The organism is Candidatus Mycobacterium methanotrophicum, assembly GCF_023515995.1.
GTDB lineage: Bacteria > Actinomycetota > Actinomycetes > Mycobacteriales > Mycobacteriaceae > Mycobacterium > Mycobacterium methanotrophicum.
In genome coordinates this window covers 2,158,423-2,272,097 of sequence record NZ_CP097320.1, presented here as the reverse complement: position 1 = coordinate 2,272,097, position 113,675 = coordinate 2,158,423, and the positions used below count along the sequence as shown (strand labels likewise).

99 protein-coding genes, 2 tRNA genes and 31 pseudogenes (1 of these 132 running past the window's edge) are annotated in these 113,675 nt (G+C 65.3%); 47 read left to right on the top strand and 85 right to left on the bottom strand.

Annotated elements, in window-relative coordinates; all coding sequences use genetic code 11:
- Positions 1 to 120: 120 nt before the first annotated feature.
- Positions 121 to 255: a hypothetical protein gene (locus M5I08_RS26190; protein WP_255564652.1), complete on the top strand. Its 135-nt coding sequence runs from the start codon at positions 121 to 123 to the stop codon at positions 253 to 255.
- Between the two features lie 14 nt (positions 256 to 269).
- On the opposite strand, the gene M5I08_RS11965 is transcribed toward M5I08_RS26190, so the two are convergent.
- A complete protein-coding gene (locus tag M5I08_RS11965; RefSeq protein WP_219065845.1) occupies positions 270 to 959 on the bottom strand; it encodes a sensor domain-containing protein in 690 nt (229 codons plus the stop codon).
- A 527-nt stretch (positions 960 to 1,486) separates the two neighbouring features.
- Here M5I08_RS11965 and M5I08_RS11960 point away from each other — a divergent pair.
- On the top strand, positions 1,487 to 2,632 hold the full coding sequence (locus tag M5I08_RS11960) for a glycosyltransferase (RefSeq protein ID WP_219065844.1): 1,146 nt from the start codon (positions 1,487 to 1,489) through the stop codon (positions 2,630 to 2,632).
- A 17-nt stretch (positions 2,633 to 2,649) separates the two neighbouring features.
- Here the strand turns inward: M5I08_RS11960 and M5I08_RS11955 are convergent, their stop codons facing one another.
- Together M5I08_RS11955 and M5I08_RS11950 are read right to left on the bottom strand one after the other, a co-directional pair.
- Positions 2,650 to 3,063 (bottom strand): hypothetical protein, encoded by a 414-nt coding sequence (locus M5I08_RS11955; protein WP_219065843.1) that lies wholly within the window; start codon positions 3,061 to 3,063, stop codon positions 2,650 to 2,652.
- Positions 3,048 to 3,793, bottom strand: a pseudogene (locus M5I08_RS11950) (SDR family oxidoreductase). The gene M5I08_RS11955 and the pseudogene M5I08_RS11950 overlap by 16 nt, the downstream one beginning before the upstream one ends.
- 239 nt (positions 3,794 to 4,032) lie before the next feature.
- On the opposite strand from M5I08_RS11950, the gene M5I08_RS11945 reads away from it, so the two are divergent.
- Together M5I08_RS11945 and M5I08_RS11940 are read left to right on the top strand one after the other, a co-directional pair.
- Complete coding sequence (locus tag M5I08_RS11945) at positions 4,033 to 4,269, top strand: hypothetical protein (protein ID WP_219065842.1); 237 nt, start codon at positions 4,033 to 4,035, stop codon at positions 4,267 to 4,269.
- Positions 4,270 to 5,161 (top strand): annotated as a pseudogene (locus M5I08_RS11940) (aldo/keto reductase).
- Between the two features lie 14 nt (positions 5,162 to 5,175).
- Here the strand turns inward: M5I08_RS11940 and M5I08_RS11935 are convergent.
- The 11 genes and pseudogenes from M5I08_RS11935 to M5I08_RS11895 form a co-directional block, all read right to left on the bottom strand.
- A complete protein-coding gene (locus tag M5I08_RS11935) occupies positions 5,176 to 7,353 on the bottom strand; it encodes a glutamine synthetase III family protein (RefSeq protein ID WP_219065841.1) in 2,178 nt (725 codons plus the stop codon).
- A gap of 118 nt (positions 7,354 to 7,471) precedes the next feature.
- A complete protein-coding gene (ngg, locus tag M5I08_RS11930; RefSeq protein WP_219065840.1) occupies positions 7,472 to 9,259 on the bottom strand; it encodes an N-acetylglutaminylglutamine synthetase in 1,788 nt (595 codons plus the stop codon).
- Between the two features lie 205 nt (positions 9,260 to 9,464).
- A pseudogene (locus M5I08_RS11925) lies at positions 9,465 to 9,963 on the bottom strand (dihydrodipicolinate reductase); the annotation flags it as partial.
- A gap of 23 nt (positions 9,964 to 9,986) precedes the next feature.
- Positions 9,987 to 10,094 (bottom strand): hypothetical protein, encoded by a 108-nt coding sequence (locus M5I08_RS27445; protein WP_502213842.1) that lies wholly within the window; start codon positions 10,092 to 10,094, stop codon positions 9,987 to 9,989.
- Between the two features lie 315 nt (positions 10,095 to 10,409).
- Positions 10,410 to 10,483 (bottom strand) — tRNA-Ile (locus tag M5I08_RS11920).
- A gap of 4 nt (positions 10,484 to 10,487) precedes the next feature.
- Positions 10,488 to 10,704, bottom strand: a pseudogene (locus tag M5I08_RS11915) (site-specific integrase); the annotation flags it as partial.
- Positions 10,705 to 10,792: 88 nt separating this feature from the next.
- On the bottom strand, positions 10,793 to 11,365 hold the full coding sequence (locus M5I08_RS11910) for a hypothetical protein (protein WP_219065838.1): 573 nt from the start codon (positions 11,363 to 11,365) through the stop codon (positions 10,793 to 10,795).
- A 606-nt stretch (positions 11,366 to 11,971) separates the two neighbouring features.
- A pseudogene (locus M5I08_RS11905) lies at positions 11,972 to 12,378 on the bottom strand (tyrosine-type recombinase/integrase).
- Between the two features lie 132 nt (positions 12,379 to 12,510).
- Entirely contained in the window at positions 12,511 to 13,434 is a 924-nt protein-coding gene (locus M5I08_RS11900) for a class I SAM-dependent methyltransferase (protein WP_219065837.1), read from the bottom strand.
- Between the two features lie 652 nt (positions 13,435 to 14,086).
- Positions 14,087 to 14,299: an IS3 family transposase gene (locus M5I08_RS26790; protein WP_219065836.1), complete on the bottom strand. Its 213-nt coding sequence runs from the start codon at positions 14,297 to 14,299 to the stop codon at positions 14,087 to 14,089.
- A complete protein-coding gene (locus M5I08_RS11895) occupies positions 14,280 to 14,417 on the bottom strand; it encodes a hypothetical protein (protein WP_249763268.1) in 138 nt (45 codons plus the stop codon). The genes M5I08_RS26790 and M5I08_RS11895 overlap by 20 nt, the downstream gene beginning before the upstream one ends.
- 348 nt (positions 14,418 to 14,765) lie before the next feature.
- On the opposite strand from M5I08_RS11895, the pseudogene M5I08_RS11890 reads away from it, so the two are divergent.
- From M5I08_RS11890 to cysC, 3 genes and pseudogenes are all read left to right on the top strand, one after another.
- Positions 14,766 to 16,130: pseudogene (locus tag M5I08_RS11890) on the top strand (sulfatase family protein).
- A 58-nt stretch (positions 16,131 to 16,188) separates the two neighbouring features.
- Positions 16,189 to 17,115, top strand: coding sequence for a sulfate adenylyltransferase subunit CysD (cysD, locus tag M5I08_RS11885; RefSeq protein WP_219065926.1), 927 nt, complete (start codon positions 16,189 to 16,191; stop codon positions 17,113 to 17,115).
- Positions 17,115 to 18,897, top strand: a pseudogene (gene cysC / locus M5I08_RS11880) (adenylyl-sulfate kinase). The gene cysD and the pseudogene cysC overlap by 1 nt, the downstream one beginning before the upstream one ends.
- A 102-nt stretch (positions 18,898 to 18,999) precedes the next feature.
- Here the strand turns inward: cysC and M5I08_RS11875 are convergent.
- Both M5I08_RS11875 and M5I08_RS11870 read right to left on the bottom strand, forming a co-directional pair.
- Complete coding sequence (locus M5I08_RS11875) at positions 19,000 to 20,373, bottom strand: metallopeptidase TldD-related protein (protein ID WP_219065834.1); 1,374 nt, start codon at positions 20,371 to 20,373, stop codon at positions 19,000 to 19,002.
- Entirely contained in the window at positions 20,370 to 21,887 is a 1,518-nt protein-coding gene (locus M5I08_RS11870) for a TldD/PmbA family protein (protein WP_219065832.1), read from the bottom strand. The genes M5I08_RS11875 and M5I08_RS11870 overlap by 4 nt, the downstream gene beginning before the upstream one ends.
- A gap of 120 nt (positions 21,888 to 22,007) precedes the next feature.
- On the opposite strand from M5I08_RS11870, the gene M5I08_RS11865 reads away from it, so the two are divergent.
- From M5I08_RS11865 to M5I08_RS11855, 3 genes are all read left to right on the top strand, one after another.
- Positions 22,008 to 22,880 carry a carbohydrate ABC transporter permease gene (locus M5I08_RS11865; protein WP_219065830.1) on the top strand — a complete coding sequence of 291 codons (873 nt, stop codon included), beginning with the start codon at positions 22,008 to 22,010 and terminating at the stop codon, positions 22,878 to 22,880.
- Positions 22,867 to 23,691 (top strand): carbohydrate ABC transporter permease, encoded by an 825-nt coding sequence (locus tag M5I08_RS11860; protein ID WP_219065829.1) that lies wholly within the window; start codon positions 22,867 to 22,869, stop codon positions 23,689 to 23,691. Before M5I08_RS11865 ends, M5I08_RS11860 begins: the two co-directional genes overlap by 14 nt.
- 85 nt (positions 23,692 to 23,776) lie before the next feature.
- Positions 23,777 to 25,114: an extracellular solute-binding protein gene (locus M5I08_RS11855; RefSeq protein ID WP_219065828.1), complete on the top strand. Its 1,338-nt coding sequence runs from the start codon at positions 23,777 to 23,779 to the stop codon at positions 25,112 to 25,114.
- A 4-nt stretch (positions 25,115 to 25,118) separates the two neighbouring features.
- Here the strand turns inward: M5I08_RS11855 and M5I08_RS11850 are convergent, their stop codons facing one another.
- Entirely contained in the window at positions 25,119 to 25,952 is an 834-nt protein-coding gene (locus tag M5I08_RS11850) for a CbiQ family ECF transporter T component (protein WP_219065925.1), read from the bottom strand.
- A 50-nt stretch (positions 25,953 to 26,002) separates the two neighbouring features.
- A complete protein-coding gene (locus M5I08_RS11845; protein WP_219065827.1) occupies positions 26,003 to 28,039 on the bottom strand; it encodes a DUF2232 domain-containing protein in 2,037 nt (678 codons plus the stop codon).
- 120 nt (positions 28,040 to 28,159) lie between these two features.
- Here M5I08_RS11845 and M5I08_RS11840 point away from each other — a divergent pair, with 120 nt between their 5' ends.
- Positions 28,160 to 28,648 (top strand): MarR family winged helix-turn-helix transcriptional regulator, encoded by a 489-nt coding sequence (locus M5I08_RS11840; RefSeq protein WP_219065826.1) that lies wholly within the window; start codon positions 28,160 to 28,162, stop codon positions 28,646 to 28,648.
- 45 nt (positions 28,649 to 28,693) lie between these two features.
- Positions 28,694 to 28,960, top strand: a pseudogene (locus tag M5I08_RS26785) (FHA domain-containing protein); the annotation flags it as partial.
- A 49-nt stretch (positions 28,961 to 29,009) separates the two neighbouring features.
- Here the strand turns inward: M5I08_RS26785 and M5I08_RS26330 are convergent.
- On the bottom strand, positions 29,010 to 29,240 hold the full coding sequence (locus tag M5I08_RS26330) for a hypothetical protein (RefSeq protein ID WP_304502935.1): 231 nt from the start codon (positions 29,238 to 29,240) through the stop codon (positions 29,010 to 29,012).
- 137 nt (positions 29,241 to 29,377) lie between these two features.
- Between M5I08_RS26330 and M5I08_RS11830 the strand changes: the two genes are divergently transcribed.
- A complete protein-coding gene (locus M5I08_RS11830) occupies positions 29,378 to 31,246 on the top strand; it encodes an ATP-binding cassette domain-containing protein (protein ID WP_249763350.1) in 1,869 nt (622 codons plus the stop codon).
- Here M5I08_RS11830 and M5I08_RS11825 read toward each other — a convergent pair.
- Together M5I08_RS11825 and M5I08_RS11820 are read right to left on the bottom strand one after the other, a co-directional pair.
- Positions 31,243 to 31,992, bottom strand: a complete 750-nt coding sequence (locus M5I08_RS11825; protein WP_219065824.1) for a ParA family protein — start codon at positions 31,990 to 31,992, stop codon at positions 31,243 to 31,245. The two genes, M5I08_RS11830 and M5I08_RS11825, sit on opposite strands and share 4 nt — an antisense overlap.
- Positions 31,992 to 33,515 carry a CHAD domain-containing protein gene (locus M5I08_RS11820; protein WP_249763267.1) on the bottom strand — a complete coding sequence of 508 codons (1,524 nt, stop codon included), beginning with the start codon at positions 33,513 to 33,515 and terminating at the stop codon, positions 31,992 to 31,994. Before M5I08_RS11820 ends, M5I08_RS11825 begins: the two co-directional genes overlap by 1 nt.
- A gap of 111 nt (positions 33,516 to 33,626) precedes the next feature.
- Between M5I08_RS11820 and M5I08_RS11815 the strand changes: the two are divergent.
- The 4 genes and pseudogenes from M5I08_RS11815 to M5I08_RS11800 all read left to right on the top strand — a co-directional run.
- Positions 33,627 to 35,108: pseudogene (locus M5I08_RS11815) on the top strand (acyl-CoA dehydrogenase family protein); the annotation flags it as partial.
- Between the two features lie 577 nt (positions 35,109 to 35,685).
- On the top strand, positions 35,686 to 36,618 hold the full coding sequence (cysK, locus tag M5I08_RS11810) for a cysteine synthase A (RefSeq protein WP_219065822.1): 933 nt from the start codon (positions 35,686 to 35,688) through the stop codon (positions 36,616 to 36,618).
- Positions 36,619 to 36,620: 2 nt separating this feature from the next.
- The gene (gene cysE / locus M5I08_RS11805) at positions 36,621 to 37,307 is read left to right on the top strand and encodes a serine O-acetyltransferase (protein ID WP_219065821.1); all 687 of its coding nucleotides are present in this window, start codon (positions 36,621 to 36,623) and stop codon (positions 37,305 to 37,307) included.
- Positions 37,308 to 37,384: 77 nt separating this feature from the next.
- Entirely contained in the window at positions 37,385 to 37,771 is a 387-nt protein-coding gene (locus M5I08_RS11800) for a DUF732 domain-containing protein (protein ID WP_219065820.1), read from the top strand.
- Positions 37,772 to 37,790: 19 nt separating this feature from the next.
- Here M5I08_RS11800 and M5I08_RS11795 read toward each other — a convergent pair.
- Positions 37,791 to 37,863: transfer RNA gene (locus M5I08_RS11795), tRNA-Asn, on the bottom strand.
- 157 nt (positions 37,864 to 38,020) lie between these two features.
- Here M5I08_RS11795 and M5I08_RS11790 point away from each other — a divergent pair.
- Positions 38,021 to 38,260: a hypothetical protein gene (locus tag M5I08_RS11790; RefSeq protein ID WP_219065819.1), complete on the top strand. Its 240-nt coding sequence runs from the start codon at positions 38,021 to 38,023 to the stop codon at positions 38,258 to 38,260.
- On the opposite strand, the gene dnaG is transcribed toward M5I08_RS11790, so the two are convergent.
- The 3 genes from dnaG to M5I08_RS11775 are packed head-to-tail and all read right to left on the bottom strand — an operon-like array spanning position 38,250 to position 42,030.
- Positions 38,250 to 40,163 carry a DNA primase gene (gene dnaG, locus M5I08_RS11785; protein WP_219065818.1) on the bottom strand — a complete coding sequence of 638 codons (1,914 nt, stop codon included), beginning with the start codon at positions 40,161 to 40,163 and terminating at the stop codon, positions 38,250 to 38,252. The two genes, M5I08_RS11790 and dnaG, sit on opposite strands and share 11 nt — an antisense overlap.
- Positions 40,164 to 40,187: 24 nt before the next feature.
- Entirely contained in the window at positions 40,188 to 40,757 is a 570-nt protein-coding gene (locus M5I08_RS11780) for a superoxide dismutase family protein (protein ID WP_219065817.1), read from the bottom strand.
- Between the two features lie 19 nt (positions 40,758 to 40,776).
- Entirely contained in the window at positions 40,777 to 42,030 is a 1,254-nt protein-coding gene (locus tag M5I08_RS11775; RefSeq protein WP_219065816.1) for a deoxyguanosinetriphosphate triphosphohydrolase, read from the bottom strand.
- Between the two features lie 59 nt (positions 42,031 to 42,089).
- On the opposite strand from M5I08_RS11775, the gene M5I08_RS11770 reads away from it, so the two are divergent.
- The gene (locus tag M5I08_RS11770; protein WP_219065814.1) at positions 42,090 to 44,063 is read left to right on the top strand and encodes a TPM domain-containing protein; all 1,974 of its coding nucleotides are present in this window, start codon (positions 42,090 to 42,092) and stop codon (positions 44,061 to 44,063) included.
- Between the two features lie 146 nt (positions 44,064 to 44,209).
- Here M5I08_RS11770 and M5I08_RS11765 read toward each other — a convergent pair whose 3' ends face one another.
- On the bottom strand, positions 44,210 to 45,652 hold the full coding sequence (locus M5I08_RS11765; RefSeq protein WP_219065812.1) for a glycine--tRNA ligase: 1,443 nt from the start codon (positions 45,650 to 45,652) through the stop codon (positions 44,210 to 44,212).
- Positions 45,653 to 45,681: 29 nt separating this feature from the next.
- Between M5I08_RS11765 and M5I08_RS11760 the strand changes: the two genes are divergently transcribed.
- Positions 45,682 to 46,092, top strand: a complete 411-nt coding sequence (locus tag M5I08_RS11760; protein ID WP_219065811.1) for an ArsR/SmtB family transcription factor — start codon at positions 45,682 to 45,684, stop codon at positions 46,090 to 46,092.
- Positions 46,093 to 46,143: 51 nt separating this feature from the next.
- Positions 46,144 to 46,533 (top strand): Fur family transcriptional regulator, encoded by a 390-nt coding sequence (locus M5I08_RS11755; RefSeq protein ID WP_219065810.1) that lies wholly within the window; start codon positions 46,144 to 46,146, stop codon positions 46,531 to 46,533.
- A gap of 1 nt (position 46,534) precedes the next feature.
- Here M5I08_RS11755 and M5I08_RS11750 read toward each other — a convergent pair whose 3' ends face one another.
- The 3 genes from M5I08_RS11750 to recO all read right to left on the bottom strand — a co-directional run bounded on the left by M5I08_RS11750 (position 46,535) and on the right by recO (position 48,968).
- The gene (locus M5I08_RS11750; protein ID WP_219065809.1) at positions 46,535 to 46,951 is read right to left on the bottom strand and encodes a hypothetical protein; all 417 of its coding nucleotides are present in this window, start codon (positions 46,949 to 46,951) and stop codon (positions 46,535 to 46,537) included.
- 345 nt (positions 46,952 to 47,296) lie between these two features.
- Positions 47,297 to 48,178 carry a decaprenyl diphosphate synthase gene (locus M5I08_RS11745; RefSeq protein ID WP_370328610.1) on the bottom strand — a complete coding sequence of 294 codons (882 nt, stop codon included), beginning with the start codon at positions 48,176 to 48,178 and terminating at the stop codon, positions 47,297 to 47,299.
- Positions 48,153 to 48,968 carry a DNA repair protein RecO gene (recO, locus tag M5I08_RS11740; RefSeq protein WP_219065807.1) on the bottom strand — a complete coding sequence of 272 codons (816 nt, stop codon included), beginning with the start codon at positions 48,966 to 48,968 and terminating at the stop codon, positions 48,153 to 48,155. Before recO ends, M5I08_RS11745 begins: the two co-directional genes overlap by 26 nt.
- Before the next feature lie 65 nt (positions 48,969 to 49,033).
- Here recO and M5I08_RS11735 point away from each other — a divergent pair, with 65 nt between their 5' ends.
- Positions 49,034 to 50,488: an amidase gene (locus M5I08_RS11735; RefSeq protein ID WP_219065806.1), complete on the top strand. Its 1,455-nt coding sequence runs from the start codon at positions 49,034 to 49,036 to the stop codon at positions 50,486 to 50,488.
- Positions 50,489 to 50,501: 13 nt separating this feature from the next.
- Here the strand turns inward: M5I08_RS11735 and era are convergent, their stop codons facing one another.
- The 11 genes and pseudogenes from era to M5I08_RS11680 all read right to left on the bottom strand — a co-directional run bounded on the left by era (position 50,502) and on the right by M5I08_RS11680 (position 58,584).
- The gene (gene era, locus M5I08_RS11730; RefSeq protein WP_219065805.1) at positions 50,502 to 51,413 is read right to left on the bottom strand and encodes a GTPase Era; all 912 of its coding nucleotides are present in this window, start codon (positions 51,411 to 51,413) and stop codon (positions 50,502 to 50,504) included.
- 124 nt (positions 51,414 to 51,537) lie between these two features.
- A pseudogene (locus M5I08_RS11725) lies at positions 51,538 to 51,636 on the bottom strand (cytidine deaminase-like protein); the annotation flags it as partial.
- A gap of 33 nt (positions 51,637 to 51,669) precedes the next feature.
- Entirely contained in the window at positions 51,670 to 53,010 is a 1,341-nt protein-coding gene (locus M5I08_RS11720) for a hemolysin family protein (RefSeq protein ID WP_219065804.1), read from the bottom strand.
- Positions 53,007 to 53,540 carry an rRNA maturation RNase YbeY gene (ybeY, locus tag M5I08_RS11715; RefSeq protein WP_219065803.1) on the bottom strand — a complete coding sequence of 178 codons (534 nt, stop codon included), beginning with the start codon at positions 53,538 to 53,540 and terminating at the stop codon, positions 53,007 to 53,009. Before ybeY ends, M5I08_RS11720 begins: the two co-directional genes overlap by 4 nt.
- Positions 53,541 to 53,547: 7 nt before the next feature.
- Positions 53,548 to 53,886: pseudogene (locus M5I08_RS11710) on the bottom strand (PhoH family protein); the annotation flags it as partial.
- Positions 53,887 to 54,204: 318 nt separating this feature from the next.
- Positions 54,205 to 54,393, bottom strand: a pseudogene (locus M5I08_RS11705) (hypothetical protein); the annotation flags it as partial.
- Between the two features lie 405 nt (positions 54,394 to 54,798).
- A pseudogene (locus M5I08_RS11700) lies at positions 54,799 to 55,503 on the bottom strand (PhoH family protein); the annotation flags it as partial.
- A 155-nt stretch (positions 55,504 to 55,658) separates the two neighbouring features.
- Positions 55,659 to 55,892: pseudogene (locus M5I08_RS11695) on the bottom strand (RNA methyltransferase PUA domain-containing protein); the annotation flags it as partial.
- Entirely contained in the window at positions 55,893 to 57,026 is a 1,134-nt protein-coding gene (gene dnaJ, locus M5I08_RS11690) for a molecular chaperone DnaJ (RefSeq protein ID WP_219065802.1), read from the bottom strand.
- A gap of 77 nt (positions 57,027 to 57,103) precedes the next feature.
- A complete protein-coding gene (gene hrcA / locus M5I08_RS11685; protein ID WP_219065801.1) occupies positions 57,104 to 58,147 on the bottom strand; it encodes a heat-inducible transcriptional repressor HrcA in 1,044 nt (347 codons plus the stop codon).
- 176 nt (positions 58,148 to 58,323) lie between these two features.
- The gene (locus tag M5I08_RS11680; protein ID WP_219065800.1) at positions 58,324 to 58,584 is read right to left on the bottom strand and encodes a helix-turn-helix domain-containing protein; all 261 of its coding nucleotides are present in this window, start codon (positions 58,582 to 58,584) and stop codon (positions 58,324 to 58,326) included.
- Positions 58,585 to 58,730: 146 nt separating this feature from the next.
- Here M5I08_RS11680 and M5I08_RS26780 point away from each other — a divergent pair.
- Both M5I08_RS26780 and M5I08_RS11675 read left to right on the top strand, forming a co-directional pair.
- Positions 58,731 to 59,009: pseudogene (locus tag M5I08_RS26780) on the top strand (carboxymuconolactone decarboxylase family protein); the annotation flags it as partial.
- Positions 59,006 to 59,583: pseudogene (locus M5I08_RS11675) on the top strand (sigma factor). The pseudogenes M5I08_RS26780 and M5I08_RS11675, both read left to right, overlap by 4 nt.
- Here M5I08_RS11675 and M5I08_RS11670 read toward each other — a convergent pair.
- Together M5I08_RS11670 and M5I08_RS11665 are read right to left on the bottom strand one after the other, a co-directional pair.
- A complete protein-coding gene (locus M5I08_RS11670) occupies positions 59,580 to 60,074 on the bottom strand; it encodes an MTB12 family secreted protein (protein WP_370328609.1) in 495 nt (164 codons plus the stop codon). The pseudogene M5I08_RS11675 and the gene M5I08_RS11670 overlap by 4 nt on opposite strands.
- 178 nt (positions 60,075 to 60,252) lie before the next feature.
- Positions 60,253 to 60,429: pseudogene (locus M5I08_RS11665) on the bottom strand (iron ABC transporter permease); the annotation flags it as partial.
- Between the two features lie 227 nt (positions 60,430 to 60,656).
- Between M5I08_RS11665 and M5I08_RS26185 the strand changes: the two are divergent.
- The 3 genes from M5I08_RS26185 to M5I08_RS11655 all read left to right on the top strand — a co-directional run bounded on the left by M5I08_RS26185 (position 60,657) and on the right by M5I08_RS11655 (position 62,519).
- On the top strand, positions 60,657 to 60,791 hold the full coding sequence (locus M5I08_RS26185) for a hypothetical protein (protein WP_255564649.1): 135 nt from the start codon (positions 60,657 to 60,659) through the stop codon (positions 60,789 to 60,791).
- Between the two features lie 249 nt (positions 60,792 to 61,040).
- On the top strand, positions 61,041 to 61,487 hold the full coding sequence (locus M5I08_RS11660) for a DUF5994 family protein (protein ID WP_219065798.1): 447 nt from the start codon (positions 61,041 to 61,043) through the stop codon (positions 61,485 to 61,487).
- 372 nt (positions 61,488 to 61,859) lie between these two features.
- On the top strand, positions 61,860 to 62,519 hold the full coding sequence (locus M5I08_RS11655; RefSeq protein WP_219065797.1) for an MmyB family transcriptional regulator: 660 nt from the start codon (positions 61,860 to 61,862) through the stop codon (positions 62,517 to 62,519).
- A 5-nt stretch (positions 62,520 to 62,524) separates the two neighbouring features.
- Here M5I08_RS11655 and glnA read toward each other — a convergent pair whose 3' ends face one another.
- Complete coding sequence (glnA, locus tag M5I08_RS11650) at positions 62,525 to 63,961, bottom strand: type I glutamate--ammonia ligase (protein ID WP_219065796.1); 1,437 nt, start codon at positions 63,959 to 63,961, stop codon at positions 62,525 to 62,527.
- 301 nt (positions 63,962 to 64,262) lie between these two features.
- Between glnA and M5I08_RS11645 the strand changes: the two genes are divergently transcribed.
- A complete protein-coding gene (locus M5I08_RS11645; protein ID WP_219065921.1) occupies positions 64,263 to 66,026 on the top strand; it encodes an NAD-binding protein in 1,764 nt (587 codons plus the stop codon).
- Positions 66,027 to 66,035: 9 nt separating this feature from the next.
- On the opposite strand, the gene M5I08_RS27295 is transcribed toward M5I08_RS11645, so the two are convergent.
- The 4 genes from M5I08_RS27295 to M5I08_RS11630 all read right to left on the bottom strand — a co-directional run bounded on the left by M5I08_RS27295 (position 66,036) and on the right by M5I08_RS11630 (position 68,057).
- On the bottom strand, positions 66,036 to 66,458 hold the full coding sequence (locus tag M5I08_RS27295) for an NmrA family NAD(P)-binding protein (protein WP_219065795.1): 423 nt from the start codon (positions 66,456 to 66,458) through the stop codon (positions 66,036 to 66,038).
- Positions 66,455 to 66,889, bottom strand: coding sequence for an NmrA family NAD(P)-binding protein (locus tag M5I08_RS27290; protein WP_219065794.1), 435 nt, complete (start codon positions 66,887 to 66,889; stop codon positions 66,455 to 66,457). The genes M5I08_RS27295 and M5I08_RS27290 overlap by 4 nt, the downstream gene beginning before the upstream one ends.
- Positions 66,890 to 66,952: 63 nt before the next feature.
- Positions 66,953 to 67,429, bottom strand: a complete 477-nt coding sequence (locus M5I08_RS11635; protein ID WP_219065793.1) for a TetR/AcrR family transcriptional regulator — start codon at positions 67,427 to 67,429, stop codon at positions 66,953 to 66,955.
- Between the two features lie 262 nt (positions 67,430 to 67,691).
- Positions 67,692 to 68,057 (bottom strand): transposase, encoded by a 366-nt coding sequence (locus tag M5I08_RS11630; protein ID WP_219065792.1) that lies wholly within the window; start codon positions 68,055 to 68,057, stop codon positions 67,692 to 67,694.
- Between the two features lie 249 nt (positions 68,058 to 68,306).
- Here M5I08_RS11630 and M5I08_RS11625 point away from each other — a divergent pair, with 249 nt between their 5' ends.
- Positions 68,307 to 70,526 (top strand): PGRS repeat-containing protein, encoded by a 2,220-nt coding sequence (locus M5I08_RS11625; protein WP_249763266.1) that lies wholly within the window; start codon positions 68,307 to 68,309, stop codon positions 70,524 to 70,526.
- 166 nt (positions 70,527 to 70,692) lie between these two features.
- Here the strand turns inward: M5I08_RS11625 and M5I08_RS11620 are convergent, their stop codons facing one another.
- A complete protein-coding gene (locus tag M5I08_RS11620) occupies positions 70,693 to 71,940 on the bottom strand; it encodes an ISL3 family transposase (RefSeq protein WP_219065790.1) in 1,248 nt (415 codons plus the stop codon).
- Between the two features lie 322 nt (positions 71,941 to 72,262).
- On the opposite strand from M5I08_RS11620, the gene M5I08_RS11615 reads away from it, so the two are divergent.
- The 4 genes and pseudogenes from M5I08_RS11615 (at position 72,263) to M5I08_RS11600 (ending at position 74,237) form a co-directional block, all read left to right on the top strand.
- Positions 72,263 to 72,685 (top strand): nitroreductase family deazaflavin-dependent oxidoreductase, encoded by a 423-nt coding sequence (locus tag M5I08_RS11615; RefSeq protein ID WP_249763265.1) that lies wholly within the window; start codon positions 72,263 to 72,265, stop codon positions 72,683 to 72,685.
- A gap of 112 nt (positions 72,686 to 72,797) precedes the next feature.
- Positions 72,798 to 73,058, top strand: a pseudogene (locus M5I08_RS11610) (FAD-binding protein); the annotation flags it as partial.
- A gap of 57 nt (positions 73,059 to 73,115) precedes the next feature.
- A pseudogene (locus tag M5I08_RS11605) lies at positions 73,116 to 73,615 on the top strand (MerR family transcriptional regulator); the annotation flags it as partial.
- A 406-nt stretch (positions 73,616 to 74,021) separates the two neighbouring features.
- Positions 74,022 to 74,237 (top strand): hypothetical protein, encoded by a 216-nt coding sequence (locus M5I08_RS11600; protein WP_219065920.1) that lies wholly within the window; start codon positions 74,022 to 74,024, stop codon positions 74,235 to 74,237.
- A gap of 200 nt (positions 74,238 to 74,437) precedes the next feature.
- On the opposite strand, the pseudogene M5I08_RS11595 reads toward M5I08_RS11600, so the two are convergent.
- The 7 genes and pseudogenes from M5I08_RS11595 to M5I08_RS11565 all read right to left on the bottom strand — a co-directional run.
- Positions 74,438 to 74,563: pseudogene (locus M5I08_RS11595) on the bottom strand (cytochrome P450); the annotation flags it as partial.
- 192 nt (positions 74,564 to 74,755) lie between these two features.
- On the bottom strand, positions 74,756 to 74,950 hold the full coding sequence (locus tag M5I08_RS11590) for a ferredoxin (RefSeq protein ID WP_219065786.1): 195 nt from the start codon (positions 74,948 to 74,950) through the stop codon (positions 74,756 to 74,758).
- Positions 74,947 to 76,143: a cytochrome P450 gene (locus M5I08_RS11585; RefSeq protein ID WP_219065785.1), complete on the bottom strand. Its 1,197-nt coding sequence runs from the start codon at positions 76,141 to 76,143 to the stop codon at positions 74,947 to 74,949. Before M5I08_RS11585 ends, M5I08_RS11590 begins: the two co-directional genes overlap by 4 nt.
- A gap of 75 nt (positions 76,144 to 76,218) precedes the next feature.
- Positions 76,219 to 76,614, bottom strand: coding sequence for a type II toxin-antitoxin system VapC family toxin (locus M5I08_RS11580; RefSeq protein ID WP_219065784.1), 396 nt, complete (start codon positions 76,612 to 76,614; stop codon positions 76,219 to 76,221).
- On the bottom strand, positions 76,611 to 76,874 hold the full coding sequence (locus M5I08_RS11575) for an antitoxin (RefSeq protein WP_219065783.1): 264 nt from the start codon (positions 76,872 to 76,874) through the stop codon (positions 76,611 to 76,613). The genes M5I08_RS11580 and M5I08_RS11575 overlap by 4 nt, the downstream gene beginning before the upstream one ends.
- 18 nt (positions 76,875 to 76,892) lie before the next feature.
- The gene (locus tag M5I08_RS27285; RefSeq protein ID WP_219065782.1) at positions 76,893 to 77,369 is read right to left on the bottom strand and encodes an aldehyde dehydrogenase family protein; all 477 of its coding nucleotides are present in this window, start codon (positions 77,367 to 77,369) and stop codon (positions 76,893 to 76,895) included.
- A gap of 137 nt (positions 77,370 to 77,506) precedes the next feature.
- Positions 77,507 to 77,896 carry a heavy metal-responsive transcriptional regulator gene (locus M5I08_RS11565; RefSeq protein ID WP_219065781.1) on the bottom strand — a complete coding sequence of 130 codons (390 nt, stop codon included), beginning with the start codon at positions 77,894 to 77,896 and terminating at the stop codon, positions 77,507 to 77,509.
- Between the two features lie 123 nt (positions 77,897 to 78,019).
- Between M5I08_RS11565 and merC the strand changes: the two genes are divergently transcribed.
- Genes merC through merB form a run of 3 tightly spaced genes read left to right on the top strand, consistent with a single transcriptional unit; the run spans position 78,020 to position 80,609 of the window.
- Entirely contained in the window at positions 78,020 to 78,433 is a 414-nt protein-coding gene (gene merC / locus M5I08_RS11560; RefSeq protein ID WP_219065780.1) for an organomercurial transporter MerC, read from the top strand.
- A complete protein-coding gene (merA, locus tag M5I08_RS11555; RefSeq protein ID WP_219065779.1) occupies positions 78,426 to 79,877 on the top strand; it encodes a mercury(II) reductase in 1,452 nt (483 codons plus the stop codon). The genes merC and merA overlap by 8 nt, the downstream gene beginning before the upstream one ends.
- Before the next feature lie 36 nt (positions 79,878 to 79,913).
- Positions 79,914 to 80,609 (top strand): organomercurial lyase MerB, encoded by a 696-nt coding sequence (gene merB / locus M5I08_RS11550; protein ID WP_219065778.1) that lies wholly within the window; start codon positions 79,914 to 79,916, stop codon positions 80,607 to 80,609.
- A 219-nt stretch (positions 80,610 to 80,828) separates the two neighbouring features.
- Here the strand turns inward: merB and M5I08_RS11545 are convergent.
- From M5I08_RS11545 to M5I08_RS26760, 6 genes and pseudogenes are all read right to left on the bottom strand, one after another.
- Positions 80,829 to 82,174, bottom strand: a pseudogene (locus M5I08_RS11545) (IS256 family transposase).
- Positions 82,175 to 82,368: 194 nt separating this feature from the next.
- A pseudogene (locus tag M5I08_RS11540) lies at positions 82,369 to 82,437 on the bottom strand (hypothetical protein); the annotation flags it as partial.
- Positions 82,438 to 82,684: 247 nt separating this feature from the next.
- Positions 82,685 to 83,071, bottom strand: a pseudogene (locus tag M5I08_RS11535) (alpha/beta fold hydrolase); the annotation flags it as partial.
- Positions 83,072 to 83,077: 6 nt separating this feature from the next.
- Entirely contained in the window at positions 83,078 to 84,250 is a 1,173-nt protein-coding gene (gene hemW / locus M5I08_RS11530) for a radical SAM family heme chaperone HemW (protein WP_219065776.1), read from the bottom strand.
- 12 nt (positions 84,251 to 84,262) lie between these two features.
- Entirely contained in the window at positions 84,263 to 84,631 is a 369-nt protein-coding gene (locus M5I08_RS11525) for a transglycosylase family protein (protein ID WP_219065918.1), read from the bottom strand.
- Between the two features lie 110 nt (positions 84,632 to 84,741).
- Positions 84,742 to 84,925 (bottom strand): annotated as a pseudogene (locus M5I08_RS26760) (hypothetical protein); the annotation flags it as partial.
- A 90-nt stretch (positions 84,926 to 85,015) separates the two neighbouring features.
- On the opposite strand from M5I08_RS26760, the pseudogene M5I08_RS11520 reads away from it, so the two are divergent.
- Positions 85,016 to 85,115: pseudogene (locus tag M5I08_RS11520) on the top strand (phosphoadenylyl-sulfate reductase); the annotation flags it as partial.
- A gap of 193 nt (positions 85,116 to 85,308) precedes the next feature.
- Here the strand turns inward: M5I08_RS11520 and fdxA are convergent.
- A complete protein-coding gene (fdxA, locus tag M5I08_RS11515) occupies positions 85,309 to 85,638 on the bottom strand; it encodes a ferredoxin (RefSeq protein ID WP_219065775.1) in 330 nt (109 codons plus the stop codon).
- Between the two features lie 61 nt (positions 85,639 to 85,699).
- The gene (locus M5I08_RS11510) at positions 85,700 to 87,058 is read right to left on the bottom strand and encodes an FAD-dependent oxidoreductase (RefSeq protein ID WP_219065774.1); all 1,359 of its coding nucleotides are present in this window, start codon (positions 87,056 to 87,058) and stop codon (positions 85,700 to 85,702) included.
- Positions 87,059 to 87,429: 371 nt separating this feature from the next.
- Between M5I08_RS11510 and M5I08_RS11505 the strand changes: the two genes are divergently transcribed.
- The gene (locus M5I08_RS11505) at positions 87,430 to 88,356 is read left to right on the top strand and encodes a LysR family transcriptional regulator (RefSeq protein WP_219065917.1); all 927 of its coding nucleotides are present in this window, start codon (positions 87,430 to 87,432) and stop codon (positions 88,354 to 88,356) included.
- Between the two features lie 34 nt (positions 88,357 to 88,390).
- Here M5I08_RS11505 and M5I08_RS11500 read toward each other — a convergent pair whose 3' ends face one another.
- Complete coding sequence (locus M5I08_RS11500) at positions 88,391 to 88,588, bottom strand: hypothetical protein (RefSeq protein WP_249763473.1); 198 nt, start codon at positions 88,586 to 88,588, stop codon at positions 88,391 to 88,393.
- Between the two features lie 345 nt (positions 88,589 to 88,933).
- Between M5I08_RS11500 and M5I08_RS11495 the strand changes: the two genes are divergently transcribed.
- Complete coding sequence (locus tag M5I08_RS11495) at positions 88,934 to 90,355, top strand: MFS transporter (protein WP_219065773.1); 1,422 nt, start codon at positions 88,934 to 88,936, stop codon at positions 90,353 to 90,355.
- Between the two features lie 73 nt (positions 90,356 to 90,428).
- Positions 90,429 to 90,786, top strand: a pseudogene (locus tag M5I08_RS11490) (thioredoxin domain-containing protein).
- 74 nt (positions 90,787 to 90,860) lie between these two features.
- Here M5I08_RS11490 and M5I08_RS11485 read toward each other — a convergent pair.
- The 11 genes and pseudogenes from M5I08_RS11485 to M5I08_RS11440 all read right to left on the bottom strand — a co-directional run bounded on the left by M5I08_RS11485 (position 90,861) and on the right by M5I08_RS11440 (position 99,571).
- Complete coding sequence (locus M5I08_RS11485; protein ID WP_219065772.1) at positions 90,861 to 91,892, bottom strand: sulfate/molybdate ABC transporter ATP-binding protein; 1,032 nt, start codon at positions 91,890 to 91,892, stop codon at positions 90,861 to 90,863.
- A gap of 68 nt (positions 91,893 to 91,960) precedes the next feature.
- On the bottom strand, positions 91,961 to 92,779 hold the full coding sequence (gene cysW / locus M5I08_RS11480) for a sulfate ABC transporter permease subunit CysW (RefSeq protein WP_219065771.1): 819 nt from the start codon (positions 92,777 to 92,779) through the stop codon (positions 91,961 to 91,963).
- Positions 92,776 to 93,636 (bottom strand): sulfate ABC transporter permease subunit CysT, encoded by an 861-nt coding sequence (gene cysT, locus M5I08_RS11475; RefSeq protein WP_219065770.1) that lies wholly within the window; start codon positions 93,634 to 93,636, stop codon positions 92,776 to 92,778. The genes cysW and cysT overlap by 4 nt, the downstream gene beginning before the upstream one ends.
- Positions 93,633 to 94,670, bottom strand: a complete 1,038-nt coding sequence (locus tag M5I08_RS11470; protein ID WP_219065769.1) for an extracellular solute-binding protein — start codon at positions 94,668 to 94,670, stop codon at positions 93,633 to 93,635. Before M5I08_RS11470 ends, cysT begins: the two co-directional genes overlap by 4 nt.
- Positions 94,671 to 94,780: 110 nt before the next feature.
- A complete protein-coding gene (locus M5I08_RS26755; protein ID WP_370328608.1) occupies positions 94,781 to 94,873 on the bottom strand; it encodes an Ms4533A family Cys-rich leader peptide in 93 nt (30 codons plus the stop codon).
- A 141-nt stretch (positions 94,874 to 95,014) separates the two neighbouring features.
- Positions 95,015 to 95,227 carry a hypothetical protein gene (locus M5I08_RS11465; RefSeq protein WP_249763349.1) on the bottom strand — a complete coding sequence of 71 codons (213 nt, stop codon included), beginning with the start codon at positions 95,225 to 95,227 and terminating at the stop codon, positions 95,015 to 95,017.
- Positions 95,228 to 95,409: 182 nt separating this feature from the next.
- Positions 95,410 to 95,880, bottom strand: coding sequence for a sensor domain-containing protein (locus M5I08_RS11460; protein ID WP_249763263.1), 471 nt, complete (start codon positions 95,878 to 95,880; stop codon positions 95,410 to 95,412).
- Between the two features lie 328 nt (positions 95,881 to 96,208).
- Entirely contained in the window at positions 96,209 to 96,937 is a 729-nt protein-coding gene (locus tag M5I08_RS11455; RefSeq protein ID WP_219065767.1) for a sensor domain-containing protein, read from the bottom strand.
- Positions 96,938 to 97,058: 121 nt separating this feature from the next.
- Positions 97,059 to 99,006 (bottom strand): annotated as a pseudogene (lepA, locus tag M5I08_RS11450) (translation elongation factor 4).
- Between the two features lie 30 nt (positions 99,007 to 99,036).
- Entirely contained in the window at positions 99,037 to 99,210 is a 174-nt protein-coding gene (locus tag M5I08_RS11445; protein WP_219065766.1) for a hypothetical protein, read from the bottom strand.
- Positions 99,182 to 99,571, bottom strand: a complete 390-nt coding sequence (locus M5I08_RS11440; RefSeq protein WP_219065765.1) for a hypothetical protein — start codon at positions 99,569 to 99,571, stop codon at positions 99,182 to 99,184. The genes M5I08_RS11445 and M5I08_RS11440 overlap by 29 nt, the downstream gene beginning before the upstream one ends.
- Positions 99,572 to 99,838: 267 nt before the next feature.
- On the opposite strand from M5I08_RS11440, the gene M5I08_RS11435 reads away from it, so the two are divergent.
- Complete coding sequence (locus M5I08_RS11435; RefSeq protein ID WP_219065764.1) at positions 99,839 to 100,426, top strand: type II toxin-antitoxin system PemK/MazF family toxin; 588 nt, start codon at positions 99,839 to 99,841, stop codon at positions 100,424 to 100,426.
- 85 nt (positions 100,427 to 100,511) lie between these two features.
- Here the strand turns inward: M5I08_RS11435 and M5I08_RS11430 are convergent, their stop codons facing one another.
- Complete coding sequence (locus tag M5I08_RS11430) at positions 100,512 to 100,940, bottom strand: CBS domain-containing protein (RefSeq protein ID WP_219065763.1); 429 nt, start codon at positions 100,938 to 100,940, stop codon at positions 100,512 to 100,514.
- A 218-nt stretch (positions 100,941 to 101,158) separates the two neighbouring features.
- Between M5I08_RS11430 and M5I08_RS11425 the strand changes: the two genes are divergently transcribed.
- Positions 101,159 to 101,782, top strand: coding sequence for an MBL fold metallo-hydrolase (locus M5I08_RS11425; RefSeq protein WP_219065914.1), 624 nt, complete (start codon positions 101,159 to 101,161; stop codon positions 101,780 to 101,782).
- Between the two features lies 1 nt (position 101,783).
- On the opposite strand, the gene M5I08_RS11420 is transcribed toward M5I08_RS11425, so the two are convergent.
- The 4 genes from M5I08_RS11420 to M5I08_RS11405 all read right to left on the bottom strand — a co-directional run bounded on the left by M5I08_RS11420 (position 101,784) and on the right by M5I08_RS11405 (position 105,965).
- On the bottom strand, positions 101,784 to 102,350 hold the full coding sequence (locus tag M5I08_RS11420) for a hypothetical protein (RefSeq protein ID WP_249763348.1): 567 nt from the start codon (positions 102,348 to 102,350) through the stop codon (positions 101,784 to 101,786).
- A gap of 104 nt (positions 102,351 to 102,454) precedes the next feature.
- The gene (locus tag M5I08_RS11415) at positions 102,455 to 103,294 is read right to left on the bottom strand and encodes a transglutaminase family protein (protein WP_219065762.1); all 840 of its coding nucleotides are present in this window, start codon (positions 103,292 to 103,294) and stop codon (positions 102,455 to 102,457) included.
- Complete coding sequence (locus M5I08_RS11410) at positions 103,294 to 104,271, bottom strand: alpha-E domain-containing protein (protein ID WP_219065761.1); 978 nt, start codon at positions 104,269 to 104,271, stop codon at positions 103,294 to 103,296. The genes M5I08_RS11415 and M5I08_RS11410 overlap by 1 nt, the downstream gene beginning before the upstream one ends.
- Positions 104,271 to 105,965: a circularly permuted type 2 ATP-grasp protein gene (locus M5I08_RS11405; protein ID WP_219065760.1), complete on the bottom strand. Its 1,695-nt coding sequence runs from the start codon at positions 105,963 to 105,965 to the stop codon at positions 104,271 to 104,273. Before M5I08_RS11405 ends, M5I08_RS11410 begins: the two co-directional genes overlap by 1 nt.
- Positions 105,966 to 106,132: 167 nt before the next feature.
- On the opposite strand from M5I08_RS11405, the gene rpsT reads away from it, so the two are divergent.
- Positions 106,133 to 106,393, top strand: a complete 261-nt coding sequence (rpsT, locus tag M5I08_RS11400; protein ID WP_219065759.1) for a 30S ribosomal protein S20 — start codon at positions 106,133 to 106,135, stop codon at positions 106,391 to 106,393.
- Between the two features lie 43 nt (positions 106,394 to 106,436).
- Here rpsT and holA read toward each other — a convergent pair whose 3' ends face one another.
- The 3 genes from holA to M5I08_RS11385 all read right to left on the bottom strand — a co-directional run bounded on the left by holA (position 106,437) and on the right by M5I08_RS11385 (position 109,910).
- Positions 106,437 to 107,432, bottom strand: coding sequence for a DNA polymerase III subunit delta (gene holA, locus M5I08_RS11395; RefSeq protein WP_249763347.1), 996 nt, complete (start codon positions 107,430 to 107,432; stop codon positions 106,437 to 106,439).
- A gap of 34 nt (positions 107,433 to 107,466) precedes the next feature.
- Entirely contained in the window at positions 107,467 to 109,014 is a 1,548-nt protein-coding gene (locus tag M5I08_RS11390) for a ComEC/Rec2 family competence protein (protein WP_249763346.1), read from the bottom strand.
- 68 nt (positions 109,015 to 109,082) lie between these two features.
- Positions 109,083 to 109,910, bottom strand: coding sequence for a ComEA family DNA-binding protein (locus M5I08_RS11385; protein WP_219068049.1), 828 nt, complete (start codon positions 109,908 to 109,910; stop codon positions 109,083 to 109,085).
- Between the two features lie 123 nt (positions 109,911 to 110,033).
- On the opposite strand from M5I08_RS11385, the pseudogene M5I08_RS11380 reads away from it, so the two are divergent.
- Positions 110,034 to 110,580, top strand: a pseudogene (locus M5I08_RS11380) (SDR family NAD(P)-dependent oxidoreductase); the annotation flags it as partial.
- On the opposite strand, the pseudogene M5I08_RS11375 reads toward M5I08_RS11380, so the two are convergent.
- Positions 110,572 to 110,721, bottom strand: a pseudogene (locus M5I08_RS11375) (transposase); the annotation flags it as partial. The pseudogenes M5I08_RS11380 and M5I08_RS11375 sit on opposite strands and share 9 nt — an antisense overlap.
- On the opposite strand from M5I08_RS11375, the pseudogene M5I08_RS11370 reads away from it, so the two are divergent.
- The 3 genes and pseudogenes from M5I08_RS11370 to M5I08_RS11360 all read left to right on the top strand — a co-directional run.
- A pseudogene (locus tag M5I08_RS11370) lies at positions 110,720 to 111,293 on the top strand (acyl-CoA dehydrogenase family protein); the annotation flags it as partial. The pseudogenes M5I08_RS11375 and M5I08_RS11370 sit on opposite strands and share 2 nt — an antisense overlap.
- A gap of 22 nt (positions 111,294 to 111,315) precedes the next feature.
- Positions 111,316 to 112,122 (top strand): annotated as a pseudogene (locus M5I08_RS11365) (acyl-CoA dehydrogenase family protein); the annotation flags it as partial.
- Between the two features lie 13 nt (positions 112,123 to 112,135).
- Positions 112,136 to 112,507, top strand: a complete 372-nt coding sequence (locus tag M5I08_RS11360) for a PPOX class F420-dependent oxidoreductase (RefSeq protein ID WP_219068047.1) — start codon at positions 112,136 to 112,138, stop codon at positions 112,505 to 112,507.
- On the opposite strand, the gene M5I08_RS11355 is transcribed toward M5I08_RS11360, so the two are convergent.
- Positions 112,451 to 113,675, bottom strand: the 3' end of a protein-coding gene (locus tag M5I08_RS11355; protein ID WP_219068046.1) for a type I polyketide synthase. 9,830 nt of this gene lie beyond the right edge of the window; the window shows 1,225 of its 11,055 coding nt (coding positions 9,831-11,055); its start codon lies beyond the right edge, outside the window — the gene reads right to left on this strand; its stop codon occupies positions 112,451 to 112,453. The genes M5I08_RS11360 and M5I08_RS11355 overlap by 57 nt on opposite strands.

The window sequence follows — 113,675 nt, the reverse complement described above, 5'->3', positions numbered from 1 at the left end:
ACTGAGGCGTCTGCACAACGAATATGAAGAGCACGCGGCACTCATCGAGCCGGTGGCCGCGCCGAGGGCACGAATGAGGTAGCCGAGCGAAGCGATCTGCTGCGCCGGGTGCGCCTTGGCGTGCTCGATCACAAGCGCCGCGCCACCGTCGAGCTGCGCGACAAAAATCGGATCGACGACATCGTGCTGCGCGAGCTGCAGTCGGTGATGGACCTCGAGGAGGTGCGACTGCTCGATCCCGCCGGCACCGAGTGACGAGGCGAAAAGCCTTACCGTGTCGAGACTTTGGCGGCGATCTGGTTGGCAATGTCGACGGCCGAGTTCTTCGGGTCGGGACTGCAGGTGTTGACATCGACGATGACGTTGTTTCTGACCGCTAGCGCCCGACCGCAGGCCCAACCGCCGGCCCTGGCATTCTCTTGCGTCGCAATCGTGCTCAGTGCGCCGTTGGCATCCGATATCGGCCCGACGGTCCATTGTGTTCCGGTCTGGGTGTGGGTGTAGCTGTGGCAGGCGGGCCAACGTAAAGTCGACGCGATCAAGAACAGGCCGGCCTGTTTGGCGGTGGGGAACAGCACCACCGCTTCCTCGACGTAATGGGTGAAGTTATCGCCATCGTTGAGTGCCCGGTCACGCACGGCGGTGAACCCGCTATTGGCATAGACCTGGGCCTGCGCGGCGCCGTCGATGGCCAGGCATTCTATGGGCTGCATCGTGGCGCTGTCGTCAGACATCGCGTCGTGCCTTTTGGTGACCGCCAGGCCGTTGGCGCCCATCATGGGGTTGATCTGTTCCGGGGTAAGCAGCAACGCATCCAGCTCCCGCTCAACCACCGGGCGGGGAATCAGCGATGTCTTGGTCGTCGTCGATTTGACATTCGCTTGGTTGCTATCGACACCGCAACCGGCGCCGAGAATGCAGACGCCGGCAACGGCCAAGGCGGCCGTCAAATGGCGCATCTTCATCCCCATTCTCGCCGTCACCGAAACTGATCACCGCGATCGTGATAGGCCTACGACTTTGCCGATCGGAACTCGCGTATGTCACCCTACCGCGCGCTTCGGCGGGCAATACGGAGGAATGAAGCCAATTTTAGAGTCCGCTCAGCGATTTCCACTCAACGCGATCTTATCGGCGACGAATCGTCAAAGGGTTCATTGGCCTAGGCGACATTAGGTAGCGTCAACCCGTGTCCTTTCGGCGGCAGAATCATCCGCGGCCGGCGGCTGCGACTCGATGAGGCGCTGATGGAACGCGCGCTGACGAGCCCGGCCGGCGCACCCCGAATGCACGGTCGAGTTCACGGGTCCGCCCACGCAATACCGCGCCAGCTGCACACCACGCGAGATCAGGCTCTTCCACCCCCGGCCGATCGCCGCGTGAGGACGCTTATCGGCCTCTAGGGTCCTCGGAGTTCATGGCTTGTTCAACCAACCGTCGATGTGAGCTCGTTGACCGCACACGAGCAGCGGTTCTGCTGAGGAGTATGCGTGTCGCTCAGGTCGCCAACTTCTACGGACCTCGCTCCGGCGGCCTTCGCACCGCCGTCGACCGGCTGGGCGCGGAATACTACGCCGCGGGCCACGAGGTGTTTTTGATCGTCCCGGGTCCGCACGCCGCACAGACTCGACTGTCCACGGGCGTAGTTCGAATCACCGTGCCCGCCAAGCTAATTCCCCTGACAGGCGGCTACCGCGCGGTGCTGCCGGGACCGGTGCGATCACTACTGGAAGCACTGCGACCAGACACCCTGGAGGTCTCTGACCGGCTGACACTGAGGTCACTGGGCCACTGGGGTCGGCAAAACTGCGCCACCACCGTGATGATCTCTCATGAGCGCCTTGATCGCCTTGCGGGCCAGGTACTTCCGCGTCGAACCGCGAGAGCGTTCGCTGACTTCGCGAACCGGCGCACCGCGGACAACTACGACACCGTGGTATGCACCACCGGGTTTGCCCGCGAAGAATTCGATCGCATCGGCGCAACGAATACCGTCACCATCCCACTGGGCGTGGACCTGGAAACCTTCCACCCATGCCGGCGCTCCGCGCTGATACGTCAGCGCTGGGCCACGCATGCGCAGATCCTGCTGGTGCACTGCGGCCGGCTGTCGGTCGAAAAACGGGCCGACCGCAGCATCGATGCGGTTGCCGAACTGTGTGCCGCCGGTGTCGATGCCCGCCTCGTCGTCATGGGCGACGGCCCGTTGCGCGCCAGGTTGCAACGGCAGGCCGCGCGATTGCCGATCGATTTCACCGGTTTCGTTTCCGATCGGCATGCCGTGGCCGCGCTGCTGGCTTCGGCTGACGTCGCGCTCGCGCCAGGGCCGCACGAAACATTCGGTCTGGCCGCGCTGGAATCGCTGGCGTGCGGGACCCCAGCCGTGGTTTCCCGCACCTCGGCGCTGGGCGAAATCATCACCGCGGACAGTGGTGTCTTGGCCGACAACGATCCCGCGGCCATCGCACAAGCGGTCAGCGCGGTCGTCAGCAGACCAGAGGAGCACCGGCGGGTCTCCGCCCGGCGCCGTGCCGAGATGTTCACCTGGCGGCGCGCCGCAGTCGGCATGCTCAGCACGCTCGGGGCGGCGAGCGTCGGCGACGAGTGCGGCGGCTCCGAGAACATCGCATAGCGCTGTGGTGTCTACCTCTAGCTCGGGTTAGCGCTCGGACCCGCGTTGGCGGGTCCGACCTGGCCGGTGAGCGGATTGACCTGTACCGTCATCGGGCCGCGTTGCGCCGCCGCGGTCGCCTTTCCGCGCTGCTGTGCTTGTGCGAGCGCGTTGATCACCGGGTTGTCCTTCAACATCTGTTTGCGGTCTTCATCGGACAGTTCGTAAAACGTCCACAGCCCCCAGGCGGCGGGCCGGACATACAGCGTCACCTTCTGGTGTCGGCGCTCGTTTTGCCTCAGCACCGCAGGAATGGGCACCACCCTATCCAGGGTCGCGGAACTAACCAGTTCCTGGGCGACCTTGTCCACATCCACCGCGTCTTGAATCTCGTAGACCAATGACTGGTGGGGTGTGTGGGAGGGGCCCTGGAGGGCTAGGAACCACGCCATCCGGCGTCTCCTTCGTTCGTCGTTATCAGCGCAACTGTAGAGGAGGGATCCGGATTGGGATCCGGAAACGCTACCGGGCCGGCGGGTGCCCCGCGTGCAACCACGACGGGCATCAACTTTCCCGGCAGGCAGCCACGCGAACAACAAAGCGGAACGGCCTTCATGGCGAGGTCCATATCCCACCCGACGTTCATTCCCGTCGCCGCGTCGCCCTCACCGCCACCGCACTCGCCCACGATCAGGCAGGTGAAGCCGATGTCCGGGTATTCGGCTCGCCAGGCATCAACGAGTTGCTCGAGCGCAGCCTTGCTGACGCCGTAGGCGCCGAGCCCGGGCCAGGGCGGGCCGAATGGCCCCGCGTCGGAAGAGAGGTAGACCGCCTTGCGCGCCGCAGCCGTCGCCAGCGCCGCACCGATGACATTGGTATCGAATACACGCCGCCACGTTTCCGCATCGGTGTCGACCATCCGGACGAGTGGCCCGATGGCAGGGGTGTAGATCAGAGCGTCGATCCCACCGAGCGCGTCGGCGGCATCGTTGATGGCCGCTCGACACGATTCCTCGTCGGTGACATCGCATTCGATCGCGACCGTTGTCGAGCCGGCTTCCTTGGCGGCGGCCTCGATGCGCGGGCGACGCCGGGCAAGCAAAGCCACCGCAGCGCCCCGCCCCGCTGCGCGAGGCCGACACCAATGCAACGCCCAAGACCGCTTGACGCGCCGACCACCACTGTCCTTGACATATTTGCCCTTTCTTGTAACGAGCCCGCTGCAGGCACAGCGTATCGTCCATCGTTATCCACAGGCGAGGGCCGCGCGTGATTGGACACCCACAGCAAGCGCTCAGCAAATGCCTACAAATAGAGTCGTTAGCGTGGAGATTCGTGGCTTTAGACACCTCGACGACGGTTAATACCGGCAGGCAGAGCGCGGAAAACCGCCGCAAACTGAATCCGGGAGTGTGAGCAGAATGGGCAAGTCCTCTTTCGCCGCCGCCGCACTGAGCTCCGACGAACGCGCCTACGACGATTGGCTGACCGTCCTGACGCAAGCGTCTGCGCGCTTGGACCTGTTGCAGACCGTCGTCACCGAGCTGCGCCAGCTGTGCGAAAAAGAAGACGTGATCCAAAGCCGGCAAGTCCTGGAAGTCCTGGAACGGCACGGTGCCATCACTAAGGCAGCTGCTGCCCACTCGGACGCCGCCTAGCTGAAGCGGCCGGCGGCTCACTACGGTGAGCAACATGAATATTTGGACGTCGACGGAATCGGAACCCTCAGCCGGATCGGGCTGGGCGCCTGGCAGTTCGGGTCGCGTGGATGTGGCTACGGGGACAGCTACGCCGCCGGGCCCGCCTCGAGACATTGTTCGTCGCGCCCGCGCCCTGGGGGTCGCGCTGTTCGACACCGCCGAGATATACGGCCTGGGCAAAAGCGAACGGATCCTCGGTGAAGCACTCGGCGACGAGCGCAGCGAGGTGGCCGTGGCCAGCAAGATCTTTCCGGTCGCCCCGTTCCCCGCCGTCATCAAAGCGCGTGAGCGCGCCAGCGCACGCCGGCTGCAGTTGGACCGCATCCCGCTCTACCAGATCCACCAGCCCAACCCGGTTGTGCCCGACTCGGTGATCATGCCGGGCAGTGCTGTTCTCACTGGCCCGCCCCGCTGCGCTCGACGACCTGGTTCCGTTCGCTGAACGGGAGAACCGTGTCGTGATCGCCTATAGCCCATTGGCCCATTGGCCCAAGGGCTGCTGGGCGGCAAGTACGGCGTGGATAACCGTCCTGGCGGAGTTCGCGCCGTTAATTCGCTTTTCGGCACTGAGAACCTGCGCCGGGTCGAGCCGCTGCTGCAGACGTTGCCAACCATGTCGACGCCAAGCCGGCGCAGGTGGCGCTGACCTGGCTCGTCAGCCTGCCGAACGTGGTCGCCATCCCCGGCGCATCAAGCGTTGAGCAGCTCGAGTTCAACGTGGCCGCAGCCGATATCGAGCTTGACGCAAGAGTCCCGCAATGCGCTCACCGAGGTGGCCCGGAGCTTCCGGCCGGTGTCGTGGAGTCGATTCCTCGCCGACACTGCCCGCGAGAAGGTCGGCCTTCACTGACTGCCGGTTGACAATCAGAGGATGAAGAGCATCTCCTGATAGGTGGGGAGCGGCCACAGGTCATCGGCCACAATGCCTTCGAGCGTATCGGCGGCTGACCGAATCGCCGCCATCGCCGGCAATAACTCGTCCTGTGCGTGCTTGGCCTCGTCGAGCACCGTTTCCGCCGAGTGCTCGGAAAGCGCGGCTTTCAGCTTCGCCAAGCCCGCCTCGAGATCGGCGATAGGCGCCGAGACCGCTTGCAGCGCGGCGGTGCTCGGTTCCAAACCGGCGGCCTTCAGCGCGGCGACATTCTGTGCGAGCTCGGTCTGGTAACGAAGCGCGGCCGGCAAGATTGTCGTCGCGCCGACCTCCATGGCCAGCTTCGCCTCCACGGCGATGGTCAGCGCGTACTGTTCCAGCCGGACCTCATAGCGGCTGTGCAGCTCGCGTTCGCTGAACACTCCGTATTTCCCGAAGAGTTCGACCGCTTCCGGTTTGATCAGCTCGGGAATGGCGTCCAAGCTGGTCTTGAGATTTGGCAAGCCACGCTCGGCCGCTTCAGTCTGCCAGTTCTCCGAATACCCATCCCCATTGAACACCACGTCGCCGTGTTCGGTGATGATCTCAGTGAGCAGCTGCTGCACCGCCTTGTCGAAGTCCTCGCCTTCTGCCACAGCCGTTTCCAGAGCCGTGGCCATGTAGTCGAACGAGTCGGCCATGATCGTGTTGAGCACGATCAACGGCACGGCGACGGTCTGCCCGGAGCCGGGTGCACGGAACTCGAACCGGTTGCCGGTGAACGCAAACGGGCTGGTGCGGTTGCGGTCACCCGGATCGGTCGGCAGTGGCGGCAGCGTGTCGACACCGATGATCATGGTGCCCTTGCCTTTTGACGAAGTCGCTGCGCCCTTGGCGATTTGCTCGAACACGTCGGCGAGCTGTTCGCCGAGGAAGATCGAGATGATCGCGGGCGGCGCCTCGTTGGCGCCCAGGCGGTGGTCGTTGGTGGCCGAGGCGACCGACACCCGGAGCAACCCGGCGAACTTGTGCACGGCGCGGATCACCGCGGCGCAGAACACCAGGAACTGCGCGTTCTCGTGTGGGGTGTCGCCCGGAACCAGCAGCGAACCCAGCTCGGAATTGCCCATCGAGAAGTTCACGTGCTTGCCGGAGCCGTTGACGCCGGCGAACGGCTTCTCGTGGAACAGGCATTCCATGCCGTGCTTTTTGGCGATCGTCTTGAAGACCGTCATCAGCAGCTGCTGGTGGTCCGAGGCGATGTTGGCCCGCTCGAACATCGGGGCGATCTCGAATTGGCCAGGGGCCACCTCGTTGTGCCGGGTCTTGGCGGGAATGCCGAGTTTGAACAACTCGCGCTCGGTGTCCATCATGAATCCGAGGACACGCTCCGGGATCGCGCCGAAGTAGTGGTCGTCGAACTCCTGGCCCTTCGGCGGCTTGGTGCCAAACAGGGTGCGCCCGGCGTTGATCAGGTCCGGGCGCGCCAGGAAGAAGTGCCGGTCGACCAGGAAGTACTCCTGCTCGGGGCCGCAGAATGACACGACATGATTGAGGTCCTTGTGACCGAACAGCTTTAAGACGCGCTCGGCTTGCGCGCCCATCGCCTGCTGACTGCGCAGCAGCGGCGTCTTGTAGTCGAGCGCCTCACCGGTCATCGAGACGAACACCGTCGGGACGCACAGCGTGTTGCCGTTGGGATTTTCCAGGATGTAGGCCGGGCTGGTGACATCCCAGCCGGTGTAACCGCGGGCCTCGAAGGTGCTCCGCAATCCGCCGGAAGGGAAGCTGGACGCGTCAGGTTCGCCCTCGATGAGGGTCTTTCCGGCGAACTCGGCAAGCGTCTGGCCGTCGGAGGTGGGCTCTAGGAAGCTGTCGTGCTTTTCCGCGGTCAGGCCGGTCATCGGATAGAAGACGTGGGCGTAGTGGGTGGCGCCGCGCTCCAACGCCCAGTCCTTCATGGCGACCGCGACCGCGTCGGCGACGTCAGGGTCGAGCTTGACGCCTTTGTCGATCGTGGCCACCACGGACTTGTACACCGACTTGGGCAGCCGCGCCTGCATCTCCACCTTGGTGAAGACATTCGATCCGAAGATCTCGCCCGGCTCCTCGCCCGGGTCGAAACTGATCGCTGGCGGCACATATGCCTCGACGTTGGTGATTGCCTGCAGGCGCACTGCGTTGCCGCTCAATGGAGTTCCTATCGCTGCGATGCATTGCATCGGATTGTCGGTTGGTCGCTGCGCCGACAATACGGACCGTCGATGGCGGGAACGTTACGCAGCTGTCAAACTCTGATGGCGGCGAAAGTTAGGGCCGCGACTCCTCGGGGGTCCAGGCCGGCGGCTGGCCAGGCTGGCCGGGAAAGAGATAGTCGACGAAAGCCGCGGCGGTGGGTTGTGGTTCGTGGTTGGCCAGGCCGGGTCGCTCGTTGGCTTCGATGAAGGCGTAGTCAGAGCCGGTGATGTCAGGCACGAGCAGGTCGACGCCCGTCACCCGGATACCGATCGCGTCAGCAGCAGCCACCGCAACTCGGCACAGTTCCGGGTTCACATCGGGGGTGACATCGTGGATCGTCCCACCCTGATGCAGGTTGGCGGTGTGGCGAACGCACAGGCGAGTTCCCTTGGGCAAGACGTCGTCCAGCGTCCACCCGGCTTCGGCGACGGTCGCCTCGGTGATCTCGTCGAGCGGGATGCGTGACTCACCACCCGTGGCCGCAGCGCGTCGTCGGCTTTCGGCCGCAATCAGATCCCGGACGGTGTGCTCGCCAGTGCCGATGATTTCGGGCGGCAGCCGCAGCGCGGCGGCCACTACTCGACCGCCGATCACCACCAACCGGAGGTCGCTGCCGGCGACTCGCTGCTCGATGAGGACCTCCGAGTGTTGTTCGCGCGCGCGTGCCACCGCGGCGGCAAGCTCGTCCGGACCGTGGTCGGCGGCAACGCCCACGGTGATGCCTTTGCCTTGTTCACCGCGAGTCGGTTTGACGACGACCTCCCCGACTTCTTTCAGAAACGCATAGTCGTCATCGTTCATGGTCGCCAGACGGGCACGAGGCACCGTGATGCCGGCCTCGGAGACCAGCCGCCGAGTCAAGCGCTTGTCGTCGCACCGGCACATAGCGATCGCGGAGGTGAACTCGGACAACGACTCGCGGGTGATCACGCTGCGGCCACCGTAGGTCAGTCGCATCTCTCCGGCGCCGGCATCCAGAACCTCTACCCAGATACCGCGGCGCATCGCCTCATCGGCGATGATCCGGGCATACGGGTTGAGGTCGTCGACCGTCTCTGGCGGTGGGGCGAACAGCGGCTCGTTGATCGCGTTCTTGCGTTTGATCGCCAGCACCGGAACTCGGCGAAAGCCCAGCTTCTCGTAGAGAGCGATAGCCGCGGCATTGTCGTGCGCGACTGAAAGGTCAAGGTAGGAGCGGCCCTTGCTGCGGAAGTGCGCGGCGAGGGCCCGGGTGAGCGCTTCACCTATTCCGGGCAGCCCGGCGGCCGGGTCGACCGCCAGGGTCCACAAGCTAGATCCGTGCTCGGGGTCGTTGAAGAGCACTTTGTGGTCGACACCGGTCACGGTGCCTACCACGGCGTCGTCGTCGTCACGCACAGCGATCAGGTAGGTCACCGAGTCGGCGTGGAGGTGGTTGTCCCAGATCGTCTCGACCGGCGCCGGGACCATTCCGCAGCGCACGAACACACGGTTCATGGCGTCGGCATCGACCGGATCGTTCAGTGTCCGCACAGTCACACCGCTCGGTGGCGGGGCCAGAAGTTCGTCAGGTGAGTCATCAGCGAAGCGCAGTCGATACGTGTGGCTGGGATCGATGAAAAGCTCAGTTGGCGCTCCCGCGACCACCACGTGGGACTCGCGGGCATAGATGCAAATGTCGCGGCGCCCGGCCACTTCCCGTCGCAGCGCCTCGGTCAGCGTGTGGGCATCAGCGAACGTTTGGCCGAAAATTAATTTGCCCCAACCTAATTCGAGTTCCACATCTTTGGCCATCGCGTCCACAAGGTGTTGCGGGGACGCGTCATGTAGGCCCAGAGTGATGGCCTCGGTGTGGTCTCGTGACCGATCGATGGCGGTCATGGCGCCGGTCCTTGGCCACCGTGGCGCCGCAACCACCGCAATTCCCACGTCACAGCCATGTTGTCCACCCAACTCAACAGTTCGTCTATCAGCTTCCCTGTCGCATTCGAAGGCCTTAAACAAGTCAAGCCCTCCTCCGACTCTGCCACTGACGGCAGCTCCGCGCAGCACCGATGACTGGGCGGGTGCGAAGCGGCGCCGAAAGCTAGCGTTTGAAGCGACCCGCGAGTCCGCGTAATGGCACGCCAGCGCTGGTGATCAGGCCTGGCCGGGCCACCATTACCGACTTGATCGAGGCGAGGGCAGGCATACCAGTCACGGTCATGCCGATGGAGGCAAAGTTGTCCGGATTGGACAGGTCCACGCCCGGCTTGGGAAAGATCATGTGCTTGTTGTAGACGCACGGATCACCGGTGATTTGGGCGATGTAGCAGCCGTTGATGTTCCAGTTCGGGTTCGTGTGCGGGGTCATCTGCCACTCCAGACGGCGTCTCGACCAGCGGGACGCCGTCCACCATGCCCTGGTAGACGCCGTCCACCATGCCCTGGTATTTGATGTAGTTGCCACCCAAACCCAACGAGCCCTTGGGAAGTCTGTACCAGCCCAGGTCGACGTCTTTGGTGCACGCACCGAACTCATAGCTGAACTTCACTTCGTCGAGCGCCACGTCGAAGCAGTCGGCCATCATCAGCACGCTATTACTTCGGCGTCACCCAATCCAGTCGGTCATCTGTGTTCAGTCGCAGTCACGCCGCTGCCGGGGTTACGGCGCTCGCGTGCCGACCCGCGCTCTTCCTCGCACTCGTACGGGTACGACGGGTTAGCCGTCACCATGTCCGCATGCGCGTTGTCGAGCCGGTCACCGGCGAGGTTGTCCCATGCAGCGCTCTCACTACGCCAAGTGCTCAGGTCGCTCTCCGTGGCAGCGCAACAAGCGGTGGCGACGCCTCCGAGGTCGGGCCGAGGGTCCGTCAGCCCGCATTCGAGCCGACCACCTGGGTCACTCCAACGTTTCCATGACCCAAGACCGCTACATGACGCGCGGTCGAATTCACAATCAAGGGGCTGATCTCCTTGATCAGACGGTCACTACAAGCGGTGAATAAACGGTGGCTCGTCGAATTTGACCTTGCCAAATAGCCTCTGACGTGGGGCGGGCGGGGCTCGAACCCGCGACCAACGGATTATGAGTCCGCGGCTCTAACCAACTGAGCTACCGCCCCTGGATCAACTAGCTGCGGATATATCCTCCACCGTAACTGGACTAGCTTCGGAATACCGCAGTGCTTTCGATGGCCTTGCCGAGCGCATCTGCCACGCCCGCCAGGTCGTCGCTGAGCAGGTGGCCATAACGGTCCAAGGTCATGGCCGCTGTGGCGTGTCCTAGAAGCCTCTGCACGACCTTGACATTAGCGCCCGCACTGATTGCGAGCGATGCCGTGGTATCTCCCCACTGGGGCAAAACGACGGTATCCAGCAACGACCGGTATCCAGCGTGGATTACGAGTCGGCCGCGGATGCAGACGCAATCTCTAGCTGGCCACGAGCTTCAAAAACGGCTTCGCAAGATCCCGCTCGTCGCGTCCCAGGTGAGCCGGAATGCCGCGGAGCGCGCGGTCTAACGCCTCCTGCGCCTTAGGCGATTTGGCTCCGTACTTCTTGAGTTTGGCTCGCATGCTTCCGGCCTGCGCTCGCATCGCGAAAGTGATGTTCTCGTAGTGATCGTCGATAGTATCGGCAGCTCTCATGAGGTCGTCGATAAATTCCCACTCCGTTACCTCTCGTGGGATCAGAATCCGACGTCCAAGGCCCTCGCCCGGACCCGTGCTGACCAATACCAGTGCGCCGGGGTGGCGCATCGTTGCACGGATCGGCTCGATCATTCCGGTCGAGTCGTCGCCTTCGAAGACCTTCTGCGCTTCGTTATCGGTCAACCTCGCCATCAACGTGTAGGTGAGGTCGCCAGGCTCCGCGAAGGTCCAGCTCAGTAAAGCTCCGTCATCGAGCTTTAGAAGGTAGGAACTACCGCGCAGGGGGACGCTGCCGTGGCTGGCCGGCGGTCCTGCGGCAATCCAGTCAAACGGGTCGCGGTTTTGGTTAGACATTTTCCTCTTCACCCCCTCTCGTTAGCTGTCGCCATCGATCTCGGCGATCGTCTCAAGTGTGACACGCCCGGGTCTCTCCCACCATCGCCGATGACGTCTTCTGTCGGGGCTATCGACGGGAGCGTAGATCCCAACGTGTTCATGGTTATAGATGCTCGGTGTGTGCAGCGGCCAGTATTTGTTTTCTCGCAGCACGCGCACGCTGAAGTATCGAACGATGTCGTGACGGTTCGTGGGGCGCCCGTACGCTTTGCTCACCGCATCCACTGTATCCAGTCGCCCGCGAACCACCGATTGCGTGTGATCACCTGAGTTGGCCCCAACGCGGCGACTCCCGAAAACCGTGCCGACTATCGCCGCACTGTGTAAGCCATTCGTCGGAACTGAGGTCTTCCGCTTCTACCGGGATCGGAAACCCGGGATGCGATGCGGGCGCGTCACGCCACTGTTGCCTACCCTTACTCACCGTGTCAGTCCACGCCGACGCGAAAGCCGCTCGAACACATTGCGACACTTGCTAGATCGAGAGCCATCTGCCGGGTCTCCCATCGAACTCGCGCAACCGAGTCCGCGGGCCCTAACCAACTGAACTACCCGCCTTTTGAGCTAGCTCGCTGTTGATATGGTGGCCCGCGTAGTAGTCGCGGCTTTCGAATACCATAGCGATACCGCAGTGCTTTCGATGGCCTTGCCCAGCGCATCTGCCACGGCCGCCAGGTCGTCGCTGAGCAGGTGGCCATAACGGTCCAAGGTCATGGCCGCTATGGCGTGCCCTAGAAGCCTCTGCTCGACCTTGACATTAGCGCCCGCGCTGATCGCCAACGAAGCCGTGGTGTGCCGCAGCCCGTGCGGTACAAGACCAGTCGTCCCCGCGGCGTTGCAGGCTTTGTCGAACGCTCTGCGGTACTCCTCGATGGGTAATACCCACCGCGATGGCTCGGGAACACCAGTGCGTTCCGGTCGCTCGGCAGCTCTGGCTGCGGCCGGTCCCATACCGGCCGTGGCACGGGCACGTGGCTTGCGCGGTTTGTCTTGGTCGGCGCAGGTAGGACTTTGGTGGCGAGCTGGCTGAAGTAGTCGGCATGCCCGCGCCATTGGCCTGCGATAGCTGTCGTCGCAGGGACCTCGTGCACAAGGCGCATCGTTTAGCGGTGGGCGCTTGGCTTGCTGCCGCGCAGAATCGCGGTGCAGCAGTAGTTGTCGGTCGATTTCGGCGGGGCTGCCGGCAATTCGTGATCGGCCAGTAACTGGCTGAATGGGGCGCGGTCCACATGCCAGCCGCGGCCTGTCAGATAGGTCGCCACGTCGTTTCGGGCTCCCGGGCAGCATAGGTCGTCGAGTTTGACGTCTAGGCCGCACTCGTACCAGCGTTGGAACGCTGCTCGCCCGACCTTCTGGGATTCCGGGGTGTCCCAGAAGGTGTTCGCGGCCAACCGGCTGTCGAGAGCGCTGAGCGCGGTGATGTTGTCGAGCAAGCGGTCCTGGGCTTGTGGCGGCAGGTAGGCCAGCAGGCCCTCGGCGGCCCACGCGGTGGGCTGTTCGGTGTCGAACCCGGCCGCTTGCAGCGCTGCGGGCCAATCGTGGCGCAGATCAACTGGCACTGACTGCAACGTGGCGGTCGGTTCGAAGCTCAGGCCGGCCAGCGTGGTGGTTTTGAAATCGAGGACTTCTGGTTGGTCGATTTCGAACACTGTCGTGTCCGGCGGCCAAGACAGCCTGTAGGCACGGGCATCGAGGCCCGACGCCAAAATCACTGCCTGACGGATTCCTGCGGCTGTCGCGTCTAAGAAAAATTCGTCGATGTAGCGGGTCCGCACCGCCATCGCGTGGGTCATCTGCTGCAGGCCCCACGAGGCGTCAGGGTCGTCGACATCGGCTGGGTCCAGTTCGCCGGCGGCCCACCGGGTGAAAAAGTCGATGCCGACCGCTTGCACGAGAGGGCCGGCGAACCGATCCTCGATCAGCGGATCGTCGGTTGCGGTGGCGCGGGCCCTTCCCGCGGCCACCATCGTGGCGGTGGCTCCCACACTGGTCGCCACGTCCCAGGTGTCGTTGTCAGTGCGTCCCACTTCTCAACCTTTCGCGGGTGATCCGGCGATCCGCTTCGGCCGCCGTGACAGCCGGCTCGATGCTCAACCCAATGGCCGCATGTGTTGGCGGTCACGGGCAGCGGGGGGCACGTGGGAAATTGCCCAACTCATGGTGTCTCCTCGGTGGGGTTGGCGCCGGATGTCGCGATCATAGACCTCCCCCGGTTTTGCGACGCCGTCGAGTTGGAGGGTAGCCGCTTAGGGTGATGCTGCTGCCTGTCCTTCCAGGCATTCGTTTTCGTTGGGTGAGAGCCCGTCGAGGCCTTCTTGGAGACGGCGAGGGTCGTACCATCCGGCGGTGTAGCGGAACAACGTCCCCAGTGCTTGTGCTCATGTCGTGAAGGTGGTTGCCGGCCAGTAGATTAGCTCAACTTAGACGGTTGTCGAAGCTGTCCCCAACACTTCCGGTCGACAGCGCGATACCAGCATCGATCAGGCGTTGGGCGAACCGGATCGCGGTGTACTGACAGCTGCCCGTCGCGCACATCACGGGAGAAGATGGCGTAATCGAGTGCGCAACACACCAGCTCGGTAGTCGCCCGGGAGCTGCTGTCGCAGCCAACGACCTTGTTGGAGAAGACATCACGCACACTGGCCAATCACAACACCCCTTCCAAAGTGCGGATGCGCGTCAGATCGGGTATCTACTTCTGGTTGCAGGCGGTGACAGAAAAGTCGCGGCCGAGCAAATCCGTCGCCGCCGTATGCTTGGGGGTTTTGCCGGGTCGACCCGTGCTTGCAGCCCTTGGGGCAGGAAAGCGCTCTGGCGGCCGTTGACGCGCATGATCCGCTCCACCCGCTTACGACCGACCCTGACGCCGCGCTTACGCAGCTGCAGCCACACCCCGCGGCGAGCCGTAGGTGGCCGCGAACTCGCTTTGGCCGCGGATCTCATCGATTGCCACAAGCAGCTCGGCGTCCTGGCGGGCCCGGGGGCTCGGGTTGACCCCCGGGCCCGCCACCCGTAGCAAGTCGATACCGCCACACCCAACACCCGTTATACGAGGCCGACCGAGAAGTCCTGAGCATCAATGAAGTTCATGACCGCCTGCGGGTCGGGCCGATCTCCTGAGCGAAAATAGCAGAGCGAGGTAGTCAATCCGTACCGATGGTTCTATTTGGGCGACTTTGGCTGGCTCTGCGACATCGACACCTCAACTGACGGCAGATTCATGCTCGCACCGAGGGTCGCGGTGGCGCTATGCCGGCTCGCCCAGAAGAGGCTGTGCCCGGCGAGCGCAGCCGAAAACCCGGTGTGTAACAGCCGGGGACTCAGCTCGCTGACAGCCGGACGCGGCAAACTGGTGTCCATGACGAAACGGGCAGACGCCAACGTGCTGATCGTGCACTGCCATGACCTCGGCCGCCATCTCGGTGTATACGGCTATGCGGGGGCGTTGAGCCCCCGGCTGGACCGACTGGCGGCGCAGGGCATCCTTTTTACCCGGGCGCATGCCACCGCGCCGCTGTGCTCGCCGTCGCGCGGGTCACTGTTCACCGGCCGCTATCCCCACAGCAACGGGCTGGTGGGCCTGGTACATCACGGCTGGGAATACCGCCCAGGCATCCGCACGCTGCCGCACATACTGTCTGAACTCGGCTGGCATTCGGTGCTTTTCGGCATGCAGCACGGAACCTCGTTTCCGGAGCGGCTCGGGTTCGATGAGTTCGACGTGTCGAACTCCTACTGCGAGTATGTGGTGGACCGAGCAACGGAATGGCTGCGTGCCTGGGTCGCCGACGGATCGCCCCAACCGTTTCTGGTGACGGCCGGGTTCTTCGAGGCGCACCGGCCTTGGGAGCAATATCTTCCAGTCGACCTTGCCGACGGCGGGGTTCCCGATTACCTGCCCGACACCGCCGACGTCCGTCACGAATCTCGCCGGGTTCTACGGGGCCGTCGCCGTCGCAGACGCGGCCGTTGGCCGGCTCCTCGACATGCTGACCGAAACCAACCTGGACGCGACCACCTGGGTGGTATTTGTCACCGGCCACGGCCCGGCGTTTCCGCGTGCGAAGTCGACGCTGTACGACCCGGGAACCGGGATCGCGATGATCATCCGGCCGCCGACGGCGACGGGCATCGCACGCCGGGTATACGACGAGTTGTTCAGCGGCGTCGACCTCGTTCCCACGCTCCTGGAGCTGCTCGGCATCGACTCGCCTGCGGACGTCGAAGGCGTCTCGCATGCCTCGAATCTGCTGTCGGCGATTGCCGACGCCGCAACGGTCCGCAGCGAGGTGTTCACCATGAAGACCTATCACGATTCGTTCGATCCCATCCGCGCGATCCGGACCAGGCATACAGCTACATCGAGAACTATGCGAACCGGCGGGCGCTGGATTTGCCCTGGGATATCGCAGACAGTCTGTCCGGCCCGGCCGTCGCGGAGCTGGTTTCGAACGGTCGGCCCGGACGTGAACTCTACGACCTGGTCGCCGATCCGTCAGAGACCCACAACTTGCTCGGCGATGTGCACGGTGACGGCGCTGGCGAGCGGGTTGCGGCGATCGCGAAGGACCTCGCCGCCCGCCTGAACGACTGGCGGGAGCGGACCTGTGATGTGATTCCATCAGAGTTCGCTGGAAGCCAAATCTGCGAGCGGGCCACCGAGATGTATCGCCAACTCAACGGCAATGCCGCGCATGGGCGGGCCAACCGCCATCCGCTTTAGGATCGTCAGCGTGGACGAAACGCTACCGCGCCGACGCGCAGGAATGGGGGCTGCCGCGATGCCCACCGTGCCATCCAGCGTTGACGTGCGCCGCGTGGACGAGGTGCGGCTGCTGGAAGCCGAAGCCGTGCACATCATCCGCGAGGTGGTCGCCGAGCTGACCCGCCCCGTGCTGCTGTTCTCTGGCGGCAAAGACTCGATCACGCTGTTGCGGTTGGCGGAAAAGGCGTTCCGGCCGTCGCCGCTGCCGTTTCCGGTGCTCCATGTCGACACCGGCCACAACTTTCCGGAGGTCATCGAATTCCGGGACCGCAGGGTCGCCGGCCACGGGCACAAGCTGATTGTCGCTTCGGTGCAGGAATCCATCGACACCGGCCGGGTTGGCGATCCCGGGCCGGGCGCATCGCGCAACCGGTTGCAGACCCGCACCCTGCTTGACGCGCTGGAAGCCGGCGGCTTCGACGCGGCGTTCGGCGGGGCACGCCGCGACGAGGAGCGTGCCCGCGCCAAAGAACGCATCCTGAGCTTCCGTGACGAGTTCGGCCAATGGCACCCGCGCCAGCAGCGGCCCGAACCGTGGTCGCTGTACAACGGGCGGATTCGCAAGGGCGAGCAGGTGCGGGTGTTCCCGCTAAGCAACTGGACCGAGCTGGACGTCTGGCGCTACATCGAGCTGGAAGGCCTTGAGCTGCCGTCGATCTATTTCGCCCACCAGCGGGAGGTGTTCGAGCGCGACGGTATCTTGCTGGCGGTCTCCGAGTACGCGAAACCGCAGGGCACCGAGAAGTCCGCCGTCGAATGGGTGCGCTACCGCACCGTCGGGGACCTGACCATCACCGGCGCCGTGCGGTCGAAAGCCACCGACATTGCGAGCGTCGTCGCCGAGATCGCCGCGGCCACCGTCTCCGAGCGCGGTGAAACCCGCGCCGACGACCGCACCTCGCCCGCGGCGATGGAAGACCGCAAACGGGAAGGCTATTTCTGATGAACACCCAGCCCAGGCAGCTGCTGGGACTGGCGACGGCCGGTTCGGTGGACGACGGAAAGAGCACCCTGATCGGGCGGCTGATGCACGACACCGACAGCTTGCCGTCCGATCACCTGCAGGCGGTCACCGATGACGCCGGCGTAGCCGACCTGGCGGCGCTGTCCGACGGCCTGCGCGCCGAGCGCGAACAAGGCATCACGATCGATGTCGCCTACCGGTTCTTCTCGACGGCAACCCGCAGCTATATCCTGGCCGACACCCCCGGACACGAGCGCTACACCCGCAACATGTTCACCGGCGCGTCCAACGCCAACGTCGTCGTGCTGCTGGTCGACGCCCGCGCCGGCGTACTGCGCCAGACCCGCCGCCACACCCGCATCGCCAAACTCCTCGGCATCGAGCATTTCGTGGCGACCGTCAGCAAGATCGACTTGGTCGACTTCGACCAAGGTCGATTCAGCGAAGTCGAAGCGCAGTTGCAGCAGATGGCGGCGCGGCTAGGTGGCGCCGAGGCCACGGTTATCCCGATTGCGGCCAAGCACGGCGACAACGTCGTACATCGCTCCGAGCGCACACCGTGGTATCGCGGACCTACCTTGCTGGAGTATTTGGAAGCCGTGGACTTGGTCGCTCCGCAGGCAGAAGCCGCGCACTTGCGCTTGCCGATCCAATGGGTCTCTCGACCGACCGACAAGCTGCGCCGCCGCTACACCGGGCGGCTGTCAGCTGGTACCCTGCGCGCCGGCGACCCCGTGATTTCACTGCCTGCCGATCGACGTCGGGCGCGGTCATGTCCTGGTCAGCGGCAACGAGAATGCGAGGTTGCCGGTGCTGGCCCGCGAGCTCGACGCGACGGTGTGCTGGTTCGCCGAGACGCCGCTGCGTGCCGGCGACCGGTTCGCCCTCAAGCAGGCCACCACCACGGTTCGTGCCACCGTGCAGGAACTGCACCGCCGGCTGGATCCGGAGACGCTTGACGAACTCGACAGCCCGGTTGAGTTGGAGCTCAACGACATCGGCACCCTGACATTGCGTACAAGCTCGGTTGTAGTGGCTGACCCGTACACCGACAACCGGGACAGCGGCGCATTCATCCTGATCGACGAGACGAGCAACGACACCGTCGGCGCCGGAACGATCATCGAAACCCGGGAGCTCAAATCCGCGGCGCTTCCCCGCAAGGATGTCCGGTGGCATCCATCGTCGTTGGACCGTGACTACCGCTGGCAGGCGACCGGCCAGGCCGGCGCAACGATCTGGTTCACCGGGTTGCCGGCTTCGGGGAAGTCAACCATCGCAGTGGCGGTCGAGCGGGCGCTGGTGGAGTCGGGGCGGGTGGCCTATCTGCTCGACGGGGACAATCTGCGGCACGGGCTCTCTGATGACCTGGGCTTCTCGTCCGGCGACCGGACCGAACACATCAGGCGGGTGGGGCATTTAGCGCGGTTGTTTGCAGACGCCGGTGTGGTCGCGCTGGTATCACTGGTCTCGCCGCTGAAATCCGACCGAGACATTGCCCGTGGGCTTAGCGACGCCGCAAAGTTGCCGTTCATCGAGGTCTACGTCGCCACCGCGCTATCCGAATGCGAGAAACGGGATCCCAAGGGACTGTACGCACGGGCGCGAAGCGGTGAGTTGACGGGGTTAACAGGTGTCGACGCGCCGTACCAGCCGCCGGAGAACCCCGACGTCGTCGTGGACACCGCCGAAGCCGCGCTCAACGACGTCGTCGCACAAGTGATCGCCACCCTCGACGAACGCAGCCCACGCGGGAACTGAGATTCACGAGGTGTTCGCTGCGGCTGGCGGTCGGCCGACGGTGAGCCCATGGACAACGGCCCGGAGACCAGCCGGGTCAGCTCGTCGTCACGCTCCCTCGCATTACGTCGCCTGGCTGACCGACGACATATGAAAGTCGGGAATCCGTAGCGAGGGCATCGCCGTCCGAGTGACCCAATCGCCCAACTCCCGCGGCAGCGTCCGCTCGCTGACACCAGCCTGGGTGGCCCGTCGCAGCAGGTCTAACGGGCTCTCGTTGAACCGGAAGTTGTTGACCGCCGCCACCACCTCGCCGTCTTCGACCAAGTAGACGCCGTCGCGGGTAAGACCGGTCAGCAGCAGCGTGGTGGGATCGACCTCACGGATGTACCACAGCGTGGTCAGCAGCAGGCCGCGCTCGGTCGCCGCGACCATGTCCGCCAAGCTCGCGTTGCCGCCGGTCATCACCGCGTTGTCGGCGGCCACCGCGACGGGCGCCGCGAACTCGGCGGCGGCGGCCCGCGAATAGGCCAGCGCGTTGATCACCCCGTCGCGGATCCAGTCCACCCGCTCGATGTCCATGCCGTTGTCGAAAACCGACACCGTCTCCGAGGAACTGGCCGTCGCCACGAACGGCGTGCAGTCCAAACCGGGAACACTTGGATCGGAATACAGCGTCAGCGGCAGATCGGTCAGCCGCTCCCCCACCCGGGTTCCACCGTCGAGCGAACACAACGCCGTGCGGCCCTCCTGCGCGCCGCGACCGGCCATCGACCAGCCCAGGTAGACCATCATGTCGGCCACCGCCGATGGCGGCAGGATGGTCTCGTAGCGGCCCTCGGGCAGCTCGACGCTGCGCTTGGCCCAGTCGAGCCGCGTCGACAGCCGCTCCAGCAGCAAATCCGTTGGGACACCGGCGAAATCGGGCGTTCCCACCGCCACCCATCCGCTGGCGCCGTCGCGTTTAGCGTTGATCTCCACCGAACCGGTGGGCTGGGTGTAGCGGCGCCGCAATCCACTCGACGTCGCCAGATACACCGTCTCGAGCGCGTGCCGGGCAAAGCCGTACAACTGGTCGGCGCCACGGAAGCCGCGACTCAGCCCTCGGGCGACGTCGGCGAATACCTCGGGGCCGGTGCCCGGCGTGGGAGCATCCCAGTCGACCGCCGCGCCGTTGCCGGTGAGCAGCGGCGCGGCGTCGCAGGAATCCGGCGCCGACGCGGCGACCGCCTGCGATGCCGCAACCAACCCCTCGATTACCGACGGGTCCACCTCGGACGAGGTCAGCGAGCCGACCCGTGCGTTATTGCTCTGGCGCACAATCGAAATCACGCTTGTGCTGCGGGCGGTTGACACGCCGTTGGTGGTCATCGAGTTGTTCGCCCACCGCAGCGACGCTGCGATACGGTCGGTGACCAGCACTATGGTTTCATCGGCGCGTCCCCGCCGCGCGGCGGCTTCCAGCGCGATGTCGATCACCTGCTGCGCGCTGATCATCGGCCGGCCTCGATGCGGGTGTTGAGCACGTTGACGCCGCGGAACAGCGCCGACGGACAGCCATGGCTAACCGCGGCCACCTGGCCGGGCTGAGCTTTGCCGCAGTTGTATGCCCCGCCGAGCCGCCAGGTCGACGGCCCGCCAACGGCTTCCATCGAATTCCAGAAATCGGTGGTGGTGGCCTGATATGCGACGTCGCGAACCTGGCCGTCCAGCCGTCCGTTGCGAATGCGGTAAAACCGCTGCCCGGTGAACTGAAAGTTGTAGCGCTGCATGTCAATCGACCAGGACCGGTCGCCGACGATGTAAATGCCGTCGTCCACCCGGGCGATCAGGTCATCGGTGCTGCGGTCCTCGGGGCTGGGCTGCAGCGAAACATTGGGCATCCGCTGAATCGGCACATGATGCGGCGAGTCGGCGTATGAGCAGCCGTTGGACCGCGGCAGGCCCAGCCGGTGGGCGAAAACCCGGTCCAGTTGATAGCCGACGAAGATCCCGTCGCGCACCAGATCCCAGCTTTGGGCTGCCACGCCCTCGTCGTCGTAACCGATGGTGGCCAAACCGAATTCGACGGAACGGTCGGCGGTCACGTTCATCACCGGTGATCCGTAGCGCAAGCTGCCGAGCTTTTCCGGGGTGGCGAACGAGGTGCCCGCGTAGGCCGACTCATAGCCGATGGCCCGATCGTATTCGGTTGCATGCCCGATGGATTCGTGGATCGTCAGCCAAAGATTGGTGGGGTCGATCACCAGGTCGGTCGGACCGGGCGCCATGCTGGGCGCCTTGATTTTTTCGGCCAGCTGCGACGGCAACTGTGCCAGCTCGTCGGTCCAGTTCCACACGTCGTCACCGGCCAGTACCTCCCAGCCCCGGCCCATCGGCGGCGCCAGGGCGCGCATCGAGTCAAAGCCGCAGCCGCCGGTGTCGATGGTGACCGCCTCCAGGACGGGCATCAGCCGCACGCGCTGCTGCGTGATCGACGAGCCGAAGGTGTCGGCGTAGAACGTCTGCTCCTTGACAATGTTCACGCTGGCCGACACGTGGTCCACGCCGTCGGCGGCCATCAACCTGCCCGAGTACTCGTCGAGCACGGCGACCTTGTCGGCAGTGGTCACCGCGAACGGGTCGATCTGATAGCTCGAGATCCAGGTGGCGTCGCGGTACACCGGTTCGGGCGCCAGCTCGACCGGGTCGGTGTTCAGCCCGGCAAACGTTGTGGCGACCTCAACAGCGCATCGCGCGGTATCGGCCGCGACCGTCGGCGACAGCTCGGCGTGCGAGGCGAATCCCCAGGTGCCCTCGACCACCACTCGGACGGCCAGCCCAAGCTCCCGGTTGAGCACCGCGGTCTCCAACTGGCCGTCGCGCATCTGGATGACCTCGGTGGTCAGCCGGTGAACCCGCAGGTCGGCGTGGCTGGCGCCGGCCGCGGTGGCCGCCGACAGTGCGGCGTCGGCCAGTGCGTGGCGGGGCAGGTCAAGGAAATCGGGATCGATCCCCCGGTTCGGCTTCACAACACCACCGTAACGACCGGCTTAAATAGCCTCATGCAGCACGCCCGCGACGATGCAGTGGGGGTTCCCCCAGCCGCGCAGCGGCCAGGGGGACGAAGCGATGCGGAGGAACGGCGCTTAATGACTGACGCCGGGCGCCGATCGACTGGCCTGGCTTACGCGCTGCTCGCCCCCAGCCTGTTCGGGGTGGTCGCGTTTTTGTTGCTGCCGATCCTGGTCGTGGTGTGGCTGAGCCTGCACCGCTGGGACCTGCTCGGGCCCATCGAGTATGTCGGAGGCGCGAATTGGCGCTCGGTGCTCAGCGATTCCGCGTTCGGCAATTCGCTGTTGGTCACGCTGATGTTCGTTGCGATCGTCGTCCCCACGCAGACCGTGCTCGGCCTGGTGATCGCGGCATTGCTGGCACGCGGCCTGCCCGGCAGCGGATTGTTCCGCACGCTTTACGTGCTGCCGTGGATCTGCGTCCCGCTGGCGATCGCGGTGATGTGGCGCTGGATCCTGGCCCCCACCGACGGCGCGGTGAGCACCCTGCTGGGACATCGCATCGAATGGCTCACCGATCCCGGCCTGGCGCTGCCGGTGGTGTCGGCGGTGGTCGTGTGGGCCAATGTCGGCTACGTCGCGTTGTTTTTCCTCGCCGGCATCTTGGCGATCCCCACCGACGTCCACTCGGCGGCACGGATCGATGGGGCCACCGCGTGGCAGCGGTTCTGGCGAATCACGCTGCCGATGCTGCGACCGACCACGTTTTTCGTGCTGGTCACCGGAGTCATCAGTGCCGCGCAGGTTTTCGACACCGTCTACGCGCTGACCGGCGGCGGCCCGGAAAACCACACCGATCTGATCGCGCACCGCATCTACGCCGAGGCATTCGGCGCAGCCGCCATCGGCAGAGCCGCGGTGATGGCGGTGGTGTTGTTCGTCATCCTGGTCGGCGTCACCATCGCCCAGCATCTGTATTTCCGTCGACGGATCAGCTATGACCTCACCTAAATCGCCATCGGCCGTCCTGGTTTACGCCGGCCTGCTGCTGGGCGCGCTGATCACACTGACTCCGTTCGCGCTCGGCTTGCTCACATCGTTGACCTCCGCGCACCAGTTCGCAACCGGTAGCCCGTTGGCCTGGCCGCGACCGCCGACACTGGCCAACTACGCCGACTTGGGCGGCGCCGGTTTCGGTCGAGCGCTGGCGGTGACCACGTTGATGACGGCGGTGATCATGCTTGGGCAGCTGACCTTTTCGGTCTTTGCCGCCTACGCATTCGCTCGGCTGCGGTTTCCCGGCCGGGACGCAGTGTTTTGGGTCTATGTCGCGACGTTGATGGTCCCCAGCTCGGTGACGGTGGTGCCACTTTATCTGATGATGGCGCAGCTCGGGTTGCGTAACACGTTCTGGGCCCTGGTGTTACCGTTCGTGTTCGGCTCCCCATACGCGATTTTCCTTCTGCGTCAGTATTTTCGCGCGATACCCGATGACCTGATCAACGCCGCGTATCTCGACGGTGCGAACACGCTGGACGTCATCGTGCACGTGGTGCTGCCGTCCAGCCGACCGGTCCTGGTCACGCTGATGCTGGTTACCGTCGTGTCGCAATGGCACCACTTCATGTGGCCGCTGGTGATCACGACCGGCGCCAAGTGGCAGGTGCTCACGGTGGCGACTGCTGCGCTGCAGTCGCGGTATAACGCCCAATGGACGCTGGTGATGGCTGCCACGACCGTGGCAATCGTGCCGCTGCTGGCGCTGTTCGCCATTTTCCAGCGGCACATCGTGCGATCGATCGTCGTAACGGGGCTCAAGTGAGCCATGCGAACATCGAGATTGCAGCTATGGCTGTGATTTTCGTGAATTCACGACCACCACCGCAATCTCGTTGTGAGGAAGCCAGATGACCCGGCCAAGGTTTTCCACGCTGTTCGGCCTGGCTTTGGTGTTGGTCGCTGCGTTGCTGGCCTCGACGGCGGTGCTGCTGGACGTCTCGGCCCGGCCGCGAGGCGGCAAGACCGTGGTCACCGTTCGGCTGTGGGACGAGCAGGTGGCGGCGGCGTATCGGCAGTCATTCGCGGCGTTCGCCCGCGCGCATCCCGACATCGAGGTGCACACCCATGTGGCTTCCTACGCCACCTACTTCAACACGCTACGCACCGACGTCGCAGGCGGCAGCGCCGACGATATCTTCTGGATTTCCAACGCCTACCTCGCCGGATATGCCGACAGTGGCCGGCTTATGGATATCGGGAAGAACCTCGGGGCGCGCGCCGCGTCGGCGTGGGAACCGTCGGTGGTCGAGCAGTTCACCCGCAGCGGGGTGCTGTGGGCCGTTCCCCAACTAACCGATGCCGGAATCGCGTTGTACTACAACGCCGATCTGCTCGCGGCCGCCGGTATCGGCGCCGCCGAATTGGCGACGCTGCGGTGGCGCCCGGACGGCGGTGACACCCTGCGCCCAATGCTGGCCAGGCTGACGGTCGATGCCGACGGACGCACCGCAGCCACACCGGGCTTCGATGCCGGACGTATCCGCCAATGGGCCTACAACGCGGCCAACGACGCACAGGGCATCTACCTCAACTACATCGGGTCGGCCGGAGGCGTATTCCAGAACGGTGATCGTTTCGCGTTCGACAACCCCGGCGCGGTCGAGGCTTTCACTTACCTGGTCAGGCTGATCAACGGTGACCACGTCGCGCCGCCTGCCTCGGACACCAACGACAACGGCGACTTCTCCCGCAACCAGTTTCTGGCCGGCCGGATGGCACTTTTTCAGTCCGGCACCTACAACCTGGCGGCGGTGGCCGATCAGGCGCCCTTCCGGTGGGGCGTGGCGATGCTGCCCGAGGGCCCCAAAGGTCGCGTGAGCGTCACCAACGGCATTGCCGCGGCAGGTAATTCGGCGTCTGCCCACCCCGACGCCGTGCGCCAGGTGCTGGCTTGGATGGGCAGCAGTGAGGGCAATCAATATGTCGGCCGACGGGGCAGCGCCATACCCGCCGTGCGATCGGCCCAGCGGGTGTACTTCGATTACTGGGCCACCAAGAACATCGACGTGCGGCCGTTCTTCACGGTATTGAACGGACCGCGCATCGATGCGCCTGGCGGCGCCGGCTTCGCAGCTGGAAATCAGGTCCTCGAACCGTATTTCGACGAGATGTTCCTCGGGCGCAGCGACGTGGCGACGACCTTGCGTCAAGCCCAGAACGCCGCCAACGCCGCGGCGCGCCGTTAGGCGGCTAGCGGCCCAACGGTACTTCCAGTACGACCGCCGCGACGCAGATTGCCACGGTGATCGAAAGTGCAAGCCAGTCGGCCAGTTTCGGCCGCGCCGCCGCGGCCGAAATCTGACCGGTGCCGCCGCGGGCGGTGATCGCATCACCCATCTCGTCGGCACGCCGCAATGTCACCGTGATGGCCGCGACGAGGAGGTCAATCAACTCCAAAGCGTGACGCTTACGACGAGCCCGGCGAGTTGGCGCGATCGGCTTGGGCCGCAGACGGCGCGCGGCGTAGAGCACCCGAAATTCGTCGATGAGCATCGGGAAGGCACGCAGCGCGAGCGCCAACGCGAGCGCCCACTCGTCGACTGGTATCCGCAGCAGTCGCAATGGATGGCTCAAAGTGGCTACAGCCGGTGCGATTTCGGCGACATTGGTAGTCCAGGACACCATCCCGCCCAGGCCCAGCAACACAATGGACAACGTGGTGATGCGCAGGAAATTCAACAGCCCGCCGAATCCGACTGAGATCCCCGCCAATTCGCCAACTGGAGAACCACCGGCAAACGCCGCAGTGATGCCGCCGATAGCCGTCAAAATCCACAGCCAGCGCGGTACCGACGGCAACGCGCCCCGGGGGATGTGGGCGATCCGGGCCGCTGTCAACACCAACGCGGCTACCAACCCTATTGCGATCCATCCGGGATAGAAGGTCAGCAGCACCGAAATGCCGAAGACCACCAGCAGTTTGGTGCCGGCCCACAATTCGTGGACTGCCGAGGTGCCGGGCACCGGACGCAGCAGCACCATCCTGCGATTTGGCCGGCGGAGGGGGCGTTCATGTGCGGTCATGATGCGCCGCTCCTCCTCATCGCTTCGCTCTGCATCGTCGCCGGCGCGGGTCATGACCAACCTCCCGCCGTCGTCGAAGCCGGTTCCAGGACACCGTCGCGCAGATGCACGGTGCGCGGGCACAGGTCGTCTAGCCCGGCGAAGTCGTGGGAGATGACGACGACGGTCAGCCCGTTCTCGCGGCGCAGTTCCTCGAGTAGCCGCAGCAGACCGCGTTGGGTCGCGGCGTCCAGTCCCGCCAGCGGCTCGTCAAGGATCAACGCCCGCGGCGCGCGCGCCAGCAGGCCGGCCAGCACTACTCGGCGCATCTGACCGCCACTGAGCTGGTCGATGCGCCGCTTGGCCAGCGCACTGTCCAGCCCCACAACGGCCAGCGCGGTCGCGATGCGGTCATGGTCTTGAGGCGAAAACCCGGCCGCTGAGGCAACTTCCAAGTCAACCCGGCTGCGCATCAGCTGCAGCCGGGCCGCCTGGAAGGACAGCGCCACCGCGCCGACCCGCTCGTGGGTGGGGCGGCCGTCAAGCAGACAGCTTCCCGTTGTGGGTACCGTCAGCCCGGCCATGATCCACGCCAGCGTCGACTTACCCGAGCCGTTACCGCCATGAATGAGTAGTCCATCCCCCTGGCGGACGGTGAAGCTGACGTCGCGCAGCGCGGTCTTCGCCCACGGTGTCCCACTGCCGTATTCGTGCCCGACGCCGGCGAGTTCGAGCACCAGGGCGCCGGAGTCGTGGCCGATCGCGGCGGTCGCCACGGGCGCGGCGGTGGTCTCGACCATGTCGGTGTTGTCACCGGAGTCGCTGAGGTTGATTGTGCGGTCGGCAGAATCTGCTTCGTTGTTGTAGTGCGTGATGTGTACCAGCGCCGTGCGGTGCCGCTTGTTCAGCCCGGATAGCACCGCCAACAGCGCCTCCCGTCCCTGCTGGTCGACCATGCTGGTGACCTCGTCAGCGATGAGCAGCGCCGGCTCCCGAGCCAGCGCTGCAGCCACTGCCAGCCGCTGCAATTCACCGCCCGACAGGCTGCCGGTGTCGCGTTCCGCGAGCGCCTCGAGACCCACTTCACTCAGCAACCGGCCAACGTCGATGGTCGTTCCGGGCGGCAGACCCCACACCACGTCGTCGGCCACCCGCGTGCCCAGCACCTGGCTTTCCGGGTGCTGCATGACCACTGCGGTTCCGCCCAGTCGACCAAGCCCCACCGCCCCCGGACGTTCCACGGTGCCCGATGTCGGCTTGCGGCCCGCCAGCAGCAGCATGAGTGTGGTTTTGCCTGAGCCGTTGGCACCGGTGACGGCGATGTGTTCGCCGGCCTGCACGTCGAGGCTGAGCGCCCGCAGCGCGTCGTGATCGGAGATCGGGTAGCGAAATCGCACCTGCTCCAGCCGAACTGGCACCGGGGCAATCGGCGCAGTCTCGACCGGTGCGTCGAGTTTGTGCACATCGGGAATGCGGCGCATCCGCTCCAGCACGCGAGACAGCGCCCACCAACCGATCAACGAGACGCCCATGATTCCGATGGCCGCATAGGCCAGCAGCAGCCATGGCCAGTAGTGCAGCGCCTCGGCGAACACGTGCTTCAGCTCATCAGCGAGCCGGTCGAACCCCGCCCATGTCAGGACGGCCGCCACGCCGTCCACGTTCGCGCCTATGGCGTCGAAGATCAGGTGGCGCAACCGAGCCAGCACGACCAGTGCGCCAACCACTGCGGCACCCGTCACGGCGCCGGCGACGAACGCCACGGCGAGCACCGTCGGCGTGCCGCGGCGCTTGCGTTTGACGACCCCGGTCAGGCCACCGACGTAGGCACTGTTGACGACAGTCATCAAACCGCCGAGGCCCGCGATCAGAAAGGCGATCACCGCGGCCGCGATCGTGGCGGCGATCAGCACCCGGAGCCGGTAGCGGTAGGCGAGCAGCGCCATCGGGACGGTGCCCAACAGCGACAATCCGCCCGCGAACGGGAGGACGACAGCGATGATCGCGGTTGCCGCGCAAAGTGCCGCCATCACTGCCGACTGCGCGAGTTCGTCCGGTTTCAGCGGTCCAGCCCCTCGGGACGTGGTCAGGGGGCGTGTCACGCTCATTTCACCGATTGTGCCAGTCGCCGGCGTAGTTCCCCTCACAGAGCGTGGCAGGTCACACGAGTTTGCGGCGAAATTCGCCGGTTCGTGGTCTAGATAGCCTAGCTATGCAAGCATAGACGGATGACGACATCCGCTACCGCCGATCGCGGCACGGCCGGAGAAGCCGGCACCGGTCTGGGCGCGGATCTGCTCGCCGTGGTCGCCCGGCTCAACCGCTACGCCACCCAGCGAATCCACATGCAATTGCCGGCCGCGCAGGCCCGGTTGTTGTCGACCGTCGACGCCCACGGCGAAGCGCGGATCTGTGACCTGGCCGCCATTGACCATTGTTCGCAGCCGACGATGACGACCCAAGTGCGGCGGCTCGAAGACGCCGGCCTGGTCGCCCGGACCGTGGACCCCGGCGACGCCCGGGCAGTCCGCATCCGAATCACCCCTGAGGGCATGCGCACGCTCAGCCGCGTGCGGGCCGACCGAGCTGCGGTGATCGAGCCGCAACTTGCCACACTAAACTCCGCGGACCGCCAGACGCTGCTCAAAGCGGTCGCGGTGTTGCGCTCCCTTTTGGAGGATGCCCCGCCCGCGCCGCGACCAGGCGGGTCTCGATAGCGGCTGGTAGCGGGGCCGCTCAGGCGGCGGCGACATCTGCCCGCGATGTTCCAGGGCATTATTGCGGGTAGACGACCCTCACTCGGCCCAAGAAGGCGGGCACGGAAGGTGGTGGCTATGCCGACGGAAGCGTTCGCTTCCCCGCTGATCGTCTGGTTGGGATCCAACCGATACACATTTCCCGTCGGCCGAGACGTGACGATTGGCCGCGACAGCCGAGCCGATATCCGCGTCGACAGCGCCACTCACCTGGTGGTGCATCACAACGGCAGGCAGTGGATTGCCGTTGATCGCAGCGAAGGCGGCCTCTACGTCGACGGCGTGCGAATGTCCACGGTCTTCGTCCATGACGGCAAGACGGTCACGCTCGGCGACCCACAGCACGGACCCCGACTGATGTTTCAGCTCGGCCCTCCGCCTCCGCCACCTCCCCCGCCCACACGTGCGCCGCGCCCGGACACGCGGCCGCTGCCCACCGCAGCAGAGCACCGGCCTGCAAGACCAGGATGGCAGCCCCCGGCGCCACCCCGACCGAGGCCGGATCAGCCGATCCGCCCGCCGGTTCCACCGCCGCCCGCGAGGCCAACGCCACCGGTGCCTCATCGCGTAGACCCGCCGGCCCGGTGGGAGCAACCGGCCGCGCCTACGGCGCAGATTCACCGGCCGGCGCCCTGGTCCGCCCAACCGCCGCCGCCTGCCCCCCGCAAGCGAACCGCTTTCGTCGAGGCGATGACCCGTACGATGCAAAAACTGCGGCCGCAGCGCCCCGAACCACTGCCCCAAGAAGATGCGCCCACCACAGCGTTGCGCCGGGCGGATGAACCGCAGACAAAGGCACCCGAGCCAAAAGCACCGGAGCCAACGACAGCAGAAGCCCCGGCCCCGCGACCGGCGGCGAAGACTGCGCTAGAGGTGCGCCAGCTGCGGCTCGGCGTCGATGGCGAGCAGGTGCTGGCGGACCTGTCGTTCACCGCTGAGCCGGGAACGCTTACCACGGTCATCGGACCTTCGGAGGCCAGCACAGCTGGTTTGGTCGATGTACTGGGCGCAGCGGTGCAACCGAGTGTCGGCACAGTCCATTTCGACGGCCACGACATCACAGATGATCACCTGCGGTCGCATATCGGCGTCGTGCCGCGCTACGACCTGCTGCACCCTGCGCTGACCGTTGAACAAGCGTTGGGCTATGCCGCTGAATTGCGTTTGGCGCCCAAGACTTCCGCTGATCACCGCCGCCAGAAGGTGCATCGGGCACTCACCGCGATGAAGCTGGACCTGCTGCGCACCGTCCAGGTCGGCAATCTCACCGCCGAACAGCGCAAGCGCGCATCGATGGCCATGGAACTGCTGACCGAACCGTCAGCGCTTGTCCTCGACGAACCGACCGCCGGACTCGAAGTCGCGGCGCACGGCGAAATGAGGACGACGCTGAGGCGATTCGCCGACGAAGGACGTGTCGTTGTGGTGGCCACCACGTCGCCGACCGACATCGACATCTGCGATCAGGTGGTGCTCCTCACCGGAATAGGCACTCCGGCATTCGCCGGACCGCCCGCGCAAATCGGCGCCGAGCTGGGCACCACCGACTGGGCGGAAATCATCGCACGGGTCACCACCGATCCGTATGGGGCACACGGCGCGTATCTGGCCCGCCATCCGCAGGCCCCACCGGTGGCCGAACCGACTCCGGTCGAACCGTCTGCCCGGCCGGCACGCCCGTCACTGTGGCGTCAAATCCGCATCGCTGTGCGCCGACAGGCCTGGCTGCTGGTCGGTGATCAGCGGTATTTCACCTTCCTGGCCATCCTGCCGGTGCTGTTCGGCGCGCTCTCGTTGGTGGTGCCCGGGAATTCCGGCCTAGGCCCTGCCGACCCCTATGGCAGCAGTCCTGACGAAGCCGTTGAGATTCTTGCCGTGCTCACCGCGGGCGCCGTCGCGATGGGCACCGCGCTGAGCATCCGCGACCTCTTCGGCGAACGGCGCATCTTCCGCCGCGAACAAGCCAACGGTTTATCGGCGTCGGCGTTCTTGGCTGGCAAGCTCATCGTCGACAGCTTGGTTGGCATCGTCGCGGCCGCCATCATGGCCACCGCCGCCGTCGTCGGCAAGGGCACGCCCACCCAAGGCGGCCTGCTGCTCGGCGATGGCGCGTTCGGGGCCGCGGTCGAGCTGTTCGTCGTACTGGCCATCGCCACCATCGTCTCGGCGATGGTCGCGCTGGCGCTCTCATCGCTTTCGGGCTACCTCGAGCAGATCCTCTTGACGGCCGTGCTGATCGTCCTGATCTCTACGGTGTTCAGCGGGGCGATGTTCCCGATCGCCGGCCGGTTCGGCTTGGAGCAGGTCTCTTGGTTGGTGCCGTCCCGCTGGGCTCTCGCGGCCGCCGCATCCACCGTTGACGTGCCCGCAGTCAATCCGCTTGCCGCCTCCGATGATTCGTGGACCCACTCGACTGGTCGGTGGCTGTTCGACATGGCAATGCTGGTCGGCTTAGGCGTGGTGGCCACCGGGTGGTTACGCTGGCGGCTGAGGCGGCCGGCACGGCGGAGCGGTGATGACTCCAAAGTTGCTGCTGCACGACCAGAGTCGCAAAGCTAGCGGTCTCCGATCGCTCCGTTCACCTCATGCCACAGCGCTTCATAACACTTGGCTGCGACGCTGTATGGGGCGAATGCCGTCACCGGCGACCGTTGTTCGGCCATCTGCTCGATGATCGACAGCGCCGGGATCGCCGTTCTCAAGATTCCCAGCCGTTCGGCCGACAACTGTTCCATGAGGTCGCGGTGCAGCCGCTTGCGCCCGTCCACCATCGAGAAGAACGCACGCACCTGTGGCTGGCGGCCATCGAAATCATTGACGAAGCCGGACAATTGGTCGAAGGTGCGCACCGATAGCGTGGCCGGAATCATGGGCACCAGTAGCGTGTCGACCGCATGTAACACATTCTCTGACAACAGCGAGATGCTCGGCGGACAGTCGAGGAACACCACATCGTATTCGCCGTCGAGCGGTCGCAGCAGCTGGTGAATCCGGCGGGTCGGCCGGTGCGTCTCGTCAAGCTGTAAATCCATATTGCGGTAGCGGAAATCGGCCGGCAGCAAGTCAAGTCGGTCGAAATCGGTGGCCTTGATCGCGTCGCCGAGTGATCGCGTGCCGTCCACCAGCGCGCGGCTGCCCCCCTTGACTTTGGGCCGCACTCGGAAAAGATAAGTGGCCGCACCCTGCGGGTCGAGATCCCACAACAGCACGTTGTATCCGCCGCGGGCGGCCAGATGAGCAAGGTTGGCCGCGGCCGATGTCTTGCCGACACCGCCCTTGATGTTGTAGGTCGCGTAGATCTTCATCAGCGCACCAGCGCCTTCACTCTGGCACGATTCTCGTTGGCCAGGAAAGGTTTCAGCCGACCCACCAGCGCCCCTCGCGCGTTCAGCTGATGCGCGTCGAGCTGTGCAGCCAACTCCCCCATCGCGAGCACGGTTGCCGGCGGCGCAGCGCCCTGTTCCATCATCGCCGCGGCAAAGTCTCGGACGGCTTCGCGCTGGACTTCGCCGTCCTGGAAGTCGCCGAGCGTGTCCTGCAGCGCCTTGAGCTCTTTGATCAGCGGGCGATACGGCGTATCGGCGCATAACGGCCGGAACACCTCGAGCAGATAGCGCAATTCCTTACAGCGCTTCCGCAGTTCATGCACCTGCTCACTCGGCGAGTCGGCCGTGATCCGTGTACCGCGCCGTACCACGATCCGGAAAGCCCGGTCGATGCGCTGGCGGGCCAACGCCCCGACGGCCGGCCCGCCGTTGGCCTGAGTGGTCACCTGCGTCAGCGCGACGGGCCAGTCGCTCATCAGCTGCTGGAAGCGCTGCGACCGCAGCCCGCGCACCAGCCGGCGGCGTTCGTTAGCGCGATGCCGAACCAAAAATGACCGGAACGGGTCGAGGTCGCGTGGATCGGCCGACGCCAGTCCGGCGGCCATACCATCGAGCTCGAGCAGGTAGACGTCCAGGTCGCGCACCGGCGTGGTCAGATCACCGAGCCACCTGAACTCGGGCTGGAACCGCTCGGCCATGTTCGCGGGCAACACATCGCCGGCGAGCTTGAGAATCGAACGGGTGCGCCGCACCGCCACCCGCAGCTCGTGCAGGAATTCGGTGTCAATCGCCGCAATCGTGCCCGCCACGTTGTCATCGATGACCGCCGCGAACTGCCCGAGCATGTCCGCAATAGCCACCCGTGCAGGCGTTTCCGGACGCAGCGACGTCGCCCGGTTTTGCGCACGGTCGCCGGGGCTGCGACTGGCAAGCGCCAATGCGTCGCCGTAGGGCGTCGTCGCCGCCGCGGTGATCCCGTCGACGCCGCTCATCAGGCGGGCGATGCGATCACCGTCCACGTCGTAGCCGCGCAATGGCTGGACCTGTAGGTGGCTGACGCCGTCGTCAGCGCTTTCGGTCAGTATCCGGGCAACAGTTTTTCCGTCGGCGTTGAGTACCCGGCTTTCCTGCGCGGCACGGCGTACGGTGACCACCGGCAGCAAGGCCCGCACAGAAATAATCGGGGCCAGTGCGTCGCGCAGCCGCCCGGCAGGCAGATCGGGTAGCAGCGCCGGCCACTTTCTGGGCCGTGGTCCCTGCAACCGGCTGCCGTCCGGGAACTGCAGGATTAGCGGACCGTCGTCGACATGCTCAAGCGATAGCCCCGCCGAGTGCAGCCGCCAATCGAAGGTGTCCAGCCAGGTGCGCGAGACAGATCGCTGCGATCCTGGGGCCAACGCGAACTTCGGCCGCAGCGCAGCCTGGAGGGCCTCGACATCAACCGCGCCCCTCTTGCTGAAGGCGCGGGAAACCTTGCCCAATGGAGTCCCTTCCCTCGGCAACCGTCAGATGATAGCTATTTTGAGTAAATGCCCGGCGCGTTTGAACGGGTCGTCGTCGACTGACCTCGCGGAGCCTGCCCTCGCGATCCGAGCGTCGGGTTACCGTCGGGTATGACCACCACTGCCGAACACCTGCGCAACACGTTGGACGGACGTTGGCGCGACGTGAAGAACCAGATGCGGGAACGGTTGACCGACGACATCTTCCGTCCGCACTACACACCGAACACGGTGATCGCCCCGCATCAAGGTGGCGGAACAAATGAAGATCATGGCCGCCGCCGGCGCAGCCGACGACGGCTTCCGCAAAGAGCACGGCGGAACCGGCAACGTCGGAGCGGCGGTCACGATGATCGAGATGCTCGCGATGTCGGACCTGTCCTTGATGGTCAAGGCGGGTGTGCAGTGGGGACTGTTCGGCGGTGCCGCCCAAACCGCCACCATCGCAGCGGTATTCGCCCAACTCATCACCACCCGGGACGGCGAGCAGGTCAACCATGGTGTGCATTGCTTTTTGGTGCCGATCCGCGACGCCGAAGGCAACGACCTGCCGGGGGCGACCACGTCGGACTGCCAGTACAAGGGCGGGTTGCCGGGGGTCGACAACGGCCGCATCGTCTTCGACCACGTCCGGGTGCCACGGGTGAACCTGCTGAACAAGTACGGCGACGTGGCGGCCGACGGCAGCTACAGCTCACCGATCGAAAACCCCAACCGCCGATCCTTCACCATGATCGGCACCCTGATCCGCGGGCGGATCTGCGTCGGCGGCGGCGCCGGCAACGCAGCACGGGTGGCGTTGGACATCGCTACCCGGTATGCGTTGCAGCGCAAGCAATTCAGCGCCCCCGATGAACACTCAGCCAACGGTGAAGTGCTGATCATGGACTACCTGGTGCACCAGCGCCGGCTTTTCCCGTTGATCGCGCGATCGTATGCCCTGCAGTTCGCCCAAAACGAGTTGGTCGCCAGGTGCCACGACCTGCAGACAGCGGATGTCCCCGACGCCGAGGGGCAACGGGAACTGGAATCGCGGGCCGCCGGGCTGAAGGCTGCCAATACCTGGCACGCCACCCGCGCCATCCAAGAGGCCCGGGAAGCGTGCGGCGGGGCCGGCTACATGGCCGACAACCGGTTGATCGCATTGCGCGCCGACATCGATGTGTTCACCACCTTCGAAGGCGACAACCATGTGCTGACCCAGCTGGTTGCCAAGGAGTTGCTGACCGCCTACGCCGACGACGTCAAGAGCATGAGCCCGGTGGAATGGGTACGATTTGCGGCCAACTTCGCTGGGGAACGGGTGCTGAAACGAGACAATAGTCGACGCCAGACAGGACAACGAAGAAGAAGGCAGCCTGTTCAACCGCGGCACCCAAGTCACGATGTTCGAGGACCGAGAGGAATACCTGATCGCCTCGGTGGCGCGCCGGTTACAGAGCAAATCGAAAGAGATGTCGTCATTCGATGCGTTCAACGCCGCACAGGATCATGTGCTTCATGCCGCGCGCCCACATCGATCGGGTGGTGCTGGAAGCGTTCGTCGCCGGGATCGAGTCGTGTGAGGACGACGCCGCCCGCGAGGTGCTCGGGCATCTGCCGGGCTGATCTACTAATTCGAGATCGGGCCGCGTGCTACCAGTTTGCCTCGGTTCCGATCGGGTACCGCGCCATGCCGATTCCGGTCAGACAGCACGGCCAATCATAGGAATGCTTTGAGCCTGGCCGAATGATTTATAGCGGGCTGAGCTGAACGGCCGGAAAAACAGCGATGGCCTATAGTGGCACTATGCAACACACCGCACAGCTGCGTCTGGTCCCGTCGCGCTGCCTCGTCGTGCCCTGTTGTTGTTGCTGTTGTTGCTGTTGTTGATTTCCTGGCGCCCTCTGACGCTGTAGGAATCCCCGCGCCGCCCGTCAACGGGTGATGCCGCTGAATTGCCTGGCGCATTAAGTCGCGGACCGCTGACAAAGTCTTACAGGAAGATCAACCACCCATGACAGCGTTGTCTGAACCCGCCCGTGCCGTGGCACAGGCAGCGAGCCGTCCGCAGATTGTGGTCCGGCCGGCCTCCGTCGCGCTAGCCATACCGACCGCGATGGCCATAGAGTTCGAGATTAGCTGGATGGCCCCCGAGCCCTGGTCTGGCATCGTTGGAGACGGATGTAAGTGAGTATCGCCAAGGACGTCACGCAACTGATCGGGCGCACGCCCCTGGTCCGGTTGAACCGGGTCACCGACGGCGCGGGCGCCGATGTGGTCGCGAAGCTGGAATCGTTCAACCCGGCCAACAGCGTGAAGGATCGCCTCGGGGTGGCCCTGATCGATGCGGCCGAGGAAGCGGGTCTGATCAAGCCGGACACCATCATCCTGGAGCCGACCAGTGGCAACACCGGGATTGCGCTGGCGATGGTCGCCGCGGCGCGCGGGTATCGGATCACGCTGACCATGCCCGAGACGATGAGCGTCGAGCGGCGCAAGTTGCTGCATGCGCTCGGCGCCGAGCTCGTTCTCACGCCCGGTCCCGACGGCATGCCGGGCGCCATCGCCAAGGCCGAGGAACTGGCCAAAAGCGACGAACGCTATTTCGTCCCGCAGCAATTCGAGAACCCGGCCAACCCGGCGATCCACCGCAAAACGACCGCCGAGGAGGTGTGGCGCGACACCGCCGGCAAGATCGACGTTTTCGTATCCGGGGTCGGCACCGGCGGCACCCTGACCGGTGTTGCCCAGGTCATCAAGAAACGCAAACCCTCGGTGCAGTTCGTGGCCGTCGAGCCCGCCGCCTCGCCAGTGCTGTCGGGCGGACAGAAAGGACCGCACCCGATCCAGGGCATCGGCGCCGGATTCATCCCGCCGGTGCTGGACATGGATCTGGTCGACGAGGTGATCACCGTCGGCAACGCCGACTCGATCAACCTGGCCCGGCGACTGGCCCGGGAAGAGGGGCTGCTAGTCGGCGTCTCGTCGGGCGCGGCGACGGTGGCGGCGCTGCAGGTGGCTCGCCGCCCCGAGAATGCCGGCAAGCTCATCGTCGTCGTGCTACCCGACTTCGGCGAGCGATACCTGAGCACCCCGCTGTTCGCCGAGGCAACCGAGTAGCCATGCTCGCGGCGATACGGCGTGACATAGCGGCCGCCCGGCAGCGGGATCCGGCCGCTCCCACCACGCTGGAGGTGATCTTCGCCTACCCGGGCGTGCATGCGATCTGGGGTCACCGGATCAGCCACTGGCTGTGGAAGCGCGGCGCACGGGTGGCCGCGCGCACGCTCGCCGAAATCACCCGCATTCTCACCGGGGTCGACATCCACCCTGGCGCGACGCTGGGCCCCGGCCTGTTCATCGACCACGCGACCGGCGTGGTGATCGGGGAAACGGCGGAAGTGGGCGAGGACGTGATGCTCTACCACGGCGTCACGCTCGGCGGTAGCGGCAGGGACACCGGCAAACGGCATCCGACGATCGGTGACCGGGTGGTCATCGGCGCCGGCGCCAAGGTGCTCGGCGCGATCAAGATCGGCGACGACAGCCGCATCGGCGCCAACGCGGTCGTTGTCAAGGAAGTCCCGTCCAGTGCTGTGGTCATCGGGGTCCCCGGACAGATCATCAGCCGCGCCAGGCCGGGCACCGGGGACGACTCGATGATGCCCGATCTGGTGGGCGTGAGCCTGCAATCGCTGTTCACCCGGGTGGCAAAACTGGAAGCGCAGAACGACGGCGGCCCCCCGACCGGCCGCGTGATCCGGCCGCCCGAGGCCGGAGTGTGGCGCGGCGAGGACTTCTCAATCTGAGAAGTCAGGGCCTGTCAGGCGCCGTAATCGGATGCCCTCGACAGGACAATCGCCTCGCCGTGGACGATGATGGTCGGATGCGACTATCTCTTATGCTCGCCACCGTCGCCGCCACGATCGGGCTGGCCGTGCCGGCGCTGGCCGACCCGAATAACCCGCCCGGCCCCGTCCCCGACGATCCCGCCGCTGATGCAGCTTTTCTGGACTCGCTCAACAAAGCGGGCATGACTTATCGCAGCGGGTCGGACGCCGTCGCGGCCGGCAGAATGGCGTGCAACATGATGATCTCGGGGCGATCGGAAAAGGACGTCGTCGATGAGCTGTCGATGCGCAACCCCGGATTGAACAGCGGCGGCGCCATGAGGTTCGCGGCCCTTGCATCAAGCACCTATTGCCCGGACTACCTGAATAAGTCGAGCGTGAAGACCAAAACTCCGCTTATCCCCGGTCTTGGTGGCCATTAAGGCTGCCGAGAAACGCTTGCTCCCCCGCCTGGACTCGAACCAGGAACCCTTCGGTTAACAGCCGAATGCTCTGCCAATTGAGCTACGGAGGACTGCTCAGTATCCGCGTGCACGCTGGCGCGGATCGCTGGATGACTCTAGCGTACCGGCCTGCCGACGCCCAAGCGGACCGATCACCCGCCGAAGGCCCCTCGCCGGCGCGGATGCGGCAGGATGGAGCCATCGCACCAAACGTCTGGAGGGACCGCTTTGATCCGGTATGTCATCGTGCTCGGGCTGGGCTATGTGTTGGGCGCGAAGGCGGGGCGGCGTCGCTACGAGCAGATCGCCGGCACTTACCGCGCCTTGACCAGCAGCCCGGCCGCCAAATCGGTGATCGAAGGCGGACGGCGCAAGATCGCGAACCGGGTCTCGCCCGACACTCGGATGGTGACGTTGACCGAGATCGACAACGAGACAAGCGTCGTCGAACCGCAACCTAGGCGGTGAGATCGTCGCCGACGGCCTGCTCGAGCAGGCTGCGGCGATACGCCTCTAACGCGACCAGGTCGCCGAACAGGGCGTGGTATTCATCGCCCTGCTCCACCGGCGACATGCGCTGCAGTTTTGACTTGACCTCCGCAATCCGTCGGCCAACCGACACCTCCCGCAAGCGGGCCAACACCCCGGCGATGTAGCGCTGGAGTTTGTCCCCCTCGTCCACGCGGATGGTCTCGACTACCAGCTCGTTCAGCAGGGCGGCGGCTGCCGGTGAGGACGCCTTTTGGCGTACCGCATCAAGCCACTGCCTCCCGAGGCCACCAGTAGCCGCGCCTCCCGCCGCGTCAATGGCCGCGCGAACCGCCGCGTAGCCGGGATGGGTGAAGCACTCGAGCGTCAGCGAGTCGAAAACCGGCCCCGCCAACACCGGGTACTGCAGCGCCGACTTGAGCGCCTCGCGCTGCGGCCGCAGCATGGGGTCACTGGGGTCGGGCTGCAGAGCAGCGAAGTCCGGCACGCCGGCGTCGGTCTGGGCTGCCGCGGGACGACGGGGCTTGGCACGGCCCTGGGTCGTGGGGTGCTTGGCCTCTTCACGGACACGGCCGACGACCTGCGCCATATCCGACCAGCCGACCCAGCCCGCGAGTTGGCGCGCGTACTCGTCCCGCAGTGTGGGGTCCTTGATCTGGGCGACCATCGGTACGCAACGTCGTAGCGCGGCCACCCTGCCCTCAGCGCTGTCCAAGTCCACCTCGCTGAGCGCAGCGCGAATCACGAACTCGAACAATGGAATTCGCCGCGCCACCAGATCACGCAGTGCTCCATCGCCGGACGCTAGCCGCAGATCGCAGGGGTCCATGCCGTCGGCCGCGACCGCCACGAAGGACTGGCCCGCCAGATGTTGCTCGCCGCCGAACGCCTTGAGCGCGGCCGCGCGACCCGCCTCGTCGCCGTCGAACACGTAGATCAGTTCACCGCGAAAGAAGCTGTCGTCCATCATTAATCGGCGCAGCATCGCTAGATGCTCGTCGCCGAACGCGGTGCCGCAGGACGCAACCGCCGTCGTCACCCCGGCCAGGTGCATCGCCATCACGTCGGTGTAGCCCTCGACGACAACGGCCTGATGCCCCTTGGCGATATCGCGTTTGGCCAAGTCGATGCCGAACATCACCGACGACTTTTTGTACAGCTGCGTCTCGGGGGTGTTGATGTACTTGGCTTCCATCGGGTCGTCGTCGAACAACCGCCGCGCCCCGAACCCGATTACCTCGCCGGCCGACGTGCGAATCGGCCACAGCAGCCGACGATGAAATCGGTCCATGGGGCCGCGGCGACCTTCCCTTGACAACCCCGCGGCCTCGAGTTCCTTGAACTCAAAACCCTTGCGTACCAGGTGTTTTGTCAGCGAGTCCCAGCCCGAGGGGGCAAATCCACAGCCGAAGCGCCGGGCGGCGTCGGCGTCGAAGTGCCGCTCGGTCAGGTATTGGCGAGCCGGTGCCGCCTCGTCGGACTCCAGCGCCCGCGCGTAGAACGCGGCGGCTTCCGCATTGGCCGCGACCAGCCTGCTGCGGCCACCGCGGTCGCGCTGGACATTGGTGGCCGCCGCGCCGGTGTAGGTAATGGTGTGGCCGACGCGGTCGGCGAGCATCTCGACGGCCTCGACGAACCCGACGTGCTCGATCTTCTGGATAAACGCGTACACGTCGCCGCCCTCAGAGCAGCCGAAGCAGTGGAACTGGCCGTGATTGAGCCGGACATGGAACGATGCCGACTTCTCGTCGTGGAATGGGCACAGGCCCTTCAGCGAGTCCGCTCCTGCACGTTTGAGCTGAACGTAGTCACCGACGACGTCCTCGATGCGGACCTTTTCGCGGATCGCGGCGATATCGCGATCAGAGATCCGGCCAGCCATCGGCTCAGTGTAGAGCGCCGCCGGTTAACCGGTGCCGATCACGCCGCACGCGAAGCGCTTCTCGGCGTCGCGGCTGTATTGCGCGCCGTGGAGCATCAGCGCGGTCTTGCTGCCTGCCAGCAGGTCTTCTCTGGTGAACGCATCGGAGGTGGTCACCAGGTAGGCGGCGCCATCTTGACGTACTTCCAGCGACGTCAGGTCACCGCTGGCCGGCTCGCCGGTGTGGCCCGGCGCCTGATAATGCATGCCGGCGGACATGAAGTCGCCGGGCGGACCGCCCTCTGCGCCAACCGAGTTCGGCTCGCATTTGCCCACCGAGTGGATGTGCAGGCCGTGGAAACCGGGCTGCAGGACGTGGTTCTGGGTCGTCTTCACCGTCACGGTGGCATAGCCGTTGGCGAACTCGAAGGTGGCAGTGGCCACCGGCTGGTTATCAGCGGTGCGCAGTTGGGCGGTCAACGATTGAGCCCCGGGCGCAGCGCTCGACGAGCTCGGCGCGGTGTTCGCTTGCTGGTGCGAGCCGCAGCCGCTCAACGCGACGACAGCCGGCGACAACATGGCGACGATAACGGCGGTGGTGGGGGGTTTGGACATAGCCGGGAGTCTAGCCTGGTCACGGCGCGGCAACCATAATGCGCTCCAGACGCCCCTCGGTGAAGGAGGCGATCTGGTCGACGATGACCCGCAGCCGCTCACCGTCGTCGGCGGCGGTATTAAAGGCCGGCACGAACACCGGGTCCAAGGTTCTCGGCGCCCCGGCCAGCAGCCAGTGCGCCACCCGGTGGATTCGCTCGCGTTGCTTGCGCTGACGCTGCTGATGACGCGGATCGGACATGATGAATTGCAACGCCAGGGTCTTGAGCACCCCAACCTCGGCGCGCACCACTGCCGGGACCCGCAGGTCGGTTTGGTAGCGGGCAAGGTGTCCGGGACCCGCGACAGCCCGGGTTTCGGCGATCGCCGCGGACACGAACCGGCCCACCAGTTCGCTGGTGAGCTGCTTGAGCGCAACCGAGGCCGCCAGCGTGCCGTCGTACTTGCCGACCGCGGCGACCACCTGCAGCCTGGACAGCCGACGCGCGGCCGCGGCCAGGTCGCCGGCGCGCACCCGAGCGAAGTCGCGTTCCCCCAGCTTGGCCAGTGCGGTCGCTTCGTCGTCGTCGGCCAGCACCCGTAAGTCGATCCGGCCGGACACGACGCCGTCTTCCACGTCGTGCACCGAATAGGCGACATCGTCAGCCCAGTCCATCACTTGAGCTTCCAGACAGGACCGATCGGTAGGGGCGTGTTCGCGTACCCAGGCGGCGGCGTCGCGGTCCAAATCATAGAAGCCGAACTTGCGCCGATCCCGGGCCCGCGTCCAGGGATATTTGGTGACGGCATCCAGACCGGCCCTGGTCAGGTTCAGTCCAACGCTACGGCCTTGCGGGTCAAGAACTTTGGGCTCCAGGCTGGTCAGAATCCGGAAGTTTTGCGCATTACCCTCGAAGCCGCCGTATGCCGCCGCGAAGTCATCGATCGCCTGCTCGCCATTGTGGCCGTACGGCGGGTGCCCGATGTCGTGGGCCAGACCGGCCATGTCGACAAGGTCGGGATCGCAGCCCAGGCCGATCGCCATCCCCCGCCCGATCTGGGCGACCTCCAGCGAATGAGTCAGCCGCGTGCGTGGAGTGTCGCTGTCCCTCGGCCCGACGACCTGTGTTTTGTCGGCAAGGCGGCGCAGCGCAGCGCTGTGCAGCACCCTGGCGCGATCCCGCGCGAAGTCGGTGCGGTGCTGGCCCTCGGTTCCGGGCAAACCCGCGGTCTTGGGTGCTTCGGAAACTACCCGCTGGCGGTCGAAATCGTCATAGGGGTCTTGCTGACTCATTGACGCATAGTCTGCCAGCACCGTCTGGCAATGCCGCCAAGCGGATTAGATTGTCGAGCATGAGCACAGTTCGCTCGCTCGCCCTGTTCGTCACGATGCTGATCACCGCGTTGCTGCTCGCGCCGTCCGCCGCCGCGCAACCGCCGTTCCGGCTGGCCACATACCTCACCGACGACGCGGGCGTGCTGACCGGCGCGGGTCGCGCCGCGATCCAGTCGGCCACCGGCAAGCTCTACCGCGAGCGGCGCATCCAGCTGTGGGTGGTGTTCGTCGACACCTTCTCCGGGCAGCCGGCCGTCAACTGGGCGCAGAACACCCGTTCCGCCAGTGATCTGGGCGACTTCGACGCGTTGCTCGCCGTTGCCACCGTCGACCGGTCCTACGCGTTCCTGGTGCCCAACCGGGTGCGAACGATCAGCGCCGCCGGAGTCGATGATCTACGGCGAAACCAGATCGAACCGGCACTGCGCCGCGGCGACTGGAGCGGCGCCGTCGTCGCAGCGGCCAATGGGCTCGACCGGGGTCAGCCGCCGGCGAGCTCGGCGCCGCTACTGATCGGGTTGGGCGTGATCCTCGTCGCGGTGCTCGTTTTGTACGTGGCGGTGCGTTACCGGCGCCGTCGACGGCGCGCGGCCGAACTGGCCGCCGCGCGCCGCGTCGACGCGACCGATCCGGACGCGCTGGCGGCGCTGTCGTCGGGCGCGCTCGACGACTTGTCGCGGTGGAAGGTCGTCGACGTCGATAACGCGGTTCGCACCAGCGCCAACGAGCTGGCGCTGACGATCGAGGAGTTCGGCGAAGCGCGAACCGAGCCGTTCACGCGTGCCGTGAACAACGCTAAAGCCGCTCTGGCGCAAGCGTTTACCGTGCGTCAGCAACTCGACGACGCGATACCCGAGACACCCGCGCAGCGCCGCGAACTGTTGACACAGGTGATCGTCTCGGCGGCGCGCGCCGACCGTGAGCTGGAGTCGCAGCGTGAGGCCTTTGAAGAAATGCGCAACCTGGTGATCAACGCACCATCCCTGCTCGACGGCCTCACCCAGCAGATGGTCGAGCTGACCGCGCGCATCGCTCCGGCTGAACAGCGAATGACGGAGCTGCACAGCGAATTTGATCCTGCGGCGCTGACCTCGGTGGCCACCAACGTCGCGACCGCAAAGAATCGACTGGCCTTCGCCGACCAAAACCTCGGCCGCGCGCGTGATCTGGCGGACAAGCCCGTCGGCGGCGAGCAAAGCGGACTGGTCGACGCGGTGCAAGCAACTGAGGCGGCGCTGGGACAAGCACGTGCGCTGCTCGACGCAGTAGACAGCGCCGCCAACAACATTCGCCACGCGGTCGCAACGCTGCCATCGCTGATCGCCGACGTTCAGGCGAGAATCGAGCACGCCGGCACGCAGCTGCAAAGCGCGCAGCAAACCAAAGCGGCGCACGCTCGCGAATTGGCCGGCGTCCGCGATGTGGCGAAGAAAGCCCTCGAGGCTGCCCGGGCCAGCGGTTCGGCCGATCCGCTCGGTGCGTTTACTCAACTGACCAAGGCCGACGCCGACTTGAACAGGCTGCTGGCCACGGTCGTCGAAGAGCAGACAACCGCCGAGCGACTCAACCGTACTTTCGAGCAAGCCCTATTCACGGCGCAGTCGCAGATCCACGCCGTCTCCGATTACATCGACACCCGTCGCGGCAGTATCGGACCCGAGGCGCGGACCCGTCTCGCGGAGGCAAACCGCCAGCTTGAAGCCGCCCAAGATAAACGCGAGACCGACATCAGCGAAGCGATCACGCGTGCCAACTCCGCGGCGAGGTTGGCTGCGGCGGCTCAGTCACTTGCCAACGACGATGTCCAATCCGCCCAGCTCGCCTACACCGGGCGCTACGGCGGCGGCGATCACATGGGCGCGATGATGGGCGGGATCATCGTCGGCGACATGCTGGGCGGAGGTTTCGGCGGGGGCAGGGGCGGCTGGGGCCCAACATCGTTCGGTGGTTCGTCCGACGGCGGCTTCATGGGCGGCGGGGGGCGGTTCTGAGGTTGCGAGCGCGCCACACCCGACAGCGACGGGCGCGGCAGCCCACCACGCCCTAGTGCGCTGCCGCGTCGCTAGATGATATTAGTCATATGGGCAATAGATGCCGAAGTTGACGAAAATTCTTTTGCTGTTTTGCAACTGCGTGCTCAGCAGTTTTTCAGCCGCACCGCCAGATAATCCACCACTGCGTCGATGCCCACCCGCTCCTGCGTCATCGCGTCACGCTCACGGATGGTCACGGCGTGGTCTTCGAGCGAGTCGAAATCCACCGTCACGCAATATGGGGTGCCGATCTCGTCCTGACGCCGGTAACGGCGGCCGATGGCGCCGGCGTCGTCGAACTCCACGTTCCAGCATTTGCGCAATTCGGCAGCCAGATCGCGGGCCTTGGGGCTCAGATCGGCGTGCCGGGACAGCGGCAACACGGCGGCTTTGACCGGCGCAAGCCGGGCATCGAGCCGCAGGACCGTGCGCTTGTCCATCCCGCCCTTGGCGTTGGGCGCCTCGTCCTCGTGGTAGGCGTCGACCAAAAACGCCATGAACGACCGTGTCAGACCGGCCGCCGGCTCGATCACATAAGGCACGTACCGGGCGTCGGTGACCTGGTCGTAGAAAGACAAATCGACACCGGAATGCTTTGCGTGCGTGGATAAGTCGAAATCGGTTCGATTGGCGACACCCTCCAGTTCGCCCCACGGGTTGCCGGCAAAGCCGAATTTGTACTCGATGTCGACAGTGCGGTCGGAGTAGTGCGACAGCTTCTCCTTGGGATGCTCCCACAACCGCAGGTTTTCCGCGTCGATGCCCAGGTCGACGTACCAACCCAACCTGGTATCGATCCAATACTGGTGCCACTCTGTGGCGGTCGCGGGCTCGACGAAGAACTCCATTTCCATCTGCTCGAACTCACGGGTGCGGAAAATGAAGTTGCCCGGCGTGATCTCGTTGCGGAAGCTTTTGCCGATCTGGCCGATACCGAATGGCGGCTTGCGGCGTGCGGTCGTCACAACGTTGGCGAAGTTGATGAAGATCCCCTGCGCGGTTTCCGGCCGCAGGTAGTGCAAGCCCTCCTCCGTTTCGATCGGACCGAGATGGGTCTTGAGCATCATGTTGAACTCGCGCGGCTCGGTCCACTGGCCCTTGGTGCCGCAGTCGGGGCAGACGATCTCGGTCGTCGGCGCCGAATCGGGATCTGGGATTCCCTTCTTCTCCGCGTAGGCCTCCTGTAGGTGGTCTTGGCGGTGCCGGTGGTGGCAGCTCAAGCACTCCACCAACGGGTCGTGAAACACCTCGACGTGCCCGGAGGCCACCCACACCTCGCGCGGCAAGATGATCGACGAGTCCAGGCCGACAACATCGTCTCGGGCCGTCACGACCGATTTCCACCACTGCCGTTTGATGTTCTCCTTGAGTTCCACCCCCAACGGCCCGTAATCCCATGCCGACTTGGTGCCGCCGTAGATCTCGCCTGCGGGATAGACCAGGCCGCGCCGCTTGGCGAGGTTGACCACGGTGTCGATGACGGACGCCACGAGGTGATTACTCCTATCTTCGGTGCGGGGACGGTCGAGCCGGTGAGCATCCGTCATCGTAGCGATAGGACGGCAGCTTCTTTGACATGCGTGATCATGCATGTGACAGTGGAACCAGTATGTCCTCCCCCACCTCAGCGGCAGCCAACGGCGACGAGCTGGTCGGCGAGCACCAGCGCGGTGATGCCGTAGAGCTGCCGACGCCACCGCCACGGAAAATTCTGGAAGCCGCCGGTGAGCTGCTGCGCGCACTGGCTGCTCCGGTGCGGATCGCCATTGTGCTGCAGTTACGCGAATCCCAGCGCTGCGTGCACGAACTGGTCGATGCGCTCGGCGTGCCGCAGCCGCTGGTCAGCCAGCATCTCAAGATCCTCAAGGCCGCGGGCGTGGTCGCCGGGGAGCGGTCGGGCCGCGAGGTGCTCTACCGGCTGGCCGATCACCACCTGGCCCACATCGTCATCGACGCCGTCGCGCACGCTGGCGAGGAGCCGCGCTAAATGACCGCCGGCGACGATGCAGAGCGCAGCGATGCTGAAGAACGGCGCTAAATGACCGGTCCGAGCGTGCGGTCGACTCGGCAGCGGGCGGCGATCGCGGCGCTGCTGGAGACGCTCGACGAGTTCCGGTCGGCCCAAGAACTGCACGACGAGCTGCGCCAGCGCGGCGAGAACATCGGCCTGACCACCGTCTATCGGACGTTGCAGTCGATGGCGGCGGCCGGCACGCTCGACACGCTGCGCGCCGACACCGGCGAATCGGTGTACCGACGCTGCTCGGAGCACCATCACCACCACCTGGTGTGCCGCAGCTGCGGGTCGACCATCGAAGTAGGCGACCACGAGGTCGAGGCGTGGGCGGCCGAGGTGGCCACCAAACACGGCTTCTCCGATGTCCGCCATACCATCGAGATCTTCGGCACCTGCTCGGAGTGTCGCTGACCTAGCCCGTCAGCGCGTGACGGATCTCGGCGCCCTTGTCGAGCACCATCAGGATCAGGGTGCGCAGCGCGCCGTCGCTGAGGCCACCGCCCGGAAAGTTGTAGCGCAGCAGCACGTCTGCCCTTTTACTCGAATTGCGTTTGACGGCTGCTTCGCTGACCTTTTCGACCAGCGTCACCGATCCCAGCAGAGTGCTGTGCGCCTGCTCGGCTACGCTGTCGCGAACCTTCTTGGTAAGAAGCAGGTCCCACACCAAAACCTGAGTCAGTGACACCAGGTCGAGGTCGTCGGTGATGGTCACCACCCGCAGCGACGCAATGGTCCCGTCGTGACGCAGCGTCAGCGCGCCGTCGGATTCCTCATCGAGGGGTAGTACCTGTGAAAGCACCGCCAGCAACCGCCCTTGCAAGGACGGCACTAGCTTGGCCTCATCCGCATTTGAACACTTTCACATCTGCCACACGAGCCTCCACGTTGGCGGACCGGACGTTGTCCCCGGTCGGCGCCTGCGCCCGACAGAGCTGCTCATCAGAGCTGCTCATCCAGTGTGCGATTATGCACGCCGCTTGCGGCGCACACAATCGCACACTCGCCGCATTTCCTTCTCCCCACATCGGGGCTCAGGCCCCATAAACGCTCTGAGCGACAACACCTTCGACTAGACGGTGCGCAAGCCATTCGAGGGCCGATAGTCGCTCAGATAAGGCGGGCACAACGTACATCTCCTCGCCGTGGTGACTTGTGTGATTGAAGCGACGGGCCATCACGCCGTCCCGAATCGTCGGTGCCGCGATGCGTACTCTTCGCAGGCGGCCCACAGATCGCGGCGGTCGTAGTCGGGCCAAAGCTTGTCTTGAAAGATGTATTCGGCGTAGGCCGCTTGCCACAACATGAAATTGCTGGTCCGCTGCTCGCCCGAGGTGCGCAGCAACAGATCTACGTCGGGAATGTCAGGGCGGTGCAGGTGGCGGGCAACGGTCGCCTCAGTCACCCGCTCTGGATTCAACCGGCCCGCCGCGGCTTCGCGCGCGATATCCCTTGCCGCCTCGGCTATTTCGGTACGGCCACCATAGTTGACGCAGTAGTTCACTGTGATGATGTCGTTGTGCATCGTCATCTCCTCTGCGATCGCCAACTCGTTGATGACGCTTCGCCACAGGCGTGGCCGCGAGCCCACCCAGCGTATCTTGACGCCCATTTCGTTAAGGTTTATCCGCCGCCGCCGCACCACGTCGCGGTTGAACCCCATCAGGAAGCGGACTTCCTCGGCTGAGCGCTTCCAGTTCTCGGTGGAAAACGCGTAGAGGCTGAGCCATTTGATACCGATTTCAATTGCACCGCAGACGATGTCGATGACGACGGCCTCACCCATCTTGTGGCCCTCCACACGGGACAGCCCGCGCCGGGTGGCCCAGCGGCCGTTGCCGTCCATCACGATCGCAACGTGGCTGGGCAGCTGGCTGACCGGGATCCGCGGAGCGGCGGCCTTGGAAACGTGTTGCGGAGGCCGCCGGGGGCCGCCGTCGGGTGACGGCGGAAGCGCAGGGAAGACCACCGGCCAGGTGGACTTGTCGGGAAAGGTCGGACAGTCGTCGGGGGCGGGCGGCAGCTGTGGGAAGTCAGCCGGCTTCTGATTCCGCACCATGGGGCACATCCTGCCCGACCAGCGAGATCCGGCGGTCGGTGACCGTTCGATCGACCCGGCCTGTCCGCTCGACCAGCGGCAACGTTCGCAGCTGCCGCTCCAGATGCCATTGCAGGTGGGCGGCCACCAATCCGCTGACGTGGTTGCGGGCCGAGTGCCCTGCAGTCTCCGCGGCCTCCCAATCCCCGTCGTGCAGCGCCGACATCAGATCCAGCACACCCAGCGGCGGTGTCGTCGCACCGGCGGGGCGGCAGAACCCGCACACGCTGCCGCCTGCGGCGATGTGAAATGCCCGATGTGGGCCCGGTGTGCCGCAGCGGGCGCATTCGGTCAGCGCCGGGGCCCACCCGGCGATGCTCATGGCCCGCAGCAGATAAGCGTCCAGCACCAGCTCACGGGGGCGGTGGCCATCGGCCACCGCCCGCAATGCTCCGACCGTGAGTCGATGCAATGCCTGCGCCGGCGCCCGTTCCTCACCGGCCAGGCGCTCGGCGGTTTCCAGCATCGCGCATGCGCAGGTGTATCGGCCGTAGTCGCTGACGATGTCGGTGGCGAACGCGTCAAGCGAGACGACCTGCGTGACGATGTCCAGGTTGCGGCCCGGATGCAATTGCACGTCGATATGCGCGAACGGCTCCAGTCGCGCGCCGAACTTGCTCCGGGTACGGCGCACACCCTTGGCCACCGCGCGGACCAGTCCATGGTCGCGGGTGAGCATGGTGACAATCCGGTCGGCTTCGCCGAGCTTGTGCTGGCGCAGCACCACCGCATGGTCTCGGTACAGCCGCATGGATACCAGTTTGTCACCGCACTGCGACGAAAGCCTCGCACCAGCGCCGATAATGTCTGTAGGTGATGATGGACGCCGCTAATTCCCGTTTTCCGACTCTGACCGACCAGCTGTACCAGTTGGCCAGCGGTGAGGTGACGTCCGGCGAGTTGGTTCGCCGCTCGCTGCACGCAATCGACGTGAGCCAGTCGACGCTGAACGCCTTCCGCGTGGTGCTCACAAAGACGGCGCTGGCCGACGCTGCTGCGGCCGACCGGCGGCGCGCTGCCGGCGACCAGGCGCCGCTGCTCGGTGTCCCGATTGCGGTCGAAGACGACACTGACATAGCGGGCGTCGCCACCTTTTTTGGTACCTCAGGACACGTTCGGCCCGCCGCTCAGGACGCCGAGGTGGTGCGCCGGCTCAAGGCGGCCGGCGCGGTGATCGTCGGCAAGACCAACACCTGTGAGCTGGGCCAGTGGCCGTTCACCAGCGGACCCGGATTTGGCCACACCCGTAATCCGTGGTCGCGCAAACACACCCCGGGAGGGTCGTCGGGCGGCAGCGCGGCCGCGGTGGCCGCCGGCCTGGTTACCGCCGCTATCGGCTCCGACGGCGCGGGCAGTGTCCGCATCCCCGCGGCCTGGACCCACCTGGTGGGCATCAAACCGCAACGCGGGCGCATCTCGACGTGGCCATTGCCGGAGGCGTTCAACGGCATCGCGGTCAACGGCGTGCTGGCCCGTACCGTCGCCGATGCGGCGCTCGTCCTCGACGCGGCATCCGGCAACGCCGAGGGCGATCTGCACAAGCCGCGTCCGGTGACGGTGTCCGAACATGTGGGTATCGCTCCCGGGCCGTTGCGCATCGCGCTGTCCACCGAATTCCCGTTCACCGGGTTTCCCGCCCGCTTGCATCCGGAAATCAGGTCGGCGCTGGAATCGACAGGTGAACGACTTCGGCTGCTCGGCCACAGCGTGGTTGCCGGCAATCCCGATTACGGGATGCGGCTGTCCTGGAACTTTTTGTCGCGCTCCACTTCTGGGCTACTCGAGTGGGCCGAGCGATTGGGTGACGGTGTCGAGCTGGACCGACGCACGCTGTCGAATATGCGGATAGGGCGGGTGCTCTCGCAGTCGATACTGCTTGCCGCCCGGGCCCATGAAGCCGCCGATCAGCGCCGGGTGGGCTCGATTTTCCGCATCGTGGACGTCGTGGTGGCGCCCACAACTGCGCAGCCGCCACCTCTGGTGCATAGGTTCGACACGTTGGGCGGATTGGGCACCGACCGCGTGATGATCGCCGCCTGCCCGGTGACCTGGCCGTGGAATCTGTTGGGGTGGCCGTCGATCAACGTCCCGGCCGGCTTCACCTCCGAGGGCTTGCCGATCGGTGTGCAGCTGATGGGGCCGGCCAACAGCGAGCCACTGCTGATCTCGCTGGCCGCCGAGTTGGAGGCACTCGGCGGCTGGGCGGCTAAGCAGCCGCAAGCGTGGTGGAACACCGGCACAGACACACCGCCCGTCGCAGCGACACACTAACGGACATCCTAGCTCAAAAGCCGAGCCGGCCAAGCTGTTTGGAGTCACGCTGCCAATTCTTGGCGACCTTGACGCGCAGCTCGAGGTAGACCTTGGCGCCCAGCAGCTTCTCGATCTGACCGCGCGCCGCGGTGCCCACTTCACGCAGTCGGGCGCCGCCTTTACCGATCACGATGCCCTTCTGGCTGTCACGCTCGACGTAAAGAATGGCGCGCACGTCAATCAGATCGTCACGCCCCTCGCGCGGATTGACCTCGTCGATAGCCACTGCCAGCGAATGCGGTAGCTCGTCGTGCACGCCCTCCAGCGCGGCTTCGCGGATGAACTCGGCCATCAGAACCTCCTCGGGTTCATCGGTCAGCTCACCGTCGGGGTAATACGCCGGCCCGGGCGGCAGCGCAGCGGCCAGCACGTCAATCACCACGTCGATCTGCTCACCGGTGACCGCCGAGACAGGGACGATCTCGGCCTGGTGGCCGTCGGTGAGGCCGAGCAGTTCGCCGACCGCAGCCAGCTGCGCCGCCAACTTGTCCTTGGCCACCTTGTCGATTTTGGTGACGACGCCGACCAAGGTCGTTGTGGGCGCGATCGAACGGATCTGCTCGACGATCCACCGGTCGCCGGGCCCGATCGCCTCGTCGGCGGGTATGCACAGACCGATGGCATCGACTCCTGCGTAGGTGTTGCGGACCAAGTCGTTGAGCCGCTTACCCAGCAGGGTCCGCGGCCGGTGCAGTCCGGGCGTATCGACCAGGATGAGCTGGAAGTCGTCGCGGTGCACGATGCCGCGAATCGTGTGCCGGGTGGTCTGCGGGCGACTCGATGTGATCGCCACTTTCGAGCCGACCAGCGCATTGGTCAGTGTTGACTTGCCGGTGTTGGGCCGGCCGACCAAACACACGAAGCCGGAACGAAATTCGGTCACTGCAGAACTCGCGCCGAGTGTGAGACTGTGGCGAGATTTCGCGGGATTTTTCGCAATCGGTTCACGCTCGGCGTGGTCATAGCGGCAGCCCGTCGCGGTCGGTGATGATGATCGTCGCCATGGCGCGCACCGCTGCCCCGCTACGGGCCTCGGCACGCGCCATGGCCGAGCGGGCCAGCGCCACGAGCTTCGCGTCTTCGGCATCGAGCGGCTCAGCCGTCATGGGTTAACTCCTGACCGTCGCCACCCGCGGGGCTCATGTGCGTCGCTCCTCCTCATCGCTGCGTCCCCCGCGCCGCTGCGCGGCTGGGGGTGTCCCCACTGCATCGTCGCCGGCGCGGCTCAGCAGCACCGTGCCGATCCGGACTAGCCCGCGATGGTCCGGGCCGCCCTCGGCGTGCAACCGCAACCCATGTGTTACCACCTCGGCACCGGGCAGCGGTACCCGGCCCAGCTCCAGGGCCAGTAGGCCACCGACCGTGTCGACGTCGAGTTGCTCATCAAATTCGACACCATACAGTTCGCCGACGTCTTCGATCGGTAGTCGCGCCGATACCCGAAACCGGTTGTCTCCCAGATCTTCTACCGGCGCGACCTCGGCCGCGTCGTACTCGTCCGCGATTTCACCGACGATCTCTTCCAACACATCCTCGATGGTTACCAGCCCGGCGATTGCGCCGTACTCGTCGACCAACAGCGCCATGTGGTTGCGGTCGCGCTGCATCTCGCGCAGCAAGGCGTCCAGCGGCTTGGAGTCTGGCACGAACACCGCTGGGCGCATGACCTGCGCGACGCTGGTGTCCCGGCCCCCTGTTGTCGAGTAATATCTCTGCTGGACAATGTCTTTCAAATACACCACACCGACAATGTCATCGACGTTCTCGCCGATCACCGGAATACGGGAATGTCCGCTTCGCACCGCCAGCGATATCGCGTGGTCAACAGATTCGTCGCTTTCGATCCAGATCATCTCGGTGCGCGGCACCATCACCTCGCGGGCTGGTGTATCACCGAGTTCGAATACCGACTGGATCATTCGGCGCTCTTCAGCGGCCACCACGCCGCGCTGCTGGGCAAGGTCGACAACTTCGCGCAGTTCGATCTCTGATGCGAACGGTCCATTGCGAAATCCACGACCGGGGGTCAACATGTTCCCTAATACCACCAGCACTCGGCTGATCGGTGCGAGCAGAACCGAAATCGCCTGCAGTGGTAGAGCCGCCACCAACGAGATCGTGTAGGCGTTCTGTCGGCCCAGCGTGCGGGGACCGACACCGATGACGACGAAGCTGGTCACGACCATGGTCGCGGCCGCCGCGAACAATCCCCAATCTCGGCTGAGGCTCCGGTAGAAATAGGCTGCCAGCAGGACGGTCGCACTGATCTCACAGATGATCCGCAGCAGCACCACCAAATTGATGTAGCGGGGCCGGTCGGCCATCACCTTGGCCAGTCGCGCCGCGCCCGGCCGCTGGTCACGCACTAGCTCGTGGACCCGCGCCAGCGATACCGTGCTGACCGCGGCATCTACCGCAGCAAACAAGCCGCCTAGACCGATCAGTAGGATCGCGCCGAGCAGCGGAGCGAACCCATTCAATTGTCGAAATACCTTGACTTATCCAGCAACCGCTGGTCTCTCTCGCTCTGGCGTTGGTGGTGGTAGGTCTCGACTTGTTCGGCGACCCATTCTTCGAGCAGGCGACCTTGCAGGACGAACATTTCTTTTTCTTCGCCCGGCTCGGCGTGGTCATAGCCGAGCAGGTGCAGGACACCGTGAATTGTCAACAGCGCCAACTCGTGACCGAGCGAATGACCGGCGGCCGCGGCCTGCTCTGCGGCGAATTCCGGGCACAGCACGATGTCGCCGAGCATCGCCGGTCCCGGCTCCGGAGCGTCGGGGCGACCGCCCGGTTCCAACTCGTCCATTGGGAAGCTCATCACGTCGGTGGGTCCGGGTAGATCCATCCAGCGCATGTGCAAGTCCGCCATCGCGGCGGTGTCCAACAGCACCATCGACAGCTCGGCAGCCGGGTTGACGTCCATTCGGGCGATGACGAAGCGCGCGACGCTGACCAATTCGGATTCGGAGACGTCAAACCCCGATTCGTTGGCGACTTCGATACTCACGGCGCTCTCACCGACGGCTGCGCACGCTCGACGCCCGCCGCGCTGCCCGGTTCATCGTCAGGCCCGGTTCCTCGTATCGTGCGTAGGCGTCCACGATTTCCGAAACCAGCCGGTGCCGGACCACGTCGACGCTGGTCAACTCCGCCATGTGAATGTCGTCGATGCCTTCGAGAATGTCGACCGCGGCCCGTAGTCCCGACCTGTTGTCGCCGGCCAGGTCGATCTGCGTAATATCGCCGGTAACAACAACTTTCGAACCGAAGCCCAGTCGGGTCAGGAACATCTTCATCTGCTCGGCCGTCGTGTTCTGGGCCTCGTCGAGGATGATGAACGCATCATTAAGCGTGTTGTGGGTGAGCAGGAAATCCTCAGTGACGTAGAGCGAGTCGGTAGCCGCGACCTGGATACACACGGCTTCCCCGGTGCCTGCCGGCTCGATACGGTCGATGTAACGCACGGGCTGGCCCCCACCGGTCGCGTCGAACTTCGCAGCTTTGCGGGCGAGCCGGAAGGGGACAACGCCTTCAGGCAAACGGATGTCAAGGATGTGAGCATCCGACCGGTGATGCACATCTCGACCTCGGGCCAGCCCGGACTTTCGCTCGGCCGCCCTGGTGCGCTGGTAGACGACACCACCGAGCGACTGGACCAGGAACGCCACGTCATCGCGAAGCCGATCGGATACAGTCGTGAACTGAATGCCGCACGTGCGTCCCTGCCGGGTCACCGGATCACCGTCTGAGTCGAGCAATCCCTGAAGGACGGCCAGCCGCACATCGGGCGAATTCAACAGGTAATTCTCGGGGATAAACTTTGTACTCGACCGCGCACCCGCCAATCCAAGTCGCCGCATGGCTCCGGCGACCGGGTTCTCGCCCAATAGCAGGCCGAGCGCGTACGGGTCGAGCGGCACGGCCCGTGCGACGAACCTCACCGGTGCGCTCAGCAGCGGTAACTCGTAACGATGATAATTAGCCGCGCGGAGATTCCCGATCATCTCTTTTGTCTGCAGCACCCGCGGTGGCTTGCCGGCACCCCGATCACTGCGGGTGTATACCGACCACAAATGGTCACCGGACGCGAGCGTCGACGAGCCGTCCTGGGCGTGGACTCGATAGATCTCCTTGAAGCCCTGCGGATAAACACCGAGCACTTCGGTGGGTTGTCCATCCGAGCCGACCACGCGATGCCCGACCCGAAGTTCACCGATCGATCGAAAGCCGTTAGGAGTCAACACTTTCGTGAACACCGGTTGCGCGCGACCACGCATGTATGCCAGCGGCGCGACCTCAATAACGCCGGACGCCATCAACTTCGGGATCAGTTCAGGATCCATCATGTCGTGCAGCGCGTCGTAAAGTGGACGAAGGTAGGGGTCGATCTTCTCGCTCAGCGTGCCGGGCAGAAAGCCAAGCCGCTCACCGGCTTCCACTGCGGGCCGGGTCAGGATGATGCGGGTGACCTGTTTGCGCTGCAACGCATTGACCGCCTTGGCCATCGCCAGGTAGGTCTTGCCGGTCCCGGCCGGGCCGATCCCGAAGACGATGGTGTGGGCATCGATGGCGTCGACGTAGCGCTTCTGGTTGAGGGTCTTGGGCCGAATCGTCTTGCCGCGCCGGGACAGGATGTCCAAGGTCAGCACCTCGGCCGGCGACTCGTTGCCGGTGCCGACGAGCATGGCCACACCGTGGCGCACCACCTCAGGGGTCAACGGCTGGCCACCGGCGACGATCGCGACGAATTCGGAGATCACCCGTTCGGCGAGCGCGACGTCGGCGGGCTCACCGGACAGCGTCACCGCGTTGCCGCGCACATGCAGATCTGCGGACAGAATGCGCTCGAGTGCGCGCAAGTTTTCGTCAGCGGAACCGAGCAGGCCCACGACGAGGTCGGGCGGAACGTCGATGCTACTGCGAACCGGAGCGGTCGATGAATCAGCAGCGTTGATCTCGCGAGGCGTCACGTGGTTTCTGATGCCTGCTTTCTGCGGTTTATTCATTGGGTTAGTGCCTCTGATTCTACCGCCGGGCGGTTTTGGCAGCGTCAGATCGACGTCAGCGCGAAAAAACCGCGGAAAAGACGCGCTAGCGTCAATCTGGACGCGGATGCCGGCGGGTTCACGGGCCGGCGCCCCGGCGGCACCTGCCAACGGTCAAACACCCTGGCCTGCAGAACGCCGCGGCCGGCCTGGTCGACCACGCAGCGGGCCAGACCTCCGACGCCGTCACCGAGCACCAGTTGCTGGCCGGGGCGGAGGCGTCGCACGGTAGCCGCGTGAAAGCCCGCACCGCCCTCGACGACGGCCAGCTCACCGGGCTCGGGCAGCGCGTCGATGTAGAACAAGCCGGGCAATTAGCGTCCGGTAAACGTCTCACGCAGCCGGCTGAACAGTCCGCCGGCGGCGTGCGTGGACCGGACTTCGGCCACGTCACGATCACGATGGCTCTTGAACTCGCGCAACAGCTCGGCCTCGCGGTGGTCAAGTCGTTCCGGCACCACTACCTCGACATGGACATGCAAGTCACCACGAGTGCCGGAACGCAGGTGCGGCATCCCGTGGCCGCGCAGGGTCGTCACGGAAGCAGGCTGGGTTCCCGCCGGGATGGTGATCTCGGTCAGGCCGTCGAGGATCGCATCCACGGTCACCGTGGTGCCCAGGGCCGCGTCGACCATCGGCACCGAGATCGTGCAGTGCAAATCGTCGCCGTCGCGCATAAAGATGTCGTGCGGTTGCTCATGCACCTCGACGTACAGATCGCCCGCCGGTCCTCCCCCGGGTCCGACCTCGCCTTGAGCAGTCAGGCGCACCCGCATGCCGTCGCCGACGCCGGCAGGGATCTTCACGGTGATGTCCCGACGCGCCCGCACCCGCCCGTCGCCGCCGCACTGGTAGCAGGGGTCGAGAATGACTTCGCCGACGCCACGGCAGGTCGGGCAGGGTCGCGATGTCATCACCTGGCCGAGCAGGGAACGTTGGACGGTCTGCACCTCTCCCTGGCCGCCACAGGTGTCGCAGGTCACCGGTGCCGAATTGCCGTTGGTGCCGCGGCCCTGGCACCGGTCGCACAGCACCGCGGTGTCAACGGTGACCTGCTTACTGACGCCGGTTGCGCATTCGGTGAGATCCAGCCGCATCCGCAGCAACGAGTCCGAACCCGGCCGGACTCTTCCGATCGGTCCCCGCGAGGTTGAGCCCCCACCGAAGAACGCCTCGAACACGTCGCCCAAGCCGCCGAACCCACCGAAGCCGTTTGCCGCTGATGCCGCGTTCGCCAGCGGGTCACCGCCCATGTCGACGATGCGCCGCTTCTCCGGGTCGGAAAGCACCTCGTAGGCGACGCTGATCTCCTTGAATTTCGCCTGCGCGACCTCGTCGGGGTTGATGTCGGGATGCAGCTCACGCGCGAGCTTGCGGTAGGCGCGTTTGATCTCCGCATCGCTCGCGTTCTGGCTCACGCCGAGCAGAGCGTAATAGTCGCGTGCCACGCCTGACCTTTCTTAGCCCTTAGACCATGTGAGGCCGCTTTCGACGGCCATCCACAAATTCTGCACCGGGTGCGCGTTCATCGCGCGCCCAGAACTTCACCGATATACAAAGCAACCGCAGCGACACTAGCGATAGTTCCCGGGTAGTCCATTCTGGTGGGCCCGAGCACAGCCATGCCTCCGTAGACGGCGTCGGTGGTGCCGTAGGCGGTGGACACCACCGATGTGCCGGCCATCTGCTCGGCCTCGGTTTCGTGCCCGATGCGCACGGTCACTTTGCCTGCTTCCTGCTGCGCGGCCAACAGCCGCAGCACCACGACCTGCTCCTCGAGGGCCTCCAGGATCGACCGCAGCGAGCCGCCGAAGTCGGCGGTGCTGCGGGTCAGGTTGGAGGTGCCGCCCAGTAGCAGCCGTTCCTCGCGGTGCTCCATAAGGGACTCCAGTAGCACCGTCGCAGAGCGTCCGACAGCGTCGCTGAGGCTCTTGGGCTGCCCGCCTCGGCCGTCGAGCTGCGCGGCAAGATCGGCGACCGCGATCGACGCCGCCGGAAGCCTTTTGCCTTCCAACGCTTGGCCGAGCATCTCGCGCAGCTGAGACAGCTGGTGGTCGTCGATGACATCTCCGAGCTCGACGATGCGTTGGTCGACCCGGCCGGAGTCGGTGATGACGACCATCAGCAACCTGGCCGGGGTCAGCGCGATCACTTCCAGATGCCGCACGGTCGACGTCGACAACGTCGGATACTGCACGATCGCCACCTGGCGCGTCAGTTGCGCCAGCAGCCGAACCGCGCGTCGCAGCACATCATCCAGGTCGACGCCGGACTCCAGAAAGCCTTGGATGGCGCGTCGCTCGGCCCCTGAGAGCGGCTTCACATCGTCGAGCCGGTCGACGAATTCCCGGTAGCCCTTTTCCGTCGGCACCCGTCCAGAGCTGGTATGCGGCTGGGCGATGTATCCCTCGGCCTCCAGCACGGCCATATCGTTGCGGACCGTGGCGGACGAGACGCCGAGGTTATGGCGCTCCACCAGCGCCTTCGACCCGACCGGCTCCTTGGTGGAGACAAAGTCGGCCACGATCGCGTGCAGGACCTCAAAGCGACGCTCGTCGGCACTAGCCATCCGAATCCACCTTTCTAACTTGGCCTATTTTACGGTGATCAGCGGCAGCAATTGCTTCCCGGCCCCACACCCAACCGGCCGCTCCGCCCACGGGTGCTAATGGCGCGCGTCCTCGACGGGCCGCGCTAGCCTTTCCTGCATGGCCACGTCCAGACCCGACGACGCGCCGGAGACGGTCAGCCGATGATCTTCAAGGGCAACACTGGCGGGCGCCCGCAGCGTTTCGCATCGCCCAGCGAGGCCGCCCCAGGTGCCGCGCACCAGCGGCGCCGCCATTTGCGCACGGTCTCCTCACAGACCCGCAGCGACGCTGCGATCACCGCGTTCGGGGTTCCCTCGGCCGCGGCGAGCACGATCTTGGCCCGCGTGACCAGGCGTTGCTCGGTGCGCCCGACCCGCACCAGGCGGCGCAGTCCGCGCCGCTGCGGCCCGGTCAACGTGATCGGGCCGGCGGGCTACTCCACGAGGCAATGATCGCGAATTGATAGCACTGGACACTTCAGCCCCACCCATCGCTCATGGTTTGTCGCCCAGCCACACCCCGTCGCCGACGAACTTATGGGCGCGAGCCCTAAGTGTCGCGGAATTGCTGGCTCTCGCCGACTACTACAACGCCACCTGCTTCTCCGAGCCGAAAAGCTCATCCTCGAGTACGCCACCGCGATCAGTCGCACGCCGGTCGAGGTGAGCGACGAGCTATTCGACCGCCTGCGAAACATTTCGACAACGCTCAACTGGTCGCGCTAACCCTCATCATCACGCTCGGCAACCTGCGCGGCCGCTTTAACTTCGCATTGGGAATCGGCTCCTCTGGTTTCAGCGACGGCAGGTGTGCGGGCTGCCGGACGCCGGTCGACGGTGACCGGCAGCGCGGACCTGGCAGCACGCTTCCAGGCGGCCCGGCCGCATCTGCGCGCCGTGGTTTACCGCATGTTGGGCTCGGTCGATGACGCCGAAGACGCCGTGCAGGAGGCGTGGCTGCGGCTCAGTGGCGGGGATGGCGAGCAGATAGCCAACCCCAACCTCGACGCCTGGCTGACCACTGTCGTGGCGCGGATCTGCCTGAACACCTTGCGCAGCCGCCGGGCGCGATCCCGCGAAGAGCTCGTCGCCCGGGTGCCGGATCCCATCGTCGAAAAAGTCGGCGAACTCGATCCCGAACATCAGGCGATGCTGGCCGACGGGGTGGGGCCCGCGGTGTGCTTGCGCGGCGACTTCGGTCCGGGACCGGCCGGGCTGCGCTCGGTGCAGGGCGCGTCCGCGGTGGCCGGGCTGGCCCGTGGCTATCCGGCACCGGAACGCGAAGCCCCCCCGCCGTCGTCAACGGCGCCGCGGGCGCGGTGATCTTCGTCGCCGACCGGCCCGCCGCGATCATGGGGTTCGTGGTCCACGGTGGGCGGATCGCCGCGATCGACGTGAGCGCGGTGACCGGCTAGCCCGTCGCTGCCTGCACCAGCGCCTGTGCGGACTGGGGCGAGATCGCCCAGCCACCTTGATTGACGAATGTGAGATTCTGCCTGACAGGCGCCGGGAACTTCGGACCCGAGATGGCCACGTCGGCGGTGGCCTGATTTGGGCCGGCCGGCTGGATGTTCGTCACATCGAATGACTCCGGAAAATTCCCGGCCCGGAACGCGTCTCGCAGCTTGTGGTCGGCGTCGCGCCCCTGGGCGTCATTGATCCCGCCTGCGACCAGACCGGTCTTGCTGTGGTACGACACGCCGGGATTGGTGAGGTTGGTGCAGAGGCTGGACAAGTCGCCCGCTGTCGGCAGATCCGGCGCCGGTGGCGAGTCTAATGGGAGTGGCACGGCGAACACAACAGGTTGCACCTGCGATACGACTGGACCAGTCGACGTAGCAACGCCGGCTGTGGCTCCAATCGCGGCGACGGCTAGCGCCCCGCAGGCGAGCAATTTCACGGTCATGGTCATCCCTTCGATTCGGACCCGAACATCGGGTCATTGTGCTGGCCATAGCAGTGGTTGTCTAAACATACCCCCAGACCTGCTGCGGAATCGCCATTTCTCGCCGGCATGGATTTGCTAATCGGCCGCATCCTGGCGTTGTCCCCAGGATTCGCCGAACCGTCCCCGGCCGCTAGCAGTGGGCGACGATCACTCGGGTGCGCGCTTGCGGATCGGCGGTGAGCGCATCAACCACGGTCGCCTTTTCTCGGTGTCCAGCGCGCTGGTCGCCTCGTCGGCCAGCAAAGTCGGCGCGGGTTGGAGTAGGGCGCGCGATGCTGACGCGTTGACCTTCACTTCCGGATAGGTTTTTACCGCAGCGGCGACCCGGTCCGCCTGCACGGCGACGGATACCTGGAGGTCACCGGCCCGGCGGCGCCACCATCTCGGCGGTGACACCATCGCCGCGGGCGACCTCGAGGAGCATCTGCGTGCACACCCGACGATCTCGTCGGCAGCGGTAGTAGCGCAGCCCGATCCTTTTTAGGTGAAAGGATCTGCGCTGCCGTTGTTTTCGCAGCCGGACCGCTGACGCTGACCGAATTGAACGACTACCCCAACCAACATGGAGTGGTCCGGTATGCGCGGCCGGACGTATTGATCGAGATGCCCATGTTACCGACCACCCCGGTGGGCACGGTCGACAAGTTGGCCATCGCCCAACAGATGCAGCCGTAAGCGGGCTGGCATAACGCCCTTTCGCTTGTCGCCCAACCGGTCCGGTGTAAAGCTGGTGGCGTAAACTAGGCGACGAGCTGTTTCGTTGTCAGCCGTGGTCGCCCGTTGTAGGCGGGTGATAGCGCCGGGCAATGTGATTCCTCCGTCGCCTCACGTCTGCGGGGCGGTCGATACCGGACCGTGAAGGAACTCCCGTGGATTGCATAGGCCCGATTATCGCCTGCGCTGAGCGCCGACAGTGATAGTCCAATGACGTATCCACTACGGCGACGGCGCCCCGACAATCTTGTACGGCTGTGCATATCTCGCCAGTTGGGCCGCGATATCGACGGCGCGTGGTGGCCGCGCAAAGACCGCATCACGAATGAACTGCCCGGCCTTATTGCGACGCTCGTCCCCCTACTTGGCGACATCACGACGATCAATGTCAATTGGCCACCGTTGCAACGACCGCCCGATTTCAACTGGCCCGGCTGGGAACATAAGCGCCAGCATGTGATGACGCTGCAGGGCGGAGACGCTCGCGCCAACCTACTGATAATTCCGTACGCAACCGAAAGTGCGCTTGCGCTGATGGTGTTACGCCGTGCCGCTGACCTGCCCGTTGAGCCCGCCGACCAAGTCAAACCGGCATTTTTGACCGCGAGTTCGATCCTGCAGGCCGCCCTGCAACAGCGCTCCGCGGACTGCTATTAATTTAGTGCCGCCGGGCGCTCACTTACCAAGCAGACTTGAGCAGTTCGGCCGTCGCGTCCCACAGCCGTGACTCGCGCGCCGGACCCCGGGCGAACGGCTTCACCTCCGCGCTCTTTGTCCTTAACGACGAACTCTCCGGTCTCGCGGATGGACCCACCGCTCGTCAAGGACGATCGATCCGAGCGCCGGACCGGAGCGGGTTGGCGACGAGACGCCGGGGATTCGTTCTAATGACGCCGCCGAGCCGTTGTACAGCGGGGCCGTGCTCTCTGCCCAGGCCGGTGTCCGGCATGAATCCTGGCTCGTACACCGCGACGTCGATCCCTGCGGGCGCTCGGCGTTGCAGTTTCGTGCGCGTAGTAGAGCAGGTCGGTGCAGGTCGTTGAGGCGCTCGCCCGCGCGTTGCGGGTCTTCGATGCCGAGCGTGAGCTGCTCTTTCGGCTGGCCGGCCATGCAAGCCCCGGCCTCGGTGTCGTATCGTCGCGGATTACGCCGAGCGTGCAACGCCTGCTCGATCGCCCGGCGCACACACCTGTCGCTGTCTTCGACGCCACCTGGACGCTGATCGTCGCGAACGCGCCGTACGACGCGCTGATGGGTCCGACGACGAGTTGGCGTGGAATCGAACGCAACAGCGTGTGGCGACATCTTGTCGGGCCGGGCATTCGCGTCGTCCACACCGCAGAGCAGCAGGCCGAATTCGAGGGCGCGTTGGTCGCCGATCTGCGGCTGACCGCCGCTCGCTATCCCGCCGGTCAATGGTTGAAACAGCTGACCCGCGACCTCGCGGCGCAGAGCCCACGCTTCGTAAACCTCTGGGAATCGGGCGTTCTCGAGCCGCACCAGGATTTCGGGCGCCGCAAGGTCATCGATCACCCCGACGTCGGGCACATCACGCTGGATTGCGACACTCTCATCGTCGCCGCCGACGACGTGCGCATCATGATCTACACCGCCGAACCGGAAACGGAAGACGCCGAGCGTCTCGCCCTTGCGATCGTGCTCGGCACGCACTCGTTGACGACGGGTTAGCTGCGTTATACGTCGTAGTACAGCGCGAACTCGTACGGGGTCAGTCGCAGGTTGTACGGCGCAATCTCGTAGTCACGTTTGTAGTTGATCCAGCTCTCGACCAGGTCCGGCGTGAAAACGCCGCCCTCCGTGAGGTATTCGCTGTCTTCTTCCAATCGGTCGATCACCGCCGACAGCTGGGTGGGGGCCTGCACGATTTCCGCTGCCTCTTCTGGCGGCAGCTCGTAAAGGTCCTTGTCAACAGGCGGAGGCGGCTCGATCTTGTTCTTGATGCCGTCCAGACCGGCCATCAGCATGGCCGAGAACGCCAGGTACGGGTTGCCCGACGAGTCGGGGCAGCGGAACTCCAACCGCTTGGCTTTGGGGTTGCTGCCGGTGATCGGGATCCGCACGCACGCCGAGCGGTTGCGCTGGCTGTACACCAGGTTGATCGGGGCCTCGAAACCGGGGACCAGGCGCTTGTAGGAGTTCACCGTCGGGTTGGTGAAGGCCAGCAGCGACGGCGCATGATACAGCAACCCGCCGATGTAGTGGCGGGCGGTGTCGGACAGACCGGCGTAACCGGTCTCGTCGTACATCAGCGGGCCACCGTCTTTCCACAACGACTGGTGGCAGTGCATACCAGAGCCGTTGTCACCGAACAGCGGCTTGGGCATGAATGTCACGGTTTTGCCGGCCTGCCATGCGGTTTGCTTGATGATGTACTTGAACATCTGATGGTCGTCGGCCGCGTGCAGCAAGGTGTTGAACTTGTAGTTGATCTCGGCCTGCCCGCCGCTGCCCACCTCGTGGTGGCCCTTCTCCAGGACGAAGCCGGCGTTGGTCAGGTTGGTCAGCATCTCGTCGCGCAGGTCGACGTAATGATCGGTGGGGGCTATAGGGAAGTAGCCGCCCTTGGGGCGGACCTTGTAACCCCGGTTCGGGCTGCCGTCGGACTCGGTTTCTTCTCCGGTGTTCCACCACCCTGATGTGGCGTCGACCTTGTAGAACGAGCCGTTGATGTTCGAGTCGAACTTGACCGAGTCGAAGATGTAGAACTCGGCTTCTGGGCCGAAGTACGCGGTGTCGGCAACACCCGAGCTGATCAGGTAGTTCTCGGCTTTGCGAGCGACGTTGCGCGGGTCGCGCGAGTACACCTCGAGGGTAAAGGGGTCGTGCACGAAGAAGTTCACGTTCAGCGTTTTGGCGGCACGGAACGGGTCGATGGTCGCGGTTTCCGGATCCGGAAGTAGCAGCATGTCGGACTCGTGAATCGATTGGAATCCGCGAATCGAGGAGCCGTCGAACGCCAGCCCTTCCTCGAACACATTCTGGTCGAAGGCGTAAATCGGAATTGTGAAGTGCTGCATAGTGCCTGGCAGGTCACAGAAGCGGACGTCGACATACTCAACCTTCTCGTCCTTGACGAGTTTGAAGATATCGTCTGGTGCATTTTCGGACACCGGATGCTCCTTTTGGTCGGCCGCCGACTGTCGGCGAACCCTAGCCCGCCATAGTCCTGTTCGCGACCCGACGCAGCGACGCAGAATTGTCCTACATCACCGCCATTTCGCCTGTGTGACGAGCTCAAGTCGAACCTGTTGCGGGACCTCGGTTCTCCTATCCTCCGGTGGCATCATCCCCGATGGTGACCGATAGTCATATGAACGAGCAGAGGTGGGACTAGTCATGCCGAACAACACAAAGCCACGGCCGATCGTCACCGGACGCACGAAACCCTTTTCCCGCCACACCCGCGAGATCATGCATCGCGAAATCATCGTCAGCGGTGACGATGCGCTGGCGAAGACCATCGCCGAGGAGCTCAGGGGCGCCGGCGCGCGGATCATTCAGATCGCCACGGCTGCCGATCTCCTCGGCGCCGGGGTGCATCGCGCACGCGCCGTCGTATGCGTTGGGCCCGACGATGCAGTGAATCTCGAAATCGCATTGTTGGCCAGAGAATACAGCCCCACTGTCCGCGTGGTGGCGCGTCTGTCCAACGATGTGCTGCACGAAGCGGTGGATGCCGTTAACGGCCCCGGCGCGATCTTGGACGTCGCCGACCTCGCAGCACCATCCGTCGTAGAGGCACTTCTGTCACGTAACGCGCATCACTTCGCCGCCGCCGGTATCGAATTTGTCGTCTGGGGAGCCGAGACGCCGTGCGACGGGACTCTGCGCGAACTCTATGCCGACCTTGCACCGGTCGCGGTGGTTCGCGGCAAGAATGCACCTTGCCCCGGTGAAGTGGTGCCATGTCCGGGACGGGATCTCCAAACCTACGCCGGCGACTGGACCTCGATGATCGGCGTCAAGGACGAATTGGAAGCCCGCGGGATCACCGTGCCTCCGCCGACCGCGACGCGTTCGCGCCACTCCCGGGTGCGCCGCGCAGTCTATGCCGCGCGCGCCATGCGCGACGACTTGAACCCGATGGCTGTTGCTTCGTTGGCATTCGCGGTGTTCCTCACGCTCGGCTCGACGGCGATCGTGCGCTTTGCATGTCACAACCCGCGAATGTCGTGGATCGACGCGTTGTACTTCACCTCCGAGACGATTACCACCGTGGGCTATGGCGATTTCAGCTTCGCCCACGAATCCCCTTGGCTGCGAATGTTCGCCGTCGGGTTGATGTGGGGCGGTACGATCATTACGGCCATCCTCATCGCGTTTCTCGCGGACCTGCTGTTGTCGCGCCGCTTCGTCAAAATGGCCGGAGCCCGACGGGCGCGCCGTATGCGCGACCACATCGTCGTCGTCGGACTGGGCTCCGTCGGCATCCGCGTGGTGCGAGATCTAACCGCAGCCGGATACGACGTCGTCGTCATCGAGCAGGACGAGAACAACCGATTCCTGTCCACGGTGGCCGAACTCGACGTGCCGGTGATTTTCGGAGACCCGACGATACGTCAGACGCTGGAATCAGCGCGCGTCGATCGCGCCCGCGGAGTGGCGGTAGTGAACCACCACGACATGAAGAACATCGAGACCGGCATTGTGCTGCTGGAGATCTTGGGATCCGGCACTAAGGCGCCCATTGTCATGCGCGTTCAGGGCCGAGCGCTGAGCACCGCGGTGAATCGGCGATTCGGTTTCGAAAACGTGCGCTCGATCGTGGACCTGGCCGCCCCCTGGTTCATCGGCGCCGCGATGGGCCTGCAGGTGCTGGGAACGTTTTGGGTCGGGCAGCGCTCGTTCATGGTCGGCGGAATGCTCGTCGCGGCGGGAAGCCAGTTGGATGGACTGCGAATGGCGGATCTGTCTACCGAGACGCGCGTCATCGCGATCACTCGACCGGAAGGTCCGGTGAGTTTGCGTCCGCGCCGCGACGCCCGGCTTCAAGCTGGCGATACCGCCTACCTCATCGGCCCGTACCGCGAACTGATCGCGACCCTGCGCAAGGGCCAGCCTCCACCGCAGACGACGGCTGACGGCGGGCTTGCGGCGGCGCTGGCCGCGGCGCGGTCGCCGCACCGGCCACAGCACACGCGCCAGCCACGATGGGCGCAAGAAGCGGAAGTGTGACGAGATCCTTTAGTGGGCCCAGTGCTTCGCGAGCCACTGTGCGAGGGTGTGGACGTGCTGATCGAGCTCGCCGGTCAGGACGCGGTCAGCTTGGTAGGCAGGTAGGTGCGCGAACCAGGCGAACATCGCGCGTTGGTCGTCGTCGCCGGCGGCGTCCAGCGGGAGCGCTTCGTAGCGAGCAGGTTGCCCGGCCTGTGCTCCGAACGCCTCGGCGATTTGGGAGCCGGTCAGTTCATCGCCGGCGATCTCGACCGCGCCTGCCGGCACACGTGACGGGTCCAGAATGACCGCGGCCGCGACGGCGCCGATGTCGTCAACGGCGACCATTTGCAACGGGATACCGTCGGCGAGCGGCAGACGGACCACGATTGTCCCGTCCTCGGATTCCGGCGGTTGGCGCAACAGGTTTTCGTCAAAGGACGTTGGACTCACGAAAATAGCTGGTAGACAAAGCTTCTAGATATATTTTCGACGCGACGTTTACTGTCGAAGTGTGGGATGCCAGTATGTCGGTCAGCGCCGGCGACCGAGCTGTACACCAGGTGCTGGACCGATGTCGCCTTGGCCGCGTCAGCGATGGCAATGCCGTCGGCGGTCTCCCCTGCTGTGCCCCGGCCTGACATCATCGTGGTCATCGCGAACACTCGTGATGCCCCGTTGAAGGCGGCTCGGATCGTTGCCGGATCGTCGAGATCAGCGACCACCAGCTGCGCGCCGGCCGCTGCCAGTTCTTGCGCCACGGGCTTTTGCGGGTCCCTTACCAGGGCTCGCACCGATGCTCCGGCAGCTAGCAATGCGCGCGCCGTTGCGCCCCCTTGTTGTCCCGTTGCTCCCACGACGGCGACCACACCAGATGAAGTCATGTCACAGATCCTTTCGTCAGGCGAGCGGATGTAAAGCTGGCTGAAAATGCCGCACGCACAAAGTCATCGACCGTCATCGGCCTCGAAGTCCGCGGACGAATAAGCTGAGATGACGCCGAGCGGTGGCCGGCCAGTCGGGAGTGTGGGGCAGTGGAGTCGCGATCGCGTGCCGCACACCGCAATATCTAACGCCGTGACATCGGCATGCACCGAGCCGTCTGCCTGACCTTCCGCCAAGAAGCCGCCAATCGCCTCGAGAACCTGGTTCTTGGCGGTGACCGCAGCATCGTCACGGAGCTGCTCCACTCCCCGCAACGGCAGCGCCACCAGCTGATCGGCAAAACTCAAGCATCCGTTCAGATACACCTCGGTAGCGTCCGCGCCGGTCAGTCCGCCAGCTCTGATCCGCGCAAGACTGTCCAGCAGCAGGTCATAGCCGCGACGCTGCAGTTCGTCGAGCAGTGCCGCGCGATTAGGAATGCCCCGATAAAAGGTGCCCACACCAACGCCCGCTGCGTCGGCGATCTCGGTCAGCGGCACGTTGTGCCTCGGCGCGCCATCAGTTCGGCCGCGGTACGCAGGATTTTCTCCCGGTTCTCAACGGCGTCCCGACGCACCGCCCTAGCGATCCTTTGTCGCTAGCCGCTTGAGGATCAACTTTCGACAATTTGGGATCTCCTGACGTTTCCGTGGGCGGGATTTCATGATGCTCGGCCGAGTAGTGCGGGGCACAGGCCGCCGCGGGTGAGCATGGCCATGCTGATCAAAGCATCCGAACTGTGAAACCCGAACGCACGCTTGGTCAATGCCCGTAGATGAGTGTTTGTGGCCTCGAACGAGCATTCGACAAGCCATGATCAAGGGTGTCGCAGATCAGCTGGCGGTGCCGGTCAATGGTGGCTGCCACCTTCACGAACTCCGGGATGCGGGAGTGTTTGGCCCACGACAACCAGCCGGCCAGCAGCTGGCGCCCGACCTCGCCGTTGACCCGAAACAGTTCCCGCAGCTGTTCTTTGAGCAGATACGCTCGATACAGGGCCTTGTTGGTGGTTTGGATAGTCGCAAGGCTGGCGCGTTGCTCACCGAATAGGTCGGCAGGATTCTTGCGTACCGCCCACATGGTGTGGCGGTCGCGGGTGGTCTTGCCTGTTAATTCGTCGGGGGTCATGCGGCAGCGGCGTGGTGGTAGCAATCCTGGAATGCTGCCAGGCGTTGCTCGGTAGCGGCGAGGTCGGGGAACCACTTAGGCGTCTTCGCAGATGGGTAAGGTGGCTGAGAGCAGTCGTTGTAGCAGCTCCGAACGGGAAGGCCAGTCTTGACCGGTAAGCAAAGCAAGCGAAATCGTCGATCACTTAAAGCTAAGTGGTCGCGCCGTTCTGCGCGTGTGGCGGGTCTGGGGGCTGGCGCGGGGGCTTTTTTGACGTTTGGGCTCTACCCGCTGGCGGGCGCGCCGACAGCCAAGGCCGATATTCTCGGTGACATCCTGGATGTGACGGTCGGCGCGGCAATCAGTTCGATCAACCCGGGCGATATGCTGGATCCCGGTGCGTTGAGCGGGCTGCTGGGGGATCTGGGCACCCCCGCCGGCTGGGACACCGTGCTCGCCGATTTGTCCAACCCCAGCAGTTTAGACGCCGCGTTCTCGGGCAGCTCTGTAGCTTCGGGCGCCGGCTCTGCGGCGTCGACGGCCGATTCGTCGTCGTCCTCCTTCCTTCAAGGACTTGAGCAGGACTGGAGTTCGTTTAGCCAGCAGGCGGACAACTCGCTGAACACGTGGGCGGCGCAGGTCGATCCCGCCGCGGCCGACAGTTGCGGGCTTATCTGCAACGGCGCTGATGGCACCCCGGACGGAACGCTAGCGCAGGCCGATGGTCAAGACGGCGGGTTGCTCTACGGTGACGGCGGCAACGGCGCCACCGACGCGGCCGGTCAAGGCGGTAGCGGCGGCGACGCCGGCTGGTGGGGCGATGGCGGTGACGGCGGCGCTGGCGCCGACGGCGGGGCCGGCGGGGACGGCGGCACCAGCGGGCTGTTCTACGGCAACGGCGGGGACGGTGGGGACGGTGGTGCTGGCGGTGCTGCGTCGGCCACCGAGGCGGCCGGGAACGGTGGTGCCGGCGGGGACGGCGGCAAAGCCACGTCGGCGTTCGGCGTCCTCGGTACCGGCCACGGTGGTGCCGGCGGTGACGGTGGTGCTGGCGGTGCTGCGTCGGCCACCGAGGCGGCCGGTTCCGGTGGTGCCGGCGGGGCCGGCGGTGACGCCGGATCCCGGTTCGACTTCGGCGGCAACCTCACCGGTGGTGCCGGCGGTGACGGTGGTGCTGGCGGTGCTGCGTCGGCCACCGCGGCGGCCGGGACCGGTGGTGCCGGCGGGAACGGCGGCACCGTCGCGTCGGCGTTCGGGGTCCTCGATACCGGCCGCAGTGGTGCCGGCGGTGACGGCGGTGCTGGCGGTGCTGCGTCGGCCACCGAGGCGGCCGGGACCGGTGGTGCCGGCGGGAACGGCGGCACCGTCGCGTCGGCGTTCAGCGTCCTCGATACCGGCCACGGCGGTGACGGCGGGGACGGTGCGGCAGGCGGTGCTGCGTCGGCCACCGAGGCGGCCGGGACCGGTGGTGCCGGCGGGAACGGCGGCACCACCGCGTCTGTGTTCGGCTCCATCGGTACCGGCACTGGCGGGGACGGCGGGGCGGGCGGTGCTGGCGGTGCTGCGTCGGCCACCGAGGCGGCCGGGACCGGTGGTGCCGGCGGGAACGGCGGCACCGTCGCGTCTGTGTTCGGCTCCATCGGTACCGGCACTGGCGGGGCCGGCGGGGCGGGCGGTGCTGGCGGTGCTGCGTCGGCCACCGAGGCAGCCGGGACCGGTGGTGCCGGCGGGAACGGCGGCACCGTCGCGTCTGTGTTCGGCTCCATCGGTACCGGCACTGGCGGGGCCGGCGGTGACGGTGCGGCAGGTGGTGCCGCGTCGGCCACCGAGGCAGCCGGTGCCGGTGGTGCCGGCGGGAACGGCGGCGCGGCCGGGACCTTGTTCGGCTTGTTCCTCGGTACCGGCACCGGTGGTGCCGGTGGTGCCGGCGGAGCGGGTGGTGCTGCGTCGGCCACCGAGGCAGCCGGTGCCGGTGGTGCCGGCGGGATCGGCGGCACCGTCGCGTCGGAGTTCACCGGCTTCGGCGGCAGCGCCACCGGCGGTGTTGGCGGGGACGGCGGAACGGGCGGTGCTGCGTCGGCCACCGAGGCAGCCGGTGCCGGTGGTGCCGGCGGGGACGGCGGCGCGGCCGGGACCGTGTTGGGCTTCCTCGGCAAAGCCACCGGCGGTGTTGGCGGGGACGGCGGGGCGGGCGGTGCTGCGTCGGCCACCGCGGCGGCCGGTGCCGGTGGTGCCGGCGGGGACGGCGGCGCCACCGGGACCGTGCTGGGCTTCCTCGGCAAAGCCACCGACGGTGCCGGCGGGGACGGCGGGGCGGGCGGTGCTGCGTCGGCCACCGAGCCGGCCGGGACCGCTGGTGCTGCCGGGGTCGACGGCGGCGCCGCGTTTGATCCCGAGTCCCTCCTCAACAGCCTCACGAACAGCCTCACGGATCTCACCGGCAGCCTCAACGGTGGTGGAGGCGGGGTCGGCGGAGCGGGCGGTATCTAGCCTTGACGCTACGACCCCGCCGCCGGGCACCCCGGCGGGCCGACGGCACTGGCTTGCCCGCGGCCCTGTACAGCTTGCGGTGCGAAAGACCTGACCGGCGCGTGTCGGCTTTTGTTCAAATTAGCCACCGATTTTGGGATCTCCTGACGTTTCCGTGGGTTTGGTTTCATGCTGCTCGGCCGGGTAGTGCTGGGCACAGGCCGCCGCGGGTGAGCATGGCCATGCCAATCAATGCGTCGGGGCTGTGAAACCCGTAGGCGCGCTTGGTCAATGCCCGCAGATGGGTATTGGTGGCTTCCGAGCGTGCGTTGGACAGGCCATGATCGAGAGTGTTCAGCAGCAGGTGGCGGTGTCGGTCGATGGTGGCCGCCACCTTGACGAACTCGGGGATGCGGGAGTGCTTGGCCCAGGACAGCCAGCCGGCCAGCAGCTGGCGCCCGGTGTGGCCCTTGACGCGAAACACTTCCCGGAGTTGCTCTTTGAGAAGATACGCCCGATACAAGGTCTTGTTGGTGACTTGAATGGTCGCCAGGCTGGTGCGCTGCTCGCCGGACAGATCGGCAGGATTCTTGCGGACCGCCCACATGGCGTGGCGATCCCGGGCCCCGGCAGCCGCGGTGGTGCGGACGCGGACCTTGTCGAGGGCTTTGAGCGCCCAGGCCACGACGTGAAACGGATCCAGGCAGATCAGCGCCTGCGGTGCGCGTGCTCGCAGCGCGGCGTGAATCCATTCCGCCCCATCACAGCTGACGTGGGTCAACGCTGCGCAACGTTGGGCGCCGAGCTGGTCGAAGAACCGGCCCAGGGTGTCTTGGTTTCGGCCTTCGGCTGCCCACACCAGCCTGCCGGTCGTATGGTCAATCACGCACGTCAAGTAGCGATGTCCCTTACGGTAAGCAATCTCGTCGATGCCGATGCGGGTCACTCCTATGAGCAGGTCGTTGGTGTCGCGGCCATCGGCTACCACCCGAACGACGATCGCGGCGATGGTGCGCCAGGCGACCCGCAAAAACACCGCGACCACACTGATGGCGGCGTGCGCGCTCAGCCACGCGCAGGTGTCCTCAAACGCCCAGGTGTGGCGGGCGCCGGGCCGCGCCCACGGCACGTGCATCACCACCACTCCATGCTCTGGGCACGCCACACGCGGCGCTGCGGCCTGCAGATAGGTCTTCGTCGTCCCCAGATCCAGGGTGCGCCACCGTCTGATCCCGTCACCGCCGTCATAGCCGGGGCAGCGTTTCCGGCACCGCGAGCACCGGCTGGCCTGGTTTGCTTTGGGCCGCACCGCAAACACCAGCACCTCACTGGTCACCGGCCGCTTGCCGCGCGAGGTCTCAGTCTCGATCATGACGTCGTCAATGACCATGTCCTGGCCGCCGAGGACCGTCGCGAATACCCTGGATTTGCGCAACGCCGTACACCCCTTCCGTCTTGAACCCGATTGCAGTCCAAAACGTAAGCAGGACACGGCGTTGCGCCCCAAAACCCCAGGTCACAGACCCACGACTATGGCAGAAGAGCCACAATTTGTTGGTGATGTGGAATGGCCAGGATGCGCCGAATCCTCAAGCGGCTAGGCCGGTTTCCACCGGGGCCAGCAGCCACCGTCGAGTGCCGCATGGTCCTTGCCCTCCTCCGAGTTGACGGACGGTGCTAGAACGGGAATGTTCCGGCATAAGCGGGAGAATACTTCCGTTACAGCGGTCTGGCAAACGAACGATCGAGGAGGCACCGTGACCGACGACGACTTCAACCGTCGCAACATCGAGGAGTTCCGCGCCAACCACGGTCGACTCGGCGGACAGTTTGAGGGGGCGCCCGTTCTATTGCTGCACAGCAAGGGAGCGCGCAGCGGCAGGGAACGCATCAGCCCGATGATGTATATGGCCGACGGCGACCGCTATTTGGTATTCGCGTCGGCCGCGGGCGCTGACCGCAACCCGGCCTGGTATTGGAACCTCGTCGCTCACCCCGACGCGTGCGTCGAAGTCGGCGACGACCACATCGATGTCCATGCGGTCGAACTACATGGCAGCGAACGCGATTCGAAGTACGCGACTCAAGCCGAGCGCTTTCCGGGCTTCGCCGACTATCAGCGGAAAACGACACGCACGATTCCGGTCCTGGCACTCGTTCCCAAGCAGGCGTCCCGATGAGAGGCGTCGCCGGGGCCCTGCGTGCCGAGTTAGGTGACGCCGTGCACGAACCCGGCGACGACCAATACGCCACGGCGACAAGCCCCGACAACTCGAGCTTCCCGCAGCGGCCATGCGCGGTCGTCCTACCGCGGTCGGCCCAGCAAGTGGCACACACTATCGAAAGCGCTGCGCGGTTGGGGTCTCGGTCGTTGTTCAAGCCACTGGCCACGGCGCGGGAAGTCCGATCAACGACGATCAAGTACTCATCGATACCTCGGCGCTCAACAGCGTCACCGTCGATGCAAGTGCGGGCACGGCGGAAGTGGGGGCGGGGTCGATGTGGTCTCGCGTGCAGCAGGCAGCGTTTGCTCACGGTCTGCTCGGCTTGAGTGGGACATCGCCAACCGTATGCGTGTCCGGATATATCTTCGGCGGCGGAGTGGCCCGGCTGGGCCTGGAATCCGCGATCGTCGGCACCTGTACCACTGAGAAGTCGCAGACCGTGCCGCTGGCCGAGGCGCAGCGACTCATCAACGACGCCAAGGCAACCGACTGGTGGGCCTACAGGTCATTCGCGTCGACGGCGCCGAGGCTACCATCACCCGTCCCAAACTGATCGACGCCTTCAACGAAATACGCGGCTACGGCGTGAGCATGGAAAAACTCATCGCCCTGCACGAGAACATCATCCCGCTGGCCGATCAGATCAGCGAGATGCTGGTGCGCGCCCGGGCTGAACACGTCGCCGACCGGATCAAGCCGCGGGAAGCCCTGCCCGCCGACACCGAAATCGCCGAACTGATCACCATGCTGGTCCGGTTTCGTACCCAGGCCGTCACGTCCGTGACCGCCACCCTGGCGTCGTCGATCGAATCGACCATCGAGTCACTGGTGAGCAGTATTCTGGCCGACTACTTAGAGCGCTCCCCGGACGCCGAAGTCGACTAAAGCACCCGGCGACGGGCAACTAACCCGACCCTTGCGGCGAAACTGCGGTGAGCGCGCGATTCTCGACAATTCACCGAACTGAGCGCAGCCTCGATGCAGCGGACGCAGTGTCGCCTAAAGCTCGCGCCTGCTGGCGGGCAACCAGATGCGGAGCCGCGCCTGCGGGACTTGTGTCGACACCAACTTCGGTCACCGATTAGTAAACGTAGCCTAACCTATGAGGCCGCGGGAGTCTCCTATCCGCAAAGGCCCACCGCAGCGGTCCGTGGGCCTGAGGATGGGCTGAGTCGTTAACCTCGCGCTCGGTTGTCATCGCACGTTTTCGAACCGTTCAGATCGGCGCCCCACAATGAACCCGTCCGGCAACGGGTCAGCCCCAAGCGTGCTCTGACGAGACGACAACATGGTGTTCATTATTCGGCTCCTTGACGGAGACGAGGTTCACGCAGCCGAGGGCGACAAGCTGGCGATCAATCAGGAGACCGGCGTGCTCACCGTTTCTCGGATTGACGGGTTCGAGGAAGTCACCACGCACTATTCGCCGTCGGCGTGGGCGTCGGCGACCCACCGTGTCAAGGAACCCGGGGCGCGGCCATCGCTGATCGGCACCAGCAGAAAGTAACGCCGCGCTTTCCAGCGCTCTCCCAGCGGGTGAGTGTCGTCGCTCATAGCCGGAAGCGACGCACCAGGCTACGCTCTGAAATCCGATGGCCCCCATGGCGGCGGCGGCGATTTCCCTACAACGTCACAATCGGGATCCCGGTCTATATTGAGATCGCAAAGCTCATCACGCCCTGGTTCCCGATCTGACGCGAGACTCCTTCAGCGACAGCTAAACTCGACGGGAAGCGCCGCCGGGGACCGAAACGCCATACCCGTGACATGCGGCGTCGGGGCGTTCGGGTCCAATCGCAGATCTGGCAACCGGTCGAGCAGCGCGTTGATCGCGACGGCAGCCGGCCGTCGAACATCTCGGGTGGTTCGATGACGTGGTCGTCGACCGAGATCAGGACATGCTGCCGCGCACGAGGAGCTGGGTCCGGCAGCGATGCCACACCTGACGACTACCGTCGGTTTTCGGCCGCTGTCAATGCTATTTATACGATGAATGCAAAGATCGGGTCGCGTGAGCCGGAGCCGTCAGCGCGACAACGTGATCGCGCCTTCGGGGCAGTTCTGCTCGGCGTCGACGGCCTGCGCCTCGAGCTCGCCGGTGACGTTCTCGATGCGCACGATCGAGTGCCCAAGCTCGTCGGCATCGAAGACGTCAGGCGCCAATGTGTAGCAGCGCCCGTGCCCCTCGCAGCGATCCGCATCGACACAGACACGAGTCATCTGGCCACCGGGAACGTCAACGGCAGCGACTCCACCGACCGCAGGCCGCCGGTATAGCTGAGTTGGGTGCCGGCCGGAATGTCGTAATCCGTGATGCGCCGGTGGAATTCGCGCAGCGCTACCCGCAGCTCCATGCGGTCCAGGTGGGATCCCAGGCAGCGGTGTGGACCTCCGCCGAACGCCCGGTGCCGGTTCGGGTTGCGGCGAAAGTCCACGACGTCGGGATCCGGGAACGCGGCCGGGTCGGTGTTGGCGGCGCCCAGCAACGGACTGACCCGTTCGCCCTTGCTGATCGGGCAGCCGGCCACTTCGACGTCTTCCATGGCCACCCGAGCGACGCCGGGCACCGGTGTCTCCCAGCGCAACAACTCTTCGATCGCACTGGGCAGGACGTCGGGCTGCTTGATCAGCTGCCGACGGTGCTCGGGGTGACGTGCGAGGTAGACGAAGAAGAAGAAGAAGTCGAGCGAGTCGGTCACCGTGTCCAGGCCGGCGATGAGGAAAAGGAAGCAGATGTCGAGCAACTCCTCGCGCGACAGCGCCCCACCCCCCTCTTTAAATTCCGCGGCGATCAACGCAGACAACACGTCGTCGCGGGGGTTGGCGATGTGGTCGTCGATGGCGCGATCGAAGTACGCGTAAATCATCAGCGCCACCGGTGCCGTTGCGGCGTGCCGTTCTTCGAAGGTGAAGGGGCCACCCTCGGGGCGGATCACCCCGTCCTTCCACACCAGGAATGTCTCCAGGTCTTCCAGCGGCAGCCCGAGCAGCTGCAGGAAAACGGTGCACGGCAGCGGTACCGCGAACTCGGCATGAAAGTCGCACTGCCCGCGATCGGCGAAGGCGTCGATCACCTCGTTCACCAGCTTGGTGACTTCCGGTTCCCGCCGGGCCATTTCGCGCGGGGTGAACAGCGGATCAAGGATGCGCCGGCACTTGGCGTGCTCGGGCGGATCGACTTGCAGCGGAATCAGCGGCCGCAGGTTACCCAGATCGACTGCGTCCATGTTCGACGAAAACAGTTCGGTGTGTTGGAGCGCCATTTCGATGTCGGCGAGGCCACTAAGGACAACCGGCTGCGGTGAGCGGAACACCGGGGCGGTCTCGCGCAGGGCCGCGTACATCGGCTGGGGCTCCTCAAGACCCGCCACCCCCTGGTCGACGTAGTCTTCGGCGTTACGTTCTTCCGTCATGTTGTCAGCCTGACACTACGGTCGCTATTTAGGCAATGATTGATTTAATTGGAAAATGCCGGGGCTGAGATGCGGTCAGGCCAGTCGCGTGATTCCGGGATAAACGTCGAAGCCGCGGTCGAAGCTCATGAGATTGGTGATCTGGTGGCGCACCACGACCACAATGTGTAGCGCATCTCTGGCCGACAAATTCTGGTAGCCCAACAGGATGCCCCTTGCTTGCTCGACGTCGGTGCGATCGATTGGCAGCACATCGTCCACCACGCCGAGGATCGCATCGAAGGCGGGCTGGATCGCCTCGCGCCGGTTGATCGCCACATAGCGATGGCAGATCTCCTGCAATACCTCGGCGTCGGTAACCAGCCGTTCGCCGGTCGAAAGCGCGGATTCCAGCAGGCGCTGCGCATCCAGTTTGTGTGGGCCTGAGGAGCCCACCAAGTACATGGGGATGTTGGTGTCGACGAAGATCACCGTGCAGCTTCTGGCGACTCCAAGTATCCGTATTCGGTCTCTTCCAGCATCTGCTCTATATCGGGCGCCGGAAACTCATAACGCATGGCGGTACGGACGGCGCGCAACTTGGCGTCCAGGTCGCCGCCCGGCTCCCGCTGCTGTGCGTCGCGCAACGTGCGGCGAACCCAGTCGGAAACGGTTGTCCGGTGCCTGCGTGCGGTTTTTTGGAGCTGCTCCCACTCGTCGGCGTCGAGGAGAACCTGCAGACGCTTACTCATGTGATGAGTATAAATGACTCATACAGGCGTATACCGACTACTGCGGGGCGGGATGCCGCACGAATGCCCGCGGCTGGGTGAACGCCCGGACCCCGTCCACACCGAGTTCGCGGCCGAGGCCGGATTGGCCGACGCCTCCGAACGGCAGGCGCGGATCCTGCGCGGCCATCCGTGACAGTTGACGCTGACCGTTCCGGCAACCAGCTGCGCGGCGACACGGTCGGCCAGCGCGTTATCGCCGGTCCCGATTGACGCGGTGAGCCCGAAGTCGGTGGCGTTTGCCGGGGCGACCGCGTCGTCGATCCCCTGGTAGCCGAAAATCGGCAGCACCGGCCCGAATTGTTCCTCAGTGGCCAGCGGCGAATCTGGTGCCAGATCGGTGACGACGGTCGGCAGCACGAAGTATCCGCCGGCGTCGACGTCGGCCTCGCGCGCCGGTCGCGTCCAGATTCCGGTGTAAAAGCAGGGCCAAGCTCGGCGCTTCGCTGCCAGCATACGAACGGCTGGACTCGGCGCGCCAGGTTCCCTCAAACCGTCTCCGGGTGTCGAACATGACGGGGGCTGAGTGAGAACCAATTCGGACGCTAGCGCGTGTGCGTTTTGGGTTCGCTACTCGGACGCATGTTACAGGTTTAGAGGTATCGGCAGACCTGTTCGGCGGTGCAGGCGGTGGGCTCGGGTGTTGCTGCCTGGTCGCGTAATTGGGCAATCGTGTCGCGAAGAGCAACGAGCTTGTTGATCTGCTCGTCGACGTCGGCGAGTCGGGCGTCGAGAAGATCGCGGACGTGCTCACAGGGGGCCTGACCGCGGTCTCGAATACGCAGAACCTCACGGATCTGGGCGAGTGTGAGCCCGGCGGCCTTGCCTCGGTGGATGAAGTCGATCCTGGTGACGGTGTCGGGCGAATAGTCCCGGTAACCGGCGGACGTGCGGTCGGCTTCGGGGAGCAAACCCTGCTCCTCGTAGAAGCGCAGGGTCGTGCTGGTGGCGCCGACAGCGTCGGCCAACTCTCCGATCCGCACCGTCCCTACCTCTCGTTTGATTCGGGACTTGACCTTCATCTGTACTGGAAGGTTCATTCTGACGCTGACGAACGGATTTTCCAAGCGATTCAGGTGAGACACGTGCGACAGATTGTGCGCATCATGACTGACACGGTTGGTGTTGTCGGCACCGTCGTGTCCACCATGGCTTGCGCCATGTGTTTCCCGGCGGTGGGCGCTATCGGGGCGGTCATCGGGCTGGGATTTCTCTCCCAGTGGGAAGACTTATTCATCGACGTTTTGCCGCTGTTTGCCGCGCTGGTACTGGTGGCCAACGGACTGGGGTGGTTCACCCACCGGCAATGGCGCCGCAGCGCCCTGGGGATGATCGGTCCGATCCTCGTGCTGATCGGGTGGGTTTCGTTCATGAGCGGTGTCCTGGCTCACGGGCCGGCACGGGTCGTGCTGTATGCGGGACTGGCGGTCATGGTCGTCTTCGCCGTTTGGGACCTGGTCTCCCCAGGTAGCCGCCGTTGCGGGCCAGAAGGCTGCGAACTGCCCGCGAAACATGGATGAGGAGGGCCACGTGAAACAGACGAAGGTCGATCTTGCCGTGGTCGGATCGGGTGGGGCGGCGTTTGCCGCCGCGATCCGCGCTTCGGCGCTGGGCAAGTCGGTGGCGATGATCGAGCGCGGCGCGGTAGGTGGGACGTGCGTGAACACCGGCTGCGTGCCCTCCAAGGCACTGATCGCCGCCGCCGAGGCCCGCCACGTCGCCCTCGACACCGGCCGCTTCCCCGGAATCAGCACGAGTGCCGACCCGGTGGACATGCCCGGCCTCGTCGACGGAAAGCGGACCCTCGTTGAAGCGCTGCGCGCGGAGAAGTACCTCGACATCGCCAAGGACTACGGCTGGCGGCTCCTGCACGGGCAGGCCTTGTTCGACGGCTCCCCGGACGCTCCGGTCCTGCGAGTGAGGGCCGAGGACGGCAACAGCAGGCTCGTCGTAGCCGCGCACTATCTGGTCGCGACCGGTTCGAGGCCCACCATCGCAGCGATCGACGGACTCGACCAGGTCGACTACCTGACCTCGACCACGGCGATGGAGCTCAAGGAGGTTCCCGAGACGCTGCTGGTGCTCGGCGGCGGGTATGTCGCTTTGGAACAAGCCCAGCTGTTTGCCCGGCTGGGCTGCAAGGTCACCATGCTGGTCCGCTCCCGGCTGGCCTCCCGGGAGGAACCCGAGGCGTCCCAGTCCCTGCTCACCGTGTTCGCCGACGAGGGCATCCGGGTGGTCTGCCGAGCGATGGTTGACTCGGTGACGGCCGATCCGGCCACCGGACGGGTGGTCGCGGGCGCGTCGGTGGCCGGCAGCCGGGAGGAGTTCAGCGCCCAGCGGCTGATGGTGGCGCTGGGCCGAACCCCGGTCACCGATGGGCTCAACCTTGAGGCGGTGGACGTCAAGACCGAGAAGGCGGGGGAGATTGCGGTCACCAACCAGCTCGCGACGTCGAACCCGCGGATCTGGGCGGCCGGGGACGTCACAGCGCAGCGCCAGTTCGTGTACGTCGCGGCCGCCCACGGCGCGATGGTTGTCGACAATGCCTTCAGTGGCGCAAACCGGTCGGTCGACTACACGCACCTGCCCCGGGTGACGTTCACCAACCCCGCGCTGGGTGCGGTCGGGATGACCGAGGAACAGGCAGTCGCAGCCGGCATCCGCTGCGACTGCCGTGTGCTGCCCCTGCACTACGTGCCCCGGGCGCTGATCAACCGCGACACCCGCGGCTTCGTCAAGGTGCTCGCCGACGCCGACACCGAACGGATCCTCGGGATCACCGCGGTCGCCAAGGACGCCGGCGAACTCGCCGCCGCCGGGGTCTACATCCTTGCGGCTGGCATGACCGTGCAGCAGGTCGCCAACAGTTGGGCCCCGTACCTGACCATGGCCGAAGCCATCAAGATCGCCTGCCAGTCCTACAGCACCGACGTCTCCAAGCTGTCCTGCTGCGCCTCCTAAACACCATCTACACCCACTTGAGAATTGGAGGCTGCGATGACCGACTACACCACCGACCTCATCGACCGACTGGCCACTCCCGACCAGACCGACCTGGACCCGGCACTTTTGATCCCGCTGCTGCGGCTGCTCGCGTCCGGGAACCCCGTTGAGCTGACCACGCTCGCCACCACGGCTGGCCGCACCATCGAGGAGACCCGCGCCCACCTGGCAAGGCTCCCCGACACCGAATATGACAACGAGGGTCGAGTCGTCGGCCAGGGGGTGACCCTGCGCCCGACCCAGCACCGGTTCACCGTCGACGGCGCGCAGCTCCACACCTGGTGCGCCCTGGACACCTTGATCTTCCCGCCCATCCTCGACCGAGAAGCCCACATTGAGTCGGCCTCTCCATGCAGTGGGCAGCCGATCCGGTTAACCGCAGGCCCGCGCGGGGTCCGCGACGTCGAGCCGGCCACCGCGGTGGTGTCGCTGGTCAACCCCGACGACATCACCGAGATCCGCTCCTCATTCTGCAATCAGGTGCACTTCTTCACCTCGGTCGACGACGCCCGATCCTGGCTCCAGACAACCCCTGGCGGCCAGGTCATGCCAGTCGCAGAGGCCTTCGACCTCGCCGCACAGCTGGCGGCCGCGTTCCTCGCCGCCGGTTCACCGCACGAAGCGCCGCAGGCGGCCGCGTCACCGCACGAAGCGCCGCAGGCGGCCGCCCACGATAGTTACCGTCCCTGACAGCGGCCAGATCGCCGAAACCCGGCGCACTCCGAAAGTCCATCTACCGCAACGTCGAACGCTGCCCCCAGCCAGCGAAGCGACCACACATTCGACGACTCGAACGGATAGGCCCCCGGCCTCTTGTGGCCGGTGTCCCGACCCTGGCGTCACGGGGTGTCATGGATAGCGATCCCTTACTGAGACGTGCCGGCCTGCCGGCCTGGCGACCCGAGGCCGCTACGTAGTGGCCGAGATGGGATCGGTCTGGTTGGCGTCGCCACTGGTGGTGGAGGGCGGTGGCCGCAGTTCACGTGGTGGGTCAAGGAGTGATCGGCGTAGATCTTGCAGCAATCGGGAGCCGACCGGGGTCATGGTCAGGCCGCGCCAACCGGCCGAGGCGCGGTCCAGTACGGCCCACACCAGGCTGACGGCACTCGTTTCGCCGGGGAATCGGCCGATGACCTTGGTGCGCCGCTTGGTTTCCCCAAAGGATCGTTCAATGAAATTAGAATGTCGAACGCGCCCATGGTGTTCGATCGGGAACCGCAGATAGGCGGTCAGCCCTGCTTTGTCGGTGAGCAGGATCCGCATAGCCGCCGGGTAGAGGTCGGCGTATTTGGCGGCGAACGCCTCGATCCGCTTGTTGTCGATGATCTCAACGAGCCGGGGTCCCGGTTCGATGCCCAGGTCGGTGGTATCGAAGATGGCCCAGTATCCGTCGCGGACCTCGGATTGCATCCCGGTGGGAATCTTGGCGAGCACGTTCCGGAGGCGATGAATAAGACATCTCTGGCGCAACGCTTTTGGATAGATTTGCTCGATGGCCGCGATCAAGCCCTTGGCGCCGTCAGAGACGACCAGCAGCGGAGTGCGCAGGCCGCGTTCGCGCAGATCGGTCAAAAAGTCGGCCCACGTGTCGGTGGACTCGCCGGGCCCGGGTGCCAACCCGACGAATACCGGCTTGCCCTCGGTGGTGATGCCCCAGGCGGCCAGCACCGGCTCGGCCGGCGATCCGGGATGCATCCGAAAGAACGAGGCGTCCAAGAACAGATAGTCCAGCGCGAACTCGTCGAGTCGGCGGCGCGCCCACTCCTGGTATTCGGCGCGGATCGCCTTGCAGACCTCCGAGACCGTCGACTTGGAGATCGCGGCCTGATCGCCGAGCGCTTCGGCAAGGGTGGCCTCGACATCGCACACCGACAGCCCGCGGACGAACGAGGTGATCACCAAGGTTTCCAGTGCGTTGGTTTTCGTCACGTGCTTACCGAACAACCGCGACGCGAACGCTGCGGTGGTGCCGCGCAGCTTCGGCCGCTCCAAGGTAATCGGGCAGGTGGTGGTTTTGACCGTCACCGGCCGATACCCGTTGCATGACCCTGCTGCAGCATCCGGGCAGGTGGCGGCGCGTTGGTAGCGTTCGCGGCCGAGGAACTCGGTGACCTCGGCCTCCAACGCGGCCTGCATCAGCAGTTGGGCGCCAGCCGAGCCACCTCTTCCAGGATCTCGGGCAGCTCTCGGTCGTCGGCGAACAGTTCGTCGATTTTGGTGCGGATACGGTCAGTGGCAGATATTCGAACAGGCACGGGCGTAACTCCTTCTTCGCAGACTTGCAGGTCGTGAAGCGGAACCTACGCCCGTGCTCCCTCTTTACACCGGATTCCGGACACGACCTCGCGCCGCCGTGCCGGGGGTGCGGACCGTCGCGCCGCGCGCCTCGGCGTCGGGTCGCAGCGAACAGCTGCTCGACCAGCTGATCGGTGACCGAGATGTCGGGGGCAATGATCGCCGCGTCGTTGCCGCCGAGTTCGAGCAGCACCGGGGTGAGCCGCGACGCTGCGGCGGCCATCACGGCGCGTCCGGTGGCCACCCCGCCGGTCAGTGCCAAGCAGCAGCGGAAGATAGCAAGCGATCTCGGCCGTTGAGACATGCCGACTTACCCCGACATATCGCATCAGCGCGAGGAACATTCCCGGCAGGCGCACCGACGCCGGCCAAGCCTCGCCCACTCCGCGATGCGCAAAAGGTTCCATCATCCATGGCCGGTGGAAGGTTTCGACAGCCACGATGGTGTTGAGCAGTGTCAGAGACCGGACCCGGCCAGGGTCGGCAGCTGCGAGCTCGAATCCGATCGGGCCGCCGATGTCGTGCACCATGAGATGGAAGCGATCCAAGCCCAAAGCGTCCACGGCAGATGACAACCACCGACCGAGCCCGGTCCAGCTGTAGTCGGCGTCGGCGGGCCGCTCGGCCAGTCCCAAACCCGGCAAGTCGACGGCGATGCCGCGACGACCGTGTTCGGCCAGCGCAGGAACTAGCTTGCGGTACAAAAAAGCCGAGGCGGGCACGCCGTGCACGCAGACCACCGGTTCGGCATCGGGCGCTCCGGCGTCCAGTACAAACGAGCCGACGCCGGCGGCCGTGAAGAACCGACCGGCGGCGCGATGCGCTGCCAGTAGCTGGGCTGAGGTCGCGTTCGTCATCGTGCGCTAACCCAGCAGCATGCGGACAACACCGTCCGCCAGCAGTCGTCCCCGGTCGGTGAGCACCAGGCGTTCGCCGTCGGGCGTCAGCAAGCCGTCGGCCACCGCGATAGCGGCACGCTCGCGCTCAGTGTGGTCGAGCAAGCCCAGCGAAAGGCCTTGGCGTAGCCGGATTCTCAACATCACGTCCTCGGTGTGGCGCTGCTGAGCAGTCAGCTGCTCGAAACCAGCAACCGGCAATGTCGCATCGTCGAGGATCTGCCCATAAGTGTTGGGGTGCTTGACATTCCACGACCGGGTCGCGCCGACATAGCTGTGCGCCCCGGGTCCGGCACCCCACCACTGGCCACCGTTCCAGTAGCCAATGTTGTGTCGGCACTGCCCGCCGGCACGACTCCAGTTGGACACCTCGTACCAGTCGAATCCGGCCGCCGAGAGCAGGTCATCCGCCAGCTCGTAGCGATGCGCCAGCACGTCGTCGTCCGGAGCGGCCACTTCGCCGCTGCGGACCCGGCGCGCTAACGCCGTGCCATCCTCGACGACCAGGGCGTAGGCGGACACGTGATCGACACCGGTGTCGACCGCGGCGTCGACCGAGCGCAGTACGTCGTCGTCGGATTCTCCAGGGGTGCCGTAAATCAGGTCGAGGCTGACGTGTTCAAAACCTTCGGCGAGCGCCTCGCGGGCCGCCGCCGCCGACCGGTTGGGCGTGTGGATCCGGTCTAGAACACCCAGCACCTGCGGCGAGACGGACTGCATGCCCAGCGACACCCTGGTGTAGCCGGCCGCGCGGGCGGCCGCGAAGAAGTCGGGCCAAGCCGACTCGGGGTTGGCCTCGGTGGTGATCTCGGCGCCGGTGGCCAGCTCAAAATTGTCCCGTACCGACTGCAGCACCGCGGCGATGCGCTCGCCACCCAACAACGACGGCGTCCCGCCCCCGACGAACACGGTGTGCACTGTCGGCGAGCCCAGCCGGGCGCCGGCCAGTTCGAGTTCCGATCGCAGCTTCAGCAGCCAGGCGTCCGGATTGACCCCGCCCAGTTCGGCGGGCGTATAGGTGTTGAAGTCGCAGTAGCCGCACCGGGTCACGCAGAACGGGACATGCACGTAGACCCCGAACGGTACGCCCGGGCTCAGCTGCACATCGGGCAGGTCAATCCGATGCGGATTCGGCGTCATGCCGACACATCATCACACAGCGAGGCGACAAAACCCCAGTGCTGCGCGGCCAGCCTTTACGCCGCCCTCCGCTTCAACCGCACGCGACGACCCTGGACAGCCGCCAGACTGACTCCACATAGTCGTCAGGAGATGCGTCGGGGAACCCACCGGGGCTTCACCCTGACTGCAGGACGCGCATCTCGGCCAGGCTCCAGGTCCCTGGGCGGCCATAATCCGCTGCCCCACCAGAACCTGTTCCTGCGGACGCGCGGTCGACGGTAACGCCGACCACTCGGTGCCGCTGTTGGCTTCCCATGTGGGCAGGCTGATCTGTAGCCCGCCATAGTCACCGTTGCCAGTACTGGCCGCCCAGTTACCGCCGGATTCACATTGCGCGATGGCCTCTCAGTTGACGGCGTCCGCATGTGCACCACCGGTCGAGGGAGCGGCTGACAGGGCCACGATCAACCCGGCGATCGCGGCCGCAACGGACAACGTGCGCCACGTCCTCATAACAGCTCGACCTTGCTGACCAGCCACCGGCCGTCGACCTTCTGCATGGTCATCTTGATGCGGGTGCGATCGATCTGCGGCTCGGGGGTAGCCCAGGCTGCTCACCGACTGATCGACCGTCAGGAGAACCTGAACCTTGTTCGTGCTGGCGGATTTGACGGCCGATTCGACGACCTTCCCGCGCGTCTTTACTTTGTTGTTGACGATGTACCGACTGTGCTGCCCGCTGCATATTTCTCCGCGGCAGCCAGTGCCTGCTGAGCCGCGCCATGTGCGCCGTGCACGGCGAAGGTTGTCGGCGGTGCGGATCCACGCAGCGGACGCTGGCAGGGGGCTGTCCAAGACCGAATGCGGGTTGCACGCCTCGTGACGACCCTGGTGCTGACCGCACATGGCAGTGCCGATCCGCGATCGGCGGTCAATGCCCGGGCCGGTGGGACTGTGCGACCACCGCTTTCGCGACCGGCTCCGGCCCCTCGGTGGCGCACCGCTTCGAGCAAGCGGTTTACGAAGACCGCGTAGCAGGCTGAACCGCCGACCAACTCTCGGTGTGGGCTCGCTGCCTACGATGCACTTTCTGCCTTGCTCTCGATATTTTTGACTGCGGCTGGGTCGTTTTCGGTGACGCCGATTTTCGCCGCGCCCCCGGGTGAACCGAGCTCTGTGAAGAAGTCGGCATTGATCTGACTGTATTCGCTCCACTGCTCGGGCAGGTCGTCTTCGTAGTAGATTGATTCAACCGGGCACACCGGTTCACAGGCACCGCAGTCGACGCACTCGTCTGGGTGGATGTAAAGCATCCGAGCGCCCTCGTAGATGCAATCGACCGGGCATTCTTCGATGCAGGCCTTGTCTTTGATGTCGACGCAGGGTTCTGCTATCACGTATGTCACGAAAGTGTCCTTCCTTGTTGCTATCCATAAGTCCAGGGGCGACCTGTCAGCTTGGCAGGACTCAGCCGTGCCCGATCCGCAGTAGCTCGCTCAGGCTGGCGAGTTTGACACGTGGCCGGCCGTGCGGCTTGCCGGCGGATCGCTCGTGCTCGTCGATCAGCGCCCAGTGCGCACCGGTGACCAGCTTGGACTGCCGGGACGCCAGCCAGGCGGCGATTGTGTCGGCGTGGTTGGCCCCGTAATCGACCAGCCTGGTCCGTGACATATCCGCGAGCAAGGTGTCGACGGTCTCCTGGGAGTCTTTCTTGTTGGTGCCAATCACCCCACTCGGTCCGCGCTTGATCCATCCGACGACGTACTCGTTGCGGCTGCCTTCCACCCGGCCGTTGATATTGGGGATGGTCCCGCTTCTCTCGTCGAACGGCAGGCCAGGGGTGGGCACGCCGCGGTAGCCGACCGCGCGGACCACTAACTGTGCGGACAGCTCGTCGCGCACGCCGGTGTCTTTGGCCACCACCCGCCCGCTGGCGTCGCTGACCAGCTCGTTGCGCCCGAGAACGATCTTCTCGACCCGCTCACCACCTTTGATTGCGGTCGGAGAAGTCAGAAATCTGAACACGATTCGACGGTGTCCCGGCCGGAGTTCGCGGCTGGCGTAGTCACGCAGTACCTTGATGTTCTGCTTGACTGTTTTGCCCGCGGCTGCCGCATCGCCTTCACTGATGCCCTCCAGCTGTGCGGGGTCAACCACCACGTCGACACCGTCGAGGTCTGCCAGTTCACGCAGCTCCAGTGTGGTGAACGCCGCTTGCAGCGGGCCACGCCGGCCAACGATCACCACTTCTCGGATTCCGCAGGGCCGCAGCGACTCCAGGGCATGGTCGGCGATGTCGGTCGTCGCGAGCACGTCAGGATCGGTGACCAGGATCCGCGCGACGTCAAGTGCGACATTGCCGTTGCCGACGACCACGGCCCGGGCGCCCGATAGGTCAGGCTGCATGTGCTCGAAGTTCGGGTGGGCGTTGTACCAGCCCACGAAGTCGACCGCGGCGATGCTGCCCGGCAGCTCTTCACCCGGAATGTTCAGCGCCCGATCCGATTGCGCCCCAACGGCATAGATTACCGCGTCGAAGTATTGCACGAGTTCGGCCGCCGCGACGTGCTCCCCAACGCTGACATTGCCGAAAAAGCGAAAGCGGGGATCTTCGGCGGTCTTTGCGAATTGTGCGCTGATCGATTTGATCTTGGGGTGATCAGGCGCAACGCCGGAGCGCACCAGCCCCCACGGTGTCGGTAGCATTTCCAGCATGTCGACTCTGACGTCGACAGCCTCGGAGGAGTCGGCAGCCTTGAGCAGCGACGCCGCGGCGAAAAACCCCGAGGGGTCGGAACCCACAACTGCAACATGGTAGGGACGCATACTCAAACCTTCCTACGTCGTTGGATATCCCCGGCCGCTCGATTGATCCGAGGCCGCGTTGGTTGGATGGTTCATGCTTCCCATACTTGTCGCTTTGAAACCCTGCTACTAGAGGCCTGGAAATTGTGGAGCCACAAGACTGCATTGTGTCCGCGATCCATCGTTGATTGCCAAGGAGCCAACCGCTAGCAGTGCTCCGAGAATGGTAAGAGTTCGATGCGTGCCGGCTGTGGAACAACGCAAGGCCTAACGCGGCGGCAGGGCGCTGCCAGCCGGCTACCCCACGCGGCCTGTCGATTACCCAGGCCCGTATTATGATGGAAAGCAAGTGTTTGAACTGCGCACAAGGCCGATTAGTGAATTGATCAACGATAATGCTGAGTTCTCGTATGCCCGAACTCGCTTCGCTCGAAATCTTTCTGGCAATCGCGAAGACGGGGAGCCTCGGCGGCGCCGCCCGTGAATTCGGGCTGACCCAACAAGCTGTGTCCGCGCGACTGGCGTCGCTCGAAGCGCAGATCGGCGTAGGGTTGGCCGTTCGGACGACGCGCGGCTCGCAACTCACGCCTGCCGGTGTTCTCGTCGCCGAATGGGCCACCCGCTTGGTTGAACTCGCCCACGAGGTCGACGCGGGGCTGGGTTCGCTGCGGGCCAAGAGCCGGGAGCGGATCAGGGTGGTGGCAAGCCAGACGATTGCCGAATGCCTCATGCCGCAGTGGCTGGTCTCCCTGCAGGCCGCCAGATCAGGCAGCGGCACCGCTCCCGAAGTGATACTGACCGCCACGAACAGCGAGCGAGCGATCGCATCGGTTCGCGACGGCACCGCCGATCTTGGCTTCGTCGAAAATCCAGGTTCGCCAAACGGATTGGGAAGCTGTGTGGTGGCACACGACGAGCTGGTGGTTGTCGTGCCGCCAGGACACAAATGGACCCGAAGGTCACGACGCGTCAGCCCCGCCGAACTCGCCCAAACACCCCTGGTCACCCGCGAACCTCCCTCAGGCATCCGCGATTCACTCATCGTGGCTCTTCAGCAGGCGCTGGGCGACGACCTGCAACAAGCACCGGCCGTGCTCGAATTATCTTCGGCTGCTGCTATGCGCGCCGCAGTCCTCGCCGGCGCTGGTCCGGCGGTCATGAGCCGGCTGGCCGTGGCTGACGACCTTGCGGTAAGTCGGCTAAGCGCCGTAACGATCCCGGAGCTAAACTTGCGGCGCAAGCTTCGAGCTATCTGGCTCGGTGGCCGCACCCCGCCCGCCGGTGCAATACGAGATCTCCTCAGCCACATCAATACCTGAAGACCAAAGCCGCGCAAATATCGGGAGATGAAGGTCAGGCTGCAGCTTGGTGAGCCACCGCCTGGTCATAGCGGTCCAGCACGGTCTCGCGTACCCGTATTTCGGCGAATGACAGCTTGCAGTATTCGATCCCGGTGCAGGCCATAAGGTTTCGGCCCAGCATCGGGTTGGTAGACAGCCCGTCGCCGACCCAACAGATCCATTCCCGGTCCATGCTCGGTGTGGTTGACACCGATGAACGCGACATCGTGGGTCTCATGGGAAACGTCCTGCAAACCCGAGATCGCGGTCTGGTATTTGCGAGTCGTCCGCAAGCCCCACGGATGGCCGTGACAGTCTGAATTGGCCCCAGGAGGGCGGCTTGAAATGGCCCCACCTGTGTGGCGAGAGGGTGTCGCTGTGACGGTCTGATTTGGCCCCACCTCACCTGTGATCGGTGACCCGGTCGGGTGAACAGCATGCGATCCCTTGGCGGGCCCCTGGCGAGTCGAAATTCACTGGTAACTCACAGGTGTCAGGGCAGGTCATGGGTGGTTCCTGGATTAGCTTGACGCTTAGCCGTTTTCAAGGGGGTTAAATGGGCCGCGCGCATCGGATCAGCGACTGGAACCCCGAGGACGTTGTTGCTTGGGAGGCCGGCAATCAGCAGATCGCGCGACGCAACCTTCTTTGCATGATGGCGGCCGACCACGTCGCCTTCTCCATTTGGGCCCTCTGGTCGGTCATGGTGTTGTTCATGCCGGAATCGGTGTACGGCTTCTCAGCGGCCGACAAATTACTGCTGGGCGCCACTGCCACTCTGACTGGGGCCTGCCTGCGCATCCCCTACACGTTAGGAATTGTGACCTTCGGCGGGCGCAACTGGACAACGTTTGCGGCGCTGGTGCTGTTGATCCCCACCGTCGGAACAATTGTGTTGCTGGCCAATCCCGCCCTGCCGCTGTGGACGTATGTGGTGTGTGCGGCACTCACCGGTTGTGGCGGCGCCAACTACGCCGCGTCGCTGACCAACGTCAATGCCTTCTACCCGTTGCGGCTCAAGGGTTCGGCACTGGGGATCGTAGCCGGCATCGGCAATCTCGGTGTGGCGATAGTCCAAGTGGTGGGGCTGCTGGTGCTGGCGGTCGCCGGCAACCGCCAGCCCTACTGGGTGTGCGCGATCTACCTAGTTTTATTGGCTGTCGTCGCGGTTGCCGCGGCACTGTTCATGGACAACCTCGAATGTGGTACCCCGATGAACTCGATGCGGATGATCATGTTCGAGCGCGACACGTGGGTGCTCGCACTGCTGTACGTCGGCACCTTCGGCACGTTTATCGGGTTTTCATTCGCGTTCGCCCAGGTGCTGCAGATCGACTTCATCGCCGGCGGACAAAGCACCGCGCAGGCATCGCTGCACGCCGCCGAATTCGCATTCATCGGGCCGCTGCTAGGGGCGGTGGCCCGCATCTACGGCGGTAGGCTCGCCGACCGCTTCGGCGGCAACCGCGTCACCCTGGCCGTCTTCACCGGCATGGTCGCGGTCGCCGGAGCGCTGGCCGGCGTTAGCACTTACGACGACCACACCCCAGGGCTCACAACCAGCGCCACCATGATCGGCTATGTCGTCGTTCTCCTCGCCTTGTTCATCTTGGCCGGGCTCGGCAAAGGGTCGGTGTTCAAAATGATCCCTGCGGTCATCGAAGCGCGGAGCCACACGTTGCCAATCAGCGACACCGAACGCCGCCACTGGTCACGAAACATGTCGGGAGCACTGATCGGGTTTGCCACCGCGGTCGGCGCGCTCGGCGGCGTCGGCGTCAATCTGGCGCTGCGGCAGTCCTACCGGTCCACCGGTGCGGACACAACGGCATTCTGGATCTTTTTCGTGTGGTACACCGTCGCGGCAGCAGTCACCTGGTCGATGTATGTGCGTCGCCGCGCCGCGAGCGACTTGATCGAGCAGGCTGCGCGGCCCGCGCCGGTACCACCGCTTGCCGACGCTGGACTTGTTCGATGACCGATTCCAGGTCAAAGCGACCGCTAGTAGACGAGTCCATCGGCGGCACCGACCCTTTGATTGGAGTGCTTCGATGACTGGCGCCGACTCTGCCGGCGCACCTGTGGAAGTGTCTGACCACGTCTTTCCGCGGGGATGCGTTGGCTAGCCTTACGCTTGTGCTGGTCGATTTTTGGGCGATGTGGTGCGGGCCATGCAAGATGGTGACGCCGGTACTGGCCGAGATCGCCGCCGAGACGGCCGGGCAGCTCACCGTCGCCAAACTCGACGTCGACGCCAATCCGGAAACCGCCCCGCAATTTTTCAGGCGGTCTCGATCCCCCACACCTGTTCAAAGACGGCCAGCCGATCAAAACGGATCGTCGGAGCCAAGGAGAGGGCGGCGTTACTTCGGATTAGCATTAGCCGACGCCATCCCCAACGTCGGCTAATCCGAAGTTGCGACACGATTCGCCCGGCATTTTCCCGAATATGGCGCCATGATGCGACGTTCACGCTACTTACGTCAGCGCTTCAGGCCCGTGGATGCAGCGATCTCGTCGCCAACCAGCGGTACCCGGGTGGCGTGTGCGTACACGGTGTCGCCCTCATTCAGGCCAAGTGCCTCGGCGTCGCCCCGGGTGATCTGAGCGGTGAACGGCCCGCCGGTGGCGGCATTCGTCAACTCCACGCGCACCTCAAAGCCGAGCATCACCACGCGGTCGATGGTGGCGCGGACGACGCCGGCGGCTTCGGCGGCGCCGTCGCGGGCGGCGATCTTCATATCCGGTCTGCGGCCCACCCGGATGTCGTGCGGACGAACCAGGGTTCCGTTCAGCGACGACACCGCGCCCAGAAACGACATCACGAACGAGTTCGCCGGGGCGTCGTAGACGGCGGTGGGGGATCCCACCTGCTCGATACGACCGTCTTTGAGCACGGCAATCCGATCGGCGACGTCGAGCGCCTCCGCCTGGTCGTGGGTGACCAGCACCGTGGTGACATGCACCTCGTCGTGCAGCCGGCGCAGCCAGGCCCGCAGGTCCTCGCGGACCTTGGCGTCCAGCGCGCCGAACGGTTCGTCGAGCAGCAGCACTTGCGGTTCCACCGCCAGCGCGCGTGCCAGCGCCATGCGCTGACGCTGACCGCCGGAAAGTTGGTTCGGGTAGCGACCCTGAAACCCGCTGAGCCCCACGACGTTTAGCAGGTTGTCGACCTTCTCGGCCACCTCGGCCTTGGGCCGCCGCCGAATTTTCAGCCCGAAGGCGACGTTGTCGCGGACAGTCATGTGCTTGAAGGCCGCGTAATGCTGGAACACGAAGCCGATGTCCCGCCGCTGCGGCGGCACCCCGGTGACGTCGCGGCCGTTGATCGTGATGGCGCCGGAGTCCGGCTGATCAAGTCCGGCGATGGCGCGCAACAGGGTCGACTTGCCCGAACCGCTGGGCCCCAACAGTGCGGTCAGCGAGCCGGCGGGCACCTCGAAGTCGACATTGTCCAGTGCGACGAAGTCGCCGTAGCGCTTGTTGGCACCCCGCACGACAATCGCGTTATTCATAAGCGCCACTCCTCCTCATCGCTTCGCTCTGCATCGTCGTCGGCGCAGTTCATAAGCGCCACTCCTCCTCAGGCCTGCTTGGCGGTTCGTTTACGCCGAGCATCGAGAATCACCTGGACGATCAATACCACCACGGACACCGCCATCAGCAGCGTTGAAAGGGCGTAGGCGCCGTACTCCTCGCCCCGCTTATAGCGGTCGGAGACCAGCAGCGTCAGGGTCTGGGATTTTCCCGGCAGGTTTGACGACACGATGAGCACCGCGCCGTATTCACCCAGGGTTCGCGCGATCGTCAGCACGATCCCATAGGTGAGACCCCAGCGGATCGACGGCAGCGTGATCCGCCAAAACGTCTGCCACCAACTCGAACCCAGCGTCGCCGCCGCCTGCTCTTGATCGGTGCCCAGCTCATGCAGGACCGGCTCCACCTCTCGCACCACAAATGGGAGCGTGGCGAAGACGCTGGCGAGGACGATACCGGGCAACCCGAAGATGATCTTGAATCCGAAGTCTTTCTCGACGAAGCCGAGCAGTCCGGCCGAACCCCACAACACGGTCAAGGCCGCGCCGACAACGACGGGCGAGACCGCGAACGGGAGGTCGATGATCGCTTGCAAGATGCCCTTGCCGCGGAACCTGTTGCGCGCCAGCATCAAGGCAGTCGGGATACCGAAGACCACGTTGAGCGGCACCACAATCGCCACCACCAGCACGGACAGATTCAGCGCGGACACCGCCGCCGGTGTGCTGACCCATGCAAAGAACTGACCCAGACCGGGCGCGAAAGTCCGCCACAAGATCAACCCAACCGGGACGACGAGCAGCACCGACACATAAGCCAGGGCAACGAACCGAATCACATAGCGAACCCGCGGCGAAAGTGTCATGCCGACAACTCCTCACGCTTAGCCCCACGCGACCCCAGGCTGCGCAGGACCAAGAGCACAACGAACGAGATAGCAAGCAGCACAATCGATATCGCAGCCGCGCCGGTACGGTCGTCGTTTTCGATCAACGTCCGAATCCACTGTGAGGACACCTCGGTTTTGCCGGGAACCGCCCCACCGATCAGCACCACCGACCCGAATTCGCCGATGGCCCGCGCGAACGTCAGGCCCGCACCGGTGAGCAAAACCGGAGTAAGAGAGGGCAGCACGACAGTGGTGAAGATTGTTGCGTTGCCGGCACCCAGCGACGCGGCCGCTTCCTCGGTCTCATGGTCGATTTCAAGCAGCACCGGCTGAACGGCCCGCACCACGAATGGCAACGTGACGAACGCCAGCGCCACGCCAACGCCCCACGCGGTGTGCTGCAAGTGCAGGCCAACGGGGCTGTTCGACCCGTAGAGGGCCAGCAATACCAGGCTGGCAACAATCGTGGGCAGCGCGAACGGCAGATCGATGATGACGTCGACGAGCCGTTTTCCCGGGAAGTCGTCGCGTACCAGAACCCAGGCGATCAGCAGACCGAAAACCATGTTGAGGACGGTGACGCCCGCGGAGATCGTCAGCGTCACCCGGAAGGACTCGAGTGCCGCGTTCGACGTAACCGCCAGCCAGAACGCCCGCCAGCCGCCACCGACCGATTGCCAGACGATCGCGGCCAACGGAAGCAGCACGATCACCGACAGCCACACCATCGCCACGCCGACCCGCAATGGCGTGCCATCGCGGCGGGAACCCCTGCGGCCCAGCGCATCGTCGCGTGTGCGTCCAGTCACCTCCTGCGTTATCGCCGCGATCATCCGGTGGCCTGCATGTAGATCTTGGTGATGCTGCCGGACTTCTTGTCGAACAATTGAGCATCCACGCTGTCCCAGCCGCCCAAATCAGCGATCGTCCACAGCTTGGCCGGCGTTGGGAACTGGCCGCGCACATCGGCAGTGACGGCCGGGTCGACCGGCCGGAAGCCCGCTGCAGCCCAAAGCTTCTGGGCCTGCGCGGTGTACTGGAAGTTTTTGAACGCAGTGGCGGCGTCCAGGTGAGCGGTGCTAGCCACCACCGCCACCGGGTTCTCGATTTTGAATGTCTGCGGTGGGTTGAGATGGGTGACCGGCTTGCGTTGGCGCTCGGTGATGATCGCCTCGCTCTCGTAGCTGATCAGCACGTCACCGCTGCCTTGGAGGAAAACATCGGTAGCCTCACGCCCGGATGCCGGGCGCAGTTTGACGTGCTGGCTCACCAGCTTGTTGATGAAGTCAATGCCCGCTTGCGGGTTGTGGCCTCCGCTGCTCTTGACGGCGTACGGGGCAAGCAAATTCCACTTCGCAGACCCTGAGCTCAGCGGGCTGGGAGTGATGACTTCCACGCCTGGCCGCAACAGGTCACCCCAGTCCTTGATGTTCTTCGGATTACCCGGCCGCACCACCAAGGTCACCACTGATCCGAACGGGATGCCCTTGGTTGCGTCTTTGTCCCAGTTGCTGGAAACCTTGCCCGCCTTGACGAGTCGGGCGATATCAGGCTCCACCGAAAAGTTGACGATATCGGCGGGTTTGCCGTCGACAACACCGCGTGACTGGTCACCCGAGGCGCCGAAGGAAGTAATCACCTCAACGCCTTTGCCTGCCGGTGAGGAAGTAAACGCTGGAATCACCTTGCTCCAGCCGGGTTCTGGAGCCGAATAAGCCACCAGCGTGATGCTCGTCCTCGCCGTGGCTGCTCTACCACGGCCGATGACGTCGCTGGCACCGCCGTGACACGCAGCGATGACGCTGGCGGCGACGGTCAACCCGAGAACGTGGCGCCAACGCGCGGGCCCACTGACGTCGTCGGGCAATGATCAACCTTTCGGTGGCGGGATTAACAAAACCGGTCCGGCCGCTACGGAAAGGCGATATCAGCAGTTGGCAAAGAAGTCCGCCGACACCCGACCGCGCGGGGAGGAGGTCAGCGACAACAGTGCACGTCAGCCACAGTGCAATCGCCCACGGCAATGAGCGCCAAGATATGGCGCACTTTGTTGCCGGGCGCTGCGTGCATGGCGGAAGCCTAACAGAATCGGCTTAAGCCGCAGCTCGACCCGCGCAGGTCAGTGGGTCACCAGCCAGGCGACGATCACCAGCATCACCAGAATGACCAGCACTAATGTCACCTGAGACCGCGGCATGCCCGTCCTTCTCGTCATCCGGGTTGCTTATCGCTGCGCCGAACGCGCCTCACCGGCCGGATGCCCGTTATGCCGTAACCCAGCAGCGCGTCCAACACCACCGCGACGAGGTAGGCCAACGCCAGCACCACCGGCATCGCCACAATGGTCTGCAAAACGAACCCCAGCCCCGACAGCCACAGCTCGACGCCGTCCCACCAACTGAGGATCGCATTCATCGGGCCCACCCTATTCCGCGTCACCGATGAAGCCAACTGGCCCACGGGCGCCTGCGGTAGATGCCAGCCAGGTCGGCACATCATCACCGCTGTGCTGCGCGCGACCCGCGCCGAGGAAGAAGCCGACAGCACCGAAGTTTTTCAGCCCGCCAACGCGCCCTTGTAGGACCGATCAGCTCAAGGCGCTGACTTTATCCATCATCGCGTGAGCGACGTCGACGGCGCTGGTCTTCACGGTCGCCGAACCCGGGTCGGGACGGTCGGCGATCGCCGAAGAACACCACCTCGACCTCGACCAGGCAATTCAGCCGGACACCGATGGCACGCGCCTGCGGGGTAGCCAACCGCGGCGGCATGTTGGGCAATACCGGGGTCGCGGTATTAGTCGCTGCGACAATAGTTTTGGACGCATTGGCAACGCGGACGTCAGTGAGCGCGTTCGTCGTGCTGATCGGGCCGGTTTGTTCCGTTGTCGTCGCGCCGTTGCACTGCTGCCACTGCTTGGAGAATTGGGCGAAAAGTTCCTCGGCTTGTGCGGCAGTGGGCAATGTGACCACGCCCTCCATCACGCTGATCACTTGCGCCGGTTCACCGTCGTTCCACCAGGATTCGTACGCGATATCTTGGACGTCGGCGGACTCGTAGACGCTTTTCTGCATCATCGCCGTGACGCCCCGGCAACCGGGGCCCGACGGGAGTCTCCGGCTGGAAGAGCTTGTCGGGACCGCCGGCTTCAGCCGGTTGGCGGGCCACGAAGGGCTGGCTGAGCATCCTCGTCAGCGCGACGTTGTCGAGAGGCACCAAGCTGACGGTTTCCCCGGTCAGCGGGCGCGGTTTCAGGTTCGGTGCCGGCTTCGCCGCGCCGTCGACGACCGAGCCGCAGCCCGCTGCCAACGCGGCAAGCACTACCAATGCCATCGCCGATCCAACCGTCCGCATGGCTCCTTGGTACCCTGGCCACCCCGGTATCGCTGCGCGGCGCGGCGGCCCTCAGCTCAGGCTGCTGACCTTGTCCATGATCGCGTGCGCGATGTCGACGGCAACGCCGGCGGGTCGTTGGTTCGCGAAAAAGGCGACATCAACTTCCACAGCGCAATTCGCTCGGACGCCAACGGCCCGAGCATTGGCGATCGTATAAGACGTGCCGGATTCCACGGTGGCGGTGAGCACGGAGTCGCTGGCTCGCACATCGCTGATGACCGCCCGTGGACCGCCGCCGCTCGGGAAGTGCGCCGTTACCGTTTTGTCGTTGCAGCGCTTCCACTCCTGGGTGAACTTCGCGAAGAGCGCATCGGCGGCTACTGCCGCGGGAAGCGCTACCACCGCCTCCAATACATCGATTACCTTCGCGTTTCGGACGCCGACGGTCCACCAGCTTTCCTGCGCGACGGTCCTGATATCGGCGATTCCGTAGCTGCTTCGGTGGAGCTCGAAGACCACTCCGGCGCATTCACTCGGTGTGGCGGGCAAGCCGAAAAGCAGCTCGCGACCTCCGAAATGCGGCGGCAGCTGTGCCTTGCTCTTGAACAGCTGGCCGATGATCTGGGTAAGTTCGGGAGCGTCGAGCAGCACCTGCTTGACGGTCTGTCCAATGAGCGGATGCGGCGCGAGACTCGGCGCCGGAACTACTTTGCCACTGGTCGTTGCCGTGCATCCGGCGGTCATGCAGCCAGCCGCCAACGCCGCAACAAGCGCGACCATCAACCACCCGATACGCATGAGCGGACAATACCGTCGCCGCCGAGGGTCGTATCGCACCAATCGTCGCCGCGAGACTGCTGCCATGGTCGTGATCGCCTCCCGAAGCACAGCCATGTGCGCAATCTCGACGCGCAAGGCCCTATTTCTTGGCCTTGTCGCCTGCCGAGTCCGTAGACAGCGCAGCGACGAACGCTTCTTGCGGCACGTCGACGCGGCCGATGGTCTTCATCCGCTTCTTGCCTTCCTTCTGCTTCTCCAGCAGTTTGCGCTTGCGGGTGATGTCACCGCCGTAGCACTTGGATAGCACGTCCTTGCGGATGGCCCGAATATTCTCGCGGGCAATGATCTTCGAACCGATCGCCGCCTGTACCGGCACCTCGAACTGCTGGCGTGGGATCAGTTCCTTGAGCTTGGTGGTCATCTTGTTGCCATAGGCGAACGCCGCGTCCTTGTGCACGATGGCACTGAACGCGTCGACGGCCTCACCTTGCAGCAGGATGTCGACCTTGACCAGCTGAGCCTGCTGCTCACCGGCCTCCTCGTAGTCAAGGCTGGCGTACCCGCGGGTGCGCGACTTCAGCGCGTCGAAGAAGTCAAAGATGATCTCCCCCAACGGCATTGTGTAGCGCAGCTCCACCCGTTCGGGTGACAGGTAGTCCATCCCGCCGAGTTCGCCGCGGCGCGACTGGCACAATTCCATGATCGTGCCGATGAATTCGCTGGGGGCGATGATCGTGGTTTTGACGATGGGTTCGTAGACGCTGCATACCTTGCCTTCCGGCCAGTCCGACGGGTTGGTCACGACGATTTCCGTGCCGTCTTCTTTGACCACCCGGTAGACGACGTTCGGCGACGTCGAAATCAGGTCCAGGTCGAACTCGCGCTCCAAGCGCTCCCTGGTGATCTCCATGTGCAGCAGACCCAAAAATCCGCAGCGGAAGCCGAAACCCAGCGCCACCGACGTTTCCGGCTCGTACGTCAGCGCCGCGTCGTTGAGCTGAAGCCTCTCCAGGGCGTCGCGCAGGTTCGGGTAGTCGGAGCCGTCGACCGGATACAGCCCGGAGTAGACCATCGGTTTGGGTTCGCGGTAACCCGTCAGCGCCACGGTGGCGCCGTGCCGCGCGGTCGTGACGGTGTCGCCGACCTTGGACTGGCGAACATCCTTGACCCCGGTGATCAGATAGCCCACTTCCCCCGCGCCCAGACCATCGCTGGGCTTGGGTTCGGGCGAGACGATGCCCACCTCGAGCAGTTCGTGCGTGGCGCCGGTGGACATCATCGCGATGCGCTGGCGCGGCGTGATCCTGCCGTCGACGACGCGGACGTAGGTGACCACGCCGCGGTAGATGTCGTACACGGAGTCGAAAATCATTGCGCGCGTGGGTGCCTCGGGGTCGCCCTGCGGCGGCGGTACTTGCTTGACCACCTCGTCGAGCAGTTCGGGCACGCCTTCGCCGGTCTTGCCGGACACCCGCAGCACGTCGCCGGGCTCGCAGCCGATGATGTGCGCGATTTCGGCGGCGTAGCGCTCGGGGTCGGCGGCGGGCAGGTCGATCTTGTTGAGCACCGGGATGATCGCCAGATCGCGGTCCAGCGCCAGATACAGGTTGGCCAGCGTCTGCGCCTCGATGCCCTGGGCGGCGTCGACCAGTAGCACCGCGCCTTCGCAGGCTTCCAGGGCGCGCGACACCTCGTAGGTGAAGTCGACGTGGCCGGGGGTGTCGATCAAGTGCAGGACGTGGTCGGTGGTTCCCACCCGCCACGGCAGGCGCACGTTTTGCGCCTTGATCGTGATCCCGCGTTCCCGCTCGATGTCCATCCGGTCGAGGTATTGGGCGCGCATCGACCGCTCGTCGACGACGCCGGTGAGCTGCAGCATCCGATCCGCCAGCGTGGACTTGCCGTGGTCGATATGGGCGATGATGCAGAAGTTCCGAATCTGCGCCGGCGCAGTGAAGGTTTGGTCGGCGAAACTACTGATAGGAATCTCCTGGTGAAGCGGGCTTAGGCGCTTCCAGGGTATCGGCGGACGGGTGCTGCAGCACAATCGCAGTGGAAGGGCCGGCCGACACGAACCCCGGAGAGATCCTCCGGGGGTTCGTTTTGGAGTGAAACCGTTACAGCGCGCCGAGGTCGAAGAACCCGGCCAGGTCGGCCAGGCCGGCGTCGAAGAAGGTTGTGGCGGCTCCCACGTCGGTGCCCGTGGCCAACGCTGTGGCGATCTCGTGCGTCGATCCGAACAGATCGGCAGCTGGAATCAAGTCAGCGTTGCCGTTTAGCAGCCCGTACACGTCTGCGTTGTAGGCGTCGTCGAACTCCACCAGCGCGGCCGTTGTCCACCACGTAGGCACCTGGGTTAGAGGCGGCATTAGCAACCGGGTTGACCCCGTACAGCTCGTAGTCGAGGGTCGTCGGCGTCCCGCTGTCTGGTGCGTCCGCCAGCGGGATGGTGTCGAACGGCTGGGCGGGCGTGCCTGGGATGACCGCGCGGCCGTCGCCCGCCAAGCCGGCTTCGCCCTGAAAGATGGCGTTCAGCGATGAAATCTCGCTCTCGACCGTGGTGGTCAGGTCGTCCGCGGAGGCAAGCGGCGCCAACGCCAGTGCCGCCCCGGCGACGAAGCCGCCGATAACGGCGATTTTGCGAATGCTCATAGTCATGCCCTTTTCGGTATGTCCGCCGGCGGCCAGGTGCGTTTACCGCCGGAGGTCCCCCAGCAGCGCTGCGAAAACCTGAGTGGGGCCTAACAATTAGCCTTGCGATAAGCATGAAAACACTCAGAAATCTTAAGTAACGCATCTACTTCGTTTAACTTGCGGTCGCGGGTGCGCCTTCCGCGGGGTTTTGCGTTCCCCCGTCACCCTGAGGCAGGGCGAACGCGAGGGCGCCACGGCGTCCAGATAGCTCGCTATGCTGCGAACATGGCGTCACAGTGGCGGACGTTGCAGCGGTTTCAGAGGAACCTCGAGAATCTGGTGTTCAGCGAGGCGCCGAAGCTGATCCGGCAGCTGCAACAGTCGCCGAGTGTGCAGCGCGGCATCAAGATCGGCTTGGACCTGATCGCGGCCAGCGCGTCGGAATCGCCGACCGAGATCGCCGCGGGTCGCCCGGTGACCAGCAACAGCGTTCCGACCGCGCGCCGGGCCCGCAAGCTGGTCTACTCGCCCAACTTGGACGGCCGGGCCGACCCCGGCGAAATCGTCTGGACGTGGGTGACCTACGAGGACGACCCCACCCGCGGCAAGGACCGCCCGGTGCTGGTCGTGGGACGCGACCGCAACACGCTGCTCGGGTTGATGATGTCCGGCCAGGAGCGGCACGCCGCCGACCGGGACTGGGTGGGGATCGGTAGCGGAAGCTGGGATAGCGATCAAAGGCCCAGCTGGGTGCGCCTGGACCGGGTGCTCGACGTCCCCGAGGAGGGCATCCGCCGGGAGGGCGCGATCCTGCAACGCGCCGTGTTCGACGTGGTGGCCGCCCGGCTACGACGCGACTACTCCTGGAGCTGAAACCCGTTAAACCCATGCCTAGTGGCCAGTTATGGCACGTAGTGGGCGCTGAAGCGGGTGTTAAGTGGCCACTCGGCGCGACTGATCAACCGTGGGTGATGTAGAACTGGAGCTGCTCCTGCTCAGCCTCCAACTCCTCCATCCGCGTCTTCACGACATCACCGATGCTGACGATCCCGATCAACTTTCCGTCCTCGACTACCGGGACATGTCGGACCCGGTTTTCGGTCATCAGCATGGTGAGGCTGTCAACCGTGTCGGACTTACTACAGGTCGACGTCACGGACGTCATGATGTTCGACACTGGTCGCGATAGCACCGACGCGCCGTGAGCGTGCAGTTGGCGTACGACGTCACGCTCAGAGACGATGCCGACGACGCCTTCGGGCCCGACCACCACCATCGCACCGATGTTGTGACCGGCGAGCCCGGCCAGTAATTCGGTCACCGTCGCGTCGGGGTTGATTGTCATTACCGCGGCGCCCTTGTTCCGTAGCACGTCTGCAATGCGCATCCAGGCCTCCCGCCGATAGTGATCCTGTTCACACCAGGCTACGGCGAGATCGGTCATCGGGAAAGCAACCTGCGAAAATCACGCCAACATTGTTATGCACCCCGAGGACCGTCCGCGCTAGCCTCCGCAACCTGCCTGCCAGAGAAGCATTGCGAGCCAGTTGGGTTAGCGAATTAAACGGCGACAGACCAGGATTTGTAGCATACCGTTGAGTCACGATCGAGATCACGCTGCTCGGGACCGGCAGCCCCATCCCGGACCCGGATCGTGCCGGCCCCGCCACTCTGGTGCGGGCCGGCGGGCACGCCTTCCTGGTGGATTGCGGGCGCGGCGTGCTGCAACGCGCGGCGGCAATCGGCTTGGGCGCCAACGGTTTATCGGCCCTACTGATTACCCACCTGCACAGCGACCACATCGCCGACCTGGGCGACGTGATGATCACCCGTTGGGTCACCACATTCGCACCCGATCTCACACCGCTGCCGATCATCGGGCCGCCGGGGACCGCCGCGGTGGTCGACGCGGCGCTGAAAGCCTTCGGCCCCGACATCGGCTACCGGATCGCTCATCACGACGACCTGACCTCCCCGCCGCCGGTTGAGGTACACAAATACACCGACGGCACAGTGTGGGACCGCGACGGCGTGTCAATCCGGGTGGCGCCCACCGACCACCGGCCGGTGGCGCCGACGATCGAGTTTCGGATCGAAGTCGGCGGCGCTTCGGTGGTGCTGGCGGGTGACTATCACTCGTCGGTGCAAGAGGCGGCCACCACCGCGTTCGACGGGCGGATCGAGCTCGGCGACGACCTACACCGGGTGGAGGTGACAGCGCGCGGGTGACTCACCCAGTCCGGATATCGCTGCGCCGCAGCGGCAACCGGGCACCGGCCACCATCAGCCAGGCCAATGCCGAAACCCGCGCGACCGGCAGGATGACTCCGAGCGCGGGCCAAACCAGCACCAGCGTGGCCAATTCGGAAAGCGCTGCGATCACCACCCCGGCCAATGCCAGCGGCCGGGGCAACAGCCCCAGGATCAGGCTGGGCACGGCCATGCCGGCAACCAGAAGGCCTAGGGTCACTATGTGCCCGGGGCCACCGACCAGAAACACCAGGAAGTACAGCGCGCGAACCAACACGCCGTCGGCGCTGATCTCTGGTCGTGACAGTGTCCAGCCCACCAAACCGGCCAGGCCCAGGAAGCTCGCCGCCAAGGTTCCCCCGACCAACGCGATCGTCGCGCCGGGGGCGATAACTCCGAGCTGACGCAACCGGGCACTGGCGGTGGCCGCGTAGATGGCCAGCGGCACCGAGGATCCGAACACCGCCACCGCGATGACCTGCACCGCCACCGGCTGGGCCCGGACGTACTGCTGGACCGCGGCGGCCAGGCCGTACGGCAGCGGCATCACGCCGCCGATCCCAACTCCGATCGCCAGACCACCGAAGAGCAGCCCAACGCGGTCATCGCAATCTCGGGCGGGCGGCCGAGCCGGCAAAACGCCGCCGCTAGCTATGCGAGCCGGGTGATTTCGACGACGACGTCGAGGTCGGTGGCGCCCTGCCCGGAGTAAATGCCCTTCAGCGGGGGCACATCAGAGTAATCACGGCCGACGCCGATGCTGATGTACTGCTCGGTGATCTCGCTGTCATTGGTGGGGTCAAGATCCCACCAACTGCCGGTCCAGACCTGAAGCCAGGCATGGCTTTGCCCGTCGACCGTGTCCCCCACCGCCGCATCCGAGTCGGGATGGCGATAGCCGGACACGTAGCGTGAGGGTATGCCCATGCCGCGCAATATGATTAGCGAAAGGTGCACGAAATCCTGGCAGACGCCTTTGCCCTCACGCAACGCGTCCAGCCCTGACGAATGGACACCGGTAGTGCCGCGAACGTAGTCCAGTTCGCTGCGAACCCACTCCGTGGCGGCGGCGACGGCTTCAGCTGGTTCGTGGCACTTGGCGATCTGCTTGCCCACGGCTGCAATACGTTTGCTTGCCGGTGTGTAGTCGCTGGCGCGAAGCACTTCGTCGAACCGGTCGATCACCGATTCGCTGTGCAAGTCGGCCCAGGTGACTTTTTCGCTCGGCGCCTCCGCTCGGTCGGTCTCCACGACCGACGAGGCGGTGACCGTCAATTCGGTGTGCGGCGCGTGCAAGTCGAAAGCCGTCACCGCGGTGCCCCAATAGTCGATGTAGCGGTACGACCGGGTGGACGGGACGGTTTCGATGCGGTTGAGTACGACGTTTTGCCGGGTATCCGATCGCGGCGTGAGCCGGGCCTCGTTGTAGGACGCCGTCGCCGGCGACGGATAGGCGTATCCAGTGGCGTGCAACACCCGCAGCCGCCACATCAGGTCTTCGCCTGTCGCGCCGGCAACGGCTCGCGGTGCGCGGCGTCGGACCAGGCGACCCACGGGACAGCGTGAAAGTACTGAACCGCCAATGCTTCTCCGACGTCATAGCAAGTTTTTTGCAGGCTGGCCAGCCGCGTCTCCAGCGATCCGAGCAGCACACCCGGCCGGATGAATTCGAGCTCGCTGCGAGCTCGCCCGAGCAACCGCTGCGCTTCGGCGGTAGAACCGACCCGGCTGTGCGGATGGCGCAGCAATTCGTCGAGGTTGTGCTCGGCCATCTTCAGCGAGTAGAACACCGAACGCGGGAACAGCCGGTCGAGCAGGATGAACTCGACCACCCGGTTGGCGTCCAGCACACCGCGATACGTGCGCAGATAGGTGTCGTGCGCACCGGCCGAGCGCAACACCGTCACCCACGCGGGCGAGGAGGCGCTGTCCCCGACCCGCGACAACAACAACCGCACCGTCATGTCCACCCGCTCGATCGCACGGCCCAGCAGCATGAAGCGATACCCGTCGTCACGCGACAGCGTCGAATCGGCGAGCCCCGCGAACATTGCCGCGCGGCCCGCGATATACGACAGAAACTCATGCGGGCCAAGGTGTTTAGCAGCCCGCTCGCGTTCACCCAGCGCGTTGAAAGTGGCGTTGAGGCACTCCCAGGTTTCGGTGGACGTCACCTCGCGCGCAGACCGCGCGTTCTCCCGCGCAGCCGAGATCGCATCGACGATGGAGCTGCCGCCCGGGGTGTTGCGGCGAAACGCCACCAGGTCGGTCAGCGACCAGACATCCAACTCCGTGTCGGGCGGCTCAATTCCCAGCACGTGCAGCAGCACTCGGGAGGTGTGATCGGGGTCGACGCTGGAATCCTCCAGCAGTTGGTGCACGGCGACGTCGAGGATCCGCGCGGTGTCATCGGCACGCTCGGCGTAGCGACCGATCCAATACAGTGCCTCGGCATTGCGGGCCAGCATCAGCCGATCGCCGCCTGCTGGTGTTGCTGTTGAGCGGGCTGCTCGCGCGTCGGGCGCAGCTGCGGCTGTTGTTGCTGCTGAGAGGCTTTTTCGCCGTCCACCTCGCCGTCGGGCGTGGTGACCGCGGCGGGCAACGAGCGCACGATTTCGGCGGCACCCAGCTCGCGGTCGGCCACCGAGGTGCGCGTCGCCAGCACCCAGGTGTCCTTGGAGCCGCCGCCCTGGCTGGAGTTCACCACCCGCGACCCCTCGACCAGCGCCACCCGGGTCAGGCCGCCGGGCAGCACCCACACGTCCTCGCCGTCGTTGACCGCGAACGGCCGTAAGTCGACGCATCGGGGTGTCAACTTGTCTCCGACCTGTGTCGGGACTGTCGACAGCTGCATCATCGGCTGGGCGACCCAGCCCCGCGGGTCGTCGCGGATCTTCTTGCTGATCGCGGTCAAGTCCTTGGTGGACGCCTCCGGGCCGAAGACGATGCCGTAGCCGCCGGAGCCATCGACCGGCTTGATCACCAGCTCGTCGACCCGGTCCAGCACCTCCTCGCGTTCGTCGTCCAACCAGCACCGGAAGGTGTCCACGTTGGCCAGCAACGGCTTCTCGCCGAGGTAATACTCGATGATCGTCGGCACGTAGGTGTAGACGAGTTTGTCGTCGCCCACCCCGTTGCCGACGGCGCTGGAGATCACCACGTTGCCGGCCCGGGCGGCGTTGAGCAAGCCGGCCACTCCCAGCACCGAATCAGGGCGGAACTGCATCGGGTCCAGGAACGCGTCATCGATACGCCGATAGATGACGTCGACCTGGCGCTCTCCGTGCGTGGTGCGCATGTACACGTGGTTGTCGCGGCAAAACAGGTCGCGCCCTTCGACCAGCTCGACACCCATCTGCCGGGCCAGCAGGGAATGCTCGAAATACGCCGAGTTGTAAACGCCGGGTGTCAGCACCACCACCGCGGGGTCGGCCTCGTTGGTGGCCGCGGAATTACGCAGCGCCCGCAGCAGGTGCGCCGCGTAGTCGTCGACGACGCGCACCCGGTGGGTGGCGAACAGGTTGGGAAAGACCCGGGCCATCGTGCGCCGGTTCTCAATCACATAGGACACCCCCGACGGCGAGCGAAGGTTGTCCTCCAGAACGCGGAAACTTCCTTTCTCGTCACGGATCAGATCGATGCCAGCGACGTGGATTCGCACACCGTTGGGCGGCACGATGCCGGCGGCCTGCCGGTGGAAATGCTCGCAGGAAGTGATCAGGCGGCGCGGGATCACTCCGTCGTTCAAGATTTCCTGATCGCCGTAGATGTCATCCAGATAGCACTCGAGCGCTTTGACCCGCTGGGTGATGCCGCGCTCCAACCGCGTCCACTCGGCGGCCGAGATCACTCGCGGGACCAGGTCCAGCGGAAACGGCCGCTCCTGGCCGGACAACGAGAACGTGATGCCCTGATCGCTGAACGCCCGGCTCAGCGCCTCGGCGCGGGCCATCAGGTCGGAGGCGTCCGAAGCGGCGAGCGCGGCGTGAATGCCCTTGTAGGGGCCGCGGACATTGCCCTGCGCGTCGAACATCTCATCGAACGCCTCGAGGTAGCTGCTGGCGGTGTTGTAGCCGTCGAAGATACGCTCGTAGCGCTTCGACGGCCGCGAGTCGCCGCGCGGCTGCCGCCTGGTCTCGAGGGGCACGGTTCGAAGGGGCATCTTGTCATGCTGCATCACGAACGCCGTTTCTGCAGACCAAGCGGCTCTGCTTTGGGCGTATGCACCGCGGACTGATAGCCTAAGCAGTCGCCGCTCAAGCGTAAAGACACAGCGGCCAACCGTGACACCACAAGCCGCCAAAAAAATTACGTCGAAGGAATTGACGCGTGGCCAACATCAAGTCGCAGCAGAAGCGCAACCGCACCAATGAGCGTGCCCGACTGCGCAACAAGTCGGTGAAGTCATCGCTTCGCACAGCTGTCCGCGCCTTCCGCGAGGCCGCGGCCGCCGGCGAGAAGGACAAAGCCGCCGAGTTGCTGATCTCCACCAGCCGCAAGCTGGACAAGGCGACCAGCAAGGGCGTGATCCACAAGAATCAGGCGGCCAACAAGAAGTCAGCGCTGGCGCACGCCCTGCACAAGCTCTGAGTCAGCGACCCGGGTCGGCCTACCCAATTGCCCGGCTTGCCCCCTAGCCGCTCCGCGGCCGGGGGTGCCCCCACCGCGGGCCGTCCCGGCCCGCATCGTCGCCGGCCGCCAGCTCGGCGACTTTTCGCACCGCCGCTTCCAGCGCATAGTCGGCGTCAGCGGCCGCGCCCTTGACGTCGGCGTTGAGCGCCGCGACCAACCTCATCGCGATAGCGACCATGTCCCGCGACCAGCGCCGGGCTTGCTTCTGCGCCTTCTGCACCCGCCAGGGCGGCATCCCGGCTTCGGCGGCCAGGCGGTAGGGGTCACCGGAGAGCGGACCCACCCGGCCGATCGCATGCACGGCCTCGGCCAACGCGTCGGCCAGCACCACATTCGGCTCGCCGCGCATCATCGCCCACCGCAACGCCTCGACCGCACCTTCGACGTCACCGGCCACCGCCTTGTCGGCGATGTCGAATCCCTTCACCTCGGCCCTGCCACCGTGGTAGCGCCGCACCGCGGCGACATCGACACGGCCCGCGGTGTCGGCTACCAGTTGAGAACAGGCCGAAGCCAGTTCGCGTATGTCGGAGCCAACCGCATTCAGCAGCGCAGTGATGGTGTCGGTGTCGGACTTGACCTTCAGCGCACGAAATTCGTTGCGGACGAAGTCAATACGTTCGCTGGACTTGGTGATCTTCGCGCACGGGTACACCTGAGCACCGAGCGCGCGCAGCTGACTCGCCAGCGCCTTGGCACGCCCCCCACCTGAGTGCATCACGACCAGCTCGGTGCCCGACGGAATGTCCGCGGCGGCGTTGGCGAGGAGTTCCGCGGCTTCCTTGCCTGCCTCACCGGCGGCTTCCAAGACGACGACCCGCTCCTCGGCGAACAGGGACGGGCTCAGTAACTCGGCCAGCTGGTAGACACCGAGGTCGCCGGCTCGCACCCGGCTCACCGGAACATCGTCGGTGCCGGCGCGCTGCCGGGCCGCCCGTAGCACCCCGGCGACGGCGCGCTCGACCAACAACTCCTCGTCGCCCAGCACAAGATGCAATGCCGAAACCTGCTGGCTCACGGCTTTGATCGTGTCATGTGCGGCCGACAGCTCCTACCAGCAGGCCCGACAACGACCAAGAAATCAGCCCGGCAGCTGCGACCGCCATCCCGGCCCGAAACCAGCGCCGCCGCCACAACAGCGCGGCCAGGAGCGCAGCAAGGCCGACCGTCAGGACCCCGGATATGCCGGACGGCACCGGCAGGCTGGCGGCGGGCACGGCGGCTGCCCAATGCGCGATCCGCAACACCCACCACAGTTCGGGTCCGGTGAACCGGATCAGCAACTGCGCGGCGGCCGGCCAGCACGAGCACAGCGCGGCGGCCGCGCTGCCGAGCACGGTGATCGGCGCGATCAGCGCCGCCACTGCGAGATTGGCTGCGGCGGCCACCAGACTCACCCGACCCGATATCCCGGCGATCAGTGGCGCCGTCACCAACTGCGCTGCACACGCGACGCAGACGGCGTCCGCCAGCGGCCTGGGCCAGCCGCCCGCGACCAAGCGCTGCGACCAGATCGGCGCGATGGCCACCAGCGCCGCCGTGGCCACCACCGATAGCGCGAGGCCTACGTCGACAGCCAACTGCGGAGCGGCGACCATCAACACCAGCACGGCGGCGGCAAGCGCTGGAATCGCTTGCCGCCGCCGCGAAGACAGCATGCCGACCAGCGCTATCGCGCCCATCACCGCCGCGCGCAGCACGCTGGCCGTGGGCTGTACGACGATGACGAACACCACCAAGGCGATACCGGCCAGCGCCACCGCCGCCCGCGGACCGATCAGCCGCGACGAGAACAGCACCGCTCCGCACACGATCGTGACATTGGCCCCGGATACCGCTGTCAGGTGCGTCAAACCCGCGGCACGGAAATCTCGGCTGGTGATCGCACTGACCGTCGAAGTGTCGCCGAGCACCAGCGCCGGCAGCATCGCCGCTTGGTCTGCAGACAGCACGTGCCCGGCGGTGGCGGCGAACGCCGTACGGACTGCGTACGCAGCGCGATGCACCGGCCCCGCGCGACCCATCGTCGGCGGGCCGACCGCGTTCACCGCCGCGACGGTCAGGTCATGTCGGGTCGGGCGGGTGATCCTGGCGCGGAAGCGCATCGGCTGACCGACCATCACGGCAGTGAAGTCGCGCGCCGGCGCGAAAACCACCACTCGGCCCGACATCGGGTCGCGTCCCAGTTGCTGCAATGTGGCACGAAACATCAGCCTGCCCGAACGTCCTGAGCCCACCGACACCGCGCTTTCGCTGGGCGTGACCACCACCTGCGCAGCCGTCCCGAATGCCGCAGTGACGGGATGGCCGGCGACTGCGTTGGCGCGCAACGCAATCCCAAACCCGTACCCTGCCCCGACGACGCCAACGGCGACCACTCCGACGCCGATGGCACGCATCCGCGGGTTTCGCCGGCCGGTGCGCCACAACACAAGGCCCAAGGCGCTCACGACCGCACACACCGAGCCGACCACGCCGCCGATCGGCCAGATGATTCCCGCGGCGGTGACTGTCCAACTGGTCAACGCGGCCGGCACCAGACGGGCATCCAGCCGCGGCGGCGACGATGCAGACCCCAGCGATGAGGAGGAGCGGCGCGATGACGCTGCCGTCGCGGCGTCGCCGCCGGATGGGTTGTGCACCGGTCTTAGACACGAACCAGTGGGCGCAGCTTTTCCAGACGCGCCGGGCCGATGCCGTCGACCTCGGCGAGTTGATCGACGCTGGTGAACTTTCCGTTGGCGTCCCGCCAGGCCACGATCGCTGCCGCCGTCACCGGGCCCACCCCGGGCAGGGCGTCCAACTGCTGCACAGTTGCGGTGTTCAGGTTGACCGGCTGCTCCCGCGCGGGTTTGTCCTGACGAGATGGCGGGCCCGGCGTGCCCAGGGCGGCGGAGCCGGAGCTGACCGAACTGCCCAACACCGGCGGTTGCCCCTTGACGGGCGCGATGCCGACGACGATCTGTTCGCCGTCGCCGACTTGGCGGGCCATGTTCAGCCCGATGGTGTCGGCGCCATCCGTTGCGCCGCCCGCCGCCTTGAGCGCGTCGGCGATCCGCGCCCCCGGCGCCAAGGTGACCAGGCCGGGCGTGTGAACCAGGCCCACCACACTGACCACCACCGGTTGACTCGGGGTGGCCGGCTGACTTGAACTCGGGCGGCGGCTCGCCGACGCCACGGCGTCGACCGGCGGCAGTTTCGCCGACATCACGGGTGCGGACTGGTCGCGCATCAATGTAAAGATGGTGACCAGCACCGCGACTGCGGCGACCGCAGCCAACGCGACAGCGCCCGCCCGGCCCGGGTCGGCGCGCACCCGCGAGAGCCAACCGCCGCCGTGCTGTCCGGAACTGTCCGGAAGCCACCGTGGCAGCAGGGAGTTGGGGTCGGTGTCGGCATCGGTAGCGTCGGCATCGCTGTCCGGTTGGGCGCCGAGCCGTCGATGCAGCCGCTCGGCGGGCAGTTCTGTGCGCATGCGCCGACGGTAGGTGCGCCGGCTGTCGCGCCAGTGCCGTCGCCGAGGCTGGCGACGCCGGTTGTGCACTGACTGCCGACTGTGTACGAGTTTGACGGTTGGCCAGCCGGGTAGCCGAGGCCCATGGGTTTTGCACTGATCACCGGCGCATCAAGTGGTATCGGCTTCCAGCTCGCCAAGGAGTTTGCGCAGCACGGCTTTGATCTTGTGGTTGCCTCCGACGATGACGGTATTCACGCGGCGGCCACCGAGTTGTCCGAATGGAATACCGATGTCAGGCCGGTTCAGGTGGATCTGCGCACCTCGGACGGCGTCGAAATACTCTATCAGCAGATTACTGAGAGCGGTCGGCAACTCGACGCAGCGGCGCTCAACGCCGGCAGAGGCGCCGGCCAAAGCTTCGTGGACAGCAAACTCGAAGGACAACCTTTCGATCGTCGACCTGAACGTGCGGTCAACGGTGCACCTGACCAAGCTGGTCCTGCCGGACATGGTGCGCCGCGACGCCGGCAAGCTGCTGTTCACGTCGTCGATCGCGGCGATGATGCCAGGTCCCTACCAGTCGGTGTACAACGCATCCAAGCCGTTCATTCAGTCGTTCGCCGAAGCACTGCAGGATGAGTTGCGCGGAACCGCAGTCACGGTCACTTCGTTGATGCCCGGGCCGGTCGGCGACGTTGCCCTCACGAATCTTGACGTTGATCGCGTCGATGAACACCACCGGATACACCGGGTCCAGCGGACGGTTCTGCCGCTCGCTCATCGCTTCGATCACCCGGTCGGTGATCGTGGTGACGGCCTGCTCGGACACCCCGGGCATCACGATGCGGCCGATCAAGCTGATCGACGGCAGCGTCGAGGTCAACGAGGTGTTCTTCGAAGACGTCCGGGTGCCCGCCGATCAGCTTGCCGGAGAAGAGAATCAAGGCTGGACCTACGCGAAGTTCCTGTTGGGCAACGAGCGGACCGGCATCGCCGGGGTGGGCCGGACCAAGGTCCGTCTCGCCGAGGTCAAAGAGTGCGCCACCGACACCGGCATGCTCGACGATCCGCTGTTTGCCGCCCGGCTCGCTGAAGCCGAAAACGACTTGTTGGCATTAGAACTCACGCAGGTGCGGGTCGCGTCCGGCTCTGCGGACGGTAAACCCAATCCGGTGTCGTCGGTGCTCAAGTTGCGGAACAGCGTTTTGCAGCAGCTCACCACGGAATTGCTCGTCGAAGTCGCGAGCCCGGATGCGCTGCCGCTCGAGGCCGGCGACGAGATCACCGCAGTGGGCGCAGGGCAGCGTGCCGCACTACCTCAACTACCGCAAGACGTCGATTTACGGTGGCAGCAACGAAGTTCAGCGCACCATCATTGCGTCGACCATTCTCGGCTTGTAAGACAGGAGTGTGAGATAGAGCCATGGACTTTGAGTTGAGCGACGAGCAGCTACTGCTGCGCGACACCACCCGCGACTTGCTGTCCCGAGGCTATGACCCGGAAAGCCGCCACAAGGACGAGGTCGCCGCCGGGCAGCGGTTGCTGGCATTCACCCACCTCGAACCCGTGATGCGCGCTGCGTCCGCCGAGAGTATCGCGACAACCGCTGTGCGGCACGGTGATTCGTGGCTGCTCAGCGGCCGGAAGAACCCGGTGCTCGCCGGCGCGGGCACCGACAGCCTGGTGGTCGGCGCGAAGTTACCCGACGGCGGAATCGGTTTGTTCCTGGTCGACGGCGAGGCCGTGAGTCGCCAGCCGTATCGCACCTTCGACGGCCAGCGGGGTGCCCAGATCGACCTGGACCAGACGCCGGGCGCCCCGCTCGGCGGCGCGGTGGACGCGTCGGCGGCGATCCGCAACGGCGTCGTGCGCATCCAGTCGGCATTGTGCGCGGAGGCGGTCGGTGCCATGGAAGAGGCGCTTCGGTTGACCACCGATCATCTCAAGACGCGCAAGCAGTTCGCGCTCAACACGTTTCAGACGCTGACGCAGCGTGCCGCCGACATGTGCGTGTCGCTGGAACTGGCCCGCAGCATGAACTTCTACGCCGCGATGTCGATTGCCGACGGCAATCTGGACCCGGTCGTCGCGGCCAGGGCCAAGCTGCAGATCGGCCGATCGGGACGACACATCGCGCAGGAGTCGATTCAGCTGCACGGCGGCATCGGTAGGACCGCGGAATATCCCGTGGGCCACTATGCGGCGCGGCTGACCGCGGTCGAGCGCACCCACCCGCACCGCGATGCTCGGTTACCCCGCCGCCGACGGCCGGCCGCTGGTAGCGCCGGTGTGGTTCATCGTCGACAACGGGCAGCTGGTGTTCAACACCGGCCGCGACACGGCGAAAGGCCGTGCGCTGGCCCGGGATTCACGGGTCGTCATCTGCGTCGACGGCCCGCATGCGCCGTACTCGTTTGTGCAGGTGCAGGTGCAGGGCACGGCGTCGGTGCAGGACGATGCAGCGGACCTGCTCGAGATCGCGACTCGAATCGGCGGACGCTACATGGGCGCCCACCGTGCCAAAGAATTCGGCCAGCGCAACGCCGTGACCGGCGAGTTAGTTGTCCGAGTCCGGCCCACCAAGGTCATTTCGGGGTTCAATGTCGCCGACTGACGCCGCGCCCGTTTCCGAGGCCGACTGGGTATCCGACTCGGGCAGCTGATCCGCAAGATACTCGGCGAGCCCACCAATCGTAGGGTAGTCGAACACCGCGGTGGCGTTGATCGTGAACGCGCCACCGAACTGGCTGTGCAACCGGTTGCGAAGTTCGACCGCCATCAGTGAATCCGTGCCCAGGTCCAAGAACCGACTGGTGGCGGCCGGCGGTTGCGCAAGGCGCAGGAAACCCTGCACTTCGCGCTGCAGGAATTCGGTAATGAACCCGGCGCGCTGCGCCACCGGAATTTCCTGCAGTTTCCGGAGCAACTCACTGTCACCGGTTATCTCCCCGGCCGCACTCGGCAACACCAGGTCGAGAATCGGTGGGCGAGAACTGCCCAGCACCTTGGCAGCACGCTGCCAGTTGGCTTTGATGACGGTTGCCTGCGCCGTTCCGTTGGCGACGACCTGCGCGAGCGCTCCTAGGGCAGCCGAGGGTTCCAGCGGAATTAGGCCTTGCGCACTGATGTTGGCGCGCACCGCTTCCGACGCGGCCATGCCACCCCTGGCCCAGGGTCCAAAGTTGACGCCGGTCGCCGGCAAGCCGCGCGCCTGTCGTTCCGCGACCAGCCCGTCGAGCAGCGCATTGGCAGTCGAGTAGTTCGCCTGGCCGGGTGAACCGAGCAAGCTGGACACCGAGGAGGACACGATGAAGAAGTCGAGATCGTCCTTCTTCGTCAACCGGTCCAAGTAGATGGCGCCGAACGCCTTGGGCGCCAACGTCGTGCGGAAACGCTCCAGGCTCTGCTGTGACAGCAGCGCGTCGTCGAGCACTCCTGCCAAGTGCGCCACTCCCGCGAGCGGCGGTAACTCCGCGCGGATCCGCTCCAGCAACTGGGCGACCTGCGTCTCGTCGCCGATATCGGCCGCGAAGGTGTGGACGCGGCAGCGGTAGCGCTCGGTGATGTCCTCAATTGCCTGTTGTGCCTGCGCATCCGGCTCGCGCCGGCTGGTCAACACGATGTCACCAGCACCGAGTTGGGCCAGATAGGCCGCCGTGTACAGACCGATAGCACCGAGGCCACCGGTGATCAGATAGCTGCGATCGCCGCGCGGCTGCAACGGATTCGGCATGTGCAGCACGATCTTTCCGATATGCCGCGCTTGCTGCATCCGGCGGAAA

Coding starts and splice junctions, on each gene's coding strand:
- M5I08_RS11645 (WP_219065921.1), top strand. CDS start 64,263: ATGCATCGCGAAATCATCGTCAGCGGTGACGATGCGCTGGCGAAGACC.
- M5I08_RS11745 (WP_370328610.1), bottom strand. CDS start 48,178: ATGGTGCGGAATCAGAAGCCGGCTGACTTCCCACAGCTGCCGCCCGCC.
- recO (WP_219065807.1), bottom strand. CDS start 48,968: ATGCGGCTGTACCGAGACCATGCGGTGGTGCTGCGCCAGCACAAGCTC.
- hemW (WP_219065776.1), bottom strand. CDS start 84,250: ATGACGCCGAATCCGCATCGGATTGACCTGCCCGATGTGCAGCTGAGC.
- hrcA (WP_219065801.1), bottom strand. CDS start 58,147: ATGGCTAGTGCCGACGAGCGTCGCTTTGAGGTCCTGCACGCGATCGTG.
- merA (WP_219065779.1), top strand. CDS start 78,426: ATGGATGAGGAGGGCCACGTGAAACAGACGAAGGTCGATCTTGCCGTG.
- M5I08_RS11865 (WP_219065830.1), top strand. CDS start 22,008: ATGACTGACGCCGGGCGCCGATCGACTGGCCTGGCTTACGCGCTGCTC.
- M5I08_RS27285 (WP_219065782.1), bottom strand. CDS start 77,369: ATGCTGGCAGCGAAGCGCCGAGCTTGGCCCTGCTTTTACACCGGAATC.
- M5I08_RS11455 (WP_219065767.1), bottom strand. CDS start 96,937: ATGCGTATCGGGTGGTTGATGGTCGCGCTTGTTGCGGCGTTGGCGGCT.
- ngg (WP_219065840.1), bottom strand. CDS start 9,259: ATGACCGCCATCGATCGGTCACGAGACCACACCGAGGCCATCACTCTG.
- M5I08_RS11875 (WP_219065834.1), bottom strand. CDS start 20,373: ATGATCAGCGCGCAGCAGGTGATCGACATCGCGCTGGAAGCCGCCGCG.
- M5I08_RS11385 (WP_219068049.1), bottom strand. CDS start 109,910: ATGCGCACAGAACTGCCCGCCGAGCGGCTGCATCGACGGCTCGGCGCC.
- M5I08_RS11735 (WP_219065806.1), top strand. CDS start 49,034: ATGATGGACGCCGCTAATTCCCGTTTTCCGACTCTGACCGACCAGCTG.
- M5I08_RS11960 (WP_219065844.1), top strand. CDS start 1,487: ATGCGTGTCGCTCAGGTCGCCAACTTCTACGGACCTCGCTCCGGCGGC.
- M5I08_RS11630 (WP_219065792.1), bottom strand. CDS start 68,057: ATGACCCCCGACGAATTAACAGGCAAGACCACCCGCGACCGCCACACC.
- cysD (WP_219065926.1), top strand. CDS start 16,189: ATGCCCACCGTGCCATCCAGCGTTGACGTGCGCCGCGTGGACGAGGTG.
- M5I08_RS11955 (WP_219065843.1), bottom strand. CDS start 3,063: ATGGCGTGGTTCCTAGCCCTCCAGGGCCCCTCCCACACACCCCACCAG.
- M5I08_RS11660 (WP_219065798.1), top strand. CDS start 61,041: ATGACGTATCCACTACGGCGACGGCGCCCCGACAATCTTGTACGGCTG.
- M5I08_RS11760 (WP_219065811.1), top strand. CDS start 45,682: ATGCGTGATCATGCATGTGACAGTGGAACCAGTATGTCCTCCCCCACC.
- M5I08_RS11485 (WP_219065772.1), bottom strand. CDS start 91,892: ATGAATAACGCGATTGTCGTGCGGGGTGCCAACAAGCGCTACGGCGAC.
- M5I08_RS11440 (WP_219065765.1), bottom strand. CDS start 99,571: ATGAGCATTCGCAAAATCGCCGTTATCGGCGGCTTCGTCGCCGGGGCG.
- M5I08_RS11770 (WP_219065814.1), top strand. CDS start 42,090: ATGAGCACAGTTCGCTCGCTCGCCCTGTTCGTCACGATGCTGATCACC.
- M5I08_RS11590 (WP_219065786.1), bottom strand. CDS start 74,950: ATGACTCGTGTCTGTGTCGATGCGGATCGCTGCGAGGGGCACGGGCGC.
- M5I08_RS11775 (WP_219065816.1), bottom strand. CDS start 42,030: ATGAGTCAGCAAGACCCCTATGACGATTTCGACCGCCAGCGGGTAGTT.
- M5I08_RS11845 (WP_219065827.1), bottom strand. CDS start 28,039: ATGAGCGTGACACGCCCCCTGACCACGTCCCGAGGGGCTGGACCGCTG.
- M5I08_RS11945 (WP_219065842.1), top strand. CDS start 4,033: ATGGGCAAGTCCTCTTTCGCCGCCGCCGCACTGAGCTCCGACGAACGC.
- M5I08_RS11435 (WP_219065764.1), top strand. CDS start 99,839: ATGGCGTCACAGTGGCGGACGTTGCAGCGGTTTCAGAGGAACCTCGAG.
- M5I08_RS11430 (WP_219065763.1), bottom strand. CDS start 100,940: ATGCGCATTGCAGACGTGCTACGGAACAAGGGCGCCGCGGTAATGACA.
- M5I08_RS11420 (WP_249763348.1), bottom strand. CDS start 102,350: ATGCCGCTGCCGTACGGCCTGGCCGCCGCGGTCCAGCAGTACGTCCGG.
- M5I08_RS11850 (WP_219065925.1), bottom strand. CDS start 25,952: ATGACCGCACATGAACGCCCCCTCCGCCGGCCAAATCGCAGGATGGTG.
- M5I08_RS27445 (WP_502213842.1), bottom strand. CDS start 10,094: ATGGTGACGGCTAACCCGTCGTACCCGTACGAGTGCGAGGAAGAGCGC.
- M5I08_RS11855 (WP_219065828.1), top strand. CDS start 23,777: ATGACCCGGCCAAGGTTTTCCACGCTGTTCGGCCTGGCTTTGGTGTTG.
- M5I08_RS11825 (WP_219065824.1), bottom strand. CDS start 31,992: ATGAAGATCTACGCGACCTACAACATCAAGGGCGGTGTCGGCAAGACA.
- M5I08_RS11585 (WP_219065785.1), bottom strand. CDS start 76,143: ATGACGGAAGAACGTAACGCCGAAGACTACGTCGACCAGGGGGTGGCG.
- M5I08_RS11415 (WP_219065762.1), bottom strand. CDS start 103,294: ATGTGGCGGCTGCGGGTGTTGCACGCCACTGGATACGCCTATCCGTCG.
- cysE (WP_219065821.1), top strand. CDS start 36,621: ATGCTCGCGGCGATACGGCGTGACATAGCGGCCGCCCGGCAGCGGGAT.
- cysT (WP_219065770.1), bottom strand. CDS start 93,636: ATGATCGCGGCGATAACGCAGGAGGTGACTGGACGCACACGCGACGAT.
- M5I08_RS11510 (WP_219065774.1), bottom strand. CDS start 87,058: ATGCGTCCCTACCATGTTGCAGTTGTGGGTTCCGACCCCTCGGGGTTT.
- M5I08_RS11965 (WP_219065845.1), bottom strand. CDS start 959: ATGCGCCATTTGACGGCCGCCTTGGCCGTTGCCGGCGTCTGCATTCTC.
- M5I08_RS11800 (WP_219065820.1), top strand. CDS start 37,385: ATGCGACTATCTCTTATGCTCGCCACCGTCGCCGCCACGATCGGGCTG.
- merB (WP_219065778.1), top strand. CDS start 79,914: ATGACCGACTACACCACCGACCTCATCGACCGACTGGCCACTCCCGAC.
- M5I08_RS11670 (WP_370328609.1), bottom strand. CDS start 60,074: ATGACCGTGAAATTGCTCGCCTGCGGGGCGCTAGCCGTCGCCGCGATT.
- M5I08_RS11360 (WP_219068047.1), top strand. CDS start 112,136: ATGCTCGGTTACCCCGCCGCCGACGGCCGGCCGCTGGTAGCGCCGGTG.
- M5I08_RS11410 (WP_219065761.1), bottom strand. CDS start 104,271: ATGCTGGCCCGCAATGCCGAGGCACTGTATTGGATCGGTCGCTACGCC.
- M5I08_RS11405 (WP_219065760.1), bottom strand. CDS start 105,965: ATGCCCCTTCGAACCGTGCCCCTCGAGACCAGGCGGCAGCCGCGCGGC.
- M5I08_RS11495 (WP_219065773.1), top strand. CDS start 88,934: ATGGGCCGCGCGCATCGGATCAGCGACTGGAACCCCGAGGACGTTGTT.
- cysW (WP_219065771.1), bottom strand. CDS start 92,779: ATGACACTTTCGCCGCGGGTTCGCTATGTGATTCGGTTCGTTGCCCTG.
- M5I08_RS11460 (WP_249763263.1), bottom strand. CDS start 95,880: ATGATGCAGAAAAGCGTCTACGAGTCCGCCGACGTCCAAGATATCGCG.
- M5I08_RS11840 (WP_219065826.1), top strand. CDS start 28,160: ATGACGACATCCGCTACCGCCGATCGCGGCACGGCCGGAGAAGCCGGC.
- M5I08_RS11765 (WP_219065812.1), bottom strand. CDS start 45,652: ATGACGGATGCTCACCGGCTCGACCGTCCCCGCACCGAAGATAGGAGT.
- dnaG (WP_219065818.1), bottom strand. CDS start 40,163: ATGGCTGGCCGGATCTCTGATCGCGATATCGCCGCGATCCGCGAAAAG.
- merC (WP_219065780.1), top strand. CDS start 78,020: ATGACTGACACGGTTGGTGTTGTCGGCACCGTCGTGTCCACCATGGCT.
- M5I08_RS11575 (WP_219065783.1), bottom strand. CDS start 76,874: ATGAGTAAGCGTCTGCAGGTTCTCCTCGACGCCGACGAGTGGGAGCAG.
- M5I08_RS11860 (WP_219065829.1), top strand. CDS start 22,867: ATGACCTCACCTAAATCGCCATCGGCCGTCCTGGTTTACGCCGGCCTG.
- M5I08_RS11780 (WP_219065817.1), bottom strand. CDS start 40,757: ATGTCCAAACCCCCCACCACCGCCGTTATCGTCGCCATGTTGTCGCCG.
- M5I08_RS26755 (WP_370328608.1), bottom strand. CDS start 94,873: ATGCACGCAGCGCCCGGCAACAAAGTGCGCCATATCTTGGCGCTCATT.
- M5I08_RS11910 (WP_219065838.1), bottom strand. CDS start 11,365: ATGTCTAACCAAAACCGCGACCCGTTTGACTGGATTGCCGCAGGACCG.
- M5I08_RS11830 (WP_249763350.1), top strand. CDS start 29,378: ATGACCCGTACGATGCAAAAACTGCGGCCGCAGCGCCCCGAACCACTG.
- M5I08_RS11755 (WP_219065810.1), top strand. CDS start 46,144: ATGACCGGTCCGAGCGTGCGGTCGACTCGGCAGCGGGCGGCGATCGCG.
- M5I08_RS27290 (WP_219065794.1), bottom strand. CDS start 66,889: ATGACTTCATCTGGTGTGGTCGCCGTCGTGGGAGCAACGGGACAACAA.